This is a genomic window from Tumebacillus permanentifrigoris (genome assembly GCF_003148565.1).
Classification (GTDB): Bacteria; Bacillota; Bacilli; order Tumebacillales; family Tumebacillaceae; genus Tumebacillus; species Tumebacillus permanentifrigoris.
Genome location: NZ_QGGL01000014.1, coordinates 1 through 97,036 on the forward strand (window position 1 = coordinate 1; position 97,036 = coordinate 97,036).

Consider the following 97,036-nt stretch of genomic DNA (forward strand, 5'->3'; position numbering starts at 1 on the left):
GTCTTGAACTCACAAAGTTGCTCTACCCAGTTGTCACAGTCTCGTGATGATGGCGGAAAGGTCACACCTGTTCCCATCTCGAACACAGAAGTTAAGCTTTCCAGCGCCGATGGTACTTGGACCGCAGGGTCCTGGGAGAGTAGGACGTCGCGAGGCACTAGTATATAGGAAGAAAAAGACCTGATCCAATGCGGATCAGGTCTTTTTTTCGTTCCCATCCTCGTCCTCTGCTTGCAAGAAACGGTTGGGGAGGTACACAAACGACACATACAAACTAAACACAATCCCCGCCAAGGGCAACCACACCGCCTGCGTAAAAGGCAAGCGACCGGAGATCAGCAACAACACGTCCAGCAACAGACTCTCTGCCACTAGCAATTGCAACGCGAGCCAAGAGACGCCGCGTTTTTTATCCTGATCGGTGAGCGGGTAGATGCGCACCAATTCGGAGTAACGCCGTTCTGATGCCAGCATCGGCAGTTGGAAACCCATCAAGAACAGGCCGAGCAGATAGACCCCGAGGGCGATCCAAACGTTGGAGATGAAGAACAGGATCACGCCGATGAACGCCATCAGCCGCAGATAGATCCCAAAGTACTCACTGTAGCGGAAGAATGTCCGTATGTAGAGAAACAAGTAGGGATACTTCTGATTGACCGGAATCCGGCGCACGATCGCCATAATCCATTCGCGACGTTTGACGCGATTTTTGATCTGCGGAACGTCGACAAAAAAGTTGGCCACCGTGTAGTAGGTGGAAAGCGTCTGTTGTTCCTGATCCAGCAACTCATTCCACGGCAGGCTGCGCACGCGACGTCCGCTGCGAACCAACCACGTCACAAGTGCAAGCAAAACGATCCCACCCACGCCGTACATCCACTCTGTGGAAGCCAGCGCGTAGATCACTAGCGCATTGCCCAGAAATCGCAACCCGATCCAGAAACTTCGCCGCCGCACCAGCAACATCTCCCGCCACGACAGGAACAGGTTCCACAGCTTCAGAGCGACCGCGCCCAGGGCACACCACCACGCCGCATCCAGCCCGATTCGCGCTTGGAAGAGGGGGACGAGCACACCGATGATCAAAACACTCTGTATGACTTGGAAAAAGCCGCTGTAGCGCCCGGCCGAACGGAAGTACGTCCCCATCCGATCCTCTGCAGGCAACAGGAACACCAAGTCCGCCTCCTGCAAAAACGTTCGCACCCGCCCACGGCAGGCGACGAACGCGGTCACGACTGCGATAAACCAAGCGCTGGGGAACGCAGCGGGCAAGGCGTTCAACGCGCTTTTGTAGCCAAATGCCGCCCCGATGACCAGCGCAATGCCGGCGATCAACACGCCTTGGTTGCGCAAAATGGACATCAACAGCAACACCGCCTGCAACCAAGCCCGTCGCACCCGCGCGCCATACAGGTCTCCAATATCGGCAAACCCGCTGATCCCATAAGGCAACTGCTTAAAACCTTGCGTTCCTCCAGAGCCAGCCGAACTCCCTGTTGATTTCACCGTGCCGGTCGCAGATCCAGAAGTCCCTAAACTCTTACCCTCCGTCCGCTTGGCGATCCCTTCGTTTTTGTCCGCCTTGCTCATGTCAAACCTCCGCTGACCACATGTGCGAACATCTCCTCCAGCGTAACCCCGGCGAGCCCTGCCTGTGCCCGCATCTGCTCGACGGTGCCGTTGAGGGCGACCTGACCCTTGTTGACCATGACGAAAGAGTCACAGTATCGCTCAGCGGTCGCGAGGATGTGCGTGGAGAGCAGAATCGCATGTCCCTCGCGCTTCATTTCGATCAACAGCTCCAACAAGGCTTGAATCGCCAGCGGGTCGAGACCGACAAAGGGCTCGTCCACAACCAACAGATCGGGCGCTGCGACGAACGCACAGAGGATCATCACTTTCTGCTGCATCCCTTTGGAAAAGGTGTTCGGGAATTCGTCGACCTTGTCCGCCAGTCGAAAAACGTCCAGCAAGCGCTGTTTGCGCTCACGGTACGCGGACTCCTCCAAGCGATAGACCAATTTTGTCAATTCAAGATGCTCATCCAAAGTCAGCTCTTCATAGAGACGCGGCTGCTCCGGGATGTAGGAAATCTTCGAGCGAAACTTCAACGGGTCGGTGCTTAGCGAGCCGCCCTCCAGCAGAATCTCACCAGCAAACGGCTCCAACAGGCCGAGCACGTGCTTCAAGATCGTGCTCTTGCCCGCTCCGTTCATGCCGATCAAACCGACGATCTCGTGCGCATTGACGGTCAGCGACACGTCACGGATGACCGGCTGATCGGGGGCATATCCGCCCGTGATGTTGCGTACTTCGAGCACAACAAACCCCTCCTACACTTGTTATGCTTTCATTCTACAGCAGATACTCGATCGTATCTATGGTAAACGGCAGAATACCCGCGAACGGACAAGCCTTGACGAGCAGAGTTCGCGATTTGTCCGCATTTGTACCGTTCAAGCCATTGAGTAGGCGAGGCAGACGTGCTAAGATAAGTCCTGTCGCCGCAAGAGAGCGGTGATTGAAGAAAAGGTTTTGAAAAAAGTGTTGACTCGCACAACTCGATGTGATATTCTATAAAACGTCGCCGCTGTTGAGTATCTCACTAAACAACGGAACAACTTTTACTCGTGGAGAGGTACCAAAGTGGCCAAATGGAGCGGACTGTAAATCCGTTGCGTAAGCTTCGAAGGTTCGAATCCTTCTCTCTCCACCATTACATGTGGCGGTCGTGGCGAAGTGGTGAACGCACCAGATTGTGGCTCTGGCATTCGGGGGTTCGATTCCCCTCGATCGCCCCACTCGTAATACTTTTCTCAGATCGTTGGGGAGTCGCCAAGCGGTAAGGCAACAGACTTTGACTCTGTCATGCGAAGGTTCGATCCCTTCCTCCCCAGCCATTTGCGAGCCATTAGCTCAGTTGGTAGAGCACCTGACTTTTAATCAGGGTGTCGAAGGTTCAAGTCCTTCATGGCTCACCATTTTCATAATTGCGCCCTTAGCTCAGCTGGATAGAGCGTTTGACTACGAATCAAAAGGCCGGGAGTTCGAATCTCTCAGGGCGCGCCATTTTGTATGGGGGGTTAGCTCAGTTGGTAGAGCACCTGCCTTGCAAGCAGGGGGTCAGCGGTTCGAATCCGCTACTCTCCACCATACATGCCTTTTTAGCTCAGTAGGTAGAGCGCATCCATGGTAAGGATGAGGTCATCGGTTCGATTCCGGTAAAAGGCACCATTTGCTTGGCTCGTTGGAGAAGCGGCTTAACTCATCGCCCTTTCAAGGCGACATTCACGGGTTCGAATCCCGTACGAGTCACCAATTTTTACGGAGGCTTAGCTCAGCTGGGAGAGCATCTGCCTTACAAGCAGAGGGTCGGCGGTTCGATCCCGTCAGCCTCCACCATTTTCACTTTTTTACGGAGCTGTGGTGTAGTGGCCTAACATGTCCGCCTGTCACGCGGAAGACCGCGGGTTCGAATCCCGTCAGCTCCGCCACTATTTTTCACCTTTGCGGGTGTAGTTCAATGGTAGAACTCCAGCCTTCCAAGCTGGTCGCGTGGGTTCGATTCCCATCACCCGCTCCATTTATTTCGGGCCCATAGCTCAGTTGGCTAGAGCGCACGACTGATAATCGTGAGGTCGGAAGTTCGAATCTTCTTGGGCCCACCATACTTGCAAAAAGAAAAAGACCTGTTCCTTCATGGAACAGGTCTTTTTTTCATCTCATTGCGAAATACTAAAGGTGACTCTTTGTGCAAAGGGGGAACTCCGAGATGAGACAAGTGGTATTGAAGCCTGAACTGCGCACGCCCGGTGGTGAAACTGTCAGTGTGTACCTGAACAATGAATGGGCGGGGGATGTCTACCTCGTCTATCGCGAAGGGGACGTGCTGACCGGCACGATCCAGATCGACACCAAAGCGGTGTCGGAGGAGGAACTGGATTTCGTCGCCGACGAAGTGCGCACGTACATCGAGCATTTGAACGCGGCGCTAGGCGTCGAGGACAGCTCGGTGGTCATGATGTATGGCGACATCTCGTCTGTGATTGAGATGGCCCCGTTTGAAATCGTCTCGGTGGAGTCGATTCAGGAAGACGAGGACGAGATCGACGCTTTCGACGAGAATTACCATTTTGTCGACGATGAGGAAGAATTCGAAGACGACGAAGAAGTGATGGAGTTCGACGGTCTCGACTTGGGCAGTGACATCGAGTTTGCGGATGATGAAGAGGACGAGGATGACGATCAGTACTATGTCCACGACCTTGACGAAGACGAGGAGTACCACCTCTCCGTCGTCTACCGCAACGGAGAACACACCAAGTACCACCTGCACGACGATGATCACCGGACGCTAGGCATCGTGTCGGTCGATGAGATCGGCGACAATGTCTCGGGACGCGTGGACTTCTGGTCTCGCCCAGATGAAGACGAGGCAAACGAAGTGGCCAAGATGCTGGCCCGGACGTTTGGGGAGTTGGGCGAAGCGGACAACATCTCGTTCACGATGAACCACGCCGACTACCACATCGGGGATATGCACTTAGAGCGCCGTGATTTTCTGTAAGGCTGTTTGAGAAAAAACACTTCTGGCTCTGCGTGAGCTAGAAGTGTTTTTTTTCAGGACGGGAGATTAAAAAAACACTTCTGGAGCTGCGTGAACTAGAGAAGTGTATTTTTGTGCAGACAGGGAGATGGTAAAAAAAGACCCTGTCCCGCGTGGGGGACAGGGTCTTAGGTTTAGCGACGAGCGTTGCTGCCAGTGCCAGCGGTGGTGCCAGTGGAGTTTTGACCGCCAAGATTGACGGCACCTGTCCCTGTTGTGGTTCCGCTGATGTACGAGCCTGTCGTGGAGCCGCTTCTGCTGGTGCCGTTTGTGGACGGCTCCAGTGCGCCATTGCCTGTGGTCGAGCCACTCGGCGTGGTGCCGAAGCCTGCGCCGGAGCTGCCCATTGGCGTTCCTTGGGTGCCGAGAGTGCCCGATTGGGAGGAGCCGTTGGTCGTCGTGCCGCCAGACATTGTGCCAGAACCGGAAGTTTGACCAGTGCCGCCCGACATCGTACCAGCGCCGTAGTTTTGACCAGTGCCGCCTGTGCGATTGTTTCCAGTGATGCCTGAGGTTACTTTGCGGAAGCCAGTGCGCAGGTCGTCAAGGAAGTTGCGACCCATGTAGGCGGCGTTGCCTGCTGCGTTCGTCATGGCACCTTTGCCCGTGGTGCCTTTGTTGCCGTTCGTGTATTGGTTGATGCGGTTCATGACCGACTCGTTGGCGGTCACGTAGACGTTTTGGATCGACGGATTGGCTTGGCGAACAGCTTGCACGACTTGAGCGCGCAGGTCCTCGCTCATCGAGTTGTCGGAGTAGATGTTCAGCGCGCCGGCTCCTGTGGAGGAGTTGTAGAGGCCGTAGGTGTTGTTGGAACCGTTGCCAGACGATGCCCCGTTGGAGCCGTAGATCCCCGACGTAGAACCGGTGGTGCCGTATGCGCGCGCACCAGAGTTGGAGCCGCTGTAAGTGGACCCGGAGATAACAGAGCCATTGGTTCCGTTCGTGCGAGCGCCATAAGTGCCATAGATGCCAGAACCGATGGTATCCGTATAGCGGTAAGTTCCCGCAGCGCTGGTCCCATACGGAGAACCGTTGTTAGAGCCAGTGCCGGAAGTTCCGTAAGTGCTGGAGCCCATGTTAGAGCCAGTGCTGGAAGTTCCATAAGTGCTGGACCCCGAGTTAGAGCCAGCGCCGTAGGTTCCATAAGTGCTGGAACCCGTGGTAGAACCAGTACCGTAGGTAGATCCTGTGTTATTGGTTCCGGTGCTGCTTGCGCCGTTTGAATATCCGTTCAGGTAGCCGATGGTACCTGGATTGCCTGTGCCCGAGATGGTGCCGTTATTTGAGGTGGAGTTGTTGAACGTGGAGCCGGAGCCGGTCAGTGCGTTTCCGGTATTTTGGGAGAGATAGGACGAGCTGTTGGTGCTCACCCCAGTACCAGAGTTACCGTAGCCACTCATGCCGCTGTTAGCGGTACGGCCATTTGTGCCAAAACCAACCGAGTTTGAGCTTTTCACCGACGGGGAGTTGGTGCCATTGGTTTGACCGCCTTGGACGTTCGCGATCGGCGGATTGATCAGTGCGAACGGCTGGGACAGTCCCGTACCGCGCATCGAACCGTTATTGTTCGTGCCGACGTTCGTCCCGGTGCTGTACGTGGTGCCCGACCCCGACGGAGTGGTCCCGGAAGACGTAGTACCATACGTAGATCCAGTGTTGTTCAGGCCGGAAGTACTACTGGTTCCATAGGTTGAGCCAGTCCCAGTCCCGAAAGTATTGCCGGTTCCATAGTTCGAGCCGGTACTGGAAGTGCTACCAGTCCCATAGTTAGAGCCACTCCCAGAAGTGCTACCAGTCCCATAGTTCGAGCCAGTACCGGAAGTGCTACCCATTCCATAACTTGACCCAGCCCCAGTCCCGGCAGTAGACCCAGTCCCATAATTTGTCCCTGCCCCGTAACTACCACCAGTTCCAGAAATCCCTGTCTGTACAGGAGTCCCGGCACCTTGCGTGGTGCTCGTACCCACCGGGCCTTGAACATTGGTGTTGCCTGAAGTCGTCCCAGTGTCTTGGTTGGAAGTTCCCGTTCCGGTGTTCGCCTGCGAGATCGAGTTGCGGTTGTTCGGGCTGTTCACTGCGATGTACGCAGTCGTCCCATTTACCAAGACACGCGCATTCGTCACGCCGGGAACTGAGGCCACCCGTGCGGCCAACTGCGGATCTGCATGCAGATTCACATTCCCAGACGTACCAGCTGTGCCAGCCGCCCCACCAGCCCCACCAGCCGCATTCATTTTACCGCCACGAGTCCCACCGCCCAAACCACGGACGTGCATCCCTTGGGTTCCACTTTGCGTCCGTGCGGGTGTCAGATTGCGCGCACCATATCGCGGGTCGCGGGTATCGAGCACTTTGCCACCACGAGTTGTATCATACGTCTCGTTCTTGCCATCCGGAGATGCATGTTGCGAGCTCTGCGGAGTGCAACCAGCAAGCAGAGACGTGGACAACAGAAAAACGCCAGCTAGAGTCGTAACCTTTTTCAAAGTGTCAACCTCCTCGGGGCGCGTTCGATTTTGGATTGTCCCTACACATCAATCCGAACTTAGCATCCCCCGGGACCACTCTCTCACACCGTACAAGATTTGGTGTCCCAAAAAATTGCTTGACGGTCTATTTTCAAGGATGGTATACTCCAACCTGTAATCAAATTGATTCCAAACAATCCCGATCGCTTAACTTAATATTTGAAAGTTCTCTTATCCAGAGAGGTGGAGGGTCTGGCCCGACGAAACCTCGGCAACCGTCACGACAACCATTACAGGTTGAGTGAAATGGTGCCAATTCCTGCGAGACATTTTGTTTCGACAGATGAGAGACGCGTCCGTCCATCTATGTGGATATCCGTGTCCTTCGCTGTCGAAGGGCACTTTTTTATTTCCCGGAAAATGACGAAGGAGGGGACCACAACCACCGTGATCACACTACAAAACGTCCGCAAAGACTACCTCGTCGACAAAAAATCGATCACCGCACTGAAAAAAATCGATCTGACCATCGAACGCGGTGAGATCTTTGGAATCATCGGCCACTCCGGCGCTGGGAAGTCTACGCTGATCCGCTGTATCAACTTGTTGGAACAGCCGACTTCCGGTTCCGTTATCGTCGACGGCAAAGACCTGACCCAACTGTCACAAGGCGACCTGCAACGCGCTCGTCATGAGATCGGGATGATCTTCCAACACTTTAACTTGCTTGCGTCGGCGACGATCTACGAAAACATCGCCTTCCCACTGCGCCTCGCCAAGCGACCTGCGGCTGCTATCGACCGCAAAGTGCGCGAGTTGCTCGACTTAGTCGGACTCACCGATCATGCCACCAAGTACCCATCGCAACTCTCCGGGGGGCAAAAACAGCGCGTCGGCATCGCCCGCGCTCTAGCCAACGACCCGAAAGTCCTGCTCTGTGACGAAGCAACCTCTGCACTCGACCCGATGACCACGCAGTCGATCCTGAAACTGCTCGCGGACATCAACAAAACACTTGGCCTCACGATCGTGCTGATCACCCACGAGATGCACGTGATCCGTGAAATCTGTGACCGCGTCGGGGTCATCGACGAGGGCGAGATCGTCGAAGTCGGACCTGTTGCAGAAGTGTTCCTCAAACCGCAGCAAAAAATCACGCAGGAGTTTGTCGAACAAGTCAGCGACTTCGACTTTCCCGAGGAACTGCTGGCGCAATACCTCCGCATGCCAGAGGCGGAACGCGCTCGACATCAAGTCGTGCAAGTTTCCTTTCTCGGGGACACCACGTTCCAGCCGGTGATGTTCCAAGTCCTGCAGGAACATCCCGTCCAGTTCAACATCCTGCATGGCACGATCTCCCGGATCAAGGACACCCCGTTCGGACGACTCGTGTTGGAGATCACCGGAGACCCTGGCGCCGCACAAAAAGCCGTACAAAACCTGCAAGAACGCGGCTTGCAAGTGGAGGTGTTGCTGTAATGGACTTCAACGCACTGTTCGCCAATGTCGACTGGACGGACATCTGGAAAGCCTGTGGCGAGACCCTGTACATGGTGGGCCTGTCCACGTTGTTCACAGCCTTGATCGGTCTGCCGCTGGGCATCCTCGTCGTGCTGACCTCACCGGGTCACCTGTTGCAGAACCGCCCGGTGTTCGGCCTGCTGAGTTTCATCATCAACATCTTCCGCTCGATTCCGTTCATCATCCTGATGATCATGCTGATCCCGCTCACGCAGATCCTCGTCGGGACCTCGATTGGGGTGAGTGCTGCCATTCCACCACTGGTCATCGGCAGTGCGCCGTTTTTTGCCCGCCTCGTCGAAGTCTCGCTCCGAGAAGTGGACAAAGGCGTGATCGAAATGGCGCAATCGATGGGCGCTACGACCTGGCAGATCATCGCTCGGGTGTTGCTCCCAGAAGCGCGCTCTGGCATTATCGCAGGCATCACGATCACGATCGTCGCACTCGTCGGCTACACCGCGATGGCGGGTGTCATCGGCGGCGGCGGACTGGGTGACCTCGCGATCCGCTTCGGCTATCAGCGTTTCCAAACGGATGTCATGCTCGTCACCACCGTGATCATGATCCTGCTCGTTCAAGTGTTCCAAAGTGTCGGCGATCGCTTCGTCCGCTACTTCAACCGCAAATAAATCCCCCAACTCGAAAGGAATGACCTACTTATGAAAAAAGTAATCTTCAGCGCCCTGACTCTGCTCCTCTCCGCATCCCTGATCGGTTGCGGCACCTCTGCAAAAGACGCAACCCCAAGCACTACCGGCGGTGACAGCAAAGTCGTCACCCTGAAAGTCGGCGCGTCTCCAGTTCCGCACGAAGAGATCCTCAAGCAAGTCGCACCGCTGCTCGAAAAAGAAGGCGTGAAACTCGACATCGTCACCTTCAATGACTACGTACAACCGAACCTCAAACTGGCAGACGGCACGCTGAACGCGAACTTCTTCCAACACGTTCCCTACCAAGAGACCTTCTCCAAGGAACACAAACTCGAGCTGACCGCCCTGACCAAAGTTCACGTCGAACCGATCGGCGGCTACTCCAAAAAAATCAAAAACATCAGCGAACTCGCGGACGGCGCAAGCGTTGCGATCCCGAACGATGTCACCAACGAAGGCCGCGTGCTCGCCTTACTCGACAAAAACAACCTGATCAAACTCAAAGCAGGCGTCGGCATCTCCGGCACCCTCAAGGACATCGTCGAAAACAAAAAGAACCTCAAGTTCAAAGAACTTGAAGCAGCCATGCTCCCGCGCGTACTCCCAGAAGTCGATCTCGCGCTGATCAACACCAACTACGCGCTGGAAGCGAAACTCGTGCCGACCAAAGACGCGCTGATCCTCGAAGACAAAGATTCCCCGTATGCGAACGTCTTGACCGTCAACACCAAGGACAAAGACAACGAAGCATTGAAAAAACTGGCGAAGGCGCTCAACTCGCCGGAGATCAAGAAATTCATCGAAGACAAGTACCAAGGCGCGATCGTGCCGGCGTTCTAATCTTTAATAGAAGAAACAACTTCCCTCCGCAGGGAGGAGAGCAGGTTCCGTCTTTGGACGGAGCCTTTTTTTTATCCCCAAAGGTACAATGAAGACAACAAATACGAGGGCTCACCAAGGAGGAAATCCATCATGCTAAAAGCATTGCTCGGGCTTGCTCAGATCAAACAGGACGAAACGAAAACGGTAGAACTCACCCCGGTCGGTGCAGTCGACCGCTTGAAATTACATGTTCACAACGGGCGACTCGCCCTGCATGAGTGGGACGAATCGTACATCTCGGCGGAAGTGCGCGTCCGTGTACGCGGCGATGAGCACACGCCGATGGAGAACTTCTGGTCGTTGCGCCAAACGGGCAGTGAAGTGGTGTTCGAGCAAGAGATGACCCACAATAATTGGTTTCTGGGCTTACATGTCAGTGTCGATGTGCGCATGAACGTCCCGGCGGAGATCCTACAAGCCAACTTGAAGACGCACAACGGCCCGATCGAGGTCGACCTGTTCAACGGCGACCTCAGGGTGTTGACCCACAACGGCGCAATTCGCATCGCGGACGTCGAAGGCATGGTACATGCGCACACGCACAACGGCCAGATCGAAACGTTGCGCATCGACGGTGACCTGACGCTCACGTCGCACAACGGCAAACTTGAGATCGACAAAGTGACGGGTCGCTTGCAGGCGAACACGCACAACGGACAGATCCAAGTCTGCGATTGTGGAAACAGCGTTTCGCTGACCACGCACAACGGGCAGATTTACGCGCAGCAAAACCAAGGGATTCAGAATTCGTGGGACCTCGTCACCCACAACGGCAACATCCAGTGCTACGTGCCGCGCGATACGGATGCCACCTACAAGCTGCATACGACGAGTGGACGGATCAGCGGCGATGCTTTGCCTGTGCAAACCTCCGGCTATGCACAGAAAATGACCGTCACGACAGGCAAAGGCACGCACCTGATCGACTTGCACACCAAGTCGGGCAATATCGAAGTCCGACAAAACAGAGCAGGAATGGAATGAATCCTGTCGAAATTCTCTATACTGTTTAGAGAGTTTGGAGGGGTCCGACGTGAAGGCAAACATCAAGACAATCGCACCACTATTGCTGACCACCGCACTTGTATGGCCGACGTCTCTGGCGTCGGCCCAAAGTGCGTCTACCATTACGGGCCTTGACATCGTCACACGTCAGGGCGACGGGTATTATCATCCACAACAAGTGGCGATCGAACGCTCGTTAACGCCGGGCGAGAAGCGTCCTGAGTGGATACGCTATACAGACTTGTCCGCCAAGGACGTGTTCGGCATGGCACCGGTCGCAGGAACCAACCGTGTCTACGTGACCGACCGTTCCAACGCGACGATCTGGGAAGTCGATCCGGACAGCGGCCGTGAACTGCGGCAATTTGCACCTTCCACCAAGCCGTCTAACAACCTGCGCGGCATCGCGACAGGGTTGGGTGAGGACATTTTTGTCTACTACAACGGTGACGGGACGATCCAGCGTCTGCACAAGGACGGGACGGTCGTCGATTCTTGGAAAGCCCCGACGATCTACGGACACACCATGACCTACGTTGACGGCTATCTGTACCTGATGACCGACCGTGGGGAGATCTATGTGATCAACCCGACCAATCATGGCCTCGCCCGCCAGATCGATGTGAAAAATCCAGCCGGCGGCACATTTGGCGTCAATGCAACGTTCGGGATCATGAATGATGGGCAGTACTGGAACATCGTCTCCGCGAACGACAGCGCGCAGATCTACCGCTACGACAGCAACTGGAATTTCCATGACAAGGTCAATCTCAAGATGTGGACGATGACCGGCGTGATCTGGAACGGGCGGGAGTACTACGCGCTGAACTTTGACAAGCGGGCGGTCTTCACGATCCGTGTTCAGGATGACGATGTTGGCGCGGTCGATCAGGCGACCACCGATCACTACCAATACATCGGCAACCTGATGACCACCAAGCGCGCATCTGAAGCGTTCCCGCAATTTGATGAGAAAAATACGTTGCTGCTCTATAACGATCCGGCGAGAATCACCGCCGACTTTTTAAAACCATACGCGTCCTACCTCGACAGATCAGGCAAGCGCGTCGGCAACCTGTTTGACTCGTTTTTGTTCCTGCCCAAAGGCCCGCGCTCCGAGTACTTGTCCACACACACTGACGAGTGGAACACGTACCTGACGAAGACGATCGGTGACATGAAAGTGCTGGATCAGGAGTGGTCCGACCACAACAAAGACCTCAAACAGACGGGCAAGGCGAAAATGTGGCTCTCCGTCCCCTACCCGAGCGCCGATCTCAACCTGGCCACGCGCCAACAGATCGTGCACAGCTATATGGACAAAGCCAACCAACTGATCCACGACCAAGGTTTCAAAAACCTCGAATTCCGCGGCTTCTACTGGCACAACGAATCGGCGAATCACGGCGACGAATTGGTGATCGATTTCAACGAGTATGTGCATGCCAAAGGCTTGCTCTCGATGTGGATTCCCTACCAGACAGCTGGCGAAGCGGTCAATTTCAAGGAACTCGGGTTCGATGAAGTGTTCCACCAGCCGAATTATTACCCGTTCAAAGGCTTCAGCTTCCCATCCAACCTCAACCGCTTCTACAATTTGACGTGGACAGGGGCGCGCTATGGCAAGGGCGTCGAATTGGAACTCGATCCCGACATCCTCGGCAGCGACTCGACCTATCGCGATCACTTCAAGGAATACTTGCACTACGGTCTCGCGCAAGGCTGGCTCAACGCCTCCACAGCCTTCTACGAAAATTCAGCGATCAAGGGCCTCTACGACAAGCACGACCCGCTCTATGACACGATCTACCAGGCGTTGAATGGCAAGTACACTGAGCCAAACGTCAACGTCCTCAATTCAACGGCGGGCATCTTGAGTTCCAGCCAAAGTCTTACCCTCCCGACGACCGCCAAATTGCGTTTGAACGTGCTGTCTGATCAACCTGCTAACATTCAGAAAGTCATCGTGCACACCGATGACAACAGCTCCAGCCCGATGACGTACATCGGCACGTTGCGCGCAGACGAGGAGTTGGCGGTCCACGGTGGCAAGTTGGTCAAGCAAGAGTTGGGCGGGGGCTCCGATTCCCTGCAACTGGGCTTCAACGTCACGCTGAACACACAGTTGCAAGTCTCGGTCGTGCCGAACAACCAGACTCCGTTTGTCGACGTGGCGAAGGGCAGTCCGGCCGTGCAGTCGATCATGGACCTGTCCAACCGCGGCATCCTCAACGGCATGCTGGAGGGAGGACAACTGAAGTTCCTACCAGACGGTCAGATCACCCGCGCACAGTTCGCCGTCATGTTAACCAATGCCTACAGCCTGAAAGCGAACAACCCGGTGACCTTCACCGACTCGGCTGACTCGTGGTTCACCCCTTATGTTGCGGCGGTGGCAGAGAGCGGGTACATGCAAGGCTATGGCAGTACGTTCGGCCCCGAAGACCCGATCACCCAAGAGCAAGTCGCGGCGATCATGGTGCGCGTTCTGAACAGACAAAACCAGACCGCCAAGACAGATGGTGTCACGATCGCCAACCAAGACCAGATCAGCAATTGGGCCTTGCAACAAGTGCTGGAAGGCAAGAAGCTCGGTCTCTATACGGACAGCTTCGGGTTCACCGGGTTCGCTCCACAGCTTCCGGCGAAGCGCGCAGACGTTGCCAACGTGCTGTTCAAAGCCCTCGGCGGTAAATAGATCGCGCAGGTAGATTGAAGCAACTAGAATGAAGCAACTAGGAAGGAATGACGACATGGATCTCGGAATGAAGGACAAAGTCGTGTTGGTCACAGCAGGCAGCAAAGGTCTCGGCCGCGCCGTGGCGTTGGAATTTGCCCGCGAAGGGGCAAGCGTGATGATCGCCTCGCGCAGTGAGGAAGAGTTGGCGAAGACCGCTCGAGAAATCGCAGGCGAGACAGGCGCAGCGGTGGACTTCTGCGTAACCGATCTCGGGAAGCGGGGCGACATCGACGCGCTGTTTGCAAAAACGCTAGAGCGGTTCCAGCGTCTCGATGTGCTCGTCACCAATGCGGGCGGCCCGCCGGCTGGGAACTTCGACAACTTCGAAGACGACGTGTGGGAGCGCGTGTTCCAAGCCAACCTGATGAACGTCGTGCGCCTCGTGCGCGGGGCGTTGCCACACTTCCGCGCTGTCGGCGGCGGTCGGATCGTCAACATCACCTCGACGTCGATCAAGCAACCGATCGAAGGTCTGTTGCTCTCGAACACCTTCCGCGCGGGCGTCAACGCGCTGGCGAAGTCGCTCTCGGTGGAACTGGGTCCGGAAGGCATCCTCGTCAACACCATCGCCCCAGGTCGGATCTCCACCGACCGCATCCAAGAGCTGGACGGCTTGCGTGCCGCCGCTACCGACAGCACGAGCGAGCAAGTGCGTGAAGGCTTCGAGCGCCTGATTCCGGTCGGACGCTATGGTACGCCGGAGGAGTTCGCCCGCGCTGCCGTGTTCCTCGGTTCCCTGAGCAACACCTACGTCACGGGCCAATCCCTGCTCGTCGACGGCGGCATGGTGCGCGCGCTCTAGTGCAACACTCGGAGCAAAAAACGACCCGTACAGCCACGGCTGACGGGTCGAATTTCGAGCAAACGTCAAAAGACACACTTGCAGCGGAGTCTGCTTCCAGACACGGTCAGCGCCGTTTCCCCAAATGGTGGTTGCTGGTGGGCTATGTGCTGATCGGTGTGCTCGCCTTTCGCGACAAAGACACCTTGCTCGACTGGATTCACCAAGGCGGGAGCGACCACGTGTTTTTGCTCTACCTTCTAGGCACGTTCTTTGCACTCGTCCCGGTGATGCCGTTTGGCGTCATCGGTGGGGTGATGGGGGCGACCTATGGCGTGTGGGCAGGCGGTGCGTTTAACTGGTCGGTGTCGTTGACCGGCTCCGTGCTGATGTTCCTCGCGTTTCGCTACCTGTTCGCGGAACGCGGGCGCCGGGCGCTCGAACGCTTTTCCACCGTGGAACGCTTCAATGAACGCCTTGAACAGAACGCCTTCCTCGCGATCCTGTTCACGCGGATGATCCCGATCGTGCCCGCCTACGTCGTCAACGTCTACGCCGCACTGGTCGGCGTGCCGTTTCGCACGTATCTATTCGCCAGCGCGATCGGGAAACTTCCTTCGAACTTCATGTTCGCCTACGTCGGGGAGCAGATGTTCACGTCCTGGCGCAACATCGGCCTCGTCATCATCGCCTACCTGCTGTTCCTCGGCCTCGTCTTCCTGTTCTACCGCCGCTGGACGCACGTAAAAAAAGGATCTGTCAGCTAAGTGCTGGCAGATCCTTTTTTTCATGAGCAGCAGTCGTCGGGCTTGAACCGCTGACCGCTTGTTTTACATTGCGCGACTGTGTGAACGCCACCACCACCAGCAATCCGGCGATGATCGTATACCACCACGCCCCCCCGATATGCAGGAATGCGAATGCGCCGAGAATCGGCCCGAGCGCCCCGCAGATGCCCCAGTTGGCACCAAACACCGCAAAGTACCGGCCGATCTGCTCCGGCGGTGCCATCACCGAGATCGCTTTTTGGATCTGCGGCCCGTTCATCATCTCGCCCAGCGTGAACAGCACTTCCGCGAGGATGAACAGCACCAGCGCGTTCGACCAGCCGTAGCCGATCGCGGTGCCCGCCAGCAACAGATAGGCGATCAGGATCACGCGTTGCATCGGGAATCGCTCCGAGAACTTGGCGATCAGGATCTGGCAGAGCACGACCATCGCTCCGTTGATCGTCATCAGCGTTGCGAACACATCGAGATAGTCCGCGCTGAACTGTGTCTTCAAATGCTGGGGGAAAACCGACTCCACCTGCGTGTACAACAGCGAGACCGGAAGCGACGAAGCTGCCATATAGAACAGCAACTTGTGATCACGGAAGCGCAGGCGTGGCTGCTTGGACTGAGGATCGCGCTTGGCAGTCTGCGCGCGCTGGCGAAGTTCCAACGACAACGTCTCAGGCACTTGCCAGAGGATCAGCAACGCGTACAGCAGCATCGCACCCGAACAGATCATGAACGCGATGTTCGGGTTGACCTTGTAGATCGCGACACCGATCAGCGGGCCACAGGCGGCTCCGACATTCAGCGCCGTGTGCAACAGCGCGAACACTTCCGAACGGCGGTTCTCCGGCACGACATCGGTCACTTGCGCACTTGCCGCCGGGAAAAACAGCGTGCCGCCGATCCCGTTGAGGATCGTCAACAGAGCAAAGGAGAGCACCGAGTCCGCCCACATATAGCCCAAGATGGAAATGCCCTCAATCACCAACGCGGCGATCATCACCGGCTTGCGGCCATAGCGGTCCGCAAGCCCTCCCGCATACAGCCCGGCGATCAAACCCGTCAACGGCTGCAACCCGATGATCAACGCGGTGACCAACAGATCCCCATTCATCTTGTCAAACAGAAACAACGATAGGAACGGACGAATCATAAATCCGGCGATCGTTGTCATCACCGTTCCGATCACGCGAATCCAGACCGTGCGATCGTAACGGCTCAAAAGTCTCCTAACCCCTGTCATGTTGTACCTTCCCCTCTGAGGAGACAAACTCTTCAATTGTTTTCAGACAGTATACAGGATTTGGAACATAGGTGTCTAGAGCCCAAATTTACCTAGACAAGCGCACATGGACGGCGGGCGCATATACTGCCAGTGACATTTGACGAAGGAGGTCGAGCGGGTTGAAAGTCTACACGGTCCAGAAGGGCGACACCATGTGGAAGATTTCCAAGACGTGGGGTATCTCCCTAGAGCAACTGATCGCAGCCAATCCCCAAATCCCAAACCCCGATCAAATAGACGTGGGTACTGCAGTCAACATCCCCATCAACGGGATGTCGGCAGGTGAACTCATCACCAAGGAAGAACTGACAGCGCCGATCGCACCGGTTCCAACCGAGGTGGAAGATCTCGAGATCGCACCGGCCCCAACCGCCATGCCGACCCCGGCACCAGCCCCGGTCACTGAGCAAGCGTACCCGTCCGTCCCGAAATGGGAAGGTCTGTGGAAGTATGTGGTGAAGCACGGCGACGACGCGATCAAAATTGCTAAGCAAGTCGGCGTGACGATTGAAATGTTGAAAGCGGCCAACCCGCAGTTGGCGCACACGCTGCACTTGGATAAGATCTATCCGGGCCAAGTGCTGAACATCCCGTCCACGGGGATGAAACCGAAAAACACCAGCGGCATGACGAAGGAGCAACTGACCGCTCCGATCCAGCCGCTTGCTGTTGAACAGCCCACAACGCCAAAGGAGATGGATTTCATGGAAAAAGTGTCGCCTCTGAACATCACGCCCCCGCCGATGCCGATTGAAATGCCGATGCCCGCACCGGCACCGATGCCCGCGCCGCAGATCATGCCGCACATCGACCTGAACCTCCAATACGCACCGCACAAAGACAGCCACAACAACACCAACATCAACTGGCAGCTGCAAAACATCAAAAGCCCTGCACCGGCCCCAGCTCCTGCCCCGCAGATGGTCTCTCAGCAAGTGATCGTGCCGGAGCATCACTATGTACACCAACACCACCCGATGGTGATGATGTACATCCCGGTCACCACCAAGAAAAAGCACCACAAAAAGAAATGCCACAAGAAAGTCAAAGCGAAAAAGTGCGGGTGCCACAAGCACCAACAGCATCATCACCACGCACATGACGAGCATATGCACCACCACAACATGATGATGGCACACATGTACAACCAACAAACCATCGGCATGCAGCCGAAGACATTCTACCGCGACGAAGATTGATGCCGGGGAAAAGGGGGCCCTCTGGGCTCCCTTTTTTCTACATCTAGAGGAGGCGACACCTATGGGGGAGAACTGATCGCAAAACTGGAGCAAGGGTTCGGGCTGCGCATCTACCGCCGCGTCAAGCTGCGCACCGTGACGGGCATGCAGACCAGCGGTGGCGCGATGATCCTCAAACGCTATGAAGGCAATGGGATGCGCCGTCGGCTCGATGCTCTGGCGGATGCGCTCGACGCCGTGTTGCTGGCGGGTGTGGAGATCGCCCCGTACTTGCGCACAGACAGCGGATTGCCGTACATCGTGGATCGCAACGGGCTGTATACGATCCAGCCGTGGTTGCGCGGGCGCCACCTGTCCCTCAAAGTGCGGGAGGAGCGGTTGGCGGCTGCACGCGCCTTGGCGAACTTGCACCGCGTGCCGGCGGGGCACAGCAGTGACAAAGCCTTCTATCTGCGCGTGCCACCCCTGTGGGAAAAATACCGCCACCGCCTCGAAAAAGCGCAGTTGGCGACGTTCAAAGACCCCACTCTGCGCGATGCGTGGCGACCGTTCCAACAGTTGGCGCGCCATGCGGTCTATGAACTCCAGCAGTCCTCGCTGGTGCGCGCACTGGACCACGACTTGCAGCACGGATCACTTTGCCATCGCGACCCTGCCCCGCATAACTTTATGTGGTCCGGCGAGGGGGCGGCGCTGATCGATTTTGATCTTTCGGGATACGATGTGCGGGCGCATGACCTGTACCAATTGATGAACCATGCGCTGTACTTGAATGGCTGGGAATCGGGGCTATTTGCGGAGATGGTCGAGGCGTATGACCAGATCATGCCGCTCGATGTGGATAACCGCTCGGTGTTGCAATCGTTGATGCGCTACCCGTCGTTGGTGATCCGCGAGTGGTACGACTTTGGCAAAACAGACAACCACCACACCTTGCGCACGCGGCTGGCTTGGGCGCAGATGCAGGAAGAGAAGCGACAGCAGGAACTATAAAAAACGGCACATCCCGCGCGGGCGGTGTGCCTTTTTTTCATGAGGTTAGGAGCGGATCGACTGTGACTGTGAAGAGGCGGCTTGCTCCTCCCGTTGTTCCGCCCGCGCGATCAAAACCAACCCACTACTTACGACCGTCAACAACAAAATGAGGGCCACCATGCTTAACAGCACCACGCTCACCATCCCTTTTCATTAACTTAATTAGTTCGTTGTCTATATAGACGATGGATGAACTGATTTGGTTTCACTAAAAAGGGAAAATTGTGAGTTTTTTTTAAACGGTCAGGCACTTTCCAGTTTGCGGCGGGTAAATCCCTCCATCACGAGCAGACCGGCGATCCAACCGCCGAGGAACGGGCAGAGTTTTTGTCCATTGACCGCGTAGGCGATCATCCCGGCACAGTACACCACTCCACTGCACAGGAAGTAGAGGGAGGCTGTTTTTTTCAGTCGAACCACCTCGCTTTTTTACAAGTTCGTTTTACTTTATCGTGGATTGATTGTCCATTATGTGCATTCGACTGGAAAATTCGGTATACTGGACACGGACAAATCGGATTTTGGCGACGGGAGTGAACGGACGCATGGAAACGCACGATAAACGCTTGCCAGTCACGTTGTTGACAGGGGCGCTCGGCAGTGGCAAGACCACGCTGTTAAACCGAATTTTGCAGGAGAACCACGGGATCAAGTTCGGCGTGATCGTCAATGAGTTTGGCGAGTTGTCGATTGACCATCATCTGGTCGTCGGCACGGACGAGCAGGTTGTGGAGTTGGCGAACGGGTGTGTGTGCTGTACGGTGCGCGAGGATCTGCTGGATGCGATCACACGGCTGTTGGAGCGCAAGAGTGGCATTGAATACTTGGTGGTCGAGACGACCGGATTGGCAGACCCGCGTCCGGTGGCCCAGACGTTTTTGCATGAAGAACTGTGTGACGATGTGCGGTTGGATGCGATCCTGACGGTGCTAGATGCGGCGAACTTCCATGACAACTTGTTGCGCACAGGCACGACGATCGACCAAATTCTCGCAGGGGACATCCTCCTGCTGAACAAAATCGACCTCGTCAGCGAACGGATGCGCGATGAAATTAAGGAAGAGATCGGAGATCTCAACCCTTACGCGAGGCTGCTGGAGACGGTGAACGGGGACGTCGATGTGCGCCTGCTGCTCGATTTGGACTTGCACCGCGGGGCCACAACGTCCGCAACCGCGACGACGGACACAGGAGCTGCCCTCAATCCTGACGAGATCGCGGAGTTAGCAGATCTAGACTCTGCTGGTGATTTCGTATCGCTTGCGAGACTGTCAGCTTCTGCGAAAACGGCGGGCTCCCATCTGGACCGCGAGGAGATCTCCTCGGTTTCCTTCACGACGACCTATCCGTTTGATTATGAGCGGTTGGGCGAGTTCTTAGAAGCGTTGCCGCGGAATATCTTCCGGGGGAAGGGCTTGCTGTGGATCGAGGGCTACGAGCAACAATTGTTGTTCCATCTAGTCGGGGACCGCTCCACCGCCGTCTTGCACACACCGTGGCCGGAGGGTCCGCGCGAGACGAAACTGGTGCTGATCGGACAACGCCTCAACCGCGAGGAACTGCTCGCTCAACTCGATGCCTGCTTGTTGAAAAACTGATCTAGACAGCGCCACTCCTGACACGGGAGGGGCGCTTTTTGCTGAAATTACCATCGTTTTTTTCCGGCATCTATGATAAAAAAGGAAATGTATGTTCGGCTAGGGAATACATTTATCCTCAGGCTGTATTTTTTGAGGAGGACACTCATGCGAATCTTAGGAATCGACCCCGGGTACGGACGTACTGGATATGGCGTGATCGACTCGATCGGCAACCGCATCAAGTCTGTGGAGTACGGTTGCATCGAGACCAAACCCCATACGCCGATCCCCGACCGCCTCGTCGATATCTACGGGGCCGTGCGCGAAGTGATCGCCCGGTTGCAACCGGAAGCGGTCGCCGTGGAGCAGATCTTCTTCTCCAAAAGCGTCACCACCGCCATCGACGTCGCCCAAGCGAGGGGAGTCGTGCTGCTCGCCGCCCGCGAAGCAGGACTCCCTGTCGCCGAATATACCCCGATGCAAGTCAAGCAATCGGTCGCCGGTTACGGCAAAGCAGATAAAAAACAAATGCAGGAGATGGTGCGGATGTTCCTCGGCCTCGCCAACATCCCCAAGCCTGACGACGCAGCCGACGCGCTCGCCGTCGCGATTACGTATGCACACAACGCCCCCTTCCTAGATCGGGTGGAGAGGATGAAACTCAAGTGATCTCATTTGTCGAAGGGATCGTCGAATACAACGAACTTGACCATGTGGTGCTCAACGTCAATGGCATCGGCTACCGCGTGTTCACCACCGGCACCACCGCGTACCAAGTAAACCAAGGTGAGAAACTGCGCTTGCATACACATCACCATGTGCGCGAGGATGCGATCCTGTTGTTTGGGTTTCAGACCCGCGAAGAGCGCGAACTGTTCGTGCGCCTCAACAACGTTTCCGGGATCGGGCCGAAAGTGGCGATGGCGATCATCGGGGCCGGAGCACCCGATCAAGTGGTGTTCGCCATTCGCAATGATGACCTGAACTTTTTGACAAAGTTGCCAGGAGTAGGTAAAAAGACCGCCCAGCGGCTCGTTCTCGACCTCAAAGACAAGCTGGACGACTTGGCGGCCCTTTTCCCGAGCACACCTTTGTCTCAGACACAAAAAACGCCGCCTAAGGCGAAAGCACTAGGAACAGAGCTATTTGAGGCACTTTTGGCCCTCGGGTATAATGAGAAGGAAGCGCATGGGGCTGTCCGCGCCATCGCGGAGGAGATCGAGCCTGCTACGAGACTGGAAGACCAGATCAAGCTCGCTCTCAAACAACTGATGCGTGTATAGAGGAGAGTCAGCCTTGGAGGAAGAGCGTATTCTATCGTCCGATTATCTGCACGAGGATTCAGAGCAAGAGACGTTGCGCCCACGCTACCTGCACGAGATGATCGGGCAGCGCCATGTGCGCGACAACCTGCGCGTCTATATCGAAGCTGCCAAGATGCGCAAGGAAGCGCTCGACCATGTCTTGTTCTACGGCCCGCCGGGCCTCGGCAAGACGACGCTGTCGAACGTGATCGCCAATGAGATGGGTGTCAGCATACGCACCACCTCGGGGCCGGCGATCGAACGACCTGGCGATTTGGCCGCCCTGCTGACGAACCTGCAAGAGGGCGATGTGCTTTTTATTGACGAAATTCACCGGATAAACCGAAGTGTTGAAGAAGTGCTCTACCCGGCGATGGAAGACTATGCCTTGGATATCATCATCGGCAAGGGACCGGGCGCACGCTCGGTCAGGCTCGACCTGCCGCCGTTTACGTTGATCGGTGCCACGACCCGCGCGGGCATGCTCTCACTGCCTTTGCGCGACCGGTTTGGCGTGGTCAGCCATCTGGAGTATTACGAGATACCCGATTTGCAAAAAATCATCGTGCGGACGGCTGAGATTTTTCAAGTGCCGATCTTGCCGGACGGAGCGCTGGAGATGGCGAAGCGTTCACGAGGCACGCCGCGGATTGCGATCCGCCTGCTAAAGCGCGTGCGTGATTTCGCGATGGTACAGGGCGATGGTGTGATCACCCAAGAGTTAGCCGATTACGCCTTGAAGTTGATCCAAGTCGACCCGATCGGTCTCGACGCGGTCGACCACAAACTGCTGCTGACCATCATGGAAAAGTTCTCCGGTGGTCCGGTCGGCCTCGATACGATCGCAGCGACGATCGGCGAAGAACCCGACACGATTGAGGATGTCTATGAACCGTATCTTTTGCAGATTGGATTTTTGCAGCGAACCCCACGCGGTCGCATCGTGACGATACATGGATATCGACACTTCGGATTGACTCCTCCAGAGCGCTAGGAGTCGGGAATCGACAAGAAATTTTTGGAGAACCCGCTATTTGCCCCACAAAGGTTCAACCGTATGCGAAATCCTATAGCAAGCGAGGTGGAATGGGTGGGAATCTTACCGTTCCGACGCAAAAAAGCGGACGAAACGACTGATCTCCATCAGTTGCTGACCCGCTCGCGTTGCGGAGATGAAGAAGCGCGCAACAAGATCCTACGAGACTACATTCCGTTCGTGGCGAAAAGCGCCTCCCAAGCTACGGGACGGTATATTCGCAGGGGCCAAGACGACGAGTTTAGCGTTGCACTGACCGCCTTTAACGAAGCGATTGAACGTTATGATCTGGATCGTGGCACGAGTTTCTTGGCGTTTGCCGACACGGTGATCAAGCGCCGCCTGATCGACTATTTCCGCTCGAAACAGGCGAACCAGCGCGACCTGCCGTTCTCCGACTTTGAAGTCGAGGATGAGGAATCCAACATCATCAACTACGTCGAAGTGCAGAAGTCTGTCGAACAGCATCAGAAGCAACTGGAGACTGACTCCAGGCGGGATGAGATCCTGCGCTTCACTGCGATGTTGATGGATTTCGAGATTTCGATGGAAGAATTGGTCGACATCTCCCCGAAGCACCAAGACGCTCGAGAGAATGCGATGGAAGTGGCAAAAGCGTTGGTGAGCCAACCGGAGTTGCGCGACTATCTGCTGACGAAAAAGTCATTGCCCCTAAAAGCATTGATGAATCATGTTGCGGTCAGTCGGAAAACCATCGAGCGGCAACGCAAGTATATCATCGCCGTCTCGTTGATTCTGATTGGAGACTTTGACATGCTGCAAGATTACATCACGTAGAAAGTCACGAGAGGAGAGGGGGGTCGTCGATGCAAAACAAAGGGATCGTCATGCAAATCGCCAATCATCAAGCGGTTGTAATGACACAAGACTGTCAATTTCGTAAAATACCACTCCTCGAAGGGATGACCATCGGTCAGGAAGTTGAGTTTCCCGCGGATGTCTTACTGGCCATGCCTTCGAACAACAGCAAGCAAGCGTGGTACGCAAAACCGTGGCGCAAGACAGGTCTGGTCGCCGCTTCGGTGCTACTCGCCGTCGGCCTGTGGGGAGGTCAGTCTTTCCTCGGGGAGACACCGGCGTATGCGTATGTCACAGTTGACATCAACCCAAGCGTGGAATTGTCGATCGGCAAGAACCAACATGTGCTGCTGGCCACTGCGCTGAACGACGAAGCAGAGATCGTGCTCCAAGAGCTCAAGCTCAAAGGCATGCCGATCAACGAAGCGGTCGAGGCGCTGGCTCAAGCTGCGCAGACGAAGGGCTTTTTCCAAGACACGACCGAAGTGATCATCTCGACATCGGCTGCGGTTGACGCCGAGCTGTTGAAAAATGAGAACGTTGACCTCGTCAAGTTAGAAGGCGACCTCGTCTCCAAATTGAAGACGGTGGCGGTGCAACAGCACCCAAGCGTGGAAGTCGAAGGGGTGACCGTATCCAAGGAAGTGCGTGAGGCAGCCAAGCAAGCGGGCGTTTCGCCAGGCAAGTACGCGCTGTACTTGAACGCAACCTCGAACGGCATCGAAGTGGAGCTCGACGACCTCAAAGCCAACTCGATCCACCAAGTAGTCGACCAACAGCCGCAGATGGCAACGGTCGTGCATGAACTGCAAGGCGGGGACAAACTCGACGCGCTGTTGAAGACGTTGAAGGAAGAGGGCAAGAACTCGCTGCTGAATTCCAACAACAAAAACAAAGGAATTCTGCCGAGCACCAGCCCAAGCACCGACAGCAAGCAATCCGACGATGGCAAAAAAGTCCCGCCGGGCCAAGCGAAAAAGGACGAAGACAAGCAGGACGACAAAAAAGGCGAAATCTCCAAGCAAAATTCGACCCCGGAGACCAAGTCGAACAACGGCAACAAAGGCTCCACACAAAAATCGGACGACGATCATGCGAAGAGCCAGACGGACAATAAGAGCAAGAACCAAAACCGGAACGACGACAAAAACAACACGAAAAACAACAAGAACGAAGACAAGAACGACGACAAAAAAGGCCACTACGACATCCACGTCAACCTACCTGGCCAGCATTAAAAAACACTCGATTCCGCCTCCGTGCGGATCGGGTGTTTTTTTGTGTTACTCCTCTGTAACCGCTTTCGGTAGGATTGAATTGTAAGGTGTAAGAAAATTCTAAACAAAAAAGGGAGGTTCCAACATGAAAATGCGCAAGTGGTTGCTCGGAACTGTTGTTTGGATGCTGCTCCTCGCCTTGGTCGCGCCAAGCCTGCTCACACAGTCGGCAGCAGCGGCGGCCGGAACGTGGGAGCAATTCAATTACAGCGGAACTCCGGGGGCACGGCCGTACTTCGTGTACACCCCGGCGAATTACACGCCAGGCACACCCGTACCGCTCGTGGTGATGTTGCATGGCTGTACCCAAACACCTGCTGACTTCTCGGCAGGCACGCAGATGAACGCGCTGGCGGACACCAATCAATTTATCGTGGTCTATCCGCAGCAGACCAGCACGTACAACCAAAACCAATGCTGGAACTGGTTCGATACGGCCCATATGTCTCGGGGCAGCGGCGAACCGGCGATCATCGCTGAAATCACCAAATCGGTGATGAACAACACCTCGAAGTGGAGCGTCGACTCCTCGCGCGTCTATGTCACCGGACTTTCGGCAGGGGCGGCGATGTCTGCGATCATGGGGGCGACCTACCCGGATCTGTACGCAGCAATCGGTGTACACTCGGGTCTCGAATACAAGTCGGCAACCACCCAAACGGATGCGTTGACGGCGATGCGTCAGGGCGGTCCGAACCCGACGACGCAAGGACAGGCGGCGTACAACGCGATGGGTGCCTACGCGCGCGTCATGCCGACGATCGTCTTCCAAGGCACCGGGGACTACACCGTCTATCCGGTCAATGGCGATCAAGTGATTCAGCAGTACATGCAAACGGATAAATTGGCTTCGAATTCCGCGTACAACGCCAGCTTCAACTCGCCTTCCAAGACGACGACCGGGCAAGTGGCCGGCACCAGTGGCAAGGCATACACCACCTACCAATGGAACGACAACAACGGCAACGTGGTCGAAGAATACTGGAAGATCACCAGCATGGGCCACGCGTGGTCAGGCGGCAGCACCGCCGGTTCCTACACCGATCCCAACGGCCCAAGTGCTTCCCAAGCGATGTATACGTTCTTCATGAACCATCCGCAAGGTCCGAGCGTCAGCGCCAGCCCGGCAGGTGGGACGTACAACAACTCCGTGCAGATCACGCTGAGCGCCACCCCGGCGAATGCGTCGATCTACTACACGACAGACGGGACAACCCCGACGACCACTTCTACGAAATACACCGCACCCTTTACGCTGAGCCAGTCTGCGTCGGTGAAGTACTTCGCCGTCGACAGCGGTGGCAAGAAAAGCGCCGTGCAAACGCAAGTCTACACCGTCAACACCCCAGCACCGCTGATCACGCCATCTCTGGTGGGCAACACATTCGGCGGGCCGGTGACGGTATCGCTGACCTCAAATGATGCCACAGCTTCCATCTACTACACGACAGATGGCACCACTCCGACGACCGCTTCGGCAAAATACACGGCACCGCTGACGTTCAGCGCATCGACCACGCTCAAGTACTTCGGCAAAAACACAGCCGGGTACTCCAGCCAAGTCCAGACCCAAGCCTACACGATCACCGCGTTCCAACTGTCGGCGACCCCGGCGGGCGGCACCTATGCTGGGGCGCAAAGCGTCTCCCTCGCGTCGAACATGCCGGGCGCGATCTACTACACCACAGATGGCACGACCCCGACCACCGCATCGGCGCTGTACAACGGCCCGTTGTCGGTCACGACTTCGCAGACCGTGAAGTACATCGGCGTCGACTTGGCCAGCAACAAAAGCGCCGTCCAATCGCAAGTCTACACGATCACCACACCGCCGCCTGTGCAGACGTTGACATTGCCTTCGATTGCGGCAGAGGACGGCTACACCTATCAGTTCACGACAGACGGTGTGCCGAACTCGACCAATCCTTATGTAGAAGTCGGTTCGACCAGTTTGAATCATGGTGAGGCGGGCATCGTATCGTTCAACACCTCTACGATTCCGGCGGGTGCCACGATCGTCAGCGCGACGCTGACGATGTACCGCTATGACAACACGCTGTTCAACTACGACCTTGGGCCGCTGACGGCAGACATCGCGCCAACGACCGGGTTCAACAACAACTACGCGCTGGAGAGCGCAGACTACGGTGCCATCGCAGCGGTATCGAACATCGGCAATTTCGATGCGCTCCCGACGGCGCAGTACCAAGCGATCTCCGACTCGATCTCGACCGCAGCGCTTTCGTACCTCAACCGAGGTGGCAAGACGCAATTCCGCTTGCACTTCCAGAAACCGACCAACAATGCGTACATGATCGACGTCCTGCGCTTCTTCAGCACCAACGGCAGCACGACCTATGCACCGACGCTCACGATTCAGTACCAGTAAGTCAGTTCGTCAGTAAGCCAAAAACCACGAATTCCCTGCCGTGAGCAGGGGACTCGTGGTTTTTTTGATGAGCTGTCGGAAGGTTCGGCAAAATTGCACTCAAACATGGGATCAAGTATAATAGAGCAGATTATGCGTTAGAGACTTCGACACATACATGTAGGAGGTACATACGAACCATGGAACGGACACGATACGAAAGGGTTCTCATCAAACTGAGCGGCGGTGCATTGGCTGGCGATGGTGATTTCGGGTTTGATCCGGCTGCCATTGAACACATCGTGAGCGAAGTTCAAGCCGTCTGCCAGCTCGGCGTACAAGTTTGCATCGTCATCGGAGGTGGCAACATCTTCCGCGGCAATGTATCGGAACGCTGGGGAATTGAGCGGGCTGAGGCTGACAACATCGGCGTCATGGGCACGGTGATCAACTCTCTGATGTTGCGCGGAGCACTGACAGCGAAGACCAGCAAGGAAGTCCGCGTAATGACCTCCATCCCCATGAATGCCATCGCAGAACCGTACATCCGACTTCGTGCAGTCCATCACATGGAAAAAGGATATATCGTGATCCTCGCAGGTGGGACAGGCCAACCGTATGTGACGACCGATTACCCGGCCGTACAGCGTGCGCTGGAACTGCGTTGCGATGCGATCATGGTCGCGAAACACGGCGTGGATGGCGTGTACACCGCCGATCCGAAGCTCGACCCGAATGCGAAACGCTTCAAGACGATCGGCTACGGCGATGTCGTGCGCGAAGACCTGAAAGTCATGGACCAATCCGCGATGTTGCTCGCCCGCGACTATGGATTGCCGATTCATGTCTTCAACTTCGACAACACCGGAGAGATGAAGCGCATCTGTCTCGGGGACGACAATGTCGGGACATACATCTCTCCGACAACCGCTCGCGAATTAGCGTACTAAGACGACACGTTCGAATCAAAAAAGACCCGGTGCGATGGAGCGCACCGGGTCTTTTTTATTCGCTGTAACTGACGATCATCATCGTGAGTTCCTTGGTCAAATCGATGTCGTAGGGCATGTCAAGGCGGTTGCCGCGCTCGTCGGTGAGCAGGCGGATGATCGGGCGTTGCGCGTATTCTGGGTTCAGCGAGACGACAACTGCCGTCTCATTGGTGTTCAGACGCACGGTCATGCCGACCGGGTAGATCGCCACGTTCTTGGCAAACAGGCGCACCAAGTTCAGGTCGAACATCGTCGTCCCACCGCCCATGATAAATTCCAACGCTTCATGCGGCAGGTGCGCATCGCGATGCAGACGCTTCGAAGTGAGGGCTTCATAAACGTCGCAGATCGCCACAATCCGCGCATACTCGGAAATTTCCAACCCTTTGAGCTTGCGCGGGTAGCCAGTTCCGTTCATGCGCTCATGGTGTTGCAAGGCGATATGTGCAGAATGTAGAGAAATACCGTCCTGCGTGCGCAGGATGTCATACCCGTGCTCACAATGCTTTTGCACGATCTCAAATTCCAGATCGCTATAAACGCCGGGCTTGTTCATAATCTCAGGTGGAATTCTCGTGCATCCGATGTCGTGCAACAGAGCTCCAATGCCCAGTTCGGTGATCTCCTTCTGCCCATAGCCCTTCGCCAGACCCAACGCAGTTGCGAGGATGGCGACGTTGACGGAATGGTGGTAGAGATAGCCATCTACGGTGAAGATGCTTGCCAGCGAGATCAGACCGCTTTTGTTCCCTTTGAGATCGGCGAGGATGTCTTGGAAAGCACGGGACAGGTCTCGTCCAATCTGCGGACGGGACGCACGGCGTGAACCGCGCTCCGTCTCGATCATCGACAACATCGAGTTGTACACGGTATTCACCGCCGAGCGGCGTGTCTCATCTGAGATCGCGTCGACGATCACGATGTCTTCGGTTCGTTTATCTTCAATATAGAGACTGGAGACACCGAGCTGCTTCAAGCGTGTCACCATGCGTTCTGACAGTTTGACGCCGGACCCAACGAGTACCATGCCTTTTTCATCGAGAACGGGTCGCGCCAATACAGCATCAACTAGACTAAGTGTTACAGGGACTAATCTCATGTCGTACCGCTCCCACAGATTTCATATAAGGTATATCTTCCTATTATTATAGACCTATATAAGGGCAAGTGTCCATCATGTAAAAAACGAATGTAATAAGCCTAATCAGTTGTTTTATAGGTCACTTGAAAGTAGTTCGATATTGCTTTTGGAAGGATTACAAAGACATTTGTCGAAAGGGTAGGAACTGAAACGAAACTACATTTTGAAGGAGACTCCCATGCGCAACTCTAGACTGCGTTGGCGGACGTTGTCCGTCCGTTGCCTGGCTTTTTCGTTGCTCGCCGGGTTGGTGCCGGCTGCGTACACAACAGACGCCCTGGCGGTAACGGTGAGCGGGGCCACCCCGGTTCGCATCGGCCTCATGCTCAATTCCAATTCCATTCAGACGGCGACCGACACGGTCACGTTGCAAGGACGCGGTGGACTTGGCATCGGGTTTTACGACAAGGGCGTGTTCAAGACACTAAGCAACTCCACGACCGCCGTCAAGTCCTCGCTTGACAACTATTTTGTAACGGTCGGTGAGTATGATGTGTTGGATCAAGCGCAAGCGATGGCCGATCGGATCGACCAACTCGGTCTGTCGTACGATATCTACGTGGAATCGAGAAGTGGCAAGCCGAAGTACCAAGTGATCTCCGGCTACTACGAGTTTCGCACCGAAGCCGATGCAGCACTGTCGCGATTGAAGGCAACGCTTGGTACAGGCACTGTGCGCGGCTACAACCGTCTCACCACCGGGCCGCTGGCTTCCCAAGCAGCAGCCGAGCAGAAGGTTGACGGCTACCGGAGCCTTGGTTTTGACGCCTATGCGGTCGTGCGCAAGACCGGCACGTGGGAAGTCTGGGTCGGCAACGAAGGGACACCTGCAGAGCTCGAAGCCTTAAATGCGAAGATCTCTGCGAAGTGGGGAAGCCCGCTTGCCAAGGCGGACTTTTCCACGGCAGATTACTTGATTTTCAAGACCAGCGCATTTGGAGGCGGCAGCATCCCGCACGTGATTCTCAACTCCAGCGTCGAGGAGGCTGGGTTTGTGCCCAGCGGCTCGCCTGCCGTGACGAAGGTATTTGAAAAAAGCAATCGCGAGTACCGGGGTGCCATCCTCGTGCAAGGCTACAACAAAAAGCCGAACGTGATCAATTATGTATCGCTCGACGATTATCTATATGGCGTACTGCCTCAGGAGATGTCGACCGGTTGGCCGTTGGAAGCGCTCAAGGCACAAGCGGTAGCCGCCCGCACCTACGCGGCGCGCCGGATTGGCGGCAACAAGTGGGGCACTGCCGATCTGTCGGACGATGTCTGGGACCAAGCCTATCGAGGCTTTTCTCGTGAGGCCAGCGACACCAACGCCGCGGTCGATGGCACCCAAGGCCAAGTGCTCACCTACAACGGTTCTCTGATCGAGGCGTTGTTTTCCTCCAACAATGGCGGACACAACGGCGATGTGAAGGAGATTTGGGGCAGCAGCGGCTACCCCTATCTCACCGCTGTCGACGGTGAGTTTGACCGAGCGGCGGCGGAACGCGAGCCGCTGTATGATCGCGTGCAACTGCCCAATGGCATGATTGGCTGGATGAAGGCAGCCTATGTCACACCTAGTGGGAAAAACGCCGCCGGTCTGGCAACGGGCACGATCTCCGCTTCTGGGCAACCGATCCGCACCATTCCAGACGCCTATGCGGATGTACTCGTCAATTCCACCAGCGGTACGCGGGTCGTGATCCTCGATGAGGAGAAGGAATACAACCCGTACAACTGGCAGCGCGGCCCGTACAGCCCGCAGGAAATCGCCAGCATGATCAACGAAAACCAGATCAATGGGTACCCGACGGTTAGCGGCCCGGTCTATGACTTGCGCGTCTCCAAGGTTGTCCAAGGCGAGCGCATGGGCGAAATTACTGCAGACGGCAAGCCGATCACCGTCAAAAATCCCGACTACTACCGGGCGATCTTCAATGACATGTGGTCGACCCGCGTGACGGTCGAACAGCAAGGCACCTACACGGTGCTCGGTGCCAACGGCGTGAAGTCGGAGTACCCGAGCGCCAAGTTGCAAGGCCAGACGCTCAGCGTCATCTCCGGAAGTGGCACGGTCGCATCGGCAGTCAACGGCACCAACTCGTCGTTCGTTGTCGTCAACGCATCCGGCCAGAGCCGCGTCGTGAAAAAAGACCAGTCCTACATCTTCCACGGGTATGGCTACGGCCATGGCCTCGGGATGTCACAGTGGGGCGCGCGCGGCATGGCGGAGAAGGGGTATACCTATGACCAGATTCTGGCACACTACTACACAGGGGTCGTATTGACTCCGAAGCAGTAGAGGTTATCAGGGAAGAAGGACTGACATCATGCGTTTGGATCAATTCGATTTTGAATTACCTGAGGAACTGATCGCCCAACATCCGCTTGCCGAGCGCACAGCATCGCGGCTGATGACGCTGAACAAGCGGACGGGCGAGACCGGAAATCATAAGTTTGCAGACCTGATCGAGTATTTGCAAGCGGGGGATACCCTGATCTTGAACGATACGCGCGTCATCCCGGCCCGCCTCTACGGTGTGAAGCCGGATACGGGGGCGAAGGTAGAGTTTCTGCTGTTGAAGGAAACGGGCATCGACACGTGGGAAGTGCTGGTACGACCGGGCAAAAAAGTCCGCCCCGGCACCACCGTGTCATTTGGCGACGGTTTGCTGACCGCAGAAGTACTCGATTCGACGGAGGAGGGCGGACGGATCGTCCGCTTTTCCTATGACGGGATCTTCTACGAGGTGCTGGATCGCCTCGGCGAGATGCCGCTTCCCCCCTACATAACAGCACAATTGGACGACAACGAGCGCTACCAGACGGTGTTCAACAAGCACCGTGGCTCTGTTGCAGCCCCGACGGCCGGCTTGCACTTCACGACCGAATTCTTGGATCGCTTGGCGTTCAAGGGCATCCGCATCGGTTTCGTCACGCTGCATGTCGGGCTCGGCACGTTCCGTCCTGTGGCGGCGGAGGACATCCTCGACCACAAGATGCACGCGGAGTACTACGACATGCCGGCGGAGACGGCCGACCTGATCTCCGCGACCAAAGCAGCAGGTGGTCGCGTGATCTGTGTCGGCACCACCGCCTGCCGCACCGTCGAATCGGTGGGCATGAAGGGCGAAGTGACCGCGTCGTCTGGTTGGACCGACATCTTCATCCACCCAGGCTATGAATTCAAACTCGTCGACGCGCTGTTGACGAACTTCCACTTGCCGAAATCATCGCTGATGATGTTGATCTCTGCGCTGGCTGGGCACGAAAACGTCATGCGTGCCTACGAAGAAGCGGTGCGCGAGCGCTACCGGTTCTTCTCGTTTGGCGACGCGATGTTTATTTATTAGCGAGGAGGCTACATCCAGCATGGCTGTACGTTATGAACTGATCAAGACTGACAAACACACAGGCGCCCGCCGAGGTCGCCTGCACACGCCGCACGGCACGATCGAGACACCGGTCTTCATGCCGGTCGGGACGCTTGCGACCGTCAAGACGATGAGCCCAGAGGAACTCAAGGACACCGGGGCACAGATCATCCTCTCGAACACCTACCATCTCTGGCTACGTCCGGGCCACGACATCGTGCAGGAAGCGGGCGGGCTGCACAAGTTCATGAACTGGGATCGCCCGATCCTGACCGACTCTGGCGGGTTCCAAGTGTTCTCGCTCTCCGATCTGCGCAAGATCACCGAAGAGGGAGTGACGTTCCGCAACCACTTGAGCGGTGAGAAACTGTTCCTCTCCCCGGAGAAGGCGATTGAGATCGAAAACGCACTGGGTGCTGACATCATCATGGCGTTCGACGAATGCCCGCCGTTCCCAGCCGACCGTCAGTACCTCAAGGAATCGCTGGAGCGCACCACTCGTTGGGCGAAACGTTGCAAGGCAGCACATGCCCGCGAGCACGACCAAGCGTTGTTCGGAATCATCCAAGGCGGCATGGACAAGGAACTGCGCCGACAAAGCGCGGAAGAATTGTTGGAACTCGACTTCCCAGGCTACGCAGTTGGCGGTCTCTCCGTCGGCGAGCCGAAGGACATCATGAACGAGGTGCTGGATTTCACCGTACCTTTGATGCCCACCAACAAACCGCGCTATCTGATGGGTGTCGGCAGCCCCGACGATTTGTTCGAAGGCGTGATCCGCGGGATCGACATGTTCGACTGCGTGTTGCCGACCCGCATCGCACGCAACGGGACCTGCATGACCTCAGTTGGCAAAGTCGTCGTGCGCAACGCCACGTATGCGCGTGACTTCGGCCCACTCGATCCGAATTGCGACTGCTACACCTGCAAAAACTACAGCCGCGCCTACATCCGTCATCTCATCAAATGTGACGAAACGTTCGGGATTCGCTTGACCTCGATCCACAATGTTCATTTTTTGATCAAAATGATGGGTGATATTAGGGAAGCAATTGAAGAAGATCGCCTCTTGGAGCTAAAAAAATCATTTTATGAATCATATGGGTATACGCTATAATAGACTAGGTAAGGAAAGAGAGGGATACTAGACTATGGATATGATTTATCAACTCGGCCCGTTTCTCCTCGTGTTTGTCGTGTTCTACTTCCTGCTGATCCGCCCGCAACAGAAGCGCCAGAAGGAACGCGTGAACATGCTCAACCAACTGAAAAAAGGCGAGCAAGTGGTCACCGTTGGTGGACTGCATGGTACGATCGACAGCATCGATGACAAGACTTGCGTACTGAAAGTCTCCGAAACCACGAAGCTCACCTTCGAACGTTCGGCGATCTCCACGATCAAGAAAGACTAGGTACATAAAAAAAAGACCCGACTCGTCACGAGTGGGGTCTTTTTTTGCTACTTGCGGAGGTTGACGCCGATCATGCCGCCGAATGCACCGATCAAGCCCATGAGAATCGTCTGGAACAAGTTGTTGAGATTGAACAGCGGACCACTGACCATCAAGAGGCCGAGCAACGTGATCAACACCGCGTAGCAGAGACCTGTCAAGGCTCCGTAATACCAGCCCTTGGTGCCCGCATGTCGAGCGGCGAGCATCGAACCGACCACGACGGCCACCATGTTCAGCACATAGGTGATACTGGACAGCCTCGCTTCGGCAATCGATGTCCAGCCTAGTAGCAACGTCGTGACGAGGATTGAGATCAGTGCAGTACTGAAAGCCGCCACCAGTCCGTACAGCACCGGCGTACCGCCAAAATTCGGGGTATAGTCGGTAAACAAATTGTTCTTCACCCTGAAGCACCTCCACTGCGTTTGGTAGTCGTGTCTGTCCGTTCATGTATATTCGCTTGTACCAGCGGACATGATGAGTGATGCCGGGATCATAGCAAACGACTTCCACACATCCCAGCCTACATCGCAGCCCCGGCTTTTTCTACGAAAAAGAGACCTTTTCGCCCTAGCGGCGGAAAGGTCTTTTTCAACTCCTATGCTCATTGATTTTAACTTACATTTATGAAGAAGTTGAAACATAGACATAATGGTATAATAATCCAAGAAGGAATTGTGTAGCGAAAGTGGAAGTAATACAGAACTATCTATAAAGACTAGTACTTGAGAAAGGAGTGATGGTGTGTGAACCGCTCGATTGACAAAGTGTATATGTACGCTGTGATCGCGGTGGCCTGCTTTCTCATAAGCGGTGTGACGGAGCATCTCGACTTGTACACACGGGTCGACATCATTCCTTTGTTCTTGCTCGGGATCTTGGTGGAGATCATACAGATTCCGCTTGGCAATGCGTACGGAACACTTACGGTCGGTGTTGTACTGGGGACGATGATTCTCGAAGGTCCGTTTGTCGCGGCCCCGTTGGTGGCGACTGCCGTGTTGTTCCAAGCGTTTTTGAACAATCGAATCCTCAAAAAGAACCACAAGGGATATTTCATCGCGTTTTTCAACGCTGCCCAATATGCGGTCTGTGTGTTTGCTGCCTATGGCGTGTTCACGTGGTTAGGTGGACGCGAAGTATCGACGACAGAGATGCTCAGTTCGATGCAGCTGTTGATTTTCATCCCGGTTGCGCTGACGTACATGATCGTCAACCATACGTCGGTCTACGTGCTCTTCTTTCTGCGCAAAGACCCGATGCTTTCGGGAAATTACGCCCAACTGTTTCTCTCCGATTCGCTCAACTATCTGATCTCGACGCCATTTGCGGTCTTCATGTTGCTGTTCAGCCATTATCTGCCGGTGGTCTTCCTCATCTTCTTGCCTCTGATCCTGTTCGGGCAGGTCATGAAGCTGTATCAGAAGATCACGCGCCTCAATGAAGTCCATCAGGTCAACGCCCAATTGCAAAGCGAGTTCGACCTCGACAAAATCTACAGCACGATCGTCGAGACGTCGGGGCGCTTGACCAACTGTGCGGCTGGCGTACTCTGGGTATTTCGAGGTGACCGCATCTACCCGGTCTGTTCCAGCGATGACAGTTTGATCGGACAATTGCCGCAGGACGGGATGTCGCTTGAGCAAACTGGCATCGTCGTCAACGCGGTTCTCAACAAGCGCGTCGAGCGTGTCGATGATGTGGCAAAAGACCGCCGTGTCAAGTCGATCAAGGGCAAGGCGCACTTCGAATCGATGCTGGTCGTACCGCTGTTGGCTCGTGACAAAGTCGTAGGCGTCATCACCTGCTACGGGAAGCGTCCGTATGCGTTCTCGCAGGAACAGACGGAGTGGGTTACGGTATTGGCGACTCAAGTTGGTGTGATCATTGAGAACGCCAACCTCTATTCGGAATTGCAAGAAGCGACGTTGCGCGACCCAGGTACAGGGCTGTACAACTACCGCTATTTCTACCAAGAGTTGAAACGTAGCACCCAGATCGCCAAAGATCTCGGCAATCCGCTCTCGATCGTGATCATCGATATCGACCACTTCAAGAAATACAACGATACGTATGGCCACGTCGTCGGCGACGAAGTGCTGCGCCAGACGGGGCAAGTGATCCAGAAAACGATCGGCACACGCGGTGTCGTCGCCCGCTATGGGGGCGAGGAGTTCGCGGTGATCCTCAATGAGTCCTTGGAACATGCCAAGCAGAGCGTGGAGCACTTGCGCCGCGCCGTCGCGCACAACAAGTTTGAGTACCAAGGCTATGTCGTACAAGGCGTGACCGTCTCGGTGGGCCTCGCCACTTATCCAGATCATGATCAAGATGAGAAGGAATTGTTGGAGAAGGCAGACCAAGCGATGTACTGGGGAGCGAAGCAACGGGGACGGAACAAGGTCGCCGTCTACACACCAGACTTTGACGCCCACTTGTTTGTCGATCAGTTGACCGGTTTGTATACCTATCATTACTTGCACATGAAGATGATGGACGAATACATGATGTCGACACGGGAGAATGGCTCGTCTTTTGGCCTGATCTTCTTCAACGTCATCGAATTTGACAACATCAACCGCACCTTTGGGTTTGAGATTGGCAACCATGTGTTGCGAGAGATCTCCGTGTTGGTCAAGCAGAACGTCCGCCACGGCGAGATTGCGTGCCGCTATGGCGGTGACGAGTTCCTGTTGTTGGTGCCGACAGTCGATCGCATCGAGGCACAACGCATCCGCGAGCGCATCACACGGGCGATTTCCCAACATCCGTTCCGCGTGCGCGACAACGTAATTGTGCGGGTGATGGTGCGCTCCGATGTGCTGATCTTCCCGGACGAAGTAGCGGAGGAGCCGCAGTTGATCTCGATGATTCCCGAGACGTTCCTGCACCTGTCCAGCGAATGGAAGCAAGCACAAGACCGTCAACCACAAGACGCGTAATTGATGATGAAAAAGCCCTCGCGCTTCCAGCAAGGGCTTTTTTCTGTGCATGGGGGCGAGGCAACGGCTCCATACTAGTACCTAGAGTCTGTAACGGTACGGAAGGAGAGGAGGCCCCATGTTGCTGGATGAAAGTCTCGGAATGTTGTTGCTGCGCGTCATCTTGTTCTACTTCGTGATCCTCACGTCGATGCGCTTGATGGGCAAGCGAGAGATTGGGGCGCTGTCGGTCTTCGACCTCGTCGTCTCCGTGATGATCGCTGAAGTGTCGGCGATGTCGTTAGAGAGTCCCGATATGCCGATCATGCGCGGGATCGTGATCACCGCGTTGTTGGTTTGCTTGCAAATTTTAGTCTCGTGGCTGACGTTGAAGTCGGTCACGCTCCGCTATCTGATCGATGGGAAGCCTACGATGTTGATCGCCAACGGCAAGATTCGCGATGATGAGATGCGCCGCACTCGGTACAGCATGAGCGACCTGATGACCCAGTTGCGGGAGAAGGACGTCGCGTCGGTCAATGATGTGGAATTCGCGATCCTCGAGACCACCGGGAAACTCAGCGTGTTCCCGAAAGCCGAGAAACGCCCTGTCACCCCGGAGGACTTGGGGCTAAAAGTCACCCGCACAGGACTGCCGTTGCCGCTGATCGTGGACGGTGTTGTCATGGATGGGAACTTGGAGAAGATCGGACAAACCCGCTTTTGGTTGAAAAACGAACTGCAGCAGTACGGGCATAGCGAGTTCAAAAAAATCTTTTACTGCTCGATCGACAACCAAGGGGAGCTTTTTATCGATCTAAAAGAATAAAGCCCTACATCTATCGCACAAAAGGAACGAAGCGCAGGACGCCTGCCAGCACGGGACCGATCCTAGGAATTCGCCGCACAGAATGCAACGTGACGATGCGCAGCAGGTTCAAAATGAAGAAATACAGCGCGAACCCCGCGACCGTACACAGCGAGACCACCCAGGCGTCGGGGATCTGGGGCATCATGTGTTGCAGTTGCATCATCCCGGCGCACATGATCACCGTCGTGCAGATGATTTTCGCCGTCTCCGGCAAATTCAGGTAGAAGCCCAAGTGCCGGGAGACGGAGATAAAGTGCAAGACCGTGACCAGCGATGCCGAGATCACGACCGACCAAGCTACCCCGTAGATGCCATACTCCGGCTTGGCGACGAGGTAATAGATCACCCCGAGTTTGACTGCGCTGCCGATGATCGAGTTGAACATCGCTTCGCCAGCGCGGTTCATGCCTTGCAAGATGCCGGCCAGCGGTGCTTGCAAATAAAGCAGGAAGCCAGCCGGTGCCATCACCGCGAGAATTGGGCCGACCGCACGGTCGTTAAAGACGGCGTGGCCGAGCTCGTTGGCGAACAAAGTCAGAATTGCTGAAGTCGGGAAGCCGATCAGCGCGGTCATGCGGAACGCTTGGTAGAGGCGGCGTTGCACGAGTTTGTGCTCCTTGGCGGCGACCGCTTCAGAGATCGCCGGAACCAGCGTGGTTTGCAACGACCACGTGAAGACGGTCGGCAACAGCAGCAAGGAGATCGCCATACCCGAGAATCGTCCATACAATGCCGTCGCCGTCGCGGCGGTGACACCAGTGGCGACGAGACAGCGCGTGACGAGAATCGGCTCGATCGCGTAGGTGACGGAACTGACGAGGCGAGAGAGCGTGACCGGGATCGCGATCTCCAACAGCGAGCGCAACATTTGGGGGAACGGCTCCTGCGCTTTTTTGATCTCAAGCTGTTGGAACCGACGTAGCGGGTACTTTTTGTAATACGTGTACACGAGGTAGAACAGGCCGATCAGTTCGCCTGCGACCATCCCGACCATCGCACCTGCTGCGGCGTATTGCATGCCGTAGGGCAACATGTAGCTGGCGAACAGCAACACGGTGACGATCCGTGCCGACTGTTCGAGGATGGAGGCGATCGCGTTCGGAGACATGTTCTGCAGACCTTGGAAGTAGCCGCGCAGGATCGAGGAGATCGCGATGATGATGATGATCGGAATCATCGCCAGCAGGGTCTGATAGGCGCGCGGATCGGTCAGGACGTGTGTGGTCAACCACGGGGCGAGCACGAGCATCAGGACGCTGGCCACGACAGATAACAACAGCACCGTCGTCATCGAGACGGTTACGACTCGGCGCACCCGGCGGTAGTCTTCCTCGACCAGCGCCTCCGCGATCAGTTTGGAGATGGCAACCGGGAGTCCGGCGGTGGTGATCGTGATGACGAACATCAGGATCGGGAATACAGTTTGAAACAATCCAATGCCCTCGGCTCCGATCATCCGTGACAGGAATATCTTATAAACGAAGCCCAAGACACGGGTGACGAGACTGGCCGCGACGAGAATCACTGCGCCTTTTAAAAAGGATTGTTTGCTCACAATGCGGTTCTCCCCTTTCTCCGTGACAGATGTTTCCTGTCCCATATCTATGCGGGACGGGCAAGGGTTAGTCCGGTTTTGCATCAGCGATCTGTCAAATATCGACAAGTCTAGCAGGAGAAATCATAGGGAGCCGCGAATTGAGCGTGTACGAGTAAGAATCGGAAGGCGGGGAGTCATGATGAGCGAAGCGCAACATCCGGAGCAAGAACACCCAGAGGCAGAGGCGATCGAAGCGGTCGAGCCGGAACGGAATGCCCTGAACTCAGAGCAACGCTTGACGGAGGCGATTGAACAGGTTTGCACCAGCAAAGCCGAGGAGTTTCATCTGCTCGGCTACGAACAGGTGACAGGTGCGGAGGTCTGGGAATGCGTCTCGCAAAAGTACAAGATGATCCCGCCGCTACACCGTGTGATCAACGACGTGCTCACCTTGAAAACCAATGTCTTCATGAACTGGTTGCTGATTCGCGCCTACAAACAGCCCGATGCAGACGACATGCCCCCGCCGCCTAAGCGACATTTCTAGCACGCATAACGCCCCCTGCTCTGAGAGATACTACGCGAGTAAATCTCATACAGCGAATGGGGGCGTTTTTTTCATGACGACAACCGCAGTGAAAAAACGAATCACCCTGGCCGAGATCAAAGACCTGCCGCAAGTGTATCAGTACATTGTATCGGCCGATTTGCACTTAAAAGCGATGGGATTTACAGAACACGGGTTTCGCCATGTGACGGTGGTGCGCGAACGAGCGGAGATGGTGATGCAAAAACTCGGGTATTCCAAGCGTGAACAGGAACTCGCGTGCATCGCAGGATACATCCACGACATCGGGAACATCACGGGCCGTCACGACCACGGCAAAGCAGGCGCGATCATCTGCCTGCGCATCCTCGAAGACCTCGGCATGGACTACGACGAGGTCGCGACGATTGTCGGGGCTGTCGGGAACCACGAGGAGCAGTATGGTGAAGCGGTCAACATCGTCGCGGCTGCCTTGATCCTCGCGGACAAGTCGGACGTGCATCGCTCGCGGGTACGACGCCGCGACGTGTCTACGTTTGACGTCCATGACCGCGTGAATTACTCGGCCACCTGCTCGAATTTGGATGTCGATGCAGCGAACCGCTTGATCACGCTGGAACTTACGATCGACACCGAGGTGTCGTCGGTCATGGAGTATTTTGAGATCTTCATGGAGCGCATGCTGATGTGCCAGCGTGCGGCCAAGATGCTCAAAATGGAATTTGCAATGAAGATCAACGGGGCCAAGATTTTGTAAGGCCCCCTTTTTTATGCCAACGGGTTCTCAATTGACCATTTAATAGAGTTGACGATATACTAAGAACATTGAATTTGCGAGGAGGATTGTCATGAAGGTGAGCCGATTTCTAGCCTTCTTGATGATCGTTGCCGTATTTTTTGCGCTCGCCATCCCATCGTACTCGAAGATTTGGAATGGTATCACGCTAGGCCTCGATCTCAAGGGTGGCTTTGACGTCTTGTATCAAGTGAAAGACGCTGGTGATGACAAGGTAACACAGGAAGGCATGATTGCTGTCAAAAACGCGATTGAACGTCGCGTTGACCAATCGGGGATCGCCGAGCCGGTGATCCAAATTGAGGAAGGCAACCGCATTCGCGTTCAGATCGCAGGTCTTTTCTCCCAAGAAGAAGCGAAAAAGATGCTGGTTCAATCTGCGAAGCTGGAATTTAAAGCGCCGGATGGTACCGTATTGGCTACCGGCAAGGATATCAAATCCAATGCGAAATATGTGTTGGATCAACAAACCAACCAAGCGCAAGTCTCGATTGAGTTCAAAGACGCCAAGCTGTTCCAAACGATCACCGAGAAATACGTTGGACAGAACGTGGCCATCTACTTGGACGAGAAACTGTTGCAAAACCCAGTGATCAACCAACCGATCTACGGTGGTTCTGCTGTGATCAACGGGCAAAAGGACGCCGACGAAGCGAAAAAACTGGCAAACTACCTGAACGCAGGGGCGCTGCCGTATCCACTGGATGAGCTGTCCTCATTCTCTGTGTCGCCGACATTGGGCGCAGAAGCACTGGACATGACCCTGTATGCAGGGGTAATCGCCTTTGTCTTGATCTTGGTCTTCATGGTCGTCTACTACCGTCTGCCGGGGCTGATCGCGATGATCGCCTTGCTGATGTATGCGTTCCTGCTGTTCGCGGTGGTTCGCTATATGCACATCACACTGACCTTGCCAGGCCTCGCAGCTCTGGTGTTGGGGATCGGGATGGCCGTTGACGTGAACATCATCGCCACCGAACGGATCAAGGACGAATTCCGTGCGGGCAAATCGCTGCTGTCCGCTGTGATCATGGGGCAGAAGCGCTCGATGCCGACGATCATCGATGCCAACGTCACCTCGATCATCGCGGGTTTCTTGATGTACTGGTTCGGCACAGGGGCGATCAAGAGTTTCGCCGTGGCGCACATCATCTCGGTCCTCGCGACCTTCATCACCGCCGTGTTGATCTCGCGCCTGATGCTGCAACTGCTCGTGCGCTCGAACGTGATTCGCAACACGTGGTGGTATGGTGCGCCGCGCTCGATTGCTACATCGGGTGTCGTGCGTCGCAAGGGAGGGGATAAGAAATGAAGTTCGAAATCGTAAGAAACCGGAAATGGTACTTCATCATCTCCCTCCTGATCGCGGTCGTCGGGATCGCGATCATGCTAACTCGTGGTCTGAACTTAGGCACCGACTTTGAGGCGGGTTCCCGCGTGCAGTTCACCGTCGGGCATGCCTTTGTCGGGGATGACATCGCCAAGGAATTCAACGACAAGTTCACGACCTTCAAGGTCGCGCAAGTTCAAGGCATCGAGGATACCGGTGTCGTCGTTCGAATCGACAAAAAGTTCTCTGCCGAAGAAGAAGCACAAGTAAAAGCCTTCCTCGATGAGAAGTATCCGAATGCCAATGCACAGATCTCCTCGGTCGACCCGGTCGTTGCCCGCGAATTGGCGCAAAAGGCGATCTACGCGATCCTCTACGCATCGATTGGGATCATCCTGTACATGGCGATCCGTTTCGAGTATCGCTTCGCGATCTCGGGTGTCATCTCGGTCCTGCAGGTCGTGCTCGTGGTCATCTCGATTTTCGCCCTGTTGCAACTGGAGATCGACATCAACTTCATCGCGGCGATCCTGACGATCGTCGGGTATTCGATTCACGATACGATCGTCATCTTCGACCGGATTCGTGACAACCTGAAACACACCAAGATCAAGACCACCGCCGATCTTGAGACGATGGTCAACGACTCGATCTGGCAGACGATGGCGCGTTCGATCAACACCGTCTTGACCGTTGTGTTCTCCGCAGGATGTTTGTACATCCTCGGCGGCACTCCAATCAAGCACTTCGCACTCGCGCTGCTCATCGGTCTGGTCACCGGTGCCTACTCCTCGATTTTCATCGCCTCCCAACTTTGGGTATCGTGGAAGTCTCGCGAGTTGAAAAAACCGAAAACCGCAGCCTAAAACGCGCTGTCTTGTAAAAAAACCGCCGGGTGCATAACCCGGCGGTTTTTTCCCTGTTGTTGCTCCTGAACCTGTCAAGAAGTATAATGAAATTATTCTATTGTTTTTATCGTAGAGAGGATTTTCTGATATGCAAAAACCCAAGCGTTGGGTCGTCCTCGAAGCTGATGATAGGCAAGTTCATGCTTTGGCGGAAGAGTTGGGTGTTTCGCCCATTCTGGCCCGCCTGTTGTGGCGTAGAGGCTTATGTACGGTGGAAGATGCTCAGCGTTTTCTGTACCCTGGACGGGACGGCTTTTCCGACCCGTATCTGATGCGCGATATGGACAAGGCGGTCGCGCGGATTCGTTCCGCCATCGACCGCAAGGAACGGATGATGATCTACGGTGACTATGACGCGGACGGAGCAACGTCTACCGCGCTGCTGTTTCTCGCCCTGCGCGAGATCGGCGCTGATGTGGAGACGTACATCCCCGACCGCTTCTCTGAAGGCTATGGTTTGAATGGACCTGCCATCCAACAGGCGAAGGAACGCGGATTCGACCTCGTGATCACCGTCGACAACGGGATCAGTGCAGTCGAGGAAGTGCGGTTGGCTCGGGAGATCGGGCTTGATCTGATCGTCACAGACCACCACACGCCGCCGGAGATCCTGCCGGATGCCTACGCGATCCTCAACCCGAAGCAACCGGGGTGCAACTACCCGGAAAAAATGCTCGCCGGCGTCGGCGTCGCATGGAAGCTCGTACAAGCCTTGTATGAGCGTCTGCCAGAGGAATTTCTCGATCTGGCGGCGATTGGCACCGTGGCGGACTTGGCTCCGCTGCAAGGTGAGAACCGCTTGATCACCCTGTTTGGCTTGGAAGCGATGAACGCCGTGCCGCGTCCTGGTGTGCGGGCTCTGATCGAAGTGGCCGGTTTGCAGGACAAGCAAGTCACGGCGGGACACATCGGCTTTTCGTTTGGCCCGCGCATCAATGCCAGCGGCCGGTTGGATTCGGCAACATACGCGGTCGAACTGCTTACCACCACCGACACCGAAAAAGCCAAGGAATTGGCGGAGTTCTTGGATGCGCGCAACCGTGAGCGTCAAGAGATTGGGGAAGGGATCTTCGAACAGGCGGTCGCGCTTGTCGAGGCACACCCTGAGTGGTTGGAAGGTCGCGTGCTGGTCGTGCCCTCCTCCGGTTGGAACGAAGGCGTTATCGGCATCGTGGCATCGCGGCTCGTCGAGCGCTACTACCGCCCGACGCTGATGATCGCACTCAACGGAGAAGGCAGCGGCAAGTCGTCTGCCCGCAGCATCCACGGATTCGACCTCTACGCGGCGCTCACGAAGTGCGCCGACCTGCTCGGACACTACGGAGGGCACAAGATGGCGGCAGGCTTCTCGATTGCCGAGGAGCGCATCGACGAACTGCGGCGTAGGATGAATGACATCGCCCAAGAAGCGCTGACCGATGAATTGATGCAACCGAAGATCGACGTCGACATGGTGCTCGATCTTGGCGAGGTCAACCTGCAACTGGTCGAGCAGATGGAACGCCTCGCGCCGTATGGCTTTGGCAATCCGAGCCCGCGCTTTTCCTTTGAAGGGCTGCAACTCGAACAGACGCGCGTCGTGGGCAAGGACGCCACACACTTGCAGATGCGTGTGAAACGTGCCAACCAAACGCTCGATTGCATCGCGTTTCGCCGCAGCGAAGACCAGCCCGCCCTCGAACGGTTGGCGAGCATCGACATCGTCGGCGAACTCGCAATCAACGAGTGGAAGGGCCGACGCAACCTACAGGTCCTGTTAGGAGACTGGCGAGCGAACGCTGTGCAGTGCTTCGACAAGCGCGGCTGTGGGGACAAAGCGGTCTGGTTAGAAACGCGCAAGGAACCGTTGACCGTGTTGTTTTTCCAAGAACCTAATCTGCGCGAGATCGAAAAGCGTTTGTTCGGGTATCCTTGGAATGAAGACAAGTACCGTCTGGTGCTCGTCGATGCTACAGGTCGTTGGGAACGGGTGGCAGGCGGTGACAGGCCGACCGACCACGTCGTGCTCTACGATCTTCCACAGACGGTGGCGCAGGTAGAAGCCGCGCTGGCAGAGCTTCAGCCCGCTCAGAAATTATACGTGATCCACGGGGAGGCAGATGAGCAATACTGCCGCCACGCCGAGGTGAACTGGCTGCCAGAGCGCAATGCGTTCACGTATGCCTATCGCCTGCTCCAAAAGCAAGAGACGTTGAGCTACGAACAGATGCTCCAAGAGATGCGTCCCTTGACACAGGAGGGGGTCGAGACGATCCTCGCGGTGTTTACCGAATTGGAATTTGCGTTGCAAGAAGGCAACCAGTATGCTAAGAATAGTAGCGCGACACGCCGGGAACTGTCGGAAGCTCCGACTTACCAACAACAGGCACAGCGCTTCCAGCATTTAAAGCAAGTGCGGGAGAAACTGCTGGTCGCGTCTCACGATACACTTCGAGAATGGCTTGTCACACTACTGTTGAGACAAGCGTAGGAGGATCTTACACTCATGAATTTCAAAGAAAAAATTCGCGTCATCCCCGATTTCCCGTCCCCGGGGATTCGCTTCAAAGACATCACCACGCTGCTCAAGGACGGACCGGCTTTCCATGCAGCGATCGCAGAGTTCACCAAGTTTGCCGAGGAACGCAAGGCTGATCTGATCGCAGGCCCGGAATCCCGTGGCTTCGTGTTGGCAGCTCCGATGGCATTCGCGATGCAAAAAGGGTTCATCCCGGTGCGCAAACCGGGCAAACTCCCACACGAAACCATCTCCGTGGACTACTCGCTCGAATACGGCAAGGACTCTTTGGAAATCCACACCGACGCGATCCAACCGGGTCAGCGCGTCATCATCGCCGACGACCTGCTCGCGACAGGGGGGACGATCGGCTCCACGATTCAGCTCGTCGAGAAACTCGGCGGTATCGTCGTCGGGGTCTGCTTCCTGACAGAGCTGACTTATCTCAACGGTCGGGAGAAGCTTCAGGGGTATGATGTCTTCTCACTCATCCAGTACTGATCGACCGGAAACGTGCGGCACCCCGGAACCGGAGGCGGTAGAGATGAAGGACACGGTGGGCATTGAACGCCTGATTGAAAAAGTAAGCCGTTATGCCAGCCCCGAAGACGTGGCGATGCTTCGTCGCGCCTATGAGGCTGCCGAATTGGCACACCGTGGACAGACTCGCCGCTCTGGGGAACCGTACATCATGCATCCGGTTGCTGTCGCCGAGATCCTCGCAGGTCTCGAACTGGATGCGGTCACGCTGTCTGCAGCACTTCTACACGACGTCGTTGAGGACTGCGACATCACGGCACAACGGTTGGCCGAGCAATTCGGCTCGGAGGTGTCCGCGCTCGTCGATGGCGTCACGAAGCTCGAACGGATCAAGTTCAACTCCAAGGAGGAGGCGCAAGCGGAAAACCTCCGCAAGATGTTCATGGCGATGGCCAAGGACATCCGCGTCATCCTGATCAAGCTGGCCGACCGCCTGCACAACATGCGGACGCTCAAGCACCAACCGACGGAGAAGCAGGTGCGCATCGCAACGGAGACGCTGGAAATCTACGCACCACTCGCGCATCGTCTGGGCATCTCGACGATCAAGTGGGAGCTCGAGGACATCTCTCTACGCTACATGAACCCGCAGCAGTACTACCGCATCGTTAACCTCATGGCGAAAAAACGCCGTGAACGCGAGGAATACGTGCAGGAAGTCATCGATTATGTCCGTGAGAAAATGGGCGAGTTGGACATTCAGGCCGACCTCTCCGGTCGCGCCAAGCATCTCTACTCCATCTATCGCAAGATGACCAACTACAACAAGCAGTTCAACGAGATCTACGACTTGTTGGCTGTGCGCGTCATCGTCAACAACATCAAGGACTGCTACGCGATCCTCGGCATCGTCCACACGATGTGGAAGCCGATGCCGGGTCGCTTCAAGGACTATATCGCGATGCCCAAAGCCAACATGTACCAATCGCTCCACACCACGGTGGTCGGCCCGCGCGGCGAGCCGTTGGAGATCCAGATCCGCACGTGGGAGATGCATCGCACGGCGGAGTACGGCATCGCAGCTCACTGGCTGTACAAGGAAAGCGCAGCCCAAGCTGGCAAGGACAAGGAGAAAGACAAGGACACCACCGGTGCGGCCTCTGCAGGTGTGAAGGACGCGTCGTTCACGCAAAAACTTGCGTGGTTCCGAGAAATTCTCGAATGGCAGCAGGACTTCAAGGACGCGCAAGAGTTCATGGAGACGCTGAAATTTGACTTGTTCGCTGACGAGGTCTTCGTGTTCACTCCGAAGGGTGACGTCATCAACTTGCCCGCCGGTTCCGTTCCGATCGACTTCTCGTATCGCATCCACACCGACATCGGCAACCGCACGATCGGGGCCAAGATCAACGGGAAAATTGTCCCGCTCGACTACAAGCTGAAAACGGGCGACATCGTGGAAGTGCTGACATCGAAGCACTCCTACGGTCCAAGTCAGGACTGGATCAAAGTCGTCAAGTCCTCCCAAGCGAAGTCGAAGATCCGCCAATGGTTCAAGCGGGAGAAGCGCGAGGAGAACGTCTCCAAAGGTCGTGAAGCGATCGAGCGCGAAGTGAAAAAGCACGGCATCGAACTCTCGTACATGTCTGACAAGAACTTGGATGAGATTGCGCACAAGTTCAATTTTACCAAGGTCGAAGACATGCTCGCGGCCGTCGGCTATGGTGGCTTCTCCGCTCACCAAGTCGTCACCCGCTTGGTCGACAAGATCAAAAAGGAAGCGCCACCCGTCGAATTGGTGAAGCTCCCGGAACTCAAGCAAGAGCCCAAGAAGCAGAAAAAAAGCAAGCTCGGCATCCGCGTCAAAGGCATCGACAACATGCTCGTGCGCTTCTCTCGCTGTTGCAACCCGGTGCCTGGCGATGACATCAAGGGCTACGTCACGCGTGGGCGTGGAGTGTCTGTTCACCGCAACACCTGTTTGAACTTGGAAGCGGTGGAGGCGGATGAAGGCAACCGCCTGATCGAAGTCGAGTGGGACATGGACAGCAGTGCGCAGTACAATGTCGAGATCGAAGTGACCGGACTTGATCGCCGTGGGTTGATCACCGAGGTGATGATGGCGATTGCCGACTCCAAGACGGACATCACCGCCGTTTCCGGTCGTGCCGACAAGCGCAAGATGGCGACGATCTCGCTCTCGATCAACATCCGCAACGTCGACCACCTGCATACGGTCGTCGAGAAGATCAAGCGCGTGAAGGACATCTACACCGTCCGCCGGATCATGCAATAAGGAGTTACGCCGTATGAGAATCGTAGTTCAACGCGCAGCTTCTGGCCGCGTCACCGTCGAGGGTGCCGTAACAGGCGAGATCGGCCAAGGATTGGTGTTGCTCGTCGGCATCACGCATGAGGACACCCAAGCGGATGCGGATTACCTCGTTGACAAGGTGCTCAACCTGCGCATTTTTGAAGACGAGTCAGAGAAAATGAACCATTCCTTGCTCGACATCGGAGGCGCTCTGCTGTCCGTGTCCCAATTCACGCTCTATGGCGACTGTCGCAAGGGCCGCCGCCCGAACTTTATGGAAGCGGCCAAGCCCGACGTGGCTCAAGAACTGTACGAATACTTCAACGAGCGGGCACGCAGCTTCGGTGTGCGCGTCGAGACCGGCGTGTTTGGCGCGATGATGGACGTCGAGCTGGTCAATGACGGTCCTGTCACCCTGTTGCTCGAATCCAAACGTACCTTTTAGGCAAAAGACCGCGGTCCACCGACGCGGTCTTTTTTTTGTCCACCCCGAGTAGGAGTAGACAGAGGGGGGACGCACGCATGGCGGAAGGTACGGGGAAGACCCGAATCAAGGAAGTCAAACTGGAGTTGTACATCGACGAGGAGGTCCGTGCCGCCCTGCGGGCGATCGTCGACGGGAGGCGGGACACCTTGGAACTGAACTACGTCTACTTCCGACACTTGTTGATTGAAGACTTGAAGCATGAAGGCTACAAAGTGTCGCAAGTGAAGATACCGGTCGGTCGGATCGTCAAGCTGAAAGTCAAAGCGATCAACGGCTAAACGGCACAAACACACGAGAGCAAGCACCCGGTTCGCAGTGGCGGATCGGGTGCTTTTTACAATCGTTCCAAACATGAAGTTATTGTAGTTAAATAGTGGGTGTTTAGCATTGACAGAAATAAGTAACGGAACGATAATTGTATTTAGCCAATAGATTAATTAAACGACACTTATTCTGAGTACTCATCTGTAAAGTACATACCTCGACATGGGAGTTGGGTGAGAGGATGGACATTCAAGCAATTCAAGAGCGTATCAATCAACGGTATCCGTTCCTGTTGATCGACCGGGTATTGGAGGTAGAACCATTCGTTCGATCAGTTGCGTACAAGAACGTGACAATCAACGAGGCATTTTTCGCCGGGCACTTCCCGGACAATCCGGTTATGCCGGGCGTGTTAATCATTGAATCGATGTCTCAAGCAGGTGCCATGATGTATCCAAAAGCCAAGAACGGGTATATCGCTGGCATCGACAAAGTCAAGTTCTTAGGACTTGTCCGCCCTGGGGACCAGTTGGTCACAGAGGCGGTCAACATCCAGAAGGCTGGAGCTTTTGCAAAAGTGCAGGTCACTGCAAGGGTTGATGGCAAGGACGTCGCCCGTGCTCAGATCACTTATTACATGGAGTTTGAGGAGGAAAAAGAATGAGTACACGGGTTGTTCTGACCGGCCTCGGAGTGGTTTCTTCGATCGGGACGGACAAGGAAGCTTTTCTTGAAGGTCTGTTGGATGGCCGGAGCGGGATCGCGAAGGTTACCCGTTTCACCACAGAGGACGGCGAGGACGTATTTGCTGGCGAAGTGGTGGACACGCAGTTCAACGGTGTTCTCGAAAAAAGCGCCCTCCGCCGGATGGATCGCTTCACGATCCTCAATATCGCAGGTGTGCAACAAGTCGTCGAAGATGCTGGGTTGACCCGTGAGCAGCTGGCAGACATCGGCGAAACTGTCGGCCTGATCCTGAACACCTCGTTTGGCTCTTGGCATTCTACGAATGTGTTCACGAATCAGATCATCGAAGACGGTCCGGCGTTCACATCGCCGCTCGTATTCCCGAACACCGTCTTGAACGCAGCACAAGGTCAAGTGGCGATTCGCTTCCAGACCAAGGGCCCGACCACGACGCTGACCGGGATTCCGGGCATCACCTACGGGCTGGATCTGATCCGCTCCGGCCGTGTTAACCAATTGATCGCAGGTGGCGTGGACGAGTTGCATGCCAACGCAGCCAAGGCGTATGCAGTTGCGAACATGGCGGTGATCGACGAAGCGGGTCAAGGTATGCGACTGGGCGAAGGCATCGGCGGCATGTTCATGGAGACGTTGGAGTCGGCAGAGCAGCGCGGGGCGCACGTCTACTGTGAAGTGCTGTCCTACGGCATCGCCTGCGACCCGAACCTCAGCCAGAACTATTCGCAAGCTGACACAACTGGGGAATCCATCGCCTATGCGATGCGCCAAGCCTTGAGCGAAGCAGGGCTCCAGGTGCAGGACATCGACGCGATTCTCGTCGCGGCGAACGGCTGCTCCGCATTTGACCAAGCAGAAGCAAACGCAATCGCTGACGTATTCGGTGACGCAGCGGCCAACGTGGCGCAACTGCAACTGAAAACGCAGATCGGAGAAACATTTGGCGCCTCGCATGCGATTGCAACTGTCGCCGGAGCGCTGTTCCTCGACAAGCAAGTTTGGCCGGGTGAGGAAAAAGCGTTGACCCACATTTTGGTCAACGGCATCGAGATCGGCGGGAACCAAGTCTCCGTCGTCCTGAAGCGAGTCTAGAGTCTACTCTTCAAGGAGGTCACAATCTATGTTGCTGAAAGGCAAGACGGCGATCATCACCGGGGCATCGCGCGGCATCGGACGTCAAGTCGCCATCTCTATGGCGGAGGCTGGTGCGAACGTGGTGATCAACTACCGCAGCGACAGCAAGTCTGCGGAGGACGTCAAAGAACTGCTGGAGTCCAAAGGCCACAATGTACTGCTGTTCCAAGGATCGGTCGACGACATGGAAGCGATGACACAGATGGCGAATGCAACCGTCGAGAAATTTGGCGGCATCGACATCCTCGTCAACAACGCGGGCATCTTGCTCCCGAAGTTCCTGATGATGACCAAGCCGGATGAGTGGGAACAAACCCTGAACATCAACCTCACAGGTGTATACAACTGCATCAAGAGCTCGTTGCGTCCGATGATCGAAAAACGCTGCGGTCGCATCGTCAACATCTCGTCGGTGGCTTCGCTGTCTGGCATCCCTGGACAAGCTGCCTACGCGACGACCAAGGCGGGGATCAACGGCCTGACCCGAGTCCTGTCCAAGGAATTGGCAGGCTTCGGGATCACCGTCAATGCGCTGGCACCGGGCTTCATCGAAACGGATATGACGGCGATCTTCAACGAGAAGAAAACCAAGGAATATTACGACATGATCCCGTTGAAAAAATTCGGCAAGCCGGAAGACATCGCGAACATGGCTGTGTTCCTGTCATCCGATCAAGGCCAGTACATCACCGGCCAGATCATCGCCATCGACGGCGGGCTGTCCGTCTAGACATTACCCTGAGGAGGCAGACAAATGGAATCCGTGAAAACGCTCGAACTGCGCGTCAAGCAGTGTATCATCAACCGTCTGGGTCTGGATGTGTCGGCCGACGAAATCGAAGACGATGCGCCGTTGTTCGGTGAAGGTCTGGGTCTCGACTCGATCGACGCACTGGAGCTCGTCATCGCAATCGGCAAGGAATTTGACGTGGCGATCGGCGACGACGACATGGGCATCTTCCAATCGGTGAACCGGATCTGTGAATTCATCCGCACCGCACGCCCGGAACTGTAAGACCTCAAATCGATCGAAAGAAAGGAAGTGCAACTCACGATGGCAACCACACTGGAACATCAAGTCAAAGAATGTATCATCAACCGTCTGGGTCTCGACGTAACGGCGGAGGAGGTCGAAGACGACGCTCCGCTGTTCGGTGAAGGTCTGGGTCTCGACTCGATCGACGCACTGGAACTGGTTATCGCAATCGGCAAGCAATTTGAAGTATCGATCGGCGACGACGACATGGGGATCTTCCAATCGGTAAACCGCATCTGTGAATTTATCCGTATCGCTCGTCCGGAACTCTAAGCGCTGAGGGGGTTGCACACGTTGAGACGAATTGTCATCACCGGAATCGGCGTCCTGTCAGCGATCGGCAACGGCAAAGAGGAGTTTCTCGAAGGTCTGTTGACTGGCCGCTGCGGCACTGCACCGATCCAATCGCTCGTCGAGATCGAGCGCTATCCGTTCCAATCCGGGGCGGAGATCAAAGGGTTTACCCCGGAGAAATTCGGCGTGACGGAGTGGAGCTCCTTTGATGAGACCACCCAGACCGCTATCGCCGCAGCCAAGATGGCGATGCAAGACGCGAGCCTGCAAGGGAGCGAGTTGAACTCCTTCCGCACAGGCGTCTCGATTGCCACATCGCTTGGCGGCGTCAACGCTCGCGAACGTTTTTACCGTGAGAAAAAAGCGACGGGCGAGTCCCGTCACGAATACATCCTCAATGTCCCGACCTCGGTCATCGCAGGGAACGTGGCCAAAGAAATTGGCGCTCGTGGCCCGCTCTCCACGGTCGTGACGGCTTGTGCAGCGGGTGGTAATGCCATCGGTTGTGCAACCGACTACATCCGCGATGGCAAGGCGGACGTGATGATTGCCGGCGGGGTTGACCCGTACTCCGCGATCTCCTTCAGTGGGTTCACCGTTCTGAAGTCGCTGTCCAAGTCTTCCTGCCGTCCGTTTAACGAAGACCGTGACGGTCTGACGCTCGGCGAAGCGTCTGTGATCGTCGTGATGGAAGAATTGGAGCATGCAGTCGCACGCGGCGCACGCATCTATGCGGAAGTGCTCGGCTACGGCATCTCGAACGATGCGTACCATGCGACCTCCCCGGACCCGAAGGGCGGCGGCGCGATCCGTTCGATGCGCGCAGCACTTCGTGATGCAGGCATGACGGCGGAAGATGTGGAGTACATCAACGCCCACGGCACCGGCACTCCGTACAACGACTCGATGGAACTGCTCGCGATCCAAGAAGTGTTTGGCGATCGTGCCAAGCAAGTTCCGATCTCCTCCTCGAAGTCGCAGCTCGGACATACGCTGGGCACAGCGGGCGCGATTGAGTTCGTGACCTCCGTGTTGGCGCTGTACCACAAATTCCTTCCGGCGACGATCAACTTCGAGCATCCGATGGAGGAGGGCTTCGACTTCATTCCGAACGAAGTTCGCCACCAAGCGGTGCGCACCGTGTTGTCCAACTCGTTCGCATTTGGCGGTAACACGGCGTCTGTCGTGATTGGTGCCTACGGAGAATGACGATGAACCTGCCGCTCGGGTTCCATCATTCCTTGCTCGTGCGCTTCCATGAAGTTGACTCCATGCAAGTGGTGCACCACAGCCAGTACTTAGTCTGGTTGGAGTCGACGCGCTGGGCGTTTGCCAGAGATGTGCTCGGCATCGGGCCGACTGACTTTGACAAACTGGGCTTCCATCTGCCGGTCGTTCGCGCGCAGCTCGACTACGTGGACTCCGCGAACTTGGAGTCGGAGATCGTGGTGGTCATGCACTATCTCTTGCAGGACAAGACACTGGTCTCGTTCAAGTACCGGGCCTATGACCAAAAGACCGGCAAGCTGGTCTTGCGCGCCCGCACCGACCACGCGTTGGTCTCGAACACCACCAAGAAATTGCTGGTGCAGTGGCCGAATCGTTGGCAAGAGGTGTTAGGACAAGCCTTGGAAGAGCATCCTGAGTACTTCATGCAAGACGGTGCCAAGTAGGCGAAAAAAAACACCCCTCGCAGGAGGGGTGTTTTTTGCATTACTCGATGGGTTTGCGACCGATGAAGCCTTCGTAAACGCCATGCCAATGCGTGATCTCTGATTCGCCGAGCCTCCAGCAGAGGAAGACCTCTTGGCCACCTTGGTAGGCGTAGAAATCACACAACCCCGTGTCGATGTCCTTGACCTCCACGCCGGTGTCCAAGATCTGTTGGAGCATCGAATTGGCGCTCCACATCAGGAACTCCAGTTCGGCTTCCTCTTGGAAAAAGTAATCGTTGCGCACCGTGGCGGCGTTGGTCAGGGAGACCTTGGTTTCTTGGAGGCGTTGGTGCTTGGTTTTCAAGTCGCGCTTGAGCGCTTGCAGTTGGTGCAGCATCTGTTCCAATCGCGGCACGAGGGCGTTGGCCTCGGCCAGCGTGAAGTATTTTTTGCCCACGTTTTCCCCTCCGTTAGATCGTGCGTTTGCGAACATATCCACCGATGGTGTCGATCAGGACGACCAGCAACATGATCACGAGCACCTCGACGGCGACCGCCTGGTACTCGAAGACTTTAAAGTCGAGGAACAGCATGTTGCCCAATCCGCCTGCGCCGATGAACCCGAGCACCAGCGACGTGCGGATTGCGACTTCCAGTCGGTAGAAGTATTGCGAGTAGATGTTCGGCAGGATGTCAGGCAGAACGGCGAATCTCAAGACATGCAAGCGGTTGCCACCGGTGGCGATGATCGCCTCCTGTGGGCCTTTCTCTGCCGCCTCGATCAGTTCGGCGATCAACTTTCCGAGCACCCCGACGTTGTGCAACAGGATGGCGACCACTCCGACAAAGGGGCCCAGTCCAAGGGTCGGTACGAACAGCAGGCCCCAGACGATCTCTGGCACAGAGCGGATAAAACTGAGCAGGGTGCGCAACAGGGTGTGCATCCAGCGTGGAACCGGGGTGGTGCGGGCGGTGATAAAACTGAACAACAAGCCGAACACCAAGCCAAAACTGGTGCCGACAAACGCGATCTGCAGCGTGATCAGCGAGTTGGACAGCGCCTCTCCTAACACGTTCCACTGCGGAGGTAGCCAGTTCTCGGTGATAAAAGAGAACGTGGTGCCGAGGTGGAGCAGTTGGGTGAGGTCAAATTCAGTGGCACCCATGCTCCAGACTAGCAGTGCGAGCAAGGCGAGCCAGAGCCACCATTTCCGTACTTGGGCGAATCGGTTGGGCATGAAGTTCACCTACATTACTTGAGACGTCCGTCTGCTTCCGCGACTTTGCGAATCGCTTCGAAGTCTTGGTCGCTGGCTTTGGTGAAACCGTCAGCGGCGAAGGCGTCGAGGATTTCCTTGTCCTTGATGTTGATCAGCGCGTCTTGGAGTTTGGCAGCCGTGGCGTCGTTGACCGACTTGGATACGGCAAACGGGTATTGGAACAGCTTGTCCGACTGCCAGATCTTTTTGAACTGTGTGCCGTCGATTTTTTTCTGCTCGACGAGCTTGTCGAAGTACGAAGAGTCGATGGCGCCTGCCGTGACTTTTTTGTTCTGGATCGACAGCGCGGTCACGTCATGAGCGCCCGTGTAGACGACCGATTTGAAATCGGAGTCGTCCTTGGAGCGGAACACCCCGCGGTTTTTCAGTTCAACGCCAGGTACGAGCGAGCCAGACGTGGAGTTGATGTCACCAAATGCGAAGTCGACGTTTTTCTTGTCCTGCAAGAGCTCGTCCAGCGTGTTGTACGGAGCATCCTTGTGGACGAGGATGTAGGAGTAGTAGAACGGAACGCCTTTGGCGGTTTTGGCGACGATGGCTTTGGCACCGCCTTTGTGGTTGGCGATGACGTAGGTCAGCGGCCCGAGGAATGCCATGTCGAGCTTGCCGAAGTTCATCGCTTCGACGACACCGTTGTAGTCCGGGTAGGAATTCATCTTGATCTTCATCCCGGTGGACGTTTCAAGCGTGCTGCGGAATTTCTCGAGCGTCTCGGCTGGGATTTTTGCTTCGGCGGGGATCAGGCCGACGGAGAGCTCTTTGGCGACTGCGGTCGTGTCTTGCTGGGGCTGAACCTCTGTCTTGCCACAGCCAGTTGCGACGAGCGACAAGCAGAGCGTGAGCAGGAGTGCGAACACACCGCGCTTTTTGAATGTCATGTTGTAGTGCCTCCTCTTATGTACCTCTCCAGATTATACCGAATAACAGAGGTCAGGATCAAACAGAATAGGTACTGAATAAAAGGAGGGACTATCATGCAGGAAGAAAAGCGCCACGACGACCCGAACTTTATCGGCGACAACGAAGAAGTGCCGTATGACATGACGACGGCTGGTGATGAGGACACCACGCTATGGGACAACATGGTCCAAGCCTTCAAGCCGGACTTGCTGAGACCGGATCGCCACCACAATACCAAGAACGCGAAAAGCAACCAGTAAGTGCAGTTGGTGCGGGAAAAGCCGATCTCATGGAGGGATCGGTTTTTTTCTGCGGCGATCTGCGTCGATCTGCATCGATCTGCGGCGATCTGCGTTGTTCTGCGTTGTTCTGCGTTGTTCTGCGTTGTTCTGCGTTGTTATGAGCTGTTTTGTATGGTTTTGCGAATAGAGAGTTTGTCCACATCCATAGGATGGTAGCAGACAAGGGATTTCCTGAGATGTGAGTTGGAGGTGTGGGGATGGAACCGACGGTGTATGCGTTGATTTTGTTGAAGATCATCCTGATCAATTTGGTGCTGTCTGGAGACAACGCGGTGGTGATTGCGCTGGCATGCAGGAATCTGCCGGCCAAGCATCGGCAGACCGCGTTTCTCTGGGGGAGTGTGGGCGCGGTGGTGTGTATGGTCGCGCTGACATTCGTGGCGTTGCAGTTGTTGCAAGTTCCGCTGTTGCAGGCGAGTGGTGGGCTGTTGTTGATCTGGATTGCACTGAAGCTGTTGCAAGGGGAGGAGGAGGGTGGCAAGATCCGCCAGCATGAGAACCTGTGGCGGGCGGTGTGGACGATCATCGTCGCGGATGCGGTAATGAGTTTGGATAACACGGTGGCGGTTGCCGCGATTGCGAAGGGGAATCTGCTGCTGATCGGAATTGGTCTGGCGGTCTCGATCCCGCTGATCATCTGGGGCGCGAACGCGCTGGCGAATCTGATGGGGAGGTTCCCATTGATCGTGTGGGCTGGAGCGATGTTGCTCGGGTATACGGCTGGCGAGATGATGGTGGAGGATGAGCGGTTAGGCGTGGTGTTTCGTGAGGTGTTTGCCGGGAGTGCGTGGCTGTTCCCGTGGTTGGTGGCTGGGTTTGTGTTGCTGATCGGGAGGCAGCGAGCGAGAAAGGAGATTCGGGTGGTACGGAAATTGGGGAAGGTGTAGGAGGGGAGTTGGCGGTTTGGGTGGGAATGAGGGCCTCTGCGGTTGTTGGTGGCAGAGGCTTTTTTTTGTCGTTGAGGGGCAGGTAGGTACTAAATTGTAACCAAGGATACATTGGGAACTACTGACAGGGCGAAAGGATTGAAGTTAGGGGGAATCGGGGTATAATGGGGTAGGCAAGGGTAAGTGTTTTGTTTTGCTTGTTCCTACATGGGGGTGGATGGGGTACTGGTGTCCTTCCCGGTCTTCAAAACCGAGTGCGGGCTATGGTGTAGCCTGGGTGGGTTCGATTCCCACGCACTCCCGCCAAAAAAGTTAGGTGTGGTAAGGGTTTATAGCTATGTACAACGTTATTCTTGACTTTGAAAATTCACTAGTATTCAATGCAATTTTCGGGTAGTCCGAGTGTGACCTATCAGGGGTGTTCTGGTGTGTCCAATCGCTTGAAAACGGTCTGTTCGTAACTCTCTAAGACACTCTTAGGGGGTTATTTTCCACAACCAAAGACCATTGAAGACTACGAGGTCATTTAGGCTGTCTCTTGGGTTTCTTGGGCGGTGACTTGCACAAAGAGAACATCAACGCTCGTGCGTCATCGTTCCTACTTAGGAATGATGGCGCATTTTTCGTTTAGTCAAAAAAAGCGTGAAGAATTGCGCCATTGGTCGCGTTGTCTTCACGCAAATAGTTTTGAGATTGATCAGCTAACTTTTTTCCTTCTCAATTTAAAGGCACTGATTCCTACTACTCCCATAACCACAAAGACCACGGTTGGCCATGTAAAGCGGTTGCTGGTAGGTTGTGTCTGCGCGGTAAGATTGCCTCCGGAACCAAATTGAGGTTCGCCTTGTTTTTGATTGATCAAATCCGCTTCGAGATTATCTTTGAGGGCTTGTTCGATTTCGGAAGCGGGTGTAACTTGGGTAGAATTTACTTTGTTGAGTTTTACATTGCGGTTGCCTGAGAGATCGGGGATTGCCACTTCTTGATTTTCAACTGTACCGACTAAGTAGCGTACATTTTTATCTATGACAAGTGTTGGTGCTACCTTTGATGCAGCATAGCTATCAAATTTCTCTCAACTGGATAAGAAGTTCTTCGCATCTCCGCCTGCGCGTTGGAGGACAAAGTTGCCGTGTTCTTTGCCGATGATGATCGAAGTGACAGCCTGTCCGTCCTTTTCTAATAGAAACTCCCATTCTTGTTCCGGCTTACTCACGGACAGCAGTGAATGAGCAGTCGACTTACGCAATTTTTCAGCATCAATGGAGTGTATTTGCAAACCGGGTCCTAAAGTTAATTGATCAACTTCATCTTTGCTGGTAAACCCAACATCAGAGGGAGAAAGCGAAAGCAATTTTTTTGCCTCCATTACACCATTCGTTTGTGCGAACTTCTCAACTTCTGCAGGCACTTGTGAGTGAATGCTCGCATAACTCGGTTGGGTAATGGATGCAGACAAAGATCCGCATAATAAAGCCGCATAAAAAACTTTTTTCATCATGTTACATCTCCCTTTTATTTATATGCCCATGCATCTTTGAGCCCACCGTTCCAACTGTGTCGGGAGTCGTCTACAAAAGACACATGAGACATCCAATAAGCATTTCCGTCTCCGGGGTCCATATATCGCACTTGGTCTGTTGAAGTTTCAGTACTCCAGCCTATGAGTACAACAGCATGTGCGCCACCAGTTTTCCAGCTCCAGCCACTGAAGATCGGTTTGTTTCCGTTGATTTGTGCTTGAATATCGCTAAAAAACAATGCACTATTAAAGGAGTTCGTGGATACTCCATAGTGATTAAGAGCACTTTGAGCTTGAGTCCCTGTTGCGGTATTGTTTGGAGCATTTGTCGTTCCAAACACGTAGTTTACAATATCGGATTGTGTTTGACCCCAGTAACCGTAGTGGGCGAGGATTGCATAATCAGCGGCAGCCCAACACCAGTTTGATTTGAGCTGTATTGAGTTGCTCCAGTTGTTTACTACATAATAACTTGCATGAGCTGGTGTAGCGGTCGCAATGGGGATCAACACCGTTGCGCTCACAATAGCTAGCAATCCTTTCGCTGTTTTGGACACAAGTGTATATCTCATTGTTAACCTCCTGGTTACAAAACAGAATTCAAGCATCATGTTATAATAAATATAATAAAGGTCAATGTTATATAGTTCATTAATGAACTAAGTGTAAGCGAATCTTCATTCTCAAATTGTGTTGATTATCTGACTCTCTGGGATCGTTTCAAGTATAAGAGGCATGCGTCAAGACAAGGCGGAATAGTTCATCAGTTATATTGCTACAAAACAGAGATTGTTGATTGTCGATGAGAAACCAACCTTTTTGAAAGGTTATACATTTGATATTTCTTCGGAAAATAATTTCGCTTGATTTGGTATGAAGACTTGTCATCAGTAACTGACTTGAATTCTTTCGAACATCAAGAGAACAAATCAATGACACCCTTTTGATCGCCCATCAACTTAGGCTCAAGCAAGCATAGCAACGAAATTGTTGAATGAGGACGAACGTCACTCATCTCTTATATTTTACAACAAACCTTGCAACGATTTGAAAAGCACGGAAAGACAGCGGGTAAGTCCGATATCGGCAAGCCTTGCCAGTTAATACTCTCATATTAGACGGGACGGCTCACATTGCTGGTATCCAGTACAATGGGTACGAAGCCAAGCCGGTAGCCAATTACAACAACTTAATCGGGCTGATACTTTGGCAACGTCAGATCAATACGTCCAAAGACACTACATCACTTTGTCTGACAAGCCTCCCAAGATTCCATTCAGAGTATTACAAACAGATCGCGATTAGCCTATTCGCTCATGACGTGGAGTTGGGGATGGGTAACACAAAGAACCAATGGTTTGATGATCCTAAAATCGAAGCGATTTATAGAGATTGTGTCGTGGCCGAGTTGCTACAGATTATTCATCGCGGCAAACTGAGACTCATTACCGAAATGGAAGAGGTTAACATATTTCTTGCGTTTGAAGACCAAAATCAACGCCTCCTGCATTAGATGAAGCAATTTCTGAAAGGGGAAGCGAAAATCCAAAGCCGCCGATTGTTTGACGAAGATCGGTATGGACTGGGGGACTCAACTGCTGAATTCGCCAAACAAGTGCTTGAGTGGAGTAGGAGAAGCAGTCTGACCTACAATTTCAATAGTGTGATGAATTCATTTCCATGCAGGATATCGGAGATCGACAATGTAAACGGAGAGAAAGGAATTGGCGAGAAGCTTCGAAAGTTCTTGAACAAGCACTGGGGAGATGAGGGGAAGCGAACCATGATCCACCGCATTTTTCGGGAACATAACTTGGCAATTATCGAATCTGAGACCAAACAGAAAACCAAGATGATTGCTTGGGCTGATGATCCGTTTGTTTGATCAAATTGGCTCTAGTTTGTTCTATAAGAAGATGGAACTGGAGTCGATTTGCTGGAAGATAAAAAGTAGAGATGTGTTGATTCGAGAGGTTGTTTGCTTCGCCTCTATATGCCTTTATACGCCGTTTTAGAAGTCGAGGGGTACTCACGTATACCCCTCCTTATTTTTGTGCGTACAGAAGAAATTTGAGGCTCATAGTTTCCCATAAAACAAGAATTTTATAGGGGAATATTTTACTGAATGCGGGAGTCTATTTTATACTGACTGCAGTTAGTTGTATAATAATAATTACGATTGAAAACTCAAAAGGGATGGTTGATATGGCGACTTATATGGGATTTAAAATCTTTGATAGAGAAGAAGTGGATGGAATTATCGAGAAAATTCGCGAAGGATTAAATGTATCGACCCAAGAAATCAATATATTGTATGATGCAATCTATCAAAGCTATGTTGGAGGAGATGACTTTATAATCAAATCTCTTTCAATACATGAGATGAGGTATCAATTAGATTGTATCATGAGAGCACTTTGGGTTATCATAAGACATGGGAAAATTAAAGATAAGGGTTACGTATTTAATAAGCTCTATTTAGCAAGTGGTGGAGTTGGGTATAAATCACGTAAAAATATCTTTATAAAAAAAGACCTTTGTAGAGGTGGAACAATTGGGTTTAGAGATCGCTATGGATATGTAAAATTCCTATTTTCAACAAATGGAAGCGGAGCGATATTAATATTGAAACACGATTACGGGATAAATGTTTTGAAATATATAAAAGAAATTATCGATATAATTAACAATGAATATCTGAAGGATATTGGCTATGATGTTTTTTTTGATAAAATTGAAATCCTTTTCAAGGACGAAGATGGAACATACTTTAAAGTTTCATTTTCGGACTTGGGGGAACTTGTGAATGAATCATATTATGGAAAAGAATTATTCGAAAAAATCTGGAGCACTTTCGAATATAAATTAAATAAAAAAAATAATGGTGGAACTGGTAATGAGGTTTTCTTTTTTGCAAAACAACCCTATACTGCCTACAAGCACATAAGAGAATGCATTCAGAGTGCTAATAAGGAGATATTTATCATTGACCCATACATTAGTTCGGATATTTTCGAGCTGCTAGAAATGACTGATGAAAGCATAAAAATTAGAATTATCACGATGAAATTGCAAGGTGATGCAAAAGTAGTCGCTGATAAATTCAAAAAAGAACGAGGGAATTTTGATTTTAGATTTTCTGACAAATTTCATGATCGTTATATTTTCGTAGATAACACATGTTATATGCTAGGGTCATCATTAAATAGCTTTGGCGACCGTGCAACGACATTAGTTTCCGTAAATGATGTTCGCGTAAAAAAAGCAATTGAACAATACGCCGAATCCGTCTGGTTTGAAAGGCAGATCTAGTGCGCACAGGTTAGGAACTAATTGACGATAATTATGGATCATTATGAAATCTCCATAAAACTATAATTTCATTGGGAAGCAAAATGTAGGGGCAAACGCCTCTTCTTTTTGTTTTGGGCAAGGGAATCGTCACTTTATGTGAGACATGTCCGAAAGCTGGCGTTCTTGCCTGTCAGTAGATTGACGGATCGAATGTCCACCGCAGAAAATATTCTCGTGTTTTTGATGGCTTGCTACATCGACATGTGGTCAGCTTCTTCGTCAGTCCTTGGACAATAGGCGTAATCAACTTACGGCCAGTTGGATCGACACGTTTTTTGTCGCGGTGGTTTTGTGCAGACAATCGCGGCGAAGGAGTGTAGCGGTGAATGTGAGGAAATCCAGCGTTGCGGATGTATGGAGTAACAAACTGCAAAATATTACACCCAAACCACTTCCATCAATACGATTCTGTTAGCTGTCGATTTCGATTTATCTATGCTTTTTTGTGGCATAAATCGACATATTAGCAAGCAAAACAGGTAGTTCCCTCGATTGCTAAAAATAGTGTTTCGAATCGATCCCCTAACTGGACTATTCAGGACATATGAAAAGCCTCGTACAAGCCCAATACGAGGCGAATAGTTGGATGAGAGGAGCCTATATAGAGGGGGTCTATTTTGTTGTCCAGCGACCCGCCGATCTATCGCTGCGAATGCCTCTCTACGCCCTCTGTGCGCCTTGTAGAATTGTTCTATTCGTTGCTGGACACAAAGAAGACCACCCCAGAGCCATGAATTAGGCTTCTGGGGTGCGTAATGGCGGTTGTCATTCGGTGCTTGGTGGTGCTTGCGACAGAAGTTGCGAACAAAGATCGACCATAATACCTTGATCTTTCATGCTTGCTAAAAGTTCATTTACAAGATCGTTGTTTATGTCTAAAACAGAAGCAATTGTTTCTTGTACTTCTTGTAGGCTTGGAACTTGGTCACTGAAAAGTCGATCAGAATAAACTTCGTATCTTTCTTTTCGGAATCTAGCGGGGATCTCCCGTTGTTCATAACGCGTCTTGAAAATCAGCATGATAATTTCCGAAAGTGTCATTTTTTCTTCAGAAACATTCCGTTCGAGCAACCAATTCCAATACGGATACTTTGGGTCAGAAAGCTTGCTTACAGTCAATCTTCTAAAGAACCACGTAAGTTCTTCTACTTGCTGTTTCAACTGTTCTATTTCTTTCTCTTGTTCAGATACTTTTTGTTCAAGGTTTTGCAACCGAAGCACTTCCTTTCCTAATGGTGAAGAAACTAGATCGCATTTTAACAAATGTGATCTAGCTCTACAATTCTTCTTACTGATTTAGAAAACCAAAATGTCCAACGCTCTCTTGATCCCATCGGCAATACTTAGAGCAGTACCCCCGGACAGTTTTAAATCTTTCAACAAAAAGTTGTACATTTTTTCCTTGACAACATTCGTGGCGAGGTCTGGTATTCCTGCAATCTCGTCCAATTTACTTGCAATTTTTCCAGAGTATTGTATCGCCGTCTTAGCAGTCTTAGCGTCAAGATATTCTAAAACATCACCGATATAAGGTGCACCTTTTCGGAAACACGTTGCTAGTAACTGAACAGCTTTCTTTACGATATAACCTTTAACACCATCAGGTTCGGCCATTTGCGGTTGTTGACTTGGCGGTGCTTGTACCAGCGGTTGTTGTTGAGTGATGGTACTTTGGTTCGTGCTGGTCGTAGCGGCAAAAGCTCCAGATGCCATCGCGAACGAGAACAACGATGTCATAACCAGTGTTGTTGCAAGAATCTTTTTGAAGTTGAACATTACGAAACTACCTCCTGATAGTGAATAGGTTCGATACAATTTGCATTGTAATATAATAACTTTCTAGACGCAACAGCAAATCGACACTCAATTAATAATGTTTATATATTAAAATTAGATCATCTACTTCCCTGCTCTACTGGCTACCCACCTTTTTGAACCTATGTTACGCCCTCTCACAGCCCACTGACGATATGCCAAGCATCCACATGACCCTGCTTGTCTGCGGAGCTGTGACGAGCGTGTAAGAAGCTATGAAATATTGTGAACAAAATTACTTACTACACTCAGAATTGAAGTAACGATTTGTATACTTCTTTTGTGTAATTCGCTATAATTGAAACGACATGTTGTTTGATCATCGATTTACCTTTAAAGACAACTCGTTCATGGAGGGGTATGCGTGAGTACTATAGAACATACAGAAAGTTGTGCAATTGGTAAAATTCCATTAGGGAGACGGATTTCCGAAATATTAGATGAAAGAGGTAAGGCGCATAATGTTCCTGCCTTTAGTAAGAGAGTTGGAATTAGTGAAAGCACTTTATACAGAATCCTGAGCGGGAAAAGGACAATAAAACCTTCTGAGTTGGCAATCATCTCAAAGCATCTAAAAATTAGTATCGAGAGAATCAAGCAAGAAGATACATACCCTTTGCTTCTAGAATTACGAAATCTCGTGATTGAAAAGAAAAATATGATTAGAGCAAAAGACATTGCACAGTCTCTCCTCTCTAATGCAGTGGGTTATACTGAGCGATTTGAAATACTAAACTACCTTGGGAAAATACATTATCACTTAAAGCACTATATGGATTCCCACAAAGCATGGGTTGAAGCATTACCCCATGCAGAAAGGATCGTAGATGTGTTTCAAGATATGGAACCACTAAAAAAGATTACTGGCAACTTGATTAGCTCTTTCACTAAAATTAAGGATTACTCGGGAATGGCTGTATTCCTTCAAAAGGTACACTCTTCATTTCATGATTCAGTGTATAATCTTGAACATGAATTTATGGGAACATTGTGTCTTTCCTATGCCATTACTGCCTATAACCTTGGTGATAAAATGATGGTTCAGCAGAAACTGGAGAAGTCATTGGAGTACTATATTTACACAGGAGATACAGTATTGATCGGAAAAGGCCAACATAATATCGCCTATCACAACTTTTTGGAAGGGAAATTCCACCAATCGAAATCATTATTTGAAAAGGACTTGCAAACGCTGGATTACTTATTGGAACCAAAACTTATTGCGAGAAAAGATTATATCAAAGTGCTATTGAAGCTAAACGAGAGAGCATTAGCTTTTAGGCTCATCGAAGACTCATTGGTTGAAGTTGAGAAAATTCAAGCCCCCCAGTTGAAAGCAAAATTACTATTATTACGTGCTGTTGCAAAAAACGACTTGAAAAGTGCTGAAGGCGTGTTACTTGTTGAGGACGCAGGTGACGAACAAATCAGGCTGGCTTTCAAATTTATCATGGATTATTACAGCCAAATTAATGACGATAAAGCGTTGATGAAGTATTATAAGATAGCAGGAGAGTATCTAAACAAATCAGCTATTTTTGATTGGGAGGGGTTTATTCGATGAGAAAGATAGCAATTATTGGCATGATCTTTTGCATCTGTTTGGTAATCAGTAGCAAGAGCAACACGAAAATTTCTGAATGGCAAGTGCCTGATCCCAAAGCTTTCACCTACAATATTATTTAAATAATCCTCATTGTGCCTACGACTCTAGACAAGACGTAGGCATTTTTTATTTATGGAACGAAATTTTTTCTTCGTCATGTATTACAAAAAATACGATTTTAAAATAACAAGGGAGTGTATTATATTTGTAAACATGTAAATAGGAGGTGGATTAGATGGAAACTTTCGGTCAACGTCTCCGTCAACTACGGATGAAAAAAGGCTTGAATCAAATGCAATTAGCAGAAGGTATCGTCACACCGTCGATGATCTCCCAGATTGAATCCGACAAAGCCAAGCCTAGCTACCACGTCATTGGCAAGATCGCGGAGAAACTTGAAATCCCCCTAGACGAGCTGATTGGGAACTTGGAAATGAACCTTGTCATCATCAGCGAGTACAGATTGGCGAAAGGAATGCTGTCTGCTGGTGAATTTTCGGGTGCGCTGCCGTTTTTGCAAAATGTCATCCAAAAGAACAATGGCAAGCTTGATCCGTTTGAAATTCGATACGACTATGCGTTCTGTCTGCTTGGGCTGAATCAGTTTGGAGAAGCCGAAGAGTCGTTCCAGCAATTGTTAGACCACGCGCAATCAAATAGCGGAAGACCTATCATGATCGTTCGTGTCTTTTATCAACTAGGACACCTCGAATTGAAGCGCAGACGATTTCAGATCGCGGAGCACTATCTTGCGAAGGCGATCACACAGTTGCAGTCTTCCAATTTGAAGGACGTACATCTTCAATGTTCGTTGTTACTGACGATGGCGGAGATTCAGCAAAAATCGGGTCAATTGAAACAAGCAGTTGTCACGCTTCAATTGGCCTTACCGATCTTTGAAGAACGAGAGGACATTCAAGGGTTAGGGAGCCTCTACATGAAGCTGGCGCAATCTTCTCACGAAGCCGACGACTATCAGCAAGCGGTTGACTACGCTCAACGTGCCCAATGGTGTTTCGAGACGTTGAACAACAAACATCAGAAATTGACTCTGGTAGCCCGACTTGCAGTTCTGCAAGGGGAAATGGGTGATAGAGACAAAGCGACAATCAGTTTAGAGTCTATCGTGGAGGACTACAGACGACTTCGGCGGGATGAGGAAACGGGGATCACGGTAACGGAGCTTGCGAAACTCTACCTTGCAAGTGGCAAGCTCGATCAAGCGGAGGAAGCGTGTCAAACGGCGCGTAAACTGTTACCGACCGTCCATTCCTACCAAGCATGGGGAGCCAGGATTCAAGCCGGTATCGCTCAGGCTCGAAATCAACATACAGTCGCGGTAAAATACATGAAACAGGCGGCAGATTGCTTCAAACTCACTGAGTGCCACATGGAATACGAGGAGACGATGCAAGAACTATCTCGCTTGTACGAGTTCCACGATGACTGTCAGAGTGCGTTACGTGTTATGCATGAGATGTGGTCATTCAATCGTCAAGCACGGGAGCAGAGGGGGATCGTGCTATGAGTCAGGTTGTATTACCGAAGAACGTCGTCGAGTTTGTCAGAACAGAATCTGGCTCACACCTCCTCCTGTTGCTATTAGAGCATTCGTTTGGGCATTCCCTACAGCGGATCAATCACATTGAACGTGCAAACATGGCACGAGAATACGGGAACGACTCTACCGTCGAATTAGACTTGGAGTTACTTTTGGATCATCTCTCCTTGATTCGTGTGGTTAGCAATCTAAACAGTCGTGCAGAGGAAAGTCTAATCAACTATTGGTCATCGGAGGACGGATCAATCTCTCTGGCTGATGCGAGACGCTACGTAGCCGATGCCTTGCGAATCGCCCCACAGAAACACCCTGAACGAGGTAGAGCCTATAAGAACCTTGCCTATCTCCTGCTGGCACGGAACAAGACACAAGCGGCCTGTGAACTCATCGGCAAGGCAATGGAGGTATTCCAGCAGAATGGGCTGATGGAACAGATCGAGGAACTTCTTGAAATGATCTCGATCCGAACAGAGATGGAGTGTAAAATGTTGCAGGAAAACATTGCAGCGGTACTTCGGGAGATGGAAGTTGAATTGTCATGAAGATTGATCCTGAATGGGTACGTTGGGGGAGAGGGCAGATAAACTCTGGCGTAGATCGAGGATACCTGTATCAGCATCGGCAGAAATCGAAGCGGTGGAAGTGGAAGGGAATCGAGTTCGAGGCTCATACACCAATGAGAGCGATTGAGTTGTTGATGAGTCAACAGGTAGGATTGGAACATGGTGAACGAAAGATTGGCTAAGGGGGCGACCGATAAAGGTTGCTCTTTTTCTTTTGATTGATTAACGGGTCATGGATAGGGATTCCATCAGTATTTTAAGTCGATAAAATACGTCTTAGAAACAACATTCTAGGATGAATAATGCTGAAAAACACTATACTTTCGTCCGAGAACACGTTATAATCATATTATAAATTCATCCTAGAATACATCGATCTGAAAGGGGTACATACAATGAGATATCAAGACGAGTTCAAAACGTGGTTGTTGGAAGAGGATCGAGGGGAAAAAACGATTCAGACTTATCTCTCCGTCATGCAAATGTTTGTGAAGTGGTTCGAGCAAACGGAAGGTGTCGAGTTCGATCTAAAACAAGTTACGCCAATCCATATTCATGACTATCGTTCCTATTTAGCAAATAACCTCGAACAGAAGCCCGCGACAATCAACAAGGCGATTGCTACATTGAAGACGTTTTTTGGTTGGGCAGTTGAAGCTAAACACATTGGCAGTAGTCCGGCGGCAAAAGTCAAAATGAAGCGTGTTCAGAAGAACCAATCCCCCAAGTGGTTGAGCGAAAACGAACAGAACCGCCTCCTCGTTGTCATGGACACTGAGAAGAACGAGTTCAAGCAAGCACGGGATAGGGCAATCATCTATACAATCTTAAAATCTGGCTTGCGAGCAGAAGAGATCACCGACTTGAAGCTGAATCACATTGACTTGCGCCAAGGTACTGTGACAGTCTATAGCGGCAAGGGTGGGAAATTCAGAATCGTACCTATGAACGACGAGTTGAAGAAGGTACTAAAAGTCTGGTTGGTGTTCCGCAACGAGAGCCAGAAGCCAGCTCACAAAGAAAGCCAGTATATGTTCGTCACAGAGCGGTCAGGGAAGATGACTGTGCGGGCATTGAATTACATGCTGGACGTGTACCTAGAGCGGTGTGGATTGCTAGAACGGTCTGTAGGCGGTGATAAGTTGGAAGGTCAATTTTCCTGTCACTCGCTTCGTCATTCATTTTGTCATGATCTTGCTTGCAAAGGTGTACCCATCGAGCAAATCAAGGAACTTGCAGGACATGACTCGATCCAGACCACGGCGATCTACGTTCAAGCGTCCACACACGATCTACGGAAGTCAGTCAATAAAATATAGGAGCAGAGCCATTCAATGGATGGCTTTTTTCGTATGTGGGGGAGGGAAAACATCCGATACCCTGAACAACTCTCGCTACAGGACAAGAGCACATCCAGCCTTCCACCCTATGAAAATTCTCGATACCGATTGATATTGAAAGACAAAATAGCATGAAATGAACATTTTATAAAAAAGTGGTATAATATCGTTTGTGTAAATAATTCATTTACAGAAAAGGAAAAGGGGCGATCTTTTTATGGGTAGAGATGAACTTAGAAGTAAGGTCTACAATGCGATAAAAAATACAGGGTTTCCTTTGGAACAACGGGTAGGGTACTTTCTACAAAAAAATCGCTGGGTGCCATTTTATTCCGTTGAATACACAGATCCCTCAGAGGGAAAACAACGTGAGCTAGATATTCTTGCATACAAAATTATTGGTGAGAGACGAATTGAGCTTAGGATTTCCTGTAAGAAAAGTCAGTCAAAACCATGGATACTTTTCACGGAGGATTCAACAAGGTATATAAAACATGGCTCATTGCTTAAAATCACTCCCTTGTGTAAAAGTAATCATGAATATAAACTTATACCGGAAGTTCTAAGGGGATTACCATTTTTTAGTCACAATAGAACCGCGATAAATTTTACAGCTTTCTCAGGGAAGGATCTAAACGATCAAGCTAGAGCACTAATTCGTGATGCTCTATACTCATCTATAACGAGTGTTTATCATCGGCCGTACCCTCATAAACTTATGTTTGATAGAAGGGGGACAATTTGTCTTTTTATTACAATTTTTGACGGAATAATATTCGAAAGTTTTTATAACCCTGAAACAGACGATGATGAAATAGTGGAAGTGGGGTATGGTCAGTGGGATACACGCTTCCCATTGAAAAGCGTTGTTGAGGAGATTTTGGACTCTGAAAGAAATAAGGTTTCAATAACTGATGCTCTTTATTGGTTCTCTGATAGATTTCGAGTTGAAATCATGACTTGGGACTATTTTAAGACGTATATTAATACTATTGAACGGGTGTTTTCGAACTTATCAATAGATGAGCTTAGTTTGTTTGGTGATCCATGGAAGCCTGAGAACTTCCCTAACGTTAGGGAGGCTCCGAAACTATACAATTGAAAAAAGTATATTAATCAATATTGTTATTTAATAAAATACTCATTTCATAGGAAGGTTATCGAATTGGATATACAGATCTTCTTTAGGAGAGTGTACTTATGACGAACAAGGAGTATCAAGAGGCAGTAGAAAAAAAGTATAATCAATCACTTTACGAGATCATGTATGATATGTGTGTCATTCAAAATGTCGTGCCTGTTCAGGGTGCCAGCATTTTAGGGGTTCCCAAACAAACGTTTAATCAATGGCGTAATAAGTTTAGGTTAGGGCCAATGCAACGTCGAGCTGATCTTGCGGTAGATCTTCGCAGAAAGAGTATCGATGAGTATAAAATCCAATTGGAGGGAATAAATTTTGATCGACCATTTGCATCAAAGGATGATTATTCATTGGCTGGATTTAAAGAACTAATAGAGAGGTATATCGAGTTATACAAATATAAGCGAACTTCAAATACCGATACATTTGCAGAAATGTCGCTCGTTTTGCAAATCGGAATTTTTGAACAGATACTATCTCATCTGGATGATTATTCAGATGGTCGCCTCTACGAAAAGTTTCTAAATGAAGCCAGCTTTACAAAAGATGATTTTGACAACTAGCAATTAGTTCACAGAAACCGTGTCCGTGTGGATGCGGTTTTTCTTCTTGTAGACGGAATTCGAAAATTGGCTCCAGTTTGTTCTATAAGAATAAGAAAGTAGAGCCGATCTGATTGAATGCTTCCCTAAACAGGGATATAATGTATACAAGTGAGTTACCCACAAGACCGAGTGTCATTTCCTATCGAAACCGAGTGACTATAAAAAAATCATTAATCTATCAACGTTTTTACAGGGTGGATGGGGTACTGGTGTCCTTCCTGGTCTTCAAAACCGAGTGCGGGCTATGGTGTAGCCTGGGTGGGTTCGATTCCCACGCACTCCCGCCAAAAAGTTAGGTGTGGCAAGGGTTCATTGGGCTTTTCCACAGGTTGATCAATGATGAACTGAGTGGTCAGAAGCCATACGGTTTCTTCAGGTAGGACCCTGCCAATCTATATTTCTTCCATCAAAAAAGGAGCCATTTGGCTCCTTTTTTGATTTGTTACTTTACTTCGAAAGTTTTACGTCCGACGAACGTGTCCAAAATCCTTCCCTCCATGTCACTTCAAGTTGTACCTTGCTCTTCAGATCTTCGACTTGGAGTTGAGTTAAGTCACGGGTATCAACCAATACATTAAAGGAAAGTGACCTCGAATCATGAGCATAGACCTTTAGGCTTACGGGATTTAGATTCATGACAAGAAATTTTCCTTCCGCTTCCTCCACTGGACTGAGACGGAAATCAATATCAATTGCATCTTTAAAACTCGGATTTGTTACTTGTACAGTATAACGAAAAATTGAATATCTATCCGGTTCGTTCAGAATCGGTTGGTTTGAATGATCTAGCCGTATCCGATCTGTTCCATTTGATTCCTGAATCATCGCGGAAAACTCCGCCTGCATAGAACTAGCCTTCGTGACGGTAATCTTCGATACGGATGACTCCCCCGACAAAGGCTTTACAAGAACAATCCACATTAATGCACATGTACTCAAAAAAAGAATGATCCAGATCAACTTGCGTATTGCTGAGAACCTTTTCATAAACTCACCTCAAAGTGAACAGGAGCGGCAAGAAGCTCTTTTACCGTTCCTGAAGTTTTGTATTTATTCAAATCGGACCAAATAGTATCTATCGTAAGCACTGATATCGATATCTGACAATGGTCGATCTACACGATCTAACGAACTTTTACCACTGTGGTAAGTCAAGTAAATATGACCAGAATCCACTTTAGTCACGATCATCGAGTGAACCACAACTCCACTGCTATCTGCAGCTTGAAGAACATCACCTAGAATGGCCCAATTGATGATATCAGTTCTATTCGAAGCACTCCAAGTGTAGACCGTTTGGCCACGTGTAGTTCTCCAATAAGTAAAAAAATCGGGAGTGAGAATCCAAGAACTGCTGTAGTACCAATTATAGCTCTGATCCGTTAGTCTGCAAGCCATGAAGCTCGCACCAAGAGTTGAAGTTCTTCCAATCTGATTGATAGCCTTTATTCGTGTTGTCCGTCTTGGACTAGTTGTTGTAGGTAATTGTTACCTGTTGCAGATCGTGGATCGTCGTCAGATCGGTTCGGTTTGCGGTGGTTGGTTGGAGGTCTTTCATGTCGGTTCCCCTGTTTCGAAACAAGGCGTTTTTTTGTTTGGGCAAGTAATGCGCGAAATATTATTTAGTGAATATAAGGTTTAATGTTATTAATAATTAGGAGGGTTATGTGTATGTCTGTAGAAAGTTGTAAGTGAATCAAAAAATAAAATGGGAGTGATTATGATGATCAAAAAGATGTCGATTATCCCGGTTGTAGCAGTTCTCCTGACCACGGTTGTTTCTGAGGGAGCTTACGGGGATGTGGCAACTTCGGTTCTCCTGAAAACAAAAGACGCTTACGTCACAGAAGGGATCGGCCTCGATACGTCCTACCTGCCCCTGCCGGAAGACCAAGGAAAACAGGTGAAAAACCTGAAAGTTGTGGTGGACAACACGTTCAAAGACAAAGCCCGCAACCAGAATGGACACGTCTCCAATCAAACTGGAGGCATCCACAATAACTACATTCCTGACCCTGACCCGACAAACTCCCCGTACCTCAATACTAACGTAACTTGGAGCGGCTATCACCAACTTGAATGGACGGTTTCAAACGGACAATTCATCTTTTTCCACCGTCCTGATTCCTACTACTACACCCAAAACGCTACAACAACAGGCTTTGACGCTTATACGGGAAAGGTCATGTCGACCGCAGCGAACGCAACTGGTACGTATTTGACGATGCGTTTGGCGACAGTTTCAAAAATGGCTCGCTGGTTTGATTGGGCGAATGGGTTGGGTAAACCGTTTAACTTTGGTGATTGGGCGATCGGTGGTGCAAGCTGGGAGATTCAACAAAATGTCCCGCTCCTCGGAAAAATTTGCACCGCATCTGTACCGTATTCTGGTACGCAAAGTGTCATCGTCTACGAAAGTGATGATAACTCCTACGGTAGTTGGCACGACCGCTTTAGATTCGATATTGATCCATCCGGCAAAGTAACGATCACTACATGGCAGGTTTGATTAAGGCAAAAACGAGACCCGACCAGATTCACGCTGGTTGGGTCATTTTTCAATTTATCATCGTTTGACGAAGTACTCGATTAACAGAATGACAACTGTTGTCATCGTAGCATCGATAAAAAGACCCGTTTGTAGAACAGGCTTTTTAGAAAACCACCTCCAAGTAGCAAAAACGAGCAACATACAAACAAAAACGGAAATTACGCTTGGGATACTCACTGGAAACGGTCACCTCTCCATGTTGCAAGTTTTTTATTTTCATAATTCATGATTTATACAATGATTCCTTCTTGTTGTTTTATTCTTTTTGTGGATCGACCAGAAGTTGAAAATAAAGGTTGGGATGTATTTTCTATGAGAAAAAATCGTGAAAGACAATAGGAAAAAATCTACATCAAGGGGGAACTCGTCTGATCGGGAGCAACCCCCCCCATATTCATTCATCCAATATTGACACAAAAAAGGAAGAATGTTATATAAATAGTAGTTAGCACTCAACCTATGCGAGTGCTAGTAACTCCTGCTCGCGGGAGATCGTTCATGATTTGAGGGGGAGAATGGGTATGGAAAAAAAGCAATTCAAAGCCGAATCCAAACGACTGCTGGAAATGATGATCAACTCCATCTACACGCAGAAAGAGATCTTTCTAAGGGAGTTAATCTCGAATGCAAGCGATGCGATCGACAAGATCTACTACAAAGCGTTGACCGACTCCACGCTTGTCTTCGATAAAGACAGCTATTCCATCAAGGTGACCGCCGACAAGGAACACCGTACACTGACCATCCGCGATACCGGGATTGGGATGACCGCGGAAGAGCTGGAAAACAACCTCGGCGTGATCGCCAAAAGCGGTTCCCTCGCCTTTAAAAAGGAACATGCTTCCCAAGACGGGCACGATCTGATCGGCCAGTTTGGTGTAGGCTTCTATTCCGCATTTATGGTGGCGGATGAAGTCACCGTGACAAGCCGTGCCTTGGGCAGTACACAAGCCTACAAGTGGGAATCAACAGGCACAGAGGGTTACTCGATTGAGCCTTGTGAAAAAGCGGACGTCGGTACCGAGATCACGTTGAAAATCAAGGAGAACACCGAGGACGAGAGCTACGACGAGTTCCTCGAACCATATCGCCTCAAATCGATCATCAAAAAGTACTCCGACTTCATCCGCTACCCGATCAACATGGATGTGACGACCAACCGACCGAAGGAAGGCAGCGAAACGGAGCTTGAACCACACCAGGAAGAACAAACCATCAACAGCATGGTTCCGATCTGGCGCAAAAACAAAAATGAGCTGACCGCCGAAGACTATGAAAAGTTTTACGCAGAGAAGCACTACGGCTTCGACAAGCCGATCAAGCACCTGCATCTCAGCGTCGAAGGCGCAGTGACCTACCAGGCGATCCTGTTCATCCCGGAAACCATTCCGTTTGACTACTATTCGAAGGAATTCGAAAAAGGTCTGGAGCTCTATGCGAACGGTGTCTTGATTATGGAAAAATGCTCCGACCTGCTGCCCGACCATTTCTCCTTTGTGAAAGGGATGGTAGACTCCGAGAGCCTGTCCTTGAACATCTCCCGGGAAATGTTGCAGCACGATCGCCAACTGAAACTGATCGCCAAAAACATCGCTGGGAAAATCAAAAGCCAGTTGCAGAGCCTGCTGAAGGATGAACGGGAAAAGTATGAGAAGTTCTATACTTCCTTTGGCCGACAGCTCAAATACGGGGTGTATCACGAGTTTGGAGCGCAAAAAGAAGCGTTGCAGGATCTGTTGCTGTTCCATTCCTCTCAGGAAGGTCAGCTTGTGACGCTTGATGAATACGTATCGAGAATGCCGGAGGACCAGAAGTACATCTATTATGCGACCGGCGAATCGATCGAACGAATCGAAAAGCTCCCGCAAACCGAGCTGGTCACCGACAAAGGCTATGAGCTGCTCTACTTTACAGACGACATCGACGAGTTCGCGATCAAAATGCTCATGACCTACAAGGACAAGGAGTTCAAAAACGTCTCCAGTGGCGATCTGGGCATTGAAACGCAAGAAAACCAGACCGACCAAGAAAAGCAGGAAAACCAAGAGCTGTTCGACTACATGAAAGCCCAACTGGCCGGTAAAGTATCGAACGTCCGCGCATCGCAGCGTCTGAAAAAGCATCCGGTCTGCCTGTCAACGGACGGTGAAGTCACCATCGAGATGGAAAAAATCCTCAGCGCCATGCCGAACAACTCCCATGTGAAAGCAAACAAGGTCTTGGAGATCAATCCGCAGCATGAGGTCTTCCACTCGTTGAAGGCTGCATTCGAGAACGATAAAGACAAGCTCAACTTGTATACAACCCTCCTGTACCATCAAGCACTGCTCATCGAAGGTTTGCCGATTCAAGACCCGGTCGAATTTACCAACGATATCTGCAAAATTATGGTTTGATCGGAGCTTCAAGCCCTCGACCCTCGTGGTCGGGGGCTTTTTTGTTACTTAGCAACATTTGGACACGTAGTTCAGCAGGTTTTACGGATGAAAGTAAGAGTCTGCCCTGATCTATCTAACAAATACATTGGTAAAAAAGTGAAATTGAGATTGACTTTTTCGTGCGAACTCAACTACAGTCAAGAACAATGGGAGCTGGAACTCCTGCCACATGAACCGTACTCCCAACCGAAGGGGACTCAATCGAACAAAATTTTAGAAAGGATTTGAATACATGATACAAAAGTTCCTTTTCTCAATACCTGCTTTTAACCAAGAGCGAATGATCAGAGTCTACGTTCCGAATAACTATCATCAAACGGACATTCGGTATCCTGTGTTATACATGCACGATGGTCAAAATGTATTTCAAGATGAAGAGGCGTTCGGTGGTGTTTCCTTAGGTCTTGAAGACTTTTTGGAACGCACAGGTCTAGCTGTGATCGTAGTCGCAATTGATCGCCACATGTCTCATGAAGAACGAATAAACGAATATTGCCCCTGGGTGAACGGTGACTATAGCAAAACCATTCTGGGATCTACCTGCCCACTTGGTGGTAAAGGGGAAGCCTATGTAGATTTTATCGTACATGAGCTTAAACCACATATCGACAGGACGTATCGTACACTCGCAGACCGGAGTTCGATGGCAGGTTTCTCTTTAGGGGGTCTGATCTCTACGTATGCTGCATGTCGCTATCCACACATCTTTCAACGAGTGGCTGTGATGTCCTCAGGCTTCTATCGAAACCAAGAAGAAATCGAGCAGTTAGTATCCCTTTCCGATCTGAGTGCAATTGAGAAGTTTTACTTAGACTTTGGAACAGATGAGGCCGGTGAGGATGCAGAGATCTCTCAGGTGTTTGTGAAATCCAATCTGTCTGTATATCACTTGTTAGAAACCAAAATCGGTTGCACCGAGTTTCAGATCATTGAGGGTGGGCGGCATAACTACACCGAATTTCGAAATCGAGTTCCGCAAATCTTTTCATTTTTATTCTGACACTTCGCAAAGACCCCACCGCTCACGGTTGCGGGTCTTTTTGACTGTCAGGGAACAAACGTATCAATCGAAAGTCCTGATTTGTAAGAAACCATTGAAAAGTGTGATCTGATTCGGTATAATTAAAATTGTAAGAAAACACAGAAATAAGAGGAGGTCATGGTTATGAAGCTACTCAAAAAACTGATTGCACCCTTCATTGTCACTGCAGTAATGTTGATCGGACTCATCCCGAGTGCAGCAACGGCGGCACCGAACTTCCAAATGCCGTTCCCGTGTGGACAAGTCTGGGAAGGTCAGACTCGTACTGACCACAGCCCGGCCAACGCGGTCGACTTCAACCGCACCGACGATCTGGGCGACACTGTCGTCGCATCGGCGGGTGGCAAAGTCACCGTCGTTCGCGACTTGGGTGACACCAGCTACGGCAAGTACGTGGTCGTTGACCACGGCGGCGGCTGGACAACCTACTACGCACATCTGAACACCCAATCGGTCTCCGTTGGCCAAACCGTCACGTTTGGCACCAAACTCGGAACTGTCGGTTCCACCGGCGGCTCGACCGGCCCGCACCTGCACTTCGAAGAGCGCTACAACGGCGTTGCACAAAAAGTGGTCATGAACGGTGCTCAAGCGCTCTACTGGGGCTCTAAGAGCTACACCAGCAAAAACGGCTGCTCGAACATCGGCGGCACTGTGAACACCGCTGGTTCGGCGTTGACCGTTCGTTCCGGCCCGGGTACTTCCTACGCGAGTGTAGGTTCTGTTGCAGACGGCCAATCGGTCACGATCTACTGCCAAGAGCGCGGTACTTCGGTCACTGGCACCTACGGCACCACCACCCTGTGGGACAAAATCTCCTCGACCTCCAACCAATACATCTCTGACGCCTACGTCTACACCGGCTCAGACGGACAAGTCGCACCGACCTGTCCATAGTGTTAGAAAAAAGACCCTTTGCGAGATCTCGCAAGGGTCTTTTTGCAGGGAAAAGGGAGACTCGCGCGATGCGGTCTCCCTTTTTTGTTGCATAACTTGTTGGATTAGATGAGATTGGCGTATTCCTTCAACCGTTTGGACAGCTCGTGAATCTCGTCGACGAAGCGTGAGATCTCCTGCGTGGACAGGGACTGTTCCTCGCCGTTGTCGACGACTTGTTGGATCGAGGAGTGGATGGTTTGCGTGGAGCTTTTGATCGTGGTCAGTGTATTCTGGATCGCTTCGACAGAGCTGCGCGTGTCGTTGGACAGCTTGCGGATCTCCTCGGCGACGACGCCGAATCCACGTCCGTACTCGGCGGCGCGTGCGGCTTCAATCGCGGCATTGAGTCCCAGCAGGTTGGTTTGGTTGGCGACTTTGTGAATCATCCGCAACACGTCGGACGTTTTGTTAACCTCCGTGGCGGCAATCTCCGACTGCGCAGACATCAATTTGGTCAGCGTCTCCAAGGCCATCGCGCTGTCTTGGATGTTGTTGACACTCTTGCTGACTTGAGCGAGCGAGCCGACCATCTGATCAGCCATTTCGCGCAGACGGTCTTCATTGTGACGCAGGATGCCAAGTGACATCACGCCGACGACCGCGCCGTGGTCGTCCTTGACCGGCACCAAACTCGCGGTGAACTCGATGCCAAAAACCGACGCTGGCACTTGGGTCAAGCTAGGCTCGCCGGAGACGATGACGACATGGGCAGGCGTACCGGGTCTGAGCGCGGTTCCGACTTCAATTTTCAAATCGATTTTGCGCCCACGGAAGTAGCCGACGATTCGTTCCGTGTCGGCGATGGTGACGGAGAGGTCCGTCGGGAACGCCTGTTGGAAGAGCGGTGCGACATCGATCAGTCGTTGCACATACGGGTGATGAGAAGACATCAGAGAACCACCTTTGGAGTTGATAGCTCTATTTTAGATGTGAGAGCGGATTAATGCTAGACTTCGACGACGAAACTTGTGGGAATCTCGCAGAATCGGGTGCAAGGATTGCGTGCAGGCGCTTACATCGTCTTCCTCGCATCGAGTATCAACGACATCGAACGCAACACACCGTCTCGGTTGCGGTGATCATGGCGTCGGGAGCGGTAGATCACGCCGTCTGCATCCGCCCACGGGTGTTCGTGAAATTCGCCAAACTCATCACAATACTCCAGCAGGTTAACTTGAAAGCCTGCTTGTTCAAACACCTTGGTCAGCGTCTGGTAGGTGTAAAAGACTTGATGGGAAGCCGCTGGGTGGTCGGCGGGGCCAGGACCGCCGACTTGGCAGATGTGGTGGTACTCTTCGTTTGGAAAATGGAAGTCGGGCACGGCGACGCGGATGTGCCCACCAAGTCGCAGAAACTCGTAACAGAGCACCGCAGCCTCCCCTGCTTCTCGAAGCGTCAGGTGCTCCCAGACATGCTCGGCGAGGATCGCCTCGATCGATGCGGGTGCAAACCGTGCCGCCCAATCTTCACGTCGCAATAGGTTCAACTCGTCCTCCTGCGTGTACAGCCAACCTGGATTGTTGCGGAATTCTCCTGCTCCGATGACGACTTTGGCCATTTCCAATCTCTCCCTGTCAGACAGTTTGACTTATCGTACACTGGGGTGTACGGAAAAACAACTCCTTGACAAAGGGCTCGTTCGGATGGCAAACTAGTCAAAACACATCCACAGATCATGCGATGACGGAGTGAGTAAGTTGGATCGACCCGTGCAGAGAATGGAAGCCAGCGGCTGAGAGCTTCCATCGGGGAGCCGACTGAACCCGCCTCCGGAGCAGCCCGTGAAAAGCGGGACGGGTGCCGTCCGTTACAACGGTTTTAAGTGGGGGAGCTCTGCCGGTGCACAGGCAGTCTGCCCAATGAAGGTGGTACCGCGAGAGAACAGTCAAACCCTCTCGTCCTTCAAGTTCGTTCGAACTTGAAGGGCGGGAGGGTTTTTTTACATTCACAGAGGGGTGGAGAACTCAATGACCAAGCGCAATTTGAAGGACTGCAACATCCTGCTCCTCGGAGCGGGTTCGATCGCCAAAGCGATGATTCGCGGGTTGGTGGTCGGGCAGGAAGTACGGGCGGAGCAGATTTATGTGACCAACCGGAGTGACCGTGACCGTCTCTACGCCCTGCGCGAGATGTACGGCGTGCAGGCGGTGGAAGACCTTTGGAAACAACCAGAGGTGATCGAGCGCGCAGATGTCGTCGTGCTGGCCGTGAAACCCCATGATCTGCTCAGTGTCGCGGCCCAACTGCGCCCGCACTTGCAGGAGGGAGCCGTGGTGTTGTCGCTGGCGGCAGGCATCTCGACTGAAGCGATCACTCGTCAAGTGGGCACTCAATTCGCCGTGGTGCGGGCGATGCCCAATACCGCCTGTGCCGTGCTGGAGTCGGCGACGGCGGTTTGTTACGGGCCTACCTGTTCGTCCACGGCGCGAGAACTGGCGCGGCAGGTGCTGTCTCAAGTCGGGTTGGTCAGCGAGGTGGAAGAGTCTGCGATGGATGCGGTGACCGGGGTGTCCGGGAGCGGCCCGGCGTATTTTTACTATATGGTCGAAGCGATGCAAGCGGCGGCACAAGCGCAAGGGCTGTCTGCGGAGGTCGCGCGAGGCTTGATTTTACAAACGCTGTTTGGCGCTGGCAAGATGATGCAGGAGACCGGCCTCGATGCCTGCGAATTGCGCCGCCAAGTCACATCGCCCAACGGCACGACGATGGCCGGGCTGCACGTGTTGGAACAGGCTGGCTTCACCCGCGTCATGCACGAGGTGATCGCTGCTGCCACGTCGCGCAGTGAGGAGATGGGCCGTGTCTACCGAGGCTAGTTTGTGATTGACGAGTAAAGCGTTGTACAGTAACATAAATGTATAACATTGTTACAGTAGAGGTGAGAGGGAAAGCGATGAATCCTTGGATATCGAAAAAAGATCTGCTCGCTTTGACCGGGATCTCCTATGGGCAGCTCTATAGATGGAAGCGGCAAAACTTGATCCCGGAGTCGTGGTTTCAGAAGCAATCGGCGAGCACGGGCCAGGAGACGTTTTTTGACCGCGAGAAAATTGTGGAGCGCATCCGGTTGATCAAGGAGATGAAGGATCAATACTCGCTGGAGGAACTTGCGGAGATCCTCTCGCCAGATGTGGCGACGCGGGTGTACCGATCGCGCGAGGCGAAGCATCTGTGGGAGGAGGGACGGTTGCTGATCCGCCGCTATCGAAAAGTGGTGCAGAAGCGGGAGTTTTCCTACTTCGAACTGCTGCTGCTCGACGCGGTCAGCCGGGTGCAGGACTTGGATGAAGACTTCCTCGACGAGCTCTTGCACAGTGTGGCGCAGTGGCAGTCGCTCGCCAAGGGAACTGCCTATCACCTGTTGATCACGGAAAAAGCGGGACTGCGCTCCGCTTGGTTGCTTGAACGAGGAACCGGAGTACAACTGGACATTCGCACCCACCAGCTCCAACTCTTCGATCTAGAGGAATTGTCCCAAGACCTCAGTTTGCGCCTCAAGGGGTGACGGAGAAAAAAGGCACTCTACCTATAAGTAGAGTGCCTTGATGGGCTCGTGCTAGGACAGGTTGCTTAGCTCTCGTGCAGGGTGCCGACGACGCGGTTCTTGCCTGTGCGCTTCGCTTCGTAGAGGCGAGCATCTGCGGTCTTGAACAGGTCTTCCTTGCACAGTCCAGGCTCGCGTTGGACGAGGCCGATACTGACAGTCACGGTGTGGTCGCCCAACTCTTCGAATTTTTCAGCGGCAATCAATTCACGAATCCGATCCAGCGTGGCCCACGAGGTATCAAACTCAGCGTCGGTTAGGATCACCGCGAACTCCTCCCCGCCATAGCGGGCGACGAAGTCATTGGGGGTCAGATGTTCACGGATCATCAAGGCGATGCGCTTGAGCACGATATCGCCGACCCAGTGTCCGTAGGTGTCGTTGATCATCTTGAAATTGTCGATGTCGATCAAGGCGACTTGCAGGCGCAACGAGGTCAGGTCGAGCTTCAACAGGCTGTCGAGGTATTCGTGGAACGTCTTGTGGTTGTAGAGGCTGGTCAAGGCGTCCAGTTTGGTGATCGTATCGTACATGATGTTGTCGACGAGCAGATCGCGCTCAGATTCCATCGCTTTTTTTAACTGGTTGCGGAGTTGGTCGCCGCGCAGGATGATGCCTACCCCCAACAGATAGGCGCCGATCAGCATCGCGATCATCGCGATGATCTCATACACGGTCATGCTCGCCTGGTGTTCGGGACTTGCTTGCAAAACGAGCAGGGCTCCGATGCTCAGCAGGCAGGACAGCAGCGCTCTCTTGCGGTCAAAGTACATGATCGACGTCAGCGTTGAGAGGGCAAACATCGCGTACATGCCGTGCAAGTTCGGATTGTAGAACACGACGGTGAAGGCGATCGCGGTCGCAGTCAGGATGAACCAGATGTCCAGACGAGGTGACTTTACCGTGCGAAACGCGATCTCCAAGGCGCCGACGATCCCGATGAGCACCGCAGTTGGGATCAGCATCCTATGGTACAGATAGAAACCGACCCACCACGGGGATTGCACGATCGCAAATACGAGGCCGAGAAGCGCCGCCAGCAGATACAACCACACGACCGTCCAGTAGCCGTTCAAGATCATTCGATTCCAAGTGGGTTGGTTCAAGTTATCACCCTCATTGCAGTTTAGCAGGAGTAATTCTACTATAACATAAACTCAGGTTCACATCGTGGTAAGAGTGTATTCGTGATATTTCCTGTTGACGGCAGATTTCAATTCTTCTCTCTAGCGCACCGATTGGCACGCGAGTATGATGTTCAGTAGTAAAAAGGCAGGCTTCCACACCTCGTGTGGAGTCTGCCTTTTTGAGCGAGACGCTACTACTCTGCACCAAATTTTGGTTTTTTATTAAGGAGATGGGTTATGGTGAGCAAAAGACGACTCTGCATCACCCCATGTGGGGCGAAAAAGATCTGGGACAAGCAGCCGGATGCGGGGGTAACACAAGCGCAGGACGTATACATCGGTGCGTTCGCGAACGCGTGCCAAGCGTATGCGAACGTTTTTTTCGAACAATGGGTGATCCTGTCGGCGAAGCATGGGGTGTTGTTCCCAACGGATTTGTTGGCAGAGAACTATGATGTGGCGTTCAACTCGGACCCGGCGTTGGTGATCCCGGTGGAGCAATTGCGCGAACAATGGCTGGCGTTGGGGCTACGTGATGTCGAGGAAGTCGTCGTGCTCGGTGGGAAAAAGTACGTGCAGGCGGTAGAGCGCTTGTTTGCCGGTTGGTCGTTGCACCCGCACATCGTGACCCCGTTGCGCGGACTCAAAGGGATCGGGTACATGCTACAGGCTTTACAAGGCGCGGTCCAGCAGCGTGTGGAGATCGACCCTGAATAGATAGGAACAAAGTAGCATAAATATGGATGAAGTTCATGACAGGTGAACAAAAGACTGGCATAATACTCTATGTACAAATTAAAAAAATGGAGGAATTGTTGTTGTCCAGGGATTTGCTGTTGAATCTATTGCTGATCCTGACACCGATTTTCGTGTATCAGGTGCTCCTCTTGGACCGGTTGTCCTCCAAGCGACCTCGACTCGAACAGTGGTTGCTCGGCTTGTTATACGGAATTGCGTGTGTCCTGTGCATGGTATTCCCGATTACCGCAGGCAAAGACTTTCTCTGGGACTTGCGTTGGGTGCCTTTCATCATCTCCGTTCTCTATGGCGGATGGCGTAGTGGTGTACTGGCGATGCTGTTGTTGCTTGGCTTTCGGTTGTACATCGGTGGTGGACTGGCCTTTTATATGACCGTGATCATAGCGGTGAGTGCGTTTGCTGGGACGCTTTGGATTCGTAAGCGTTACATGGCCTACAACCGGACGCAGAAAGTGTTCTGTAGCTTAGGTCTGACGATGGCGACGTTTCTTGTGATGATGGCCCTGATCTGGTATGTTTTTGACGCGCGCAGTGACGTGAGTTTTCTGATCGGGCAAGGCTCGTGTTTCTACTCGGCGTATGCGGGCGTCTATGTGTTCTCGATGGCATTCTCTGTGCTGTTGATCGAGAACTTGATGGAGAGCGCACGGATGCGTGAGGAGATTCGCAAGTCGGAGAAATTGAGCATCATCTCAGAACTGGCCGCCTCGATTGCTCATGAAATTCGCACCCCGCTGACGGTGGTACGCGGCTTTATTCAACTGGCACAGTCCTCGATGGCAGAGACCAATCAAAGCTATATGGCGACGGCGATCGCGGAATTGGATCGTGCGGAGTTTATCATTTCTGATTATCTGAATTTTGCTAAACCGGAACTGGATCATCTCGAACGCGTCAACGTCGGCGAAGAAGTGCGGAACATGGCGAACTTCATGACCTCATTTGCCACGATGCAAGGGGTGGAGTTGGTCACAGACGTACAGGAAACGCTGTACGTGTTTGCCGACAAGGTCAAGCTTAAACAAGTGATCATCAACCTCGTCAAAAACTCCATCGAAGCGATTCGTCACGGAGGACGAGTCGAGGTGCAGGCGCGGCGTAGTGGCGACCGCGTGTTGATCACCGTAACGGACACTGGCGAAGGCATGACCAGCGTCCAGTTGGAACGGCTCGGCAAACCGTTCTACTCCACCAAGGACAAAGGAATTGGCCTCGGTCTGATGGTCACGTTCCGCATCGTGGAAGCGATGCAGGGGACGCTGACTTTTGAATCGCAAAAAGGTCGGGGCACGAAGGCGACGATCTCGGTCAACGCCGTGGCGATGCACAAGGAGGAGACCTGAAAAAGCTGACGTTCGGTGCAGACGTCAGCTTTTTTTTGCCATTTGTAACTCCTGTGTAACCCCTATAGCGTACCTTTCCAAGTAGAAAGGGGGAGTTATCTGTGTTTTTAGACATCTTGGCGATTTTGGTCGCTCTGGGTTTGTTGATGTTCGTGGCCTACCGCGGGTATCCAGTTATCATCTTTGCCCCGATTTTTGCGTTGTTGGCTGCAAGCCTGTCGGGTCTTGCACTGATGCCAAGTTACACCGAGTCGTTTATGTTGCAAGCTGCAAACTACGTGAAATCATTTTTCCCGATCTTCCTGTTGGGTGCAATCTTCGGTAAAGTCATGGAGATGAATGGGGCTGCGGCCTCGATTGCGCACGGGATCGTGCGCTCGCTCGGTTCGAAGCGAGCGATCCTCGCAGTCGTGCTCGCTTGTGGCATTCTGACCTATGGTGGCGTCTCGCTGTTTGTCGTTGCGTTTGCCGTGTATCCGTTTGCAGCGGCGATCTTCCGCGAGGCGGACATCCCGAAACGCCTGTTGCCAGGCACGATTGCCCTCGGGGCGTTCACGTTTACGATGGACGCATTGCCGGGCACTCCGCAAATTCAAAACATCATCCCGACCAACTTTTTCGGGACGGACGCCTATGCTGCGCCGTTCGTCGGTATCATCGGGGGTCTGCTCGTGTTGCTAGGCGGTCTGTACTGGCTGGAACGCCGCCGCCGTCAAGCCGCTGCGGCAGGTGAAGGCTATGGCGAGAACCACCGCAATGAGCCGGATGCCGTACAGAGCACAGGTTTCCCGAAGCTGTGGGTCGCCCTGTTGCCGTTGCTCGTCGTACTGGTACTGAACTACGTGTTGAGCCGCACAGGTGCTGCAGCCGACAAATGGTATGATGCAGAAACGCTCAAGAAGACGTTCAACATCCCGAATGTCAAAACGGTCGTCTCGTCGTGGGCGCTGATCGCTGCACTGACCGCTGGGATCATCACAGCGCTGCTGATCAACGCACGCGCTGTGAAGGGCAAGTTGGCAGGCGGACTCAGCGCAGCGGCGGCAGGTGCGTTGCTGGCGATCTTCAACACCGCGTCTGAAGTTGGCTTTGGCAACGTGATCAAGACCTTGCCAGGCTTTGCAGGCATCCGCGATGCGATCCTCGGCGCGAGCAATCATCCGTTGATCTCGGAAGCGCTTGCAGTCAACGTGCTGGCGGGGATCACCGGTTCTGCGTCAGGCGGTCTCTCGATCGCGCTGGACGTTATGGGCAAGCAATACCTCGCCCTCGCCAACGCGTCAGGCCTCTCGCCGGAACTCTTGCACCGCATCGCTTCGATGGCGTCTGGCGGCATGGATACCCTGCCGCACAACGGAGCGGTCATCACCTTGCTGGCGATCACCGGGTTGACCCATCGCCAATCGTACAAGGACATTTTCGCCATCACAGTCGTGAAAACGATTACGGTATTCCTGCTGGCAGCCGTGCTGTCGGTGATCTACTAAGCAACTACGTCACGACGTCAAAAGCAAGACCGGCTTCCCGTGGGGGAGCCGGTCTTTTTGTGTTCTCCATTAAATCGGGATGTCTTCCTTGGTGATCTGCTTGCGCAACAACATCGTCATCGCAACCGCCCACGCGAGCGGCGTGTTGCCGTTGGGAGTCTTGCCGCCGGTGTACAGCTCAGGAACTTTGCCATCCTCCGGTACGATGCGTTTGGTTTTCTCCCAATAGGCGCGCGCCATCTCGTCCTCGCCGAGCACGGCGAAACACATGCCGAGCCATGGGAAGCCAAAACACCACTCCGCCTCTTGGACGTCCTTGTAGTAGAGGTCGTGCTTGTAACGGATCACGCCAAATGTCCGCTCCAGCTGCCCCGTGATTTGCGCGAGGATACGCTTCGCCATGTTCCGGTCGACCAGCTGGTACGGGTAGATCAGCGAGAGCAGGGCCAGGTCGGTGTCCTTGGTGGCGCTCTCACGCGGGAGCAGGTGGCGCAACGTGCGCTCCCCGTTCTCGATCAGCCAGTCGGGCACGTAGGCGAGCATCTTCACCGCGCGCAGTCCGGCGACACAAGCGCCGACAGAGGAGGCGTGGACTTCCATGTTCTCCTCCCACATGCCGTTGTCATGCGCTTCCCAGTATTCGAGGGTGGCGAGGTAGTTGACCAACTTCTGCAGGATTGCACGATCCATCGTGTCGCGGAACATGCGTTTGCCGACCCGTACACCCTCGCCAACGCCCCACAGGAACAGACCGATCGAGTCGTTCTGTGCATGGCCCCACGGCTCAGGGCGTTCGGTGAGATCGCTGTTGTAGCGGGCGTGGATGTGCTCATAGAGGTAGGCGGGCTTTTGCTGGGTATGGATGTCCAATTTCCACTCATAACGGCGGAACAGGTCAAACAGCGCGTAGAACGCACCCGTGTAGCGGTCGCAGTCCGTATGCAAGTAAGGGAGAACGCAGTAGACGACATCGCGCACCCACACGTAGCTGTAATCTCCAGATGTTGACGCGGTGTACGCGCCATTCTCAAGTCTCATCGTTTCCAATACAGAGTGCAAGGTTTTCATCTTCGGAACCACCTTTCGACTCAAGGCTCTTGTCTTTAATTTACCACGAAATTCGGAAAAGTAAAATAAAATTAATCTGTAACCGCTTACAACTAGTGAAGAAAAAGGCTCACGACCGCGACCGCGGCTGTGAGCCTTTTTTGTTTAGACCTGTTGGTAGAGTTCGCGGTACTGCTTGGCCGATTCTGTCCACGAGAAATCGCACAGGCGTCCGTTTTCGAGGATCTGTGCCCACGTGTCGCGGTCGTGCCAGAGCGTGACGGCACGGTGGATCGTGTGCAACATGTCGTGCGCATTGTAGTTGGTGAAGGAGAAGCCGTTGCCCGTCCCTGTGATCTCGTCATAAGCCTGCACCGTATCCGCCAGACCTCCTGTTTCCCGCACGATCGGGACGGAGCCGTAGCGCAGGGCGAGCAACTGGGAGAGGCCGCACGGTTCGAACTTGGAAGGCATCAGGAACAGGTCAGACGCGGCGTAGAGACGACGGGCGAATCCTTCATCGAACGTGATCTGAGCACTGACTTTGTGTGGGTGGTACCACGCAGCTTCGCGGAAGGCTTGCTCATACTGCGCATCACCGGTTCCGAGGATGATCAGTTGGGCGTCTAGTTGAAGAATGTCTTGCAGGACGTGTAGGATGAGATCGAAGCCCTTTTGTTCCACAAAGCGTGAGATCACGGCGATCATCGGCGCGTCTTCGCGGATCGGCAGGCCAAGTTCCTCCTGCAGGCGGACTTTGTTCTGCTCCTTGGCGCGCAGAATCTCTTGGACGGAACTCGCGCTCGTGTCGGAGAAGAGTTCGTAGAGATGCGGGTCTGCCGCCGGGTCGTAGCTCTCATAGTCGATCCCGTTCACGATGCCGACGAGATCCTCGTTGCGCTTGCGCAGGAGTCCCTCCAGCGTGGCTCCAAAGTACTCCGTCTGAATCTCGCGGGCGTAGGTCTGCGAGACGGTGGTGACTTTGTCAGCGAAGTTGAGGCCACCCTTCATATAATTCACCGCGTCGAAGTAGCCGATGCCATCCTCGCTCAAGTGGTCGTCGCCAAGTCCGATCAACTCGCCGAGCACAGAGCTTGGGAACACGCCTTGGTAGAGCAGATTGTGGATGGTGTAGACCGACTTGATCCCCTGGTAGAACGGATCGTGCTGGAATTCGACTTTGAGCAGGAACGGCACGAGACCGGCCTGCCAGTCATGGCAATGCAACACGTCCGGTCGGAAATCGAGGTGTGGCAGTGCTTGCAGGACCGCGCGGGCAAAAAAGGCGAAGCGTTCCGCCTCGTCGTAAAAGCCATACAGGTTGCCATCACGCTTAAAGTAGTACTCGTTGTCGAGGAAATAGTAGGTGATGCCGTTCTCCTCGAGCACTTCGATCCCGCAGTATTGCTTGCGCCAGCCGACCGAGACGTGGATGATCTCCTTCACCGTCATGCGCTGACGGTAATGCTCAGGAATTTTCGAGTACTTGGGCATGATCACCCGCACATCGACCTCTTGGCGGCTTAGTTCCAAGGGCAGGGCGCCGATCACGTCGGCGAGCCCGCCCGTTTTGACAAAGGGGGCTCCTTCCGAAGCCACATGCAAGACTTTCAACTCATCGCCTCCCCGCTTAGATCGTGCTCCGCTTGGTGATCACGACCGGCTCGCTGGCGTTGCCGAGCAGCGTCTGGCCGCGTTTGATACAGACTTCCTTGTCGAGGATCATGTTCTCGACGACAGCACCTTCGCCAATTTCGCATTCCTGCATCAGAATCGAGTTGCGAATCGTCGCACCCTTGGCGACTTTTACCCCGCGGAACAGGATCGAGTTCTCAACGCGGCCTTGGACGATGCACCCGTTGGCGATCAGCGAGTTGTTGACATCTGCTGTTTCGATATACTTGGATGGCGGTTCGTCCTTGATCTTGGTGTAGACGAGGCCAGGTTGGAAGAACAGCCCTCTCCACACATCCGGGTTCAACAGGCGCATGCTCTGGTTGTAGTAGCTGGTCGTCGAATTGATGATCGAGAGGTGCCCCTCGTGTTGGTAGGCGTTGACTTGGAAGGTGTCGATGTTCTGCATGATCAAGCTCTCGGTGAGGTCGTACTGTTCGTGGGCGATGCAGTGCTCAATCATCTCGACGAGCAACGTGCGGTTAATAATGAAAGACTCCATGTAGACGTTGCCTGTGTTGATCTCGTCCGCGTCGGACGACATCTGGCGCACGCGGTGGTGTTCATCGACTTCCAATTGGTAGCAATTCGAGAGATCGACCGTATCGGGGTCGAGGCGGTTGTAAAGCATCGTGATGTCCGCTTCACTGTCAATGTGGAATTGCAAGGCATCGCTGTAGTTGACGTTGCAAACCATGTGGCTACGGCAGACGATGACATATTCTTCCTTCGAGCGGTTGAAGTAATCGATGTGGCCGTAGAAGTTTTGCAGGTCGCCTTTGTAGTCGGCCGTCGGGAAGGTGATCGCAGGCGGGAGCATGAACAGCCCACCGATTTTGCGGTCGAGCTGCCATTCCTTGCCGGAGCCTAAGTGATCCATCAGCGAGCGGGATTTGTTGAGCGTGAACACGGCAACTTTGGAGATGCCGGTGTTCGCCATGTTGGAGAGCGTGAAATCGATCAAGCGATAGCGGCCCCCAAATGGCACCGAGGCAATCGAACGGTTGCGGGTCAGTTCGTCGAGCATGGAATGGGGCTTGCCGAGGTTGATGACACCGATCACATTTTTCATGAATGGTTCCTCCTGTCCAGCGGTCCTAGTTCTTGACCTTCGTGTTCGACGGGATAAACGAATCCTCCCCGATCAGTGTGATCGGAGCGTCTGCGCCTTCCACGCCGATCGTGCAATTGTCCCCGATCACAGTGCCTTCGCCGATGATCGTTTTGTAAATTTTGACGTTCTGGCCGATTTTCACGTTTGGCATGATGATCGAATCCCGGATCGTACTTTTGTCACCAACTTGCACGCCATAGAACAGGACGGAATGGTCGACGGAGCCAAAGACCATGCAACCTTCGTTGATCAAGGATTGCTTGGCCGAACCCTGTGGAGCGATGTATTGTGGCGGGTGGTTCGGGTTGACCGAATAGATGCGCCATTCGGTGTCGTGCAGGTTGAGCGTTGGGAACGCTTCTAATAAGTCCATATTGGCTTCCCAGAGGCTTTCAATCGTTCCAACGTCCTTCCAGTAGTCCTTGAAGCGGTAGGCGAACAGTGAGCGCTCCTCTTGGAGCATGCGCGGGATGATGTCTTTGCCAAAGTCGTGCGAGGAGTACGGATTCTCGTCGTCGCGGGTCAGGTAGCTTTTTAAGACATCCCAGTTGAAGATGTAGATGCCCATCGAGGCGAGGTTGGTCTTGGCGTTTTTGGGCTTCTCTTCGAAGTCGAGGATGTTGTCGTGGGCGTCGACGTTCATGATCCCGAATCGACCGGTCTCCTCCCACGGCACTTCGATCAAAGCGATGGTGGCTTCAGCCCCGCGCTTTTTGTGCTCCTGCAGCATCTTGTCGTAATCCATTTTGTAGATGTGGTCGCCGGAGATCACGAGGATGTACTGCGGGTTGTAGCGCTCGATGTAAAAGATGTTTTGGAAAATCGCGTTGGCGGTGCCTTTGTACCAATGGCCGCCGTCTGACTGGACATAGGGGGGCAGGACGGTGACGCCGCCGTTGCTGCGGTCGAGGTCCCACGGGGAGCCGATGCCGAGGTAGGAGTTGAGGATCAGCGGTTGGTACTGGGTCAGCACGCCGACGGTGTCGATGCCGGAGTTGCTGCAGTTGCTAAGGGTGAAATCGATAATGCGGTATTTGCCACCAAAGGGAACGGCCGGTTTGGCCAGTTTTTGCGTGAGCGCACCGAGACGGCGACCTTCGCCACCTGCGAGGAGCATTGCGATGATCTCTTTACGTTGCATTACGATTTCCCCTTTCGTTCCGCCTTTTTCTTTTTCAATACAACCATCCCGAGCGGCGGGACGGAGATCTGCAGACTGTACGGTTGGTTGTGCATCGGTTGTTTCTTGGCCGGCAACTCACCTGCATTCAGCACGCCGGAGCCACCGTAGCGCGGATCGTCGCTGTTGAAGATCTCCACGTACTTGCCCGGCTTCGGGACCCCGAACCGGAAATTCTGGTGCGCCATCGTGTTGAAGTTGCAGAGCACGATCACCGCTTCACTTGGCTTTTTGCCGAGGCGTTGGTAGATCGCGATGCTCTGCTGGTTGTTGTCGGCGTCGATCCAGCGGTATCCTTCTGGCTCGTGGTCCAACTCCCACAGGGCGGGTTCCTGACGATAGAGGTGGTTGAGGTCCTTGACGAACTCGCGCATCTTGCCATGCATCTCGTAGTCGAGCAGTCCCCAGTCCAACTCCGACTCGTCCTTCCACTCATCAAACTGTCCGAACTCGCCGCCCATGAAGAGCAGCTTTTTCCCCGGATGGGTGTACAAGTAGCTGTATAAAACCCGAAGATTGGCAAATTTCTGCCAGTAGTCGCCGGGCATTTTGTTCAGCAGCGACTTTTTCCCGTGTACCACTTCGTCATGGGAGAGCGGGAGCAGGAAGTTTTCCGTGTAGGCGTAGAGGATCGCAAACGTGACTTTGTCATGGTTGTGCTGGCGGTAGATCGGTTCCTGTTCTAAGTACGAGAGCGTGTCGTTCATCCAGCCCATGTTCCACTTAAAATTGAAGCCTAAGCCGCCGAGGAAGGTCGGACGGGAGACGAGCGACCACTCCGAGGAGTCCTCCGCCATCATCAACGCGTGCGGGTAGCGCTCGAACATCACTTCGTTGAGTTTGCGGAGAAAGGCTACCGCTTCCAAATTCTCCGTGCCGCCCAGTTCGTTGGTGGACCATTGGTTTTCCGGCTTGCAAAAGTTCAAGTACAGCATCGAGGCGACTGCGTCAATGCGCAGACCATCGATGTGGAACATGTCCATCCAGAACAACGCGTTTGAGATCAGGAACGAGAGCACTTCCGGACGACCGAAGTCAAAAGAAAGCGTGCCCCACTGGGGCTTTTCTGCTTTGCGCCAGTCGGCGTATTCATAACAGGGGGTGCCGTCAAAGAGGCGCAGGCCGTGCGCGTCCTTGGCGAAGTGGCCGGGCACCCAGTCGAGGATGACCGCGAGGCCGCGTTGGTGTGCTTGGTCGACGAAGTACATCAAGTCGTGCGGCGTGCCAAAGCGCGAGGTGGCTGCGTAGTACCCAGTGGTTTGGTAGCCCCACGAGCGGTCGTAGGGGTGCTCGGCGACGGGCATCAGTTCCAGATGCGTGTAGCCGAGGTCACTTACATAGTCGAGCAGTTCATCGGCGAGTTCCCGATACGTGTAGAAGTCGCCAGTAGGTTTCTTTTTCCAAGAACCGAGGTGAACTTCGTAGATGTTGACTGGGCGGTTGTAGACCGGCTTTTTCAGCAATTTTTCCTGTTGGCGTTGCCACTCGCTGTCCTGCCACTCGTAGCCGCTGAGGTCATACACGCGCGAGGCGGTGTGTGGGCGGACTTCCGCGTAGAAGGCGTAGGGATCAGACTTCAGTAAGGTTTCGCCAGTTTGGGTGAGCAGTTCGTATTTGTAGAGTGAGCCGTTGGGCAGGTCAGGGACAAAGCCAGACCAGACGCCAGGTTCTGTCACCTGCGTCAATTCGTGTAGATCTCCACACCAATCGTTAAAGTCGCCGACGACCCGTACAGCCCGGGCGTTCGGGGCCCATACGGTAAAGCGGACACCAGATACACCTTCTACTTGTACGGGGTGAGCTCCCATCGTTCGATAGCTCTGCGTCAAGTTTCCTTGGTGATACAGATACAGATCATAGTCATTGGGCGTTGCGACCGACATGCACGTTCCACCTGCTTCTTACAAGATAGTGATTTACATGTGTAATAATAGTGAAATATACTTACCTCCGTATTTTACCACATTTATAGCCTATCCCATAGTGGATTTGGACTTGTTGTTTAATTACAAGGCGTTTGACTGAAAACCCTTTGTCGAGTTTTGACGTTCGTAAAAAAGATACAATACCGTCAAGAGGAGGAAGAGAAGCAGATGAAAGTTAATACAACGAACACAGAACATTACAAGTGGGGGGCCTCCTGTGACGGCTGGCACCTCGTCAAAACGCCGGGGCTCAGCGTGATTCAGGAACTCATGCCGGCAGGAACTGTTGAGACGCGACACTATCATGAGCAAGCCTGCCAATTTTTCTACGTGCTTTCAGGGCGGCTCACGATGGAGGTCGAGGGCGTTTTTACAGAGCTCAGTCCTTTTGAAGGGTTGGAAATTGCGCCTCATCGCTGGCATCAAGCGCGCAATGAAACGGACGCCGACGTTGCATTTTTGGTCATCTCGCAACCGACCACGCGAGGGGATCGTTTCCAGATCGAATAAGGAAAACGCCATGCTGAAGATCAGCATGGCGTTTTTGAATTGCCGATTTGCTAGTCAAATGCTACAATTATGAAGAGTGTGAGTAAAAACAGAGTTTTTTATTTGGGGATTGATAATAAGGATTCAGGATTTCCTGTTTGTGGGCGAAACAACATGACAGACTCTAGGGTTTAAGAACATTCAACCAACAGGAGTAGGGGTTATGAAAAGTATACAACGGTTCTTAGCAGTTAGTTTGGTTTTGACTACCACTTTCTCACCTTCTTACCAATTATCTGCAAGTGCCAGCACAAGTGTTCCATCTTCAGACCAAGCGAGTACCTGGGCACAACCTGCGATCCGAGTCGTGAAAGGATTGCAATTGATGCAAGGGGACCCTGATGGGAGTTTCCGTCCGCTTGAGGAGATGACGAGGCAGGAGTTCGCGACCGTGCTAAGCCGTGTCCTGCAATTGAACACGCAGGAGGTAAAGCGCTCCTCTTACCATGACGTCAGCGGTGCAGACTGGGGGTTTAAGCAGATTCATGCTGTCCGGTCGGCCGGGTTGATGTTGGGGGACACAACTGGCAATTTCCACCCGAACAGCTTGATCACGCGCGAAGAGATGGCGGTTGTTTTGGTGCGGGCTGCGCAAGTAGACCCGATGGGCTACGGCGTGCGGCTGAAAACGGCCGATGCAGCCGAAGTCAGCGACTGGGCGCGCGACTCTGTACAGGCGGCGATTGAACTCGGGTTGATGCGAGGAGATGGAACTCGTTTCTATCCGCAAGACACCGCCAAACGTGAGGAAGTCGCGGTCGTCGCGTTGGATCTCTTCCGGAAAACCCAAGAGACACCTACACCGATCGTCGAGGAAATTGTCGGGAATACGGTGCAGATGAACGGGCACGTGTATCAGATCACAGATTCCTTGAAAGGTCTGTTCAAGACCGCCAACGCAGCATTTCTCGTCGGCTCCAAAGTCAAGTTTGAGAAGGTTGGCGACCTGATCACCAAAGTGACCTATCTGGAATCTGGGAAAAACGGAGTCTCGCTTGACGCTGGAAACTCCGTCATCGAGGGAGACGTTTTGATCCGCGGGCACGAAGTGCATCTCGACAACTTGAGAGTCACCAAGTCGATTCAGTTCTCCGGCAACGGTCAACAGCATGTCGTAGTTGGCAACTTGTCCGCACAGATCAGCGAATTGCGCAACCCGCAGTTGCAGTTGGAGTTGACCCAAAAAACGCAATTTTCAGGTATGCGTGTATTTGCCGATTCCAGCCTTGTAACAGGTGGGGCGGTCATCCCGAAGATCATCTTGGAAGATGGAGTGCAAAACCTGCACTTTGTTGGCGATCTAGGCACCGTCGTCTACAACTCCAAAGCCGATATGATCTTGACCGGGAACGGCAATGTCGAGGAAGTTCAGCTCGACGGTAGCGGCGAACTGACGCTGACTATTGACGGAAGAATCAAAACAGCCACAGTAGATAATGCAGCGGCCACTTGCGTTTTGAATTCAAAGAATACGATCGTAGAAAAGTTGGTTTTGAACTACGGGCAATCGGCTGGCGGTGTCGTGGATAACTTCTCGCAAGCCAAGGACCAGATCCTCGTTATCATCATCAAAGGGTCTGGCAGTGGCGGCGGGTCGCCTGGGATACCGCAAGTCAACAAACCTCCGCAATCCAAAGCCAATTTACTACGCACACTGACACTGGGTGGGCCTGGCGTACAATTGCTACCGACCGACTTAGCGACCGACATGGATGGTGATCTGCTGTCCTTCGCTGGGGTGTCGAACGTTAGTGATGCCTCAAAAGCGGTGGTCGCAGTGAATCCCCAAGGCCTCTTGGAAGTCACGCCGCTGATGCAGGGCGATTTATTTGTGACCGTCAATGTAACAGACAGCCGCTTCACGACACCAGTCACAATCCAACTCAAGATTCAACCGCAGCCGGATATCATAGCCCCGGTGGTGACGGGCGTTGTTGACAACCAAACCTACACGTCAGCCGTCGTGCCAAACAGTAGCGACACCGACATCCAAACCGTCTCCTTGACTCAAAATGGGACCGTGGTAGCTGGGTACACATTGGGAACTCCGATCAGTCAGGATGGCAACTACCTACTGACCGTGACCGACCAAGCGGGCAACAGCACGACCGTGCATTTTGTGGTCAGCATCGATATGTCGTTACCCGTCGTTGCAGGTGTTCTGGACAATCAGGCGTACCATACGCCCGTCACTCCAACTTCACCTGAAACCGACATCGCGACGGTTGCGCTGACACTGGATGGCCTCGTAGTCGCTGGCTATGAGTTGGGAACCCCGATCACTCAAGACGGTTCCTATGTCTTGACGGTCACCGATTTAGACGGGAAAAGCACGGTAGTACACTTTAGCATCGACACGGTAGCGCCGGTGGTCACAGGGGTTGTCGACAGCCAGACCTATACGTCAGTCGTCACACCGTCCAGCGTGGACAGCGACATTCAATCGGTTCAGTTGACGAGAGATGGAACTTCCGTCGCAGGCTATGCGCTAGGTACAGGGATCACGACGGATGGCGAGTACGTCTTGACGGTGACCGATCGAGCGGGCAACAGCACGGTGGTTCATTTTAGCCTGAACATGAATGCACCCGTGGTCATGGGGGTTCTCGATGCCCATACCTACTCGACGGCAGTGACTCCGACCAGTTCGGATACCGACATCCAGACGATTACGCTGACGCAGGATGGAATAAACGTGGTGGGGTATTCGTTGGGTACGGCGATTACCCAAGATGGTAGCTACGTGTTGACCGTCACCGATCTGGCCGGGCACAGCACGGTGCTACACTTTGTCATCGACTCAACCATTCCGGTCGTGACGGGCTTGGTGGACAACCAAATCTACACGACAGCCGTGACTCCGGACTCCATCGACACCGACATCCAGACGGTGACGCTGACGAAAAACGGCAGTGTTGTCGCCGGGTATTCGTTAGGAACGGCGATCTCTGGAGATGGTAGCTACGTGTTGACGGTGACCGACCAAGCAGGCGGCAGTTCGGTGATACACTTCACCATCGACACGGCTGCTCCCGTGGTGACAGGCGTTCTGGACAACCAAACATACGGCACATCGGTCACTCCAGTCAGTGGTGATTCAGATCTCCAAACGGTGACATTGACTCTCGATGGCACTCCAGTATCAGGCTACACGCTGGGTACGACAATCACCGCAGACGGCACTTACGAATTGACCGTCACGGACCACGCGGGCAACAGTTCTGTTTTCCACTTTATCATCGACAAAACAAGCCCAGTGGTCAGCGGAGTTGTGGATAATCACATCTACGGCACAAGCGTGACCCCTGTGAGCAGCGACACCGACATCACGACGGTCACGTTGACGCAGGACGGCACCGCTGTGGCTGGGTATACGTTGGG

85 protein-coding genes, 13 tRNA genes, 1 rRNA gene and 1 riboswitch are annotated in these 97,036 nt (G+C 53.0%); of the genes, 74 read left to right on the plus strand and 25 right to left on the minus strand.

Annotation, left to right across the window (positions count from 1 at the left end):
* The first annotated feature begins 39 nt into the window (after window positions 1-39).
* Window positions 40-156 (plus strand): 5S ribosomal RNA (gene rrf / locus C7459_RS15445).
* Window positions 157-195: 39 nt separating this feature from the next.
* On the opposite strand, the gene C7459_RS15450 is transcribed toward rrf, so the two are convergent.
* Together C7459_RS15450 and C7459_RS15455 are read right to left on the minus strand one after the other, a co-directional pair.
* Window positions 196-1,593: an ABC transporter permease gene (locus C7459_RS15450; RefSeq protein ID WP_109690208.1), complete on the minus strand. Its 1,398-nt coding sequence runs from the start codon at window positions 1,591-1,593 to the stop codon at window positions 196-198.
* Window positions 1,590-2,324 carry an ABC transporter ATP-binding protein gene (locus C7459_RS15455; protein WP_109690209.1) on the minus strand — a complete coding sequence of 245 codons (735 nt, stop codon included), beginning with the start codon at window positions 2,322-2,324 and terminating at the stop codon, window positions 1,590-1,592. The genes C7459_RS15450 and C7459_RS15455 overlap by 4 nt, the downstream gene beginning before the upstream one ends.
* A 311-nt stretch (window positions 2,325-2,635) precedes the next feature.
* On the opposite strand from C7459_RS15455, the gene C7459_RS15460 reads away from it, so the two are divergent.
* The 13 genes from C7459_RS15460 to C7459_RS15520 all read left to right on the plus strand — a co-directional run bounded on the left by C7459_RS15460 (window position 2,636) and on the right by C7459_RS15520 (window position 4,570).
* Window positions 2,636-2,719 (plus strand) — tRNA-Tyr (locus tag C7459_RS15460).
* 9 nt (window positions 2,720-2,728) lie between these two features.
* Window positions 2,729-2,804: transfer RNA gene (locus C7459_RS15465), tRNA-His, on the plus strand.
* A gap of 24 nt (window positions 2,805-2,828) precedes the next feature.
* Window positions 2,829-2,903, plus strand: a tRNA-Gln gene (locus C7459_RS15470).
* A 5-nt stretch (window positions 2,904-2,908) separates the two neighbouring features.
* A tRNA-Lys gene (locus tag C7459_RS15475) sits at window positions 2,909-2,984 on the plus strand.
* A gap of 11 nt (window positions 2,985-2,995) precedes the next feature.
* Window positions 2,996-3,072 (plus strand) — tRNA-Arg (locus tag C7459_RS15480).
* Between the two features lie 8 nt (window positions 3,073-3,080).
* Window positions 3,081-3,156, plus strand: a tRNA-Ala gene (locus tag C7459_RS15485).
* Between the two features lie 5 nt (window positions 3,157-3,161).
* Window positions 3,162-3,237 (plus strand) — tRNA-Thr (locus C7459_RS15490).
* A gap of 7 nt (window positions 3,238-3,244) precedes the next feature.
* Window positions 3,245-3,321, plus strand: a tRNA-Glu gene (locus C7459_RS15495).
* Between the two features lie 8 nt (window positions 3,322-3,329).
* Window positions 3,330-3,405 (plus strand) — tRNA-Val (locus C7459_RS15500).
* A 15-nt stretch (window positions 3,406-3,420) separates the two neighbouring features.
* Window positions 3,421-3,497: transfer RNA gene (locus C7459_RS15505), tRNA-Asp, on the plus strand.
* Between the two features lie 15 nt (window positions 3,498-3,512).
* Window positions 3,513-3,586 (plus strand) — tRNA-Gly (locus C7459_RS15510).
* An 8-nt stretch (window positions 3,587-3,594) separates the two neighbouring features.
* A tRNA-Ile gene (locus C7459_RS15515) sits at window positions 3,595-3,671 on the plus strand.
* Between the two features lie 104 nt (window positions 3,672-3,775).
* The gene (locus C7459_RS15520) at window positions 3,776-4,570 is read left to right on the plus strand and encodes a hypothetical protein (protein ID WP_109690210.1); all 795 of its coding nucleotides are present in this window, start codon (window positions 3,776-3,778) and stop codon (window positions 4,568-4,570) included.
* Between the two features lie 173 nt (window positions 4,571-4,743).
* Here C7459_RS15520 and C7459_RS22995 read toward each other — a convergent pair whose 3' ends face one another.
* On the minus strand, window positions 4,744-7,098 hold the full coding sequence (locus C7459_RS22995) for a YhcN/YlaJ family sporulation lipoprotein (RefSeq protein WP_146201016.1): 2,355 nt from the start codon (window positions 7,096-7,098) through the stop codon (window positions 4,744-4,746).
* A 210-nt stretch (window positions 7,099-7,308) separates the two neighbouring features.
* Window positions 7,309-7,430, plus strand: a riboswitch (SAM riboswitch).
* Window positions 7,431-7,527: 97 nt separating this feature from the next.
* Between C7459_RS22995 and C7459_RS15530 the strand changes: the two genes are divergently transcribed.
* The 7 genes from C7459_RS15530 (at window position 7,528) to C7459_RS15560 (ending at window position 15,426) form a co-directional block, all read left to right on the plus strand.
* On the plus strand, window positions 7,528-8,559 hold the full coding sequence (locus C7459_RS15530) for a methionine ABC transporter ATP-binding protein (protein WP_245884573.1): 1,032 nt from the start codon (window positions 7,528-7,530) through the stop codon (window positions 8,557-8,559).
* Window positions 8,559-9,230 (plus strand): methionine ABC transporter permease, encoded by a 672-nt coding sequence (locus tag C7459_RS15535; RefSeq protein WP_109690212.1) that lies wholly within the window; start codon window positions 8,559-8,561, stop codon window positions 9,228-9,230. Before C7459_RS15530 ends, C7459_RS15535 begins: the two co-directional genes overlap by 1 nt.
* 30 nt (window positions 9,231-9,260) lie before the next feature.
* Window positions 9,261-10,091, plus strand: a complete 831-nt coding sequence (locus C7459_RS15540; protein WP_109690213.1) for a MetQ/NlpA family ABC transporter substrate-binding protein — start codon at window positions 9,261-9,263, stop codon at window positions 10,089-10,091.
* 132 nt (window positions 10,092-10,223) lie between these two features.
* On the plus strand, window positions 10,224-11,117 hold the full coding sequence (locus tag C7459_RS15545) for a DUF4097 family beta strand repeat-containing protein (RefSeq protein WP_109690214.1): 894 nt from the start codon (window positions 10,224-10,226) through the stop codon (window positions 11,115-11,117).
* Between the two features lie 49 nt (window positions 11,118-11,166).
* The gene (locus C7459_RS15550; RefSeq protein WP_109690215.1) at window positions 11,167-13,836 is read left to right on the plus strand and encodes a DUF4855 domain-containing protein; all 2,670 of its coding nucleotides are present in this window, start codon (window positions 11,167-11,169) and stop codon (window positions 13,834-13,836) included.
* A 55-nt stretch (window positions 13,837-13,891) separates the two neighbouring features.
* Window positions 13,892-14,680: an SDR family oxidoreductase gene (locus C7459_RS15555; protein ID WP_109690216.1), complete on the plus strand. Its 789-nt coding sequence runs from the start codon at window positions 13,892-13,894 to the stop codon at window positions 14,678-14,680.
* Complete coding sequence (locus C7459_RS15560) at window positions 14,680-15,426, plus strand: TVP38/TMEM64 family protein (RefSeq protein WP_109690217.1); 747 nt, start codon at window positions 14,680-14,682, stop codon at window positions 15,424-15,426. Before C7459_RS15555 ends, C7459_RS15560 begins: the two co-directional genes overlap by 1 nt.
* On the opposite strand, the gene C7459_RS15565 is transcribed toward C7459_RS15560, so the two are convergent.
* Window positions 15,419-16,660: an MDR family MFS transporter gene (locus tag C7459_RS15565; RefSeq protein WP_245884575.1), complete on the minus strand. Its 1,242-nt coding sequence runs from the start codon at window positions 16,658-16,660 to the stop codon at window positions 15,419-15,421. The two genes, C7459_RS15560 and C7459_RS15565, sit on opposite strands and share 8 nt — an antisense overlap.
* Window positions 16,661-16,842: 182 nt before the next feature.
* Here C7459_RS15565 and C7459_RS15570 point away from each other — a divergent pair, with 182 nt between their 5' ends.
* The 10 genes from C7459_RS15570 (at window position 16,843) to pyrH (ending at window position 28,291) form a co-directional block, all read left to right on the plus strand.
* The gene (locus C7459_RS15570) at window positions 16,843-17,922 is read left to right on the plus strand and encodes a LysM peptidoglycan-binding domain-containing protein (RefSeq protein WP_109690219.1); all 1,080 of its coding nucleotides are present in this window, start codon (window positions 16,843-16,845) and stop codon (window positions 17,920-17,922) included.
* Window positions 17,923-18,066: 144 nt separating this feature from the next.
* Window positions 18,067-18,915 carry a phosphotransferase gene (locus tag C7459_RS15575; protein WP_109690220.1) on the plus strand — a complete coding sequence of 283 codons (849 nt, stop codon included), beginning with the start codon at window positions 18,067-18,069 and terminating at the stop codon, window positions 18,913-18,915.
* Between the two features lie 587 nt (window positions 18,916-19,502).
* Window positions 19,503-20,555 (plus strand): CobW family GTP-binding protein, encoded by a 1,053-nt coding sequence (locus C7459_RS15580; RefSeq protein WP_170119493.1) that lies wholly within the window; start codon window positions 19,503-19,505, stop codon window positions 20,553-20,555.
* Between the two features lie 147 nt (window positions 20,556-20,702).
* The gene (gene ruvC, locus C7459_RS15585; RefSeq protein WP_109690222.1) at window positions 20,703-21,206 is read left to right on the plus strand and encodes a crossover junction endodeoxyribonuclease RuvC; all 504 of its coding nucleotides are present in this window, start codon (window positions 20,703-20,705) and stop codon (window positions 21,204-21,206) included.
* Window positions 21,203-21,820 carry a Holliday junction branch migration protein RuvA gene (gene ruvA, locus C7459_RS15590; protein ID WP_109690223.1) on the plus strand — a complete coding sequence of 206 codons (618 nt, stop codon included), beginning with the start codon at window positions 21,203-21,205 and terminating at the stop codon, window positions 21,818-21,820. Before ruvC ends, ruvA begins: the two co-directional genes overlap by 4 nt.
* A 13-nt stretch (window positions 21,821-21,833) precedes the next feature.
* A complete protein-coding gene (gene ruvB, locus C7459_RS15595; protein ID WP_109690224.1) occupies window positions 21,834-22,835 on the plus strand; it encodes a Holliday junction branch migration DNA helicase RuvB in 1,002 nt (333 codons plus the stop codon).
* 96 nt (window positions 22,836-22,931) lie between these two features.
* Entirely contained in the window at window positions 22,932-23,675 is a 744-nt protein-coding gene (sigI, locus tag C7459_RS15600; RefSeq protein WP_109690225.1) for an RNA polymerase sigma factor SigI, read from the plus strand.
* 29 nt (window positions 23,676-23,704) lie between these two features.
* Window positions 23,705-24,934 (plus strand): anti-sigma factor domain-containing protein, encoded by a 1,230-nt coding sequence (locus tag C7459_RS15605; protein WP_109690226.1) that lies wholly within the window; start codon window positions 23,705-23,707, stop codon window positions 24,932-24,934.
* A gap of 124 nt (window positions 24,935-25,058) precedes the next feature.
* A complete protein-coding gene (locus C7459_RS15610) occupies window positions 25,059-27,362 on the plus strand; it encodes an extracellular catalytic domain type 1 short-chain-length polyhydroxyalkanoate depolymerase (RefSeq protein ID WP_211320407.1) in 2,304 nt (767 codons plus the stop codon).
* 179 nt (window positions 27,363-27,541) lie between these two features.
* Complete coding sequence (gene pyrH, locus C7459_RS15615) at window positions 27,542-28,291, plus strand: UMP kinase (protein ID WP_109690227.1); 750 nt, start codon at window positions 27,542-27,544, stop codon at window positions 28,289-28,291.
* A 55-nt stretch (window positions 28,292-28,346) separates the two neighbouring features.
* On the opposite strand, the gene C7459_RS15620 is transcribed toward pyrH, so the two are convergent.
* Window positions 28,347-29,432: an HD-GYP domain-containing protein gene (locus tag C7459_RS15620; RefSeq protein ID WP_109690228.1), complete on the minus strand. Its 1,086-nt coding sequence runs from the start codon at window positions 29,430-29,432 to the stop codon at window positions 28,347-28,349.
* Between the two features lie 220 nt (window positions 29,433-29,652).
* Between C7459_RS15620 and C7459_RS15625 the strand changes: the two genes are divergently transcribed.
* The 4 genes from C7459_RS15625 to yajC are packed head-to-tail and all read left to right on the plus strand — an operon-like array spanning window position 29,653 to window position 34,242.
* Entirely contained in the window at window positions 29,653-31,758 is a 2,106-nt protein-coding gene (locus C7459_RS15625) for a SpoIID/LytB domain-containing protein (RefSeq protein ID WP_109690229.1), read from the plus strand.
* A 28-nt stretch (window positions 31,759-31,786) separates the two neighbouring features.
* Complete coding sequence (gene queA / locus C7459_RS15630; protein WP_109690230.1) at window positions 31,787-32,809, plus strand: tRNA preQ1(34) S-adenosylmethionine ribosyltransferase-isomerase QueA; 1,023 nt, start codon at window positions 31,787-31,789, stop codon at window positions 32,807-32,809.
* 19 nt (window positions 32,810-32,828) lie between these two features.
* Entirely contained in the window at window positions 32,829-33,947 is a 1,119-nt protein-coding gene (gene tgt / locus C7459_RS15635; RefSeq protein ID WP_109690231.1) for a tRNA guanosine(34) transglycosylase Tgt, read from the plus strand.
* Between the two features lie 34 nt (window positions 33,948-33,981).
* A complete protein-coding gene (gene yajC / locus C7459_RS15640; RefSeq protein ID WP_109690232.1) occupies window positions 33,982-34,242 on the plus strand; it encodes a preprotein translocase subunit YajC in 261 nt (86 codons plus the stop codon).
* A 47-nt stretch (window positions 34,243-34,289) separates the two neighbouring features.
* On the opposite strand, the gene C7459_RS15645 is transcribed toward yajC, so the two are convergent.
* Window positions 34,290-34,688, minus strand: a complete 399-nt coding sequence (locus tag C7459_RS15645) for a TIGR04086 family membrane protein (protein ID WP_109690233.1) — start codon at window positions 34,686-34,688, stop codon at window positions 34,290-34,292.
* A 342-nt stretch (window positions 34,689-35,030) separates the two neighbouring features.
* Here C7459_RS15645 and C7459_RS15650 point away from each other — a divergent pair, with 342 nt between their 5' ends.
* Both C7459_RS15650 and C7459_RS15655 read left to right on the plus strand, forming a co-directional pair.
* Window positions 35,031-37,226, plus strand: a complete 2,196-nt coding sequence (locus C7459_RS15650; RefSeq protein WP_109690234.1) for a sensor domain-containing diguanylate cyclase — start codon at window positions 35,031-35,033, stop codon at window positions 37,224-37,226.
* Window positions 37,227-37,344: 118 nt separating this feature from the next.
* Window positions 37,345-38,034 carry a DUF421 domain-containing protein gene (locus tag C7459_RS15655; RefSeq protein WP_211320408.1) on the plus strand — a complete coding sequence of 230 codons (690 nt, stop codon included), beginning with the start codon at window positions 37,345-37,347 and terminating at the stop codon, window positions 38,032-38,034.
* 10 nt (window positions 38,035-38,044) lie between these two features.
* Here C7459_RS15655 and spoVB read toward each other — a convergent pair whose 3' ends face one another.
* A complete protein-coding gene (gene spoVB, locus C7459_RS15660) occupies window positions 38,045-39,631 on the minus strand; it encodes a stage V sporulation protein B (RefSeq protein ID WP_170119495.1) in 1,587 nt (528 codons plus the stop codon).
* 181 nt (window positions 39,632-39,812) lie between these two features.
* On the opposite strand from spoVB, the gene C7459_RS15665 reads away from it, so the two are divergent.
* The 16 genes from C7459_RS15665 to C7459_RS15740 all read left to right on the plus strand — a co-directional run bounded on the left by C7459_RS15665 (window position 39,813) and on the right by C7459_RS15740 (window position 54,078).
* Window positions 39,813-40,160, plus strand: a complete 348-nt coding sequence (locus tag C7459_RS15665; RefSeq protein ID WP_109690316.1) for a post-transcriptional regulator — start codon at window positions 39,813-39,815, stop codon at window positions 40,158-40,160.
* A gap of 73 nt (window positions 40,161-40,233) precedes the next feature.
* Window positions 40,234-40,917, plus strand: a complete 684-nt coding sequence (locus C7459_RS15670; RefSeq protein WP_109690236.1) for an HD domain-containing protein — start codon at window positions 40,234-40,236, stop codon at window positions 40,915-40,917.
* 97 nt (window positions 40,918-41,014) lie between these two features.
* Complete coding sequence (secD, locus tag C7459_RS15675; RefSeq protein WP_170119496.1) at window positions 41,015-42,268, plus strand: protein translocase subunit SecD; 1,254 nt, start codon at window positions 41,015-41,017, stop codon at window positions 42,266-42,268.
* Window positions 42,265-43,152, plus strand: coding sequence for a protein translocase subunit SecF (secF, locus tag C7459_RS15680; protein WP_109690238.1), 888 nt, complete (start codon window positions 42,265-42,267; stop codon window positions 43,150-43,152). Before secD ends, secF begins: the two co-directional genes overlap by 4 nt.
* A gap of 130 nt (window positions 43,153-43,282) precedes the next feature.
* On the plus strand, window positions 43,283-45,664 hold the full coding sequence (recJ, locus tag C7459_RS15685) for a single-stranded-DNA-specific exonuclease RecJ (protein ID WP_109690239.1): 2,382 nt from the start codon (window positions 43,283-43,285) through the stop codon (window positions 45,662-45,664).
* Between the two features lie 15 nt (window positions 45,665-45,679).
* Window positions 45,680-46,192 carry an adenine phosphoribosyltransferase gene (locus tag C7459_RS15690; RefSeq protein WP_109690240.1) on the plus strand — a complete coding sequence of 171 codons (513 nt, stop codon included), beginning with the start codon at window positions 45,680-45,682 and terminating at the stop codon, window positions 46,190-46,192.
* A gap of 43 nt (window positions 46,193-46,235) precedes the next feature.
* A complete protein-coding gene (locus tag C7459_RS15695; RefSeq protein ID WP_245884576.1) occupies window positions 46,236-48,467 on the plus strand; it encodes a RelA/SpoT family protein in 2,232 nt (743 codons plus the stop codon).
* 13 nt (window positions 48,468-48,480) lie between these two features.
* The gene (gene dtd / locus C7459_RS15700) at window positions 48,481-48,930 is read left to right on the plus strand and encodes a D-aminoacyl-tRNA deacylase (protein WP_109690241.1); all 450 of its coding nucleotides are present in this window, start codon (window positions 48,481-48,483) and stop codon (window positions 48,928-48,930) included.
* A 77-nt stretch (window positions 48,931-49,007) separates the two neighbouring features.
* Complete coding sequence (locus C7459_RS15705; RefSeq protein ID WP_109690242.1) at window positions 49,008-49,250, plus strand: hypothetical protein; 243 nt, start codon at window positions 49,008-49,010, stop codon at window positions 49,248-49,250.
* A gap of 227 nt (window positions 49,251-49,477) precedes the next feature.
* Window positions 49,478-49,900: a 3-hydroxyacyl-ACP dehydratase FabZ gene (fabZ, locus tag C7459_RS15710; protein ID WP_109690243.1), complete on the plus strand. Its 423-nt coding sequence runs from the start codon at window positions 49,478-49,480 to the stop codon at window positions 49,898-49,900.
* A complete protein-coding gene (locus C7459_RS15715) occupies window positions 49,897-51,033 on the plus strand; it encodes a beta-ketoacyl-[acyl-carrier-protein] synthase family protein (RefSeq protein WP_109690244.1) in 1,137 nt (378 codons plus the stop codon). Before fabZ ends, C7459_RS15715 begins: the two co-directional genes overlap by 4 nt.
* Before the next feature lie 28 nt (window positions 51,034-51,061).
* Window positions 51,062-51,805, plus strand: a complete 744-nt coding sequence (locus C7459_RS15720; RefSeq protein WP_245884577.1) for a 3-oxoacyl-ACP reductase family protein — start codon at window positions 51,062-51,064, stop codon at window positions 51,803-51,805.
* A 24-nt stretch (window positions 51,806-51,829) separates the two neighbouring features.
* Window positions 51,830-52,090: a phosphopantetheine-binding protein gene (locus tag C7459_RS15725; RefSeq protein ID WP_109690245.1), complete on the plus strand. Its 261-nt coding sequence runs from the start codon at window positions 51,830-51,832 to the stop codon at window positions 52,088-52,090.
* A gap of 39 nt (window positions 52,091-52,129) precedes the next feature.
* Window positions 52,130-52,384 (plus strand): phosphopantetheine-binding protein, encoded by a 255-nt coding sequence (locus C7459_RS15730; protein WP_109690246.1) that lies wholly within the window; start codon window positions 52,130-52,132, stop codon window positions 52,382-52,384.
* Between the two features lie 21 nt (window positions 52,385-52,405).
* Complete coding sequence (locus C7459_RS15735; RefSeq protein ID WP_170119497.1) at window positions 52,406-53,614, plus strand: beta-ketoacyl-[acyl-carrier-protein] synthase family protein; 1,209 nt, start codon at window positions 52,406-52,408, stop codon at window positions 53,612-53,614.
* Entirely contained in the window at window positions 53,611-54,078 is a 468-nt protein-coding gene (locus tag C7459_RS15740; protein ID WP_109690248.1) for an acyl-CoA thioesterase, read from the plus strand. Before C7459_RS15735 ends, C7459_RS15740 begins: the two co-directional genes overlap by 4 nt.
* 40 nt (window positions 54,079-54,118) lie before the next feature.
* Here C7459_RS15740 and C7459_RS15745 read toward each other — a convergent pair whose 3' ends face one another.
* The 3 genes from C7459_RS15745 to phnD are packed head-to-tail and all read right to left on the minus strand — an operon-like array spanning window position 54,119 to window position 56,218.
* Window positions 54,119-54,517 carry a DUF2203 domain-containing protein gene (locus C7459_RS15745; RefSeq protein WP_170119498.1) on the minus strand — a complete coding sequence of 133 codons (399 nt, stop codon included), beginning with the start codon at window positions 54,515-54,517 and terminating at the stop codon, window positions 54,119-54,121.
* 13 nt (window positions 54,518-54,530) lie between these two features.
* Window positions 54,531-55,298, minus strand: coding sequence for a phosphonate ABC transporter, permease protein PhnE (gene phnE, locus C7459_RS15750; protein ID WP_109690250.1), 768 nt, complete (start codon window positions 55,296-55,298; stop codon window positions 54,531-54,533).
* 14 nt (window positions 55,299-55,312) lie between these two features.
* Window positions 55,313-56,218: a phosphate/phosphite/phosphonate ABC transporter substrate-binding protein gene (phnD, locus tag C7459_RS15755; protein ID WP_109690251.1), complete on the minus strand. Its 906-nt coding sequence runs from the start codon at window positions 56,216-56,218 to the stop codon at window positions 55,313-55,315.
* Between the two features lie 96 nt (window positions 56,219-56,314).
* Between phnD and C7459_RS15760 the strand changes: the two genes are divergently transcribed.
* From C7459_RS15760 to C7459_RS23405, 3 genes are all read left to right on the plus strand, one after another.
* Window positions 56,315-56,500, plus strand: a complete 186-nt coding sequence (locus C7459_RS15760; protein ID WP_109690252.1) for a hypothetical protein — start codon at window positions 56,315-56,317, stop codon at window positions 56,498-56,500.
* Between the two features lie 239 nt (window positions 56,501-56,739).
* Entirely contained in the window at window positions 56,740-57,429 is a 690-nt protein-coding gene (locus tag C7459_RS15765; RefSeq protein ID WP_109690253.1) for a TerC family protein, read from the plus strand.
* 209 nt (window positions 57,430-57,638) lie between these two features.
* Window positions 57,639-57,735: transfer RNA gene (locus tag C7459_RS23405), tRNA-Sec, on the plus strand.
* 391 nt (window positions 57,736-58,126) lie between these two features.
* On the opposite strand, the gene C7459_RS23000 is transcribed toward C7459_RS23405, so the two are convergent.
* The 3 genes from C7459_RS23000 to C7459_RS15775 all read right to left on the minus strand — a co-directional run bounded on the left by C7459_RS23000 (window position 58,127) and on the right by C7459_RS15775 (window position 59,523).
* Window positions 58,127-58,408: a hypothetical protein gene (locus C7459_RS23000; protein WP_146201018.1), complete on the minus strand. Its 282-nt coding sequence runs from the start codon at window positions 58,406-58,408 to the stop codon at window positions 58,127-58,129.
* A 96-nt stretch (window positions 58,409-58,504) separates the two neighbouring features.
* The gene (locus C7459_RS15770; protein WP_146201019.1) at window positions 58,505-58,930 is read right to left on the minus strand and encodes a hypothetical protein; all 426 of its coding nucleotides are present in this window, start codon (window positions 58,928-58,930) and stop codon (window positions 58,505-58,507) included.
* 14 nt (window positions 58,931-58,944) lie between these two features.
* Complete coding sequence (locus C7459_RS15775) at window positions 58,945-59,523, minus strand: papain-like cysteine protease family protein (RefSeq protein ID WP_170119499.1); 579 nt, start codon at window positions 59,521-59,523, stop codon at window positions 58,945-58,947.
* A gap of 1,633 nt (window positions 59,524-61,156) precedes the next feature.
* Here C7459_RS15775 and C7459_RS15790 point away from each other — a divergent pair.
* Window positions 61,157-62,263 (plus strand): phospholipase D-like domain-containing protein, encoded by a 1,107-nt coding sequence (locus tag C7459_RS15790; protein ID WP_109690258.1) that lies wholly within the window; start codon window positions 61,157-61,159, stop codon window positions 62,261-62,263.
* Window positions 62,264-63,070: 807 nt separating this feature from the next.
* Here C7459_RS15790 and C7459_RS15795 read toward each other — a convergent pair.
* Both C7459_RS15795 and C7459_RS15800 read right to left on the minus strand, forming a co-directional pair.
* Window positions 63,071-63,517 carry a hypothetical protein gene (locus tag C7459_RS15795; RefSeq protein WP_109690259.1) on the minus strand — a complete coding sequence of 149 codons (447 nt, stop codon included), beginning with the start codon at window positions 63,515-63,517 and terminating at the stop codon, window positions 63,071-63,073.
* Between the two features lie 84 nt (window positions 63,518-63,601).
* Window positions 63,602-64,081, minus strand: coding sequence for a hypothetical protein (locus C7459_RS15800; protein WP_109690260.1), 480 nt, complete (start codon window positions 64,079-64,081; stop codon window positions 63,602-63,604).
* A gap of 403 nt (window positions 64,082-64,484) precedes the next feature.
* Between C7459_RS15800 and C7459_RS15805 the strand changes: the two genes are divergently transcribed.
* From C7459_RS15805 to C7459_RS15835, 6 genes are all read left to right on the plus strand, one after another.
* Window positions 64,485-65,684: a helix-turn-helix domain-containing protein gene (locus C7459_RS15805; RefSeq protein ID WP_109690261.1), complete on the plus strand. Its 1,200-nt coding sequence runs from the start codon at window positions 64,485-64,487 to the stop codon at window positions 65,682-65,684.
* Window positions 65,685-65,961: 277 nt separating this feature from the next.
* Complete coding sequence (locus C7459_RS15810) at window positions 65,962-67,254, plus strand: helix-turn-helix domain-containing protein (RefSeq protein WP_109690262.1); 1,293 nt, start codon at window positions 65,962-65,964, stop codon at window positions 67,252-67,254.
* Entirely contained in the window at window positions 67,251-67,829 is a 579-nt protein-coding gene (locus C7459_RS15815) for a hypothetical protein (RefSeq protein ID WP_109690263.1), read from the plus strand. The genes C7459_RS15810 and C7459_RS15815 overlap by 4 nt, the downstream gene beginning before the upstream one ends.
* A gap of 416 nt (window positions 67,830-68,245) precedes the next feature.
* Complete coding sequence (locus tag C7459_RS15825; RefSeq protein WP_109690265.1) at window positions 68,246-69,169, plus strand: tyrosine-type recombinase/integrase; 924 nt, start codon at window positions 68,246-68,248, stop codon at window positions 69,167-69,169.
* Window positions 69,170-69,407: 238 nt separating this feature from the next.
* A complete protein-coding gene (locus tag C7459_RS15830; protein ID WP_109690266.1) occupies window positions 69,408-70,292 on the plus strand; it encodes a hypothetical protein in 885 nt (294 codons plus the stop codon).
* Window positions 70,293-70,390: 98 nt separating this feature from the next.
* Entirely contained in the window at window positions 70,391-70,894 is a 504-nt protein-coding gene (locus tag C7459_RS15835; protein WP_109690267.1) for a hypothetical protein, read from the plus strand.
* A gap of 489 nt (window positions 70,895-71,383) precedes the next feature.
* On the opposite strand, the gene C7459_RS15840 is transcribed toward C7459_RS15835, so the two are convergent.
* Window positions 71,384-71,761, minus strand: a complete 378-nt coding sequence (locus C7459_RS15840) for a hypothetical protein (RefSeq protein WP_146201020.1) — start codon at window positions 71,759-71,761, stop codon at window positions 71,384-71,386.
* Window positions 71,762-71,986: 225 nt separating this feature from the next.
* On the minus strand, window positions 71,987-72,334 hold the full coding sequence (locus tag C7459_RS24185) for an amidase domain-containing protein (protein WP_109690269.1): 348 nt from the start codon (window positions 72,332-72,334) through the stop codon (window positions 71,987-71,989).
* 325 nt (window positions 72,335-72,659) lie between these two features.
* Here C7459_RS24185 and C7459_RS15850 point away from each other — a divergent pair, with 325 nt between their 5' ends.
* The 4 genes from C7459_RS15850 (at window position 72,660) to C7459_RS15865 (ending at window position 77,864) form a co-directional block, all read left to right on the plus strand.
* Window positions 72,660-73,445 (plus strand): hypothetical protein, encoded by a 786-nt coding sequence (locus tag C7459_RS15850; protein WP_109690270.1) that lies wholly within the window; start codon window positions 72,660-72,662, stop codon window positions 73,443-73,445.
* Between the two features lie 563 nt (window positions 73,446-74,008).
* Window positions 74,009-75,883: a molecular chaperone HtpG gene (gene htpG, locus C7459_RS15855; RefSeq protein ID WP_109690271.1), complete on the plus strand. Its 1,875-nt coding sequence runs from the start codon at window positions 74,009-74,011 to the stop codon at window positions 75,881-75,883.
* A 274-nt stretch (window positions 75,884-76,157) separates the two neighbouring features.
* Complete coding sequence (locus tag C7459_RS15860) at window positions 76,158-76,925, plus strand: alpha/beta hydrolase (protein WP_109690272.1); 768 nt, start codon at window positions 76,158-76,160, stop codon at window positions 76,923-76,925.
* A 165-nt stretch (window positions 76,926-77,090) separates the two neighbouring features.
* The gene (locus C7459_RS15865) at window positions 77,091-77,864 is read left to right on the plus strand and encodes a M23 family metallopeptidase (protein ID WP_109690273.1); all 774 of its coding nucleotides are present in this window, start codon (window positions 77,091-77,093) and stop codon (window positions 77,862-77,864) included.
* 104 nt (window positions 77,865-77,968) lie between these two features.
* Here C7459_RS15865 and C7459_RS24030 read toward each other — a convergent pair whose 3' ends face one another.
* Together C7459_RS24030 and C7459_RS15875 are read right to left on the minus strand one after the other, a co-directional pair.
* A complete protein-coding gene (locus C7459_RS24030) occupies window positions 77,969-78,796 on the minus strand; it encodes a methyl-accepting chemotaxis protein (protein WP_109690274.1) in 828 nt (275 codons plus the stop codon).
* Window positions 78,797-78,918: 122 nt separating this feature from the next.
* Window positions 78,919-79,464, minus strand: a complete 546-nt coding sequence (locus C7459_RS15875) for a class I SAM-dependent methyltransferase (RefSeq protein ID WP_425450728.1) — start codon at window positions 79,462-79,464, stop codon at window positions 78,919-78,921.
* A gap of 409 nt (window positions 79,465-79,873) precedes the next feature.
* Between C7459_RS15875 and proC the strand changes: the two genes are divergently transcribed.
* Both proC and C7459_RS15885 read left to right on the plus strand, forming a co-directional pair.
* A complete protein-coding gene (gene proC / locus C7459_RS15880; RefSeq protein WP_109690276.1) occupies window positions 79,874-80,722 on the plus strand; it encodes a pyrroline-5-carboxylate reductase in 849 nt (282 codons plus the stop codon).
* 77 nt (window positions 80,723-80,799) lie between these two features.
* Window positions 80,800-81,411 (plus strand): DUF4004 family protein, encoded by a 612-nt coding sequence (locus C7459_RS15885; RefSeq protein WP_109690277.1) that lies wholly within the window; start codon window positions 80,800-80,802, stop codon window positions 81,409-81,411.
* A 65-nt stretch (window positions 81,412-81,476) separates the two neighbouring features.
* Here the strand turns inward: C7459_RS15885 and C7459_RS15890 are convergent, their stop codons facing one another.
* The gene (locus tag C7459_RS15890; protein ID WP_146201021.1) at window positions 81,477-82,556 is read right to left on the minus strand and encodes a GGDEF domain-containing protein; all 1,080 of its coding nucleotides are present in this window, start codon (window positions 82,554-82,556) and stop codon (window positions 81,477-81,479) included.
* 261 nt (window positions 82,557-82,817) lie between these two features.
* Here C7459_RS15890 and C7459_RS15895 point away from each other — a divergent pair, with 261 nt between their 5' ends.
* From C7459_RS15895 to C7459_RS15905, 3 genes are all read left to right on the plus strand, one after another.
* Window positions 82,818-83,294 (plus strand): DUF6884 domain-containing protein, encoded by a 477-nt coding sequence (locus C7459_RS15895; protein WP_245884579.1) that lies wholly within the window; start codon window positions 82,818-82,820, stop codon window positions 83,292-83,294.
* Between the two features lie 101 nt (window positions 83,295-83,395).
* A complete protein-coding gene (locus C7459_RS15900; protein ID WP_170119500.1) occupies window positions 83,396-84,679 on the plus strand; it encodes an ATP-binding protein in 1,284 nt (427 codons plus the stop codon).
* Between the two features lie 101 nt (window positions 84,680-84,780).
* Window positions 84,781-86,166: a GntP family permease gene (locus C7459_RS15905; RefSeq protein ID WP_109690281.1), complete on the plus strand. Its 1,386-nt coding sequence runs from the start codon at window positions 84,781-84,783 to the stop codon at window positions 86,164-86,166.
* Between the two features lie 69 nt (window positions 86,167-86,235).
* Here the strand turns inward: C7459_RS15905 and C7459_RS15910 are convergent, their stop codons facing one another.
* From C7459_RS15910 to glgB, 5 genes are all read right to left on the minus strand, one after another.
* Window positions 86,236-87,234: a glycoside hydrolase family 15 protein gene (locus tag C7459_RS15910; RefSeq protein WP_109690282.1), complete on the minus strand. Its 999-nt coding sequence runs from the start codon at window positions 87,232-87,234 to the stop codon at window positions 86,236-86,238.
* Between the two features lie 144 nt (window positions 87,235-87,378).
* A complete protein-coding gene (glgA, locus tag C7459_RS15915) occupies window positions 87,379-88,827 on the minus strand; it encodes a glycogen synthase GlgA (RefSeq protein WP_109690283.1) in 1,449 nt (482 codons plus the stop codon).
* A 16-nt stretch (window positions 88,828-88,843) separates the two neighbouring features.
* Window positions 88,844-89,959 carry a glucose-1-phosphate adenylyltransferase subunit GlgD gene (gene glgD / locus C7459_RS15920; RefSeq protein WP_109690284.1) on the minus strand — a complete coding sequence of 372 codons (1,116 nt, stop codon included), beginning with the start codon at window positions 89,957-89,959 and terminating at the stop codon, window positions 88,844-88,846.
* Window positions 89,960-89,984: 25 nt separating this feature from the next.
* Window positions 89,985-91,142, minus strand: coding sequence for a glucose-1-phosphate adenylyltransferase (locus C7459_RS15925; protein ID WP_109690285.1), 1,158 nt, complete (start codon window positions 91,140-91,142; stop codon window positions 89,985-89,987).
* Window positions 91,142-93,064: a 1,4-alpha-glucan branching protein GlgB gene (gene glgB / locus C7459_RS15930; protein WP_109690286.1), complete on the minus strand. Its 1,923-nt coding sequence runs from the start codon at window positions 93,062-93,064 to the stop codon at window positions 91,142-91,144. Before glgB ends, C7459_RS15925 begins: the two co-directional genes overlap by 1 nt.
* 210 nt (window positions 93,065-93,274) lie before the next feature.
* Between glgB and C7459_RS15935 the strand changes: the two genes are divergently transcribed.
* Together C7459_RS15935 and C7459_RS23410 are read left to right on the plus strand one after the other, a co-directional pair.
* Window positions 93,275-93,616, plus strand: a complete 342-nt coding sequence (locus C7459_RS15935; RefSeq protein WP_109690287.1) for a cupin domain-containing protein — start codon at window positions 93,275-93,277, stop codon at window positions 93,614-93,616.
* A 364-nt stretch (window positions 93,617-93,980) separates the two neighbouring features.
* The coding region (locus tag C7459_RS23410) for an S-layer homology domain-containing protein (protein ID WP_342766667.1) at window positions 93,981-97,036 on the plus strand (3,056 nt) is incomplete at its 3' end.

Bases quoted from the DNA above. Each gene is read 5' to 3' on its own strand.
- C7459_RS15450 (WP_109690208.1), bottom strand. From the start codon at position 1,593: ATGAGCAAGGCGGACAAAAACGAAGGGATCGCCAAGCGGACGGAGGGT.
- C7459_RS15520 (WP_109690210.1), top strand. From the start codon at position 3,776: ATGAGACAAGTGGTATTGAAGCCTGAACTGCGCACGCCCGGTGGTGAA.
- C7459_RS15535 (WP_109690212.1), top strand. From the start codon at position 8,559: ATGGACTTCAACGCACTGTTCGCCAATGTCGACTGGACGGACATCTGG.
- C7459_RS15540 (WP_109690213.1), top strand. From the start codon at position 9,261: ATGAAAAAAGTAATCTTCAGCGCCCTGACTCTGCTCCTCTCCGCATCC.
- C7459_RS15545 (WP_109690214.1), top strand. From the start codon at position 10,224: ATGCTAAAAGCATTGCTCGGGCTTGCTCAGATCAAACAGGACGAAACG.
- C7459_RS15555 (WP_109690216.1), top strand. From the start codon at position 13,892: ATGGATCTCGGAATGAAGGACAAAGTCGTGTTGGTCACAGCAGGCAGC.
- C7459_RS15575 (WP_109690220.1), top strand. From the start codon at position 18,067: ATGCAGACCAGCGGTGGCGCGATGATCCTCAAACGCTATGAAGGCAAT.
- C7459_RS15580 (WP_170119493.1), top strand. From the start codon at position 19,503: ATGGAAACGCACGATAAACGCTTGCCAGTCACGTTGTTGACAGGGGCG.
- ruvC (WP_109690222.1), top strand. From the start codon at position 20,703: ATGCGAATCTTAGGAATCGACCCCGGGTACGGACGTACTGGATATGGC.
- C7459_RS15605 (WP_109690226.1), top strand. From the start codon at position 23,705: ATGCAAAACAAAGGGATCGTCATGCAAATCGCCAATCATCAAGCGGTT.
- C7459_RS15610 (WP_211320407.1), top strand. From the start codon at position 25,059: ATGAAAATGCGCAAGTGGTTGCTCGGAACTGTTGTTTGGATGCTGCTC.
- pyrH (WP_109690227.1), top strand. From the start codon at position 27,542: ATGGAACGGACACGATACGAAAGGGTTCTCATCAAACTGAGCGGCGGT.
- C7459_RS15620 (WP_109690228.1), bottom strand. From the start codon at position 29,432: ATGAGATTAGTCCCTGTAACACTTAGTCTAGTTGATGCTGTATTGGCG.
- C7459_RS15625 (WP_109690229.1), top strand. From the start codon at position 29,653: ATGCGCAACTCTAGACTGCGTTGGCGGACGTTGTCCGTCCGTTGCCTG.
- queA (WP_109690230.1), top strand. From the start codon at position 31,787: ATGCGTTTGGATCAATTCGATTTTGAATTACCTGAGGAACTGATCGCC.
- tgt (WP_109690231.1), top strand. From the start codon at position 32,829: ATGGCTGTACGTTATGAACTGATCAAGACTGACAAACACACAGGCGCC.
- yajC (WP_109690232.1), top strand. From the start codon at position 33,982: ATGGATATGATTTATCAACTCGGCCCGTTTCTCCTCGTGTTTGTCGTG.
- C7459_RS15655 (WP_211320408.1), top strand. From the start codon at position 37,345: ATGTTGCTGGATGAAAGTCTCGGAATGTTGTTGCTGCGCGTCATCTTG.
- C7459_RS15665 (WP_109690316.1), top strand. From the start codon at position 39,813: ATGAGCGAAGCGCAACATCCGGAGCAAGAACACCCAGAGGCAGAGGCG.
- C7459_RS15670 (WP_109690236.1), top strand. From the start codon at position 40,234: ATGACGACAACCGCAGTGAAAAAACGAATCACCCTGGCCGAGATCAAA.
- secF (WP_109690238.1), top strand. From the start codon at position 42,265: ATGAAGTTCGAAATCGTAAGAAACCGGAAATGGTACTTCATCATCTCC.
- recJ (WP_109690239.1), top strand. From the start codon at position 43,283: ATGCAAAAACCCAAGCGTTGGGTCGTCCTCGAAGCTGATGATAGGCAA.
- C7459_RS15690 (WP_109690240.1), top strand. From the start codon at position 45,680: ATGAATTTCAAAGAAAAAATTCGCGTCATCCCCGATTTCCCGTCCCCG.
- C7459_RS15695 (WP_245884576.1), top strand. From the start codon at position 46,236: ATGAAGGACACGGTGGGCATTGAACGCCTGATTGAAAAAGTAAGCCGT.
- dtd (WP_109690241.1), top strand. From the start codon at position 48,481: ATGAGAATCGTAGTTCAACGCGCAGCTTCTGGCCGCGTCACCGTCGAG.
- C7459_RS15705 (WP_109690242.1), top strand. From the start codon at position 49,008: ATGGCGGAAGGTACGGGGAAGACCCGAATCAAGGAAGTCAAACTGGAG.
- fabZ (WP_109690243.1), top strand. From the start codon at position 49,478: ATGGACATTCAAGCAATTCAAGAGCGTATCAATCAACGGTATCCGTTC.
- C7459_RS15715 (WP_109690244.1), top strand. From the start codon at position 49,897: ATGAGTACACGGGTTGTTCTGACCGGCCTCGGAGTGGTTTCTTCGATC.
- C7459_RS15720 (WP_245884577.1), top strand. From the start codon at position 51,062: ATGTTGCTGAAAGGCAAGACGGCGATCATCACCGGGGCATCGCGCGGC.
- C7459_RS15725 (WP_109690245.1), top strand. From the start codon at position 51,830: ATGGAATCCGTGAAAACGCTCGAACTGCGCGTCAAGCAGTGTATCATC.
- C7459_RS15730 (WP_109690246.1), top strand. From the start codon at position 52,130: ATGGCAACCACACTGGAACATCAAGTCAAAGAATGTATCATCAACCGT.
- C7459_RS15740 (WP_109690248.1), top strand. From the start codon at position 53,611: ATGACGATGAACCTGCCGCTCGGGTTCCATCATTCCTTGCTCGTGCGC.
- phnE (WP_109690250.1), bottom strand. From the start codon at position 55,298: ATGCCCAACCGATTCGCCCAAGTACGGAAATGGTGGCTCTGGCTCGCC.
- phnD (WP_109690251.1), bottom strand. From the start codon at position 56,218: ATGACATTCAAAAAGCGCGGTGTGTTCGCACTCCTGCTCACGCTCTGC.
- C7459_RS15760 (WP_109690252.1), top strand. From the start codon at position 56,315: ATGCAGGAAGAAAAGCGCCACGACGACCCGAACTTTATCGGCGACAAC.
- C7459_RS15765 (WP_109690253.1), top strand. From the start codon at position 56,740: ATGGAACCGACGGTGTATGCGTTGATTTTGTTGAAGATCATCCTGATC.
- C7459_RS15770 (WP_146201019.1), bottom strand. From the start codon at position 58,930: ATGATGAAAAAAGTTTTTTATGCGGCTTTATTATGCGGATCTTTGTCT.
- C7459_RS15775 (WP_170119499.1), bottom strand. From the start codon at position 59,523: ATGAGATATACACTTGTGTCCAAAACAGCGAAAGGATTGCTAGCTATT.
- C7459_RS15790 (WP_109690258.1), top strand. From the start codon at position 61,157: ATGGCGACTTATATGGGATTTAAAATCTTTGATAGAGAAGAAGTGGAT.
- C7459_RS15800 (WP_109690260.1), bottom strand. From the start codon at position 64,081: ATGTTCAACTTCAAAAAGATTCTTGCAACAACACTGGTTATGACATCG.
- C7459_RS15810 (WP_109690262.1), top strand. From the start codon at position 65,962: ATGGAAACTTTCGGTCAACGTCTCCGTCAACTACGGATGAAAAAAGGC.
- C7459_RS15815 (WP_109690263.1), top strand. From the start codon at position 67,251: ATGAGTCAGGTTGTATTACCGAAGAACGTCGTCGAGTTTGTCAGAACA.
- C7459_RS15825 (WP_109690265.1), top strand. From the start codon at position 68,246: ATGAGATATCAAGACGAGTTCAAAACGTGGTTGTTGGAAGAGGATCGA.
- C7459_RS15830 (WP_109690266.1), top strand. From the start codon at position 69,408: ATGGGTAGAGATGAACTTAGAAGTAAGGTCTACAATGCGATAAAAAAT.
- C7459_RS15835 (WP_109690267.1), top strand. From the start codon at position 70,391: ATGACGAACAAGGAGTATCAAGAGGCAGTAGAAAAAAAGTATAATCAA.
- C7459_RS15840 (WP_146201020.1), bottom strand. From the start codon at position 71,761: ATGATTCAGGAATCAAATGGAACAGATCGGATACGGCTAGATCATTCA.
- C7459_RS24185 (WP_109690269.1), bottom strand. From the start codon at position 72,334: ATGGCTTGCAGACTAACGGATCAGAGCTATAATTGGTACTACAGCAGT.
- C7459_RS15850 (WP_109690270.1), top strand. From the start codon at position 72,660: ATGATCAAAAAGATGTCGATTATCCCGGTTGTAGCAGTTCTCCTGACC.
- htpG (WP_109690271.1), top strand. From the start codon at position 74,009: ATGGAAAAAAAGCAATTCAAAGCCGAATCCAAACGACTGCTGGAAATG.
- C7459_RS15860 (WP_109690272.1), top strand. From the start codon at position 76,158: ATGATACAAAAGTTCCTTTTCTCAATACCTGCTTTTAACCAAGAGCGA.
- C7459_RS15865 (WP_109690273.1), top strand. From the start codon at position 77,091: ATGAAGCTACTCAAAAAACTGATTGCACCCTTCATTGTCACTGCAGTA.
- C7459_RS24030 (WP_109690274.1), bottom strand. From the start codon at position 78,796: ATGTCTTCTCATCACCCGTATGTGCAACGACTGATCGATGTCGCACCG.
- C7459_RS15875 (WP_425450728.1), bottom strand. From the start codon at position 79,464: ATGGCCAAAGTCGTCATCGGAGCAGGAGAATTCCGCAACAATCCAGGT.
- proC (WP_109690276.1), top strand. From the start codon at position 79,874: ATGACCAAGCGCAATTTGAAGGACTGCAACATCCTGCTCCTCGGAGCG.
- C7459_RS15885 (WP_109690277.1), top strand. From the start codon at position 80,800: ATGAATCCTTGGATATCGAAAAAAGATCTGCTCGCTTTGACCGGGATC.
- C7459_RS15910 (WP_109690282.1), bottom strand. From the start codon at position 87,234: ATGAAAACCTTGCACTCTGTATTGGAAACGATGAGACTTGAGAATGGC.
- glgD (WP_109690284.1), bottom strand. From the start codon at position 89,959: ATGAAAAATGTGATCGGTGTCATCAACCTCGGCAAGCCCCATTCCATG.
- C7459_RS15925 (WP_109690285.1), bottom strand. From the start codon at position 91,142: ATGCAACGTAAAGAGATCATCGCAATGCTCCTCGCAGGTGGCGAAGGT.
- glgB (WP_109690286.1), bottom strand. From the start codon at position 93,064: ATGTCGGTCGCAACGCCCAATGACTATGATCTGTATCTGTATCACCAA.
- C7459_RS15935 (WP_109690287.1), top strand. From the start codon at position 93,275: ATGAAAGTTAATACAACGAACACAGAACATTACAAGTGGGGGGCCTCC.